The sequence below is a fragment of the Burkholderia sp. PAMC 26561 genome, from assembly GCF_001557535.2.
Taxonomy (GTDB): domain Bacteria; phylum Pseudomonadota; class Gammaproteobacteria; order Burkholderiales; family Burkholderiaceae; genus Caballeronia.
Map to the genome: position 1 here is coordinate 2,229,758 of NZ_CP014306.1, position 113,677 is coordinate 2,343,434.

Annotated in this window: 106 protein-coding genes, 2 tRNA genes and 1 pseudogene (1 of these 109 only partly in view); 55 read left to right on the forward strand and 54 right to left on the reverse strand. The window is 60.7% G+C overall.

Annotated features, from left to right (window positions below):
- Both AXG89_RS10325 and hemN read right to left on the reverse strand, forming a co-directional pair.
- Positions 1-104, reverse strand: the beginning of a protein-coding gene (locus AXG89_RS10325) for an efflux RND transporter periplasmic adaptor subunit (protein ID WP_061998875.1). It extends 1,078 nt beyond the left edge of the window; 104 of the gene's 1,182 nt are visible here — the first part of the coding sequence; it begins with the start codon at positions 102-104; the stop codon falls past the left edge of the window.
- 117 nt (positions 105-221) lie between these two features.
- Complete coding sequence (hemN, locus tag AXG89_RS10330) at positions 222-1,595, reverse strand: oxygen-independent coproporphyrinogen III oxidase (RefSeq protein ID WP_061998876.1); 1,374 nt, start codon at positions 1,593-1,595, stop codon at positions 222-224.
- A 124-nt stretch (positions 1,596-1,719) separates the two neighbouring features.
- Here hemN and AXG89_RS10335 point away from each other — a divergent pair, with 124 nt between their 5' ends.
- The 3 genes from AXG89_RS10335 to AXG89_RS10345 all read left to right on the forward strand — a co-directional run bounded on the left by AXG89_RS10335 (position 1,720) and on the right by AXG89_RS10345 (position 3,579).
- Positions 1,720-2,025 (forward strand): YkgJ family cysteine cluster protein, encoded by a 306-nt coding sequence (locus tag AXG89_RS10335; protein WP_061998877.1) that lies wholly within the window; start codon positions 1,720-1,722, stop codon positions 2,023-2,025.
- Between the two features lie 38 nt (positions 2,026-2,063).
- Entirely contained in the window at positions 2,064-2,663 is a 600-nt protein-coding gene (locus AXG89_RS10340; RefSeq protein ID WP_061998878.1) for a DUF1439 domain-containing protein, read from the forward strand.
- Between the two features lie 82 nt (positions 2,664-2,745).
- Positions 2,746-3,579 carry an undecaprenyl-diphosphate phosphatase gene (locus tag AXG89_RS10345; RefSeq protein WP_061998879.1) on the forward strand — a complete coding sequence of 278 codons (834 nt, stop codon included), beginning with the start codon at positions 2,746-2,748 and terminating at the stop codon, positions 3,577-3,579.
- An 87-nt stretch (positions 3,580-3,666) separates the two neighbouring features.
- On the opposite strand, the gene trmB is transcribed toward AXG89_RS10345, so the two are convergent.
- From trmB to AXG89_RS10365, 4 genes are all read right to left on the reverse strand, one after another.
- On the reverse strand, positions 3,667-4,422 hold the full coding sequence (gene trmB / locus AXG89_RS10350) for a tRNA (guanosine(46)-N7)-methyltransferase TrmB (RefSeq protein WP_062169595.1): 756 nt from the start codon (positions 4,420-4,422) through the stop codon (positions 3,667-3,669).
- Positions 4,423-4,540: 118 nt separating this feature from the next.
- Positions 4,541-4,615, reverse strand: a tRNA-Gly gene (locus tag AXG89_RS10355).
- Between the two features lie 62 nt (positions 4,616-4,677).
- On the reverse strand, positions 4,678-5,250 hold the full coding sequence (locus tag AXG89_RS10360) for a YggT family protein (protein WP_061998881.1): 573 nt from the start codon (positions 5,248-5,250) through the stop codon (positions 4,678-4,680).
- A gap of 102 nt (positions 5,251-5,352) precedes the next feature.
- Positions 5,353-5,673: an EthD family reductase gene (locus tag AXG89_RS10365; protein ID WP_062169597.1), complete on the reverse strand. Its 321-nt coding sequence runs from the start codon at positions 5,671-5,673 to the stop codon at positions 5,353-5,355.
- A gap of 1,145 nt (positions 5,674-6,818) precedes the next feature.
- Here AXG89_RS10365 and AXG89_RS10375 point away from each other — a divergent pair.
- On the forward strand, positions 6,819-7,142 hold the full coding sequence (locus AXG89_RS10375; protein ID WP_075359639.1) for a hypothetical protein: 324 nt from the start codon (positions 6,819-6,821) through the stop codon (positions 7,140-7,142).
- Between the two features lie 200 nt (positions 7,143-7,342).
- Entirely contained in the window at positions 7,343-8,308 is a 966-nt protein-coding gene (locus AXG89_RS10380; protein WP_062169599.1) for a threo-3-hydroxy-L-aspartate ammonia-lyase, read from the forward strand.
- A gap of 10 nt (positions 8,309-8,318) precedes the next feature.
- Here the strand turns inward: AXG89_RS10380 and AXG89_RS10385 are convergent, their stop codons facing one another.
- From AXG89_RS10385 to ubiD, 3 genes are read right to left on the reverse strand one after another with little or no spacing between them, the layout of a single operon-like run.
- The gene (locus tag AXG89_RS10385; protein WP_062169601.1) at positions 8,319-8,993 is read right to left on the reverse strand and encodes a LysE family transporter; all 675 of its coding nucleotides are present in this window, start codon (positions 8,991-8,993) and stop codon (positions 8,319-8,321) included.
- A 41-nt stretch (positions 8,994-9,034) separates the two neighbouring features.
- Positions 9,035-10,057, reverse strand: coding sequence for an asparaginase (locus tag AXG89_RS10390; RefSeq protein ID WP_119024631.1), 1,023 nt, complete (start codon positions 10,055-10,057; stop codon positions 9,035-9,037).
- Positions 10,054-11,661 carry a 4-hydroxy-3-polyprenylbenzoate decarboxylase gene (ubiD, locus tag AXG89_RS10395; RefSeq protein ID WP_062169603.1) on the reverse strand — a complete coding sequence of 536 codons (1,608 nt, stop codon included), beginning with the start codon at positions 11,659-11,661 and terminating at the stop codon, positions 10,054-10,056. The genes AXG89_RS10390 and ubiD overlap by 4 nt, the downstream gene beginning before the upstream one ends.
- 620 nt (positions 11,662-12,281) lie before the next feature.
- Between ubiD and AXG89_RS10400 the strand changes: the two genes are divergently transcribed.
- Positions 12,282-13,445, forward strand: coding sequence for a transglycosylase SLT domain-containing protein (locus tag AXG89_RS10400; RefSeq protein WP_061998888.1), 1,164 nt, complete (start codon positions 12,282-12,284; stop codon positions 13,443-13,445).
- 102 nt (positions 13,446-13,547) lie between these two features.
- On the opposite strand, the gene AXG89_RS10405 is transcribed toward AXG89_RS10400, so the two are convergent.
- The 7 genes from AXG89_RS10405 to hemL form a co-directional block, all read right to left on the reverse strand.
- Positions 13,548-14,762 carry a pyridoxal phosphate-dependent aminotransferase gene (locus tag AXG89_RS10405; RefSeq protein ID WP_061998889.1) on the reverse strand — a complete coding sequence of 405 codons (1,215 nt, stop codon included), beginning with the start codon at positions 14,760-14,762 and terminating at the stop codon, positions 13,548-13,550.
- Positions 14,762-15,199 (reverse strand): transcription antitermination factor NusB, encoded by a 438-nt coding sequence (gene nusB / locus AXG89_RS10410; protein ID WP_061998890.1) that lies wholly within the window; start codon positions 15,197-15,199, stop codon positions 14,762-14,764. Before nusB ends, AXG89_RS10405 begins: the two co-directional genes overlap by 1 nt.
- Positions 15,196-15,699 (reverse strand): 6,7-dimethyl-8-ribityllumazine synthase, encoded by a 504-nt coding sequence (ribH, locus tag AXG89_RS10415; protein ID WP_047896193.1) that lies wholly within the window; start codon positions 15,697-15,699, stop codon positions 15,196-15,198. The genes nusB and ribH overlap by 4 nt, the downstream gene beginning before the upstream one ends.
- A gap of 52 nt (positions 15,700-15,751) precedes the next feature.
- Positions 15,752-16,924: a bifunctional 3,4-dihydroxy-2-butanone-4-phosphate synthase/GTP cyclohydrolase II gene (ribBA, locus tag AXG89_RS10420; RefSeq protein WP_061998892.1), complete on the reverse strand. Its 1,173-nt coding sequence runs from the start codon at positions 16,922-16,924 to the stop codon at positions 15,752-15,754.
- A gap of 312 nt (positions 16,925-17,236) precedes the next feature.
- Positions 17,237-17,866 (reverse strand): riboflavin synthase, encoded by a 630-nt coding sequence (locus AXG89_RS10425; RefSeq protein ID WP_062169605.1) that lies wholly within the window; start codon positions 17,864-17,866, stop codon positions 17,237-17,239.
- Between the two features lie 25 nt (positions 17,867-17,891).
- Positions 17,892-19,016, reverse strand: a complete 1,125-nt coding sequence (gene ribD / locus AXG89_RS10430; RefSeq protein WP_061998894.1) for a bifunctional diaminohydroxyphosphoribosylaminopyrimidine deaminase/5-amino-6-(5-phosphoribosylamino)uracil reductase RibD — start codon at positions 19,014-19,016, stop codon at positions 17,892-17,894.
- A gap of 35 nt (positions 19,017-19,051) precedes the next feature.
- Positions 19,052-20,335, reverse strand: a complete 1,284-nt coding sequence (gene hemL / locus AXG89_RS10435) for a glutamate-1-semialdehyde 2,1-aminomutase (protein ID WP_061998895.1) — start codon at positions 20,333-20,335, stop codon at positions 19,052-19,054.
- Between the two features lie 289 nt (positions 20,336-20,624).
- Between hemL and AXG89_RS10440 the strand changes: the two genes are divergently transcribed.
- Entirely contained in the window at positions 20,625-21,848 is a 1,224-nt protein-coding gene (locus AXG89_RS10440; RefSeq protein ID WP_062169607.1) for a Bcr/CflA family multidrug efflux MFS transporter, read from the forward strand.
- Positions 21,849-22,199: 351 nt separating this feature from the next.
- Here the strand turns inward: AXG89_RS10440 and AXG89_RS10445 are convergent, their stop codons facing one another.
- From AXG89_RS10445 to AXG89_RS10465, 5 genes are all read right to left on the reverse strand, one after another.
- Entirely contained in the window at positions 22,200-24,320 is a 2,121-nt protein-coding gene (locus tag AXG89_RS10445) for a prolyl oligopeptidase family serine peptidase (RefSeq protein WP_062169610.1), read from the reverse strand.
- A 267-nt stretch (positions 24,321-24,587) separates the two neighbouring features.
- Positions 24,588-25,706, reverse strand: coding sequence for an ABC transporter ATP-binding protein (locus AXG89_RS10450; protein WP_061998899.1), 1,119 nt, complete (start codon positions 25,704-25,706; stop codon positions 24,588-24,590).
- A 110-nt stretch (positions 25,707-25,816) separates the two neighbouring features.
- Complete coding sequence (locus AXG89_RS10455) at positions 25,817-26,674, reverse strand: carbohydrate ABC transporter permease (RefSeq protein WP_075359593.1); 858 nt, start codon at positions 26,672-26,674, stop codon at positions 25,817-25,819.
- A complete protein-coding gene (locus AXG89_RS10460) occupies positions 26,664-27,587 on the reverse strand; it encodes a carbohydrate ABC transporter permease (RefSeq protein ID WP_305954644.1) in 924 nt (307 codons plus the stop codon). The genes AXG89_RS10455 and AXG89_RS10460 overlap by 11 nt, the downstream gene beginning before the upstream one ends.
- 151 nt (positions 27,588-27,738) lie before the next feature.
- A complete protein-coding gene (locus AXG89_RS10465; RefSeq protein WP_061998902.1) occupies positions 27,739-28,992 on the reverse strand; it encodes an ABC transporter substrate-binding protein in 1,254 nt (417 codons plus the stop codon).
- 533 nt (positions 28,993-29,525) lie between these two features.
- Here AXG89_RS10465 and zwf point away from each other — a divergent pair.
- The 6 genes from zwf (at position 29,526) to AXG89_RS10495 (ending at position 35,472) form a co-directional block, all read left to right on the forward strand.
- The gene (gene zwf, locus AXG89_RS10470; RefSeq protein ID WP_061998904.1) at positions 29,526-30,986 is read left to right on the forward strand and encodes a glucose-6-phosphate dehydrogenase; all 1,461 of its coding nucleotides are present in this window, start codon (positions 29,526-29,528) and stop codon (positions 30,984-30,986) included.
- Positions 30,987-31,128: 142 nt separating this feature from the next.
- Entirely contained in the window at positions 31,129-31,860 is a 732-nt protein-coding gene (gene pgl / locus AXG89_RS10475) for a 6-phosphogluconolactonase (RefSeq protein ID WP_062169611.1), read from the forward strand.
- Entirely contained in the window at positions 31,838-33,766 is a 1,929-nt protein-coding gene (locus tag AXG89_RS10480; protein WP_062169613.1) for a bifunctional transcriptional regulator/glucokinase, read from the forward strand. The genes pgl and AXG89_RS10480 overlap by 23 nt, the downstream gene beginning before the upstream one ends.
- Positions 33,767-34,000: 234 nt before the next feature.
- Positions 34,001-34,174, forward strand: coding sequence for a helix-turn-helix transcriptional regulator (locus AXG89_RS10485; protein ID WP_082771460.1), 174 nt, complete (start codon positions 34,001-34,003; stop codon positions 34,172-34,174).
- A gap of 105 nt (positions 34,175-34,279) precedes the next feature.
- Complete coding sequence (locus AXG89_RS10490) at positions 34,280-35,185, forward strand: hypothetical protein (protein ID WP_162916037.1); 906 nt, start codon at positions 34,280-34,282, stop codon at positions 35,183-35,185.
- Entirely contained in the window at positions 35,185-35,472 is a 288-nt protein-coding gene (locus tag AXG89_RS10495) for a hypothetical protein (protein WP_062169619.1), read from the forward strand. The genes AXG89_RS10490 and AXG89_RS10495 overlap by 1 nt, the downstream gene beginning before the upstream one ends.
- Positions 35,473-36,057: 585 nt before the next feature.
- Here the strand turns inward: AXG89_RS10495 and AXG89_RS10500 are convergent.
- The 4 genes from AXG89_RS10500 to AXG89_RS10515 all read right to left on the reverse strand — a co-directional run bounded on the left by AXG89_RS10500 (position 36,058) and on the right by AXG89_RS10515 (position 40,016).
- On the reverse strand, positions 36,058-37,209 hold the full coding sequence (locus AXG89_RS10500) for a porin (RefSeq protein WP_062000753.1): 1,152 nt from the start codon (positions 37,207-37,209) through the stop codon (positions 36,058-36,060).
- 544 nt (positions 37,210-37,753) lie between these two features.
- Positions 37,754-38,533 (reverse strand): ABC transporter ATP-binding protein, encoded by a 780-nt coding sequence (locus tag AXG89_RS10505; protein ID WP_061998911.1) that lies wholly within the window; start codon positions 38,531-38,533, stop codon positions 37,754-37,756.
- Between the two features lie 19 nt (positions 38,534-38,552).
- Positions 38,553-39,266: an ABC transporter permease gene (locus AXG89_RS10510; RefSeq protein ID WP_061998912.1), complete on the reverse strand. Its 714-nt coding sequence runs from the start codon at positions 39,264-39,266 to the stop codon at positions 38,553-38,555.
- Positions 39,267-39,326: 60 nt separating this feature from the next.
- Positions 39,327-40,016 (reverse strand): ABC transporter permease, encoded by a 690-nt coding sequence (locus AXG89_RS10515; RefSeq protein ID WP_062169621.1) that lies wholly within the window; start codon positions 40,014-40,016, stop codon positions 39,327-39,329.
- A 451-nt stretch (positions 40,017-40,467) separates the two neighbouring features.
- Between AXG89_RS10515 and AXG89_RS10520 the strand changes: the two genes are divergently transcribed.
- Positions 40,468-41,166: a pirin family protein gene (locus AXG89_RS10520; RefSeq protein WP_062169623.1), complete on the forward strand. Its 699-nt coding sequence runs from the start codon at positions 40,468-40,470 to the stop codon at positions 41,164-41,166.
- 111 nt (positions 41,167-41,277) lie between these two features.
- Here the strand turns inward: AXG89_RS10520 and AXG89_RS10525 are convergent, their stop codons facing one another.
- A complete protein-coding gene (locus tag AXG89_RS10525; RefSeq protein ID WP_062169625.1) occupies positions 41,278-41,871 on the reverse strand; it encodes a periplasmic heavy metal sensor in 594 nt (197 codons plus the stop codon).
- A 267-nt stretch (positions 41,872-42,138) separates the two neighbouring features.
- Between AXG89_RS10525 and AXG89_RS10530 the strand changes: the two genes are divergently transcribed.
- Both AXG89_RS10530 and AXG89_RS10535 read left to right on the forward strand, forming a co-directional pair.
- Positions 42,139-42,861, forward strand: coding sequence for a response regulator (locus AXG89_RS10530; RefSeq protein WP_031362548.1), 723 nt, complete (start codon positions 42,139-42,141; stop codon positions 42,859-42,861).
- Positions 42,845-44,191: an ATP-binding protein gene (locus AXG89_RS10535; RefSeq protein ID WP_062169627.1), complete on the forward strand. Its 1,347-nt coding sequence runs from the start codon at positions 42,845-42,847 to the stop codon at positions 44,189-44,191. Before AXG89_RS10530 ends, AXG89_RS10535 begins: the two co-directional genes overlap by 17 nt.
- Positions 44,192-44,248: 57 nt before the next feature.
- On the opposite strand, the gene AXG89_RS10540 is transcribed toward AXG89_RS10535, so the two are convergent.
- Positions 44,249-44,512: a double-stranded DNA-specific endonuclease gene (locus tag AXG89_RS10540; RefSeq protein ID WP_056352150.1), complete on the reverse strand. Its 264-nt coding sequence runs from the start codon at positions 44,510-44,512 to the stop codon at positions 44,249-44,251.
- A 98-nt stretch (positions 44,513-44,610) separates the two neighbouring features.
- Complete coding sequence (locus AXG89_RS10545; protein ID WP_062169629.1) at positions 44,611-46,287, reverse strand: sensor domain-containing diguanylate cyclase; 1,677 nt, start codon at positions 46,285-46,287, stop codon at positions 44,611-44,613.
- Positions 46,288-46,809: 522 nt separating this feature from the next.
- Here AXG89_RS10545 and AXG89_RS10550 point away from each other — a divergent pair.
- The 4 genes from AXG89_RS10550 to AXG89_RS10565 all read left to right on the forward strand — a co-directional run bounded on the left by AXG89_RS10550 (position 46,810) and on the right by AXG89_RS10565 (position 53,784).
- Entirely contained in the window at positions 46,810-48,597 is a 1,788-nt protein-coding gene (locus tag AXG89_RS10550) for an ABC transporter permease (RefSeq protein ID WP_062169631.1), read from the forward strand.
- A gap of 90 nt (positions 48,598-48,687) precedes the next feature.
- The gene (locus AXG89_RS10555; protein ID WP_061998919.1) at positions 48,688-50,025 is read left to right on the forward strand and encodes an ABC transporter ATP-binding protein; all 1,338 of its coding nucleotides are present in this window, start codon (positions 48,688-48,690) and stop codon (positions 50,023-50,025) included.
- A 343-nt stretch (positions 50,026-50,368) separates the two neighbouring features.
- Positions 50,369-51,352, forward strand: coding sequence for a hypothetical protein (locus AXG89_RS10560; RefSeq protein ID WP_162916039.1), 984 nt, complete (start codon positions 50,369-50,371; stop codon positions 51,350-51,352).
- Complete coding sequence (locus AXG89_RS10565) at positions 51,349-53,784, forward strand: autotransporter family protein (protein WP_062169635.1); 2,436 nt, start codon at positions 51,349-51,351, stop codon at positions 53,782-53,784. The genes AXG89_RS10560 and AXG89_RS10565 overlap by 4 nt, the downstream gene beginning before the upstream one ends.
- Before the next feature lie 33 nt (positions 53,785-53,817).
- On the opposite strand, the gene AXG89_RS10570 is transcribed toward AXG89_RS10565, so the two are convergent.
- From AXG89_RS10570 to AXG89_RS10580, 3 genes are all read right to left on the reverse strand, one after another.
- Entirely contained in the window at positions 53,818-54,333 is a 516-nt protein-coding gene (locus tag AXG89_RS10570) for a hypothetical protein (RefSeq protein WP_062000754.1), read from the reverse strand.
- Positions 54,330-54,884: a hypothetical protein gene (locus AXG89_RS10575; protein WP_061998921.1), complete on the reverse strand. Its 555-nt coding sequence runs from the start codon at positions 54,882-54,884 to the stop codon at positions 54,330-54,332. The genes AXG89_RS10570 and AXG89_RS10575 overlap by 4 nt, the downstream gene beginning before the upstream one ends.
- Positions 54,885-55,143: 259 nt before the next feature.
- A complete protein-coding gene (locus AXG89_RS10580) occupies positions 55,144-56,214 on the reverse strand; it encodes a sigma-54 interaction domain-containing protein (RefSeq protein ID WP_061998922.1) in 1,071 nt (356 codons plus the stop codon).
- A 418-nt stretch (positions 56,215-56,632) separates the two neighbouring features.
- Between AXG89_RS10580 and AXG89_RS10585 the strand changes: the two genes are divergently transcribed.
- The 9 genes from AXG89_RS10585 to AXG89_RS10625 all read left to right on the forward strand — a co-directional run bounded on the left by AXG89_RS10585 (position 56,633) and on the right by AXG89_RS10625 (position 63,533).
- A complete protein-coding gene (locus AXG89_RS10585) occupies positions 56,633-57,040 on the forward strand; it encodes a hypothetical protein (protein WP_236873326.1) in 408 nt (135 codons plus the stop codon).
- 53 nt (positions 57,041-57,093) lie between these two features.
- Positions 57,094-57,411, forward strand: coding sequence for a DUF883 family protein (locus tag AXG89_RS10590; protein WP_062000756.1), 318 nt, complete (start codon positions 57,094-57,096; stop codon positions 57,409-57,411).
- Positions 57,412-57,454: 43 nt separating this feature from the next.
- Entirely contained in the window at positions 57,455-57,712 is a 258-nt protein-coding gene (locus AXG89_RS10595; RefSeq protein ID WP_062169637.1) for a hypothetical protein, read from the forward strand.
- 338 nt (positions 57,713-58,050) lie between these two features.
- The gene (locus AXG89_RS10600) at positions 58,051-59,451 is read left to right on the forward strand and encodes a sigma-54-dependent transcriptional regulator (protein WP_061998924.1); all 1,401 of its coding nucleotides are present in this window, start codon (positions 58,051-58,053) and stop codon (positions 59,449-59,451) included.
- 278 nt (positions 59,452-59,729) lie between these two features.
- Entirely contained in the window at positions 59,730-59,948 is a 219-nt protein-coding gene (locus AXG89_RS10605; RefSeq protein WP_082771389.1) for a hypothetical protein, read from the forward strand.
- Positions 59,949-60,117: 169 nt separating this feature from the next.
- Positions 60,118-60,375 carry a hypothetical protein gene (locus AXG89_RS10610; protein ID WP_061998925.1) on the forward strand — a complete coding sequence of 86 codons (258 nt, stop codon included), beginning with the start codon at positions 60,118-60,120 and terminating at the stop codon, positions 60,373-60,375.
- 197 nt (positions 60,376-60,572) lie between these two features.
- Positions 60,573-62,015 (forward strand): alpha,alpha-trehalose-phosphate synthase (UDP-forming), encoded by a 1,443-nt coding sequence (gene otsA / locus AXG89_RS10615; protein WP_062169640.1) that lies wholly within the window; start codon positions 60,573-60,575, stop codon positions 62,013-62,015.
- A gap of 118 nt (positions 62,016-62,133) precedes the next feature.
- Positions 62,134-62,490, forward strand: coding sequence for a hypothetical protein (locus AXG89_RS10620; protein ID WP_062000757.1), 357 nt, complete (start codon positions 62,134-62,136; stop codon positions 62,488-62,490).
- 251 nt (positions 62,491-62,741) lie between these two features.
- On the forward strand, positions 62,742-63,533 hold the full coding sequence (locus AXG89_RS10625) for a YihY/virulence factor BrkB family protein (RefSeq protein WP_082771461.1): 792 nt from the start codon (positions 62,742-62,744) through the stop codon (positions 63,531-63,533).
- A gap of 53 nt (positions 63,534-63,586) precedes the next feature.
- On the opposite strand, the gene AXG89_RS10630 is transcribed toward AXG89_RS10625, so the two are convergent.
- Positions 63,587-65,071, reverse strand: a complete 1,485-nt coding sequence (locus AXG89_RS10630) for an RNA polymerase factor sigma-54 (protein ID WP_061998927.1) — start codon at positions 65,069-65,071, stop codon at positions 63,587-63,589.
- A gap of 492 nt (positions 65,072-65,563) precedes the next feature.
- On the opposite strand from AXG89_RS10630, the gene AXG89_RS10635 reads away from it, so the two are divergent.
- Positions 65,564-65,896: a BON domain-containing protein gene (locus AXG89_RS10635; RefSeq protein ID WP_061998928.1), complete on the forward strand. Its 333-nt coding sequence runs from the start codon at positions 65,564-65,566 to the stop codon at positions 65,894-65,896.
- Between the two features lie 170 nt (positions 65,897-66,066).
- Positions 66,067-66,372 carry a hypothetical protein gene (locus AXG89_RS10640; RefSeq protein WP_062170514.1) on the forward strand — a complete coding sequence of 102 codons (306 nt, stop codon included), beginning with the start codon at positions 66,067-66,069 and terminating at the stop codon, positions 66,370-66,372.
- Positions 66,373-66,514: 142 nt separating this feature from the next.
- Here AXG89_RS10640 and AXG89_RS10645 read toward each other — a convergent pair whose 3' ends face one another.
- The 7 genes from AXG89_RS10645 to AXG89_RS10675 all read right to left on the reverse strand — a co-directional run bounded on the left by AXG89_RS10645 (position 66,515) and on the right by AXG89_RS10675 (position 71,461).
- Positions 66,515-66,970: a PA2169 family four-helix-bundle protein gene (locus tag AXG89_RS10645; RefSeq protein WP_061998929.1), complete on the reverse strand. Its 456-nt coding sequence runs from the start codon at positions 66,968-66,970 to the stop codon at positions 66,515-66,517.
- Between the two features lie 189 nt (positions 66,971-67,159).
- Positions 67,160-67,765 carry a hypothetical protein gene (locus AXG89_RS10650; RefSeq protein ID WP_061998930.1) on the reverse strand — a complete coding sequence of 202 codons (606 nt, stop codon included), beginning with the start codon at positions 67,763-67,765 and terminating at the stop codon, positions 67,160-67,162.
- A 66-nt stretch (positions 67,766-67,831) separates the two neighbouring features.
- Positions 67,832-68,188 carry a DUF1488 domain-containing protein gene (locus AXG89_RS10655; protein WP_442861733.1) on the reverse strand — a complete coding sequence of 119 codons (357 nt, stop codon included), beginning with the start codon at positions 68,186-68,188 and terminating at the stop codon, positions 67,832-67,834.
- Positions 68,185-68,805, reverse strand: coding sequence for a DUF4142 domain-containing protein (locus AXG89_RS10660; protein WP_236873327.1), 621 nt, complete (start codon positions 68,803-68,805; stop codon positions 68,185-68,187). Before AXG89_RS10660 ends, AXG89_RS10655 begins: the two co-directional genes overlap by 4 nt.
- A gap of 24 nt (positions 68,806-68,829) precedes the next feature.
- Complete coding sequence (locus AXG89_RS10665) at positions 68,830-69,384, reverse strand: type 1 glutamine amidotransferase domain-containing protein (RefSeq protein WP_061998931.1); 555 nt, start codon at positions 69,382-69,384, stop codon at positions 68,830-68,832.
- Between the two features lie 103 nt (positions 69,385-69,487).
- Positions 69,488-70,855, reverse strand: a complete 1,368-nt coding sequence (locus AXG89_RS10670; RefSeq protein WP_061998932.1) for an MFS transporter — start codon at positions 70,853-70,855, stop codon at positions 69,488-69,490.
- Positions 70,856-70,957: 102 nt separating this feature from the next.
- On the reverse strand, positions 70,958-71,461 hold the full coding sequence (locus AXG89_RS10675; RefSeq protein ID WP_062169642.1) for a YbhB/YbcL family Raf kinase inhibitor-like protein: 504 nt from the start codon (positions 71,459-71,461) through the stop codon (positions 70,958-70,960).
- 185 nt (positions 71,462-71,646) lie between these two features.
- On the opposite strand from AXG89_RS10675, the gene AXG89_RS10680 reads away from it, so the two are divergent.
- Positions 71,647-73,119: a sensor domain-containing diguanylate cyclase gene (locus AXG89_RS10680; RefSeq protein WP_062170521.1), complete on the forward strand. Its 1,473-nt coding sequence runs from the start codon at positions 71,647-71,649 to the stop codon at positions 73,117-73,119.
- 12 nt (positions 73,120-73,131) lie between these two features.
- Here AXG89_RS10680 and AXG89_RS10685 read toward each other — a convergent pair whose 3' ends face one another.
- Positions 73,132-73,488 (reverse strand): hypothetical protein, encoded by a 357-nt coding sequence (locus tag AXG89_RS10685; protein ID WP_086380939.1) that lies wholly within the window; start codon positions 73,486-73,488, stop codon positions 73,132-73,134.
- Between the two features lie 284 nt (positions 73,489-73,772).
- On the opposite strand from AXG89_RS10685, the gene AXG89_RS10690 reads away from it, so the two are divergent.
- Both AXG89_RS10690 and AXG89_RS10695 read left to right on the forward strand, forming a co-directional pair.
- Positions 73,773-74,495, forward strand: coding sequence for a TetR/AcrR family transcriptional regulator (locus AXG89_RS10690; protein ID WP_062000764.1), 723 nt, complete (start codon positions 73,773-73,775; stop codon positions 74,493-74,495).
- Between the two features lie 95 nt (positions 74,496-74,590).
- Complete coding sequence (locus AXG89_RS10695) at positions 74,591-74,749, forward strand: hypothetical protein (RefSeq protein ID WP_162916040.1); 159 nt, start codon at positions 74,591-74,593, stop codon at positions 74,747-74,749.
- An 8-nt stretch (positions 74,750-74,757) separates the two neighbouring features.
- Here AXG89_RS10695 and AXG89_RS10700 read toward each other — a convergent pair whose 3' ends face one another.
- Positions 74,758-75,051, reverse strand: a complete 294-nt coding sequence (locus AXG89_RS10700) for a hypothetical protein (protein ID WP_061998934.1) — start codon at positions 75,049-75,051, stop codon at positions 74,758-74,760.
- A gap of 84 nt (positions 75,052-75,135) precedes the next feature.
- Positions 75,136-75,534, reverse strand: coding sequence for a DUF1090 family protein (locus AXG89_RS10705; RefSeq protein ID WP_062169646.1), 399 nt, complete (start codon positions 75,532-75,534; stop codon positions 75,136-75,138).
- A 164-nt stretch (positions 75,535-75,698) separates the two neighbouring features.
- Between AXG89_RS10705 and AXG89_RS10710 the strand changes: the two genes are divergently transcribed.
- The 4 genes from AXG89_RS10710 to AXG89_RS42100 all read left to right on the forward strand — a co-directional run bounded on the left by AXG89_RS10710 (position 75,699) and on the right by AXG89_RS42100 (position 76,638).
- Positions 75,699-75,920: a hypothetical protein gene (locus AXG89_RS10710; RefSeq protein ID WP_062000765.1), complete on the forward strand. Its 222-nt coding sequence runs from the start codon at positions 75,699-75,701 to the stop codon at positions 75,918-75,920.
- A 61-nt stretch (positions 75,921-75,981) separates the two neighbouring features.
- A complete protein-coding gene (locus tag AXG89_RS10715; RefSeq protein WP_061998936.1) occupies positions 75,982-76,185 on the forward strand; it encodes a hypothetical protein in 204 nt (67 codons plus the stop codon).
- Positions 76,186-76,224: 39 nt separating this feature from the next.
- On the forward strand, positions 76,225-76,386 hold the full coding sequence (locus tag AXG89_RS42095) for a hypothetical protein (RefSeq protein ID WP_162916042.1): 162 nt from the start codon (positions 76,225-76,227) through the stop codon (positions 76,384-76,386).
- A gap of 81 nt (positions 76,387-76,467) precedes the next feature.
- Complete coding sequence (locus AXG89_RS42100) at positions 76,468-76,638, forward strand: hypothetical protein (protein WP_155524181.1); 171 nt, start codon at positions 76,468-76,470, stop codon at positions 76,636-76,638.
- A 73-nt stretch (positions 76,639-76,711) separates the two neighbouring features.
- On the opposite strand, the gene AXG89_RS10720 is transcribed toward AXG89_RS42100, so the two are convergent.
- Positions 76,712-76,786, reverse strand: a tRNA-Arg gene (locus tag AXG89_RS10720).
- A gap of 240 nt (positions 76,787-77,026) precedes the next feature.
- A complete protein-coding gene (locus AXG89_RS10725) occupies positions 77,027-77,329 on the reverse strand; it encodes a hypothetical protein (protein ID WP_062169648.1) in 303 nt (100 codons plus the stop codon).
- A 135-nt stretch (positions 77,330-77,464) separates the two neighbouring features.
- Here AXG89_RS10725 and AXG89_RS10730 point away from each other — a divergent pair, with 135 nt between their 5' ends.
- Both AXG89_RS10730 and AXG89_RS10735 read left to right on the forward strand, forming a co-directional pair.
- On the forward strand, positions 77,465-78,268 hold the full coding sequence (locus AXG89_RS10730) for a bestrophin-like domain (protein WP_062169650.1): 804 nt from the start codon (positions 77,465-77,467) through the stop codon (positions 78,266-78,268).
- Positions 78,269-78,291: 23 nt separating this feature from the next.
- Positions 78,292-79,026 carry a class I SAM-dependent methyltransferase gene (locus AXG89_RS10735; RefSeq protein ID WP_061998939.1) on the forward strand — a complete coding sequence of 245 codons (735 nt, stop codon included), beginning with the start codon at positions 78,292-78,294 and terminating at the stop codon, positions 79,024-79,026.
- Between the two features lie 19 nt (positions 79,027-79,045).
- Here AXG89_RS10735 and AXG89_RS10740 read toward each other — a convergent pair whose 3' ends face one another.
- Positions 79,046-79,228, reverse strand: a complete 183-nt coding sequence (locus AXG89_RS10740) for a rubredoxin (protein WP_062000766.1) — start codon at positions 79,226-79,228, stop codon at positions 79,046-79,048.
- A 357-nt stretch (positions 79,229-79,585) separates the two neighbouring features.
- Here AXG89_RS10740 and AXG89_RS10745 point away from each other — a divergent pair, with 357 nt between their 5' ends.
- The 6 genes from AXG89_RS10745 to AXG89_RS10770 all read left to right on the forward strand — a co-directional run bounded on the left by AXG89_RS10745 (position 79,586) and on the right by AXG89_RS10770 (position 91,052).
- Positions 79,586-79,990: a DUF4399 domain-containing protein gene (locus tag AXG89_RS10745; protein WP_062000767.1), complete on the forward strand. Its 405-nt coding sequence runs from the start codon at positions 79,586-79,588 to the stop codon at positions 79,988-79,990.
- Between the two features lie 192 nt (positions 79,991-80,182).
- On the forward strand, positions 80,183-82,120 hold the full coding sequence (gene abc-f / locus AXG89_RS10750; RefSeq protein WP_062169652.1) for a ribosomal protection-like ABC-F family protein: 1,938 nt from the start codon (positions 80,183-80,185) through the stop codon (positions 82,118-82,120).
- Between the two features lie 265 nt (positions 82,121-82,385).
- The gene (locus AXG89_RS10755; RefSeq protein WP_062169654.1) at positions 82,386-84,401 is read left to right on the forward strand and encodes a DNA topoisomerase IV subunit B; all 2,016 of its coding nucleotides are present in this window, start codon (positions 82,386-82,388) and stop codon (positions 84,399-84,401) included.
- A gap of 57 nt (positions 84,402-84,458) precedes the next feature.
- Positions 84,459-86,771 (forward strand): DNA topoisomerase IV subunit A, encoded by a 2,313-nt coding sequence (gene parC / locus AXG89_RS10760; RefSeq protein WP_061998941.1) that lies wholly within the window; start codon positions 84,459-84,461, stop codon positions 86,769-86,771.
- Positions 86,772-86,917: 146 nt separating this feature from the next.
- Entirely contained in the window at positions 86,918-87,376 is a 459-nt protein-coding gene (locus AXG89_RS10765; RefSeq protein WP_061998942.1) for a CopD family protein, read from the forward strand.
- Positions 87,377-87,608: 232 nt separating this feature from the next.
- Positions 87,609-91,052, forward strand: a complete 3,444-nt coding sequence (locus AXG89_RS10770; protein ID WP_162916045.1) for an autotransporter outer membrane beta-barrel domain-containing protein — start codon at positions 87,609-87,611, stop codon at positions 91,050-91,052.
- 16 nt (positions 91,053-91,068) lie between these two features.
- Here AXG89_RS10770 and AXG89_RS10775 read toward each other — a convergent pair whose 3' ends face one another.
- From AXG89_RS10775 to AXG89_RS10790, 4 genes are all read right to left on the reverse strand, one after another.
- Positions 91,069-93,468 (reverse strand): bifunctional diguanylate cyclase/phosphodiesterase, encoded by a 2,400-nt coding sequence (locus AXG89_RS10775; protein WP_075359562.1) that lies wholly within the window; start codon positions 93,466-93,468, stop codon positions 91,069-91,071.
- 516 nt (positions 93,469-93,984) lie between these two features.
- A complete protein-coding gene (locus AXG89_RS10780) occupies positions 93,985-94,449 on the reverse strand; it encodes a RidA family protein (RefSeq protein ID WP_061998944.1) in 465 nt (154 codons plus the stop codon).
- Positions 94,450-94,479: 30 nt separating this feature from the next.
- Complete coding sequence (locus AXG89_RS10785) at positions 94,480-95,676, reverse strand: aminotransferase-like domain-containing protein (protein ID WP_061998945.1); 1,197 nt, start codon at positions 95,674-95,676, stop codon at positions 94,480-94,482.
- Between the two features lie 86 nt (positions 95,677-95,762).
- Positions 95,763-96,653 (reverse strand): VOC family protein, encoded by an 891-nt coding sequence (locus AXG89_RS10790; RefSeq protein WP_082771462.1) that lies wholly within the window; start codon positions 96,651-96,653, stop codon positions 95,763-95,765.
- 265 nt (positions 96,654-96,918) lie between these two features.
- Here AXG89_RS10790 and AXG89_RS10795 point away from each other — a divergent pair, with 265 nt between their 5' ends.
- Together AXG89_RS10795 and htpG are read left to right on the forward strand one after the other, a co-directional pair.
- On the forward strand, positions 96,919-98,361 hold the full coding sequence (locus tag AXG89_RS10795) for an aminotransferase-like domain-containing protein (protein WP_062000769.1): 1,443 nt from the start codon (positions 96,919-96,921) through the stop codon (positions 98,359-98,361).
- Positions 98,362-98,515: 154 nt separating this feature from the next.
- The gene (gene htpG / locus AXG89_RS10800) at positions 98,516-100,420 is read left to right on the forward strand and encodes a molecular chaperone HtpG (RefSeq protein ID WP_061998946.1); all 1,905 of its coding nucleotides are present in this window, start codon (positions 98,516-98,518) and stop codon (positions 100,418-100,420) included.
- A 90-nt stretch (positions 100,421-100,510) separates the two neighbouring features.
- Here htpG and AXG89_RS10805 read toward each other — a convergent pair whose 3' ends face one another.
- Together AXG89_RS10805 and AXG89_RS10810 are read right to left on the reverse strand one after the other, a co-directional pair.
- The gene (locus AXG89_RS10805) at positions 100,511-101,605 is read right to left on the reverse strand and encodes a porin (protein ID WP_062169658.1); all 1,095 of its coding nucleotides are present in this window, start codon (positions 101,603-101,605) and stop codon (positions 100,511-100,513) included.
- Between the two features lie 47 nt (positions 101,606-101,652).
- Positions 101,653-103,002, reverse strand: coding sequence for an MFS transporter (locus AXG89_RS10810; protein WP_082771391.1), 1,350 nt, complete (start codon positions 103,000-103,002; stop codon positions 101,653-101,655).
- 688 nt (positions 103,003-103,690) lie between these two features.
- Between AXG89_RS10810 and AXG89_RS10815 the strand changes: the two genes are divergently transcribed.
- Complete coding sequence (locus AXG89_RS10815) at positions 103,691-106,195, forward strand: Ig-like domain-containing protein (protein WP_162916046.1); 2,505 nt, start codon at positions 103,691-103,693, stop codon at positions 106,193-106,195.
- 90 nt (positions 106,196-106,285) lie between these two features.
- On the opposite strand, the gene AXG89_RS10820 is transcribed toward AXG89_RS10815, so the two are convergent.
- Entirely contained in the window at positions 106,286-106,543 is a 258-nt protein-coding gene (locus tag AXG89_RS10820; RefSeq protein ID WP_061998949.1) for a hypothetical protein, read from the reverse strand.
- A 123-nt stretch (positions 106,544-106,666) separates the two neighbouring features.
- Between AXG89_RS10820 and AXG89_RS10825 the strand changes: the two are divergent.
- The 6 genes and pseudogenes from AXG89_RS10825 to AXG89_RS10850 all read left to right on the forward strand — a co-directional run.
- Positions 106,667-107,215 (forward strand): annotated as a pseudogene (locus AXG89_RS10825) (chorismate--pyruvate lyase family protein); the annotation flags it as partial.
- 14 nt (positions 107,216-107,229) lie between these two features.
- Positions 107,230-107,703: a DNA-deoxyinosine glycosylase gene (locus AXG89_RS10830; protein WP_061998950.1), complete on the forward strand. Its 474-nt coding sequence runs from the start codon at positions 107,230-107,232 to the stop codon at positions 107,701-107,703.
- Positions 107,700-108,614: a hypothetical protein gene (locus tag AXG89_RS10835; protein WP_061998951.1), complete on the forward strand. Its 915-nt coding sequence runs from the start codon at positions 107,700-107,702 to the stop codon at positions 108,612-108,614. Before AXG89_RS10830 ends, AXG89_RS10835 begins: the two co-directional genes overlap by 4 nt.
- A gap of 219 nt (positions 108,615-108,833) precedes the next feature.
- Positions 108,834-109,088 carry a DUF3311 domain-containing protein gene (locus tag AXG89_RS10840; protein ID WP_061998952.1) on the forward strand — a complete coding sequence of 85 codons (255 nt, stop codon included), beginning with the start codon at positions 108,834-108,836 and terminating at the stop codon, positions 109,086-109,088.
- Positions 109,088-110,638: a monocarboxylate uptake permease MctP gene (mctP, locus tag AXG89_RS10845; RefSeq protein ID WP_062000771.1), complete on the forward strand. Its 1,551-nt coding sequence runs from the start codon at positions 109,088-109,090 to the stop codon at positions 110,636-110,638. Before AXG89_RS10840 ends, mctP begins: the two co-directional genes overlap by 1 nt.
- Before the next feature lie 136 nt (positions 110,639-110,774).
- The gene (locus AXG89_RS10850) at positions 110,775-111,884 is read left to right on the forward strand and encodes an FUSC family protein (protein WP_062169662.1); all 1,110 of its coding nucleotides are present in this window, start codon (positions 110,775-110,777) and stop codon (positions 111,882-111,884) included.
- Positions 111,885-111,900: 16 nt separating this feature from the next.
- Here the strand turns inward: AXG89_RS10850 and AXG89_RS10855 are convergent, their stop codons facing one another.
- Together AXG89_RS10855 and tal are read right to left on the reverse strand one after the other, a co-directional pair.
- A complete protein-coding gene (locus tag AXG89_RS10855; RefSeq protein WP_061998954.1) occupies positions 111,901-112,317 on the reverse strand; it encodes a VOC family protein in 417 nt (138 codons plus the stop codon).
- A 166-nt stretch (positions 112,318-112,483) separates the two neighbouring features.
- Positions 112,484-113,437, reverse strand: coding sequence for a transaldolase (gene tal, locus AXG89_RS10860; RefSeq protein ID WP_062169663.1), 954 nt, complete (start codon positions 113,435-113,437; stop codon positions 112,484-112,486).
- Positions 113,438-113,677 lie beyond the last annotated feature (240 nt).

Consider the following 113,677-nt stretch of genomic DNA (forward strand, 5'->3'; position numbering starts at 1 on the left):
TCGGCCGCAGCGCGCTTTTTGAGCGAATGAACGACGCCGATCGCCAGCAAGATAACGACGACGATAGCCGCAATGACGCCTGCCCGTTTTGTGGATAAATGCATTGCCTGCCTGTGGAACGTGGAGCACGCCGCACGATAGCGCGTTTCACGGCGACGGGCGGCAAAGTTGCCAAAGGTATCGCGAGGAGGCGGGCGCTGCAAGGGCCATGCGGCCGCGGATCAAATTGTTCTGGAGAAGCGCTGCACGGCATGACCGGCGAGATAGCGATCGAAGATCATTGCCACGTTGCGCACCAGCATGCGTCCGTCGGCGAGCACGTTGATGCCCCAGTTTGTGACTTCGACCAGCCCGTCCGCTTCGAGCGGTTTCAGCCGTTCGAGTTCGCTCGCGAACGCAATGGGAAACCGGATGCCATAAACCGCCTCGATGGCGTCGAAGCGCAGCGAGAACTGACACATCAACTGAGTGATGACGTCGCGCCGCATCCGGTCGTCGGCGGTAAGGCGCACACCGCGGGTGATCGCCAGCTCGCCGCGGTCGATGGCCTCGCCGTATCCCGCCATGTCCTTCGCGTTCTGCGCGTAGACGTCGCCGACTTTGCTGATCGATGAAACCCCGAGCCCGATCAGATCGCAATCCGCTTGCGTGCTGTAGCCCTGGAAATTGCGCTGCAGCGTCCCGGCGCGCTGGGCGATCGCGAGTTCATCGGTGGGCAGCGCGAAATGATCCATCCCGATATACACGTAACCCGCCCCGGTCAGCTTCTCGATGACCCGTTCCAGGATCGCGAGACGTATGGCGGGGGACGGCAGCGCGGTTGCATCGATGTGCCGCTGCATCTTGAAAAGGCGCGGCATATGCGCGTAGCCGAAGACGGACAGACGATCCGGCGCGAGGCCGATGATCGTATCGAGCGTACGGCTGAAGCTCTCGACGCTTTGATGCGGCAACCCGTAAATCAGGTCGACGCTGACCGACTTGTAGCCTTCCGCCCGCGCCGCCGACATCACCGCTTCGGTCATCTCGAAAGGCTGCACGCGATTGACCGCCTGCTGCACGCGCAGATCGAAGTCCTGCACGCCGAAGCTGAGGCGGTTGAAGCCCAGATCGCGCAACACGCCGATGGTCTCCGCCGACGCCTCGCGCGGATCGATCTCGATGGAGTATTCCGCTTGCGCGTCGGGAAGCAGATCGAACGCCTCGCCGGTCGCGACCATCAGCTCGGCCATTTCCTCGTGCGATAAAAACGTCGGCGTGCCGCCGCCCCAGTGCAATTGCGTGATGGGGCGGGTTGTATCGAAGCACGCGGCCTGCAAGGCAAGCTCACGTTTCATCCGATCGAGATACGGCCTCCCGTGCGCGCGATTCTTCGTCACGATCTTGTTGCAGCCGCAATAGAAACAGACGGTGTCGCAGAAGGGAATATGGAAGTACAGCGAGAGATCCGCCGATGCCGCGTCCGGGTCCGCCGCCGCCCGCCTGTAATGGTCGCGATCGAAGGAGTCGGTGAACTGGACGGCGGTCGGATACGACGTGTAGCGCGGCCCGGCCGCATCATATTTTGTGAGCAGATCGGGGCGGAAGAGGGACATTGCTGACACGCCGTGATGGGATCGTTCGAGTCTATCCGACACATTTCCACGATTCTTGCGTGATATCGCCGCAGTCACCCAGTGGCACAATGCCGGGTTGCCGCTTTTTAAAAACGCCCGATCCATGGCCGCCGTTCCCGACCCGAAGATGTCCGCCCACGCGTGCCGCGAAGCGTGCGGCGCGTGCTGCATCGCGCCGTCAATTTCGAGCGCAATCCCCGGCATGCCTCACGGCAAGCCGGCGGGAGTACGCTGCGTGCAGCTCGGAGAGGATCTGCGCTGCGCGATATTCGGCGATCCGCGCCGACCCGCTTGCTGCTCAGGCCTTCAGCCATCGGAACCGATGTGTGGAGACAGCCGCGGCTACGCGCTCGCCTGGCTGACGCAACTCGAAATCGATACACAACCTGAGCAACCCGAGCGCGTCTGAACGGTCGAACGCTCATTCAAGTCACTGGAGAATTTCGCATGACTCAAGCCGTTGCGCCGAAGCGGCGCCGGTTCCTGCTCGCGGCCCTGGGCGGCGCGGGCGCGGTGGCGCTGGGAACTCAGCCGGGCAAACCGGCGCGCGCTGCATCCATTTTCCCGTTCATCCCCGATCACTACACGTTTAGCCGCGCCGAAGTACAGGACGCCGTGCAGCGCAAGTTTCCGTTCCAGCGCACGGCATCGCAGATATTCGATGTCACGCTCGCCAATCCGCTGGTCGGCCTTGCACCGGATCGCAACCGCATCACCGTGCGGGTGGACGCCCGCCTGGCAACGCCATTCATGCCGAACCCCGTGACGGGCGTCTTCACGTTGTCCAGCCAACTGGCCTACGACGCAGCCAGCCATTCGGTCATCCTGATGTCGCCGACTGTCGACGATACCCAGGTCACCGGCGACGCCGCGCAATACACCCAGCAGATCAACGCGGCCGGCGCGGTCATGGCGACACAGTTTCTCGACCGCTACCCCATCTACACGTTCAAGCCCGAACAATTACAGTTTGCCGGAGTTAATTACGAACCCGGTACAATCACTGTCCTTACAAACGGCATACGCGTGCAGATCGTCGAGAAATAGTTTTTTTCGATGACATTTCCGCTCGCGGCATGCCCTGAACGACCGGCCGGCAACGGCCGACCAATGGCGAAAGGGCGGAGCGATGGACGGGATTCTGTTTTGCAAGGCGCTGATTCTGGGCGTGGTGGAGGGGTTGACCGAGTTTTTGCCGGTCTCGAGCACGGGACATCTGATCGTGGCCGGCAGTTTGCTGAACTTTACGAACGCCCAGGCGAAGACGTTCGACGTGGTGATCCAGTTCGGCGCGATCCTTGCCATCGTCTGGGAGTACCGGCGCAAGATCGGATCAATCGTGGCCGGTCTTCCAACGCAGCCCAAGGCACGCCGGTTCACGTTGAACGTGATCATTGCGACCATTCCGGCCATCGTGCTGGGGCTGCTGCTCGAAAAGCACATCAAGGCTGTCTTGTTCGCGCCGGTGCCGGTTTCGGTGGCGCTGATCGTGGGCGGCCTCGTGATCCTGTGGGCGGAGGCACGCAACCGCGACAAGAATGTCGCGCCGCGCGTGACTTCCGTCGACGACCTCAGTTATTCCGATGCGCTCAAGGTCGGCCTCGCGCAGTGTTTTGCGCTGATTCCGGGTACATCGCGTTCGGGATCGACGATCATCGGCGGGATGTTGTTCGGGCTGGAACGCAAGGTTGCGACCGAGTTTTCGTTCTTCCTCGCGATCCCGATCATTTTCGGCGCCACCTTGTATGAGCTCGCGAGGGACTGGAAGTCGCTGACGGTGGACTCGCTCGGGCTCTTCATGGTCGGGCTGGTGGCGGCGTTCATCAGCGCGTTCGTTTGTATCCGATGGCTGCTGCGCTACGTCGCCACGCACGATTTCACAGCGTTCGCGTGGTATCGGATCGGCTTTGGGTTGCTGATCTTGATCGTCGGATACAGCGGCGGATTGAGCTGGGCTGAATAAGCGGTTGCCCATGCATATGGAAACAGGCCGGTTCAACTTCGGTTGAATCGGCCTGTTTTGTTTCAGCGATGCGGGGTATGTGCTACGTCAGCGGCGTTTGAACACCAGGTCCCAGACGCCGTGGCCGAGTTTCAGCCCGCGGCGTTCGAATTTCGTCACCGGCCGATAATCCGGACGCGGGGCATAACCGGCATCGGACGTATTGTCGAGCGCCGGTTCCGCCGATAACACCTCGAGCATCTGCTCGGCATAGTTCTGCCAGTCTGTCGCGAGATGCAGATAACCGCCGGGCTTGAGCCGCGAAACGAGCAGCGAGACGAACCCCGGCTGTATCAACCGGCGCTTATGGTGCCGCGCCTTGTGCCACGGATCGGGGAAATAAATGTGAACGCCGTCGAGGCTTTCCGCCGCGATCATGTGTTCGAGCACTTCCACGGCGTCGTGCTGGACGATCCGGATGTTTTCAAGGCCCTGCTCACCGATCAGTTTCAACAGCGCGCCCACGCCCGGCTCGTGCACTTCGACGCCGAGAAAATCATCGCCGGGACGTGCCGTGGCGATTTCCGCCGTCGTCGCGCCCATGCCGAAGCCGATTTCGAGCACGCGCGGCGCGCTGCGGCCGAAGGTGGCGTCCCAATCGAGCGGTTGCGGCGTGTACGGCACGACAAAACGCGGGCCGAAGTCATCGAGCGCACGACGTTGTCCCGTCGATACCCGGCCCGCCCGCGTCACGAAACTCCGGATACGGCGGTGCGGCCGGCCGTCAGCCGTATTCTCGCCTTCGGTTGAATCGTTATCGGCCGCTTCGGCGTCGTCGTGGTCTGAAGTGGGGTCGTGGATCATCGGCAAGGACGGATTCAGTGGTTGAGCAAAGGCGCGGCGGCGGAAAATACGAGAACGCCGCCTTAAATCAAAAAGCCGCCTAGGAGGGCGGCTTTTTGAAGTCAAAACAACTCGAAACTGGAGCGGGCGATGGGAATCGAACCCACGTCTGTAGCTTGGGAAGCTACGGTAATGGCCATTATACGACGCCCGCAGAGACCGCGATTTTACGCGGAACGGCCGCGTTCCCGCAACCTCGGCCGTTTGGACAACGCTTCAGACGCCGAACATGGTCATTGTCACGGCCAGGCGCGTCACGATCATCAACAGCACCTGCACGATCACGAACAGCAGGATGGGCGACAAATCGATACCACCCATGCGCGGCAGAATGCGCCGCAGCGGTTCGAGAAACGGCGCCGTCAGTTGATACAGCAGCGGCATGGCCGGCGATTGCGGATTGAGCCACGACAGCAACGCCATCAGGATCGTCATCCAGATGATCAGGTTCAGCGCCCATTTGACGACCGTGATCACCGCGACCAGGAGCAGGGTAGGCAGCAGGACCGGGATGCCTGCCGGATCAATGCCGGCAAGCAGCACCATCAGGATCAGGAAGACAAACGCCGCGATGAACGCGGCAATGATGCTCGCCAGATCGACCGACTTGGTGGCCGGCAAGATCTTGCGCAGCGGCAGGACGAGCCAGTTGGTCGCCTGCATCACGGCGTTGGAAACCGGGTTGTACGGCGGCATGCGGACAAATTGCATCCAGGCGCGCAGCAACAGCGCCGCGCCGAACAGCGTAAATACGGTGTTGAGTACAAAACGGGCGATCTCGCCAAACATCTCAGATCCTTTTCAAGGCAAAAGCGCGGCGCTCGCGGCCGCGCAGGGTTGTCACGAGGGCAGTAAAGGGCGGCGTGGCACGCCGCATAGCCGGTTGTTTACCTAGCTGCTGGCTCGGACTTCGCTGATCTGCACGACGGCCGGATCGCCGTCGGTGTAATTCGTCAAATCGTCCGCAAAAGCTTTTGCGTGCGGCGCTACTGCGGCCTTGAACGCATCGACGGAGTCGAACAGCAGGTGGCCGGCGGCCACGTATAGGGGCTTTGAACCCGGTGCGCCGCCGCCAAGGCCGACGTCGGCCGACCAGCCTTTCAATGTAGTGCCCAACAGGCCGGCGACCCACGGTATATGGTGCGAGCAGTAGTAATCGATGTCGAAGCGCGCATTCTCGCTATACGGATACATAAAGCTGACTTTGATCATTTTGTTCTTTCTGGTAGCTGAATGGATTGGCGTCGAGGGCAGCCGGGTAACTGGTGTATCGGGTGTTTCCGGCCAGCGTTCAACCAGGGCATTCGAACGGGTGGTTTGCAGCATTGGTTCAGCGCGCCCGCCAGATCCCCCGGCGGCTTCCCCACACTGGCGCGCCGGGCATCACCATAGCATGGCTTGAGTGCGCCTTGGGACGGTTGCCGCACGCTGCGGTTGGGCATGCGCTCGCCTTCAGCCCGGGCGATTCGATGGTCATGCGTTCGGCGTCGCACCGATGACGTCAATGGGGAGGGTTAAAACTACAACATAGGTGGGACGAGGGCGATCGTCTGTATGCCAGAGCGTTCGCCCGCAAAGCCAGGAAGCGATATGGAAGGAAGGGCATAGTCTTTGCTCCGATGAAAAAGTAAGCACCTTTTTGATCGCGGCGTGGTCGGTTTGCGCGACGCGACGGTAGGAATAGGCGGAATCGGCGCGGCGGCCCATTCCTCATGGGTTTCGACAGAGTGCCGCTTCAGCGCCAGGTTCAAGTGTCAGATTGCTTGCCAATGCCGGTTTCGCAACCTTCAGGGGTCACCATGAGTATCTTTGCTTATCGGAAACATCTTCGTTTTCTCAGTGAGACGCATCGGCGTCAGTGGTGGGATCAACGAAAAAGACTTACGCCGCGGGTGCGCATCAGCGGGGCGTACGTGCCACCCAATGTCACACGCGAATTCGCGTACGTGAAAGTAGGCTGAGCGAAAAAACTTGCAGCACCTTGCCTGACTTAGAACGCTTAGAAATCGCAGCCCTGTTCGATGGTTCTCCATCGGCGGGGCTGTTTTAGTTTTCGCGTCGTTCAGTCAATTGTAATGAATCATTTCATTGGTGACATTTGGAATAAACGGTCACCTCGGGCTGTGACTGGCGGCTAACTCTGCAAACCCTTAACATCGCCCGCTGAGCGGTTACAGCTATGAAGCGAAAGGCGCCGCTCGACTTGAAAACCGCCGGAGAACGCCCAGTTTCAAGACAGTTCCAATTGCATTTGGCTACAAATGCTTAAGGTGGGTTTCAGGGTTTTTAGCTACATTCAATGCATGTCGTTGCGTTATCCCGTCGTGTGCACGGGTACCGCAGCGGGGAGAAGAAAAGTGAAAAAGTTAGTCCCGTTTGTGGTCGCTGCAGCCATCGGTGCAGGCTTCGCAAGTGCAGCTCAGGCTCACGTTTCCGTAGGTATCGGCATTGGCGTGCCGGCGTATCCGGTCTACGCTGCGCCGCCTCCGCCCGTGTATTACGCTCCGCCCCCGGCTCCGGTCTATTACGCGCCGCCGCCGGTGGTCTATGCGCCGCCCGCTGTGGTCGTCGGTGGGGGTTATTATGGTCGGCCGTACTACGGCGGGTATCACGGTGGATACGGATATCACGGTGGCTATCGTGGTGGATATGGCGGCGGATACGGTGGATGGCGGCGTTGAGCCGCGGCTCGTTAGACTGATTCTTTCGCTTGATGACAAGCGCGGATGACAAGCGCGGCGCAATTCGGCTCGACCGGTTGCGCCGTTTTGCTTTTTCGAGGTTTATCCGCAGTTCTCGATCGTAGGCCGATTGGCCAGCTTTTCAGACGCAGCACTATGCTGGGACAATGGCGTTCCCTCCAACCGCCGCCTGATGCTAGATGCCCATTCTCCCCGCACCCACATATGCCGACGTCGCCGATGCCGCCAAACGCATTGCCGGCGCCGCGCATCGCACGCCTGTCCTGACCTCGAACACCGCTGACGCCCTCGCCGGCGCCAGCCTCTTCTTCAAGTGCGAGAATTTCCAGCGCATGGGGGCCTTCAAGTTTCGCGGCGCATTCAACGCGATCTCACATTTCTCCGATACCCAGCGCAAGGCCGGCGTCCTGACCTATTCGTCGGGCAACCACGCGCAGGCAATCGCGCTATCCGCCCGGATCGCGGGCATCAAGGCGACGATCATCATGCCGGAGGACGCGCCCGCCGCGAAAATGGAAGCCACGCGTGGATATGGTGGCGAGGTGATCACATATGACCGGTACACGGAAGATCGTGAGGCTATTGGCGCGAAGATCGCGCAAGAGCGCGGCATGACGCTGATTCCGCCGTACGATCATCCGCACGTGATCGCCGGGCAGGGAACCGTCGTGAAGGAATTGATCGAGGAGACGGGGCCGCTGGACTACTTGTTCGTGTGCCTTGGCGGCGGTGGGCTGCTCGCCGGATGCGCGCTGGCAGCGGCCGAGCTGAGTCCGTCGTGCACGGTGATCGGCGTGGAACCGGAAGCGGGCAACGACGCCCAGCAATCGCTGGCGCGCGGTGAGATCGTGCATATCGATGTGCCGCGCACTATTGCCGATGGCGCCGCGTCCACGCATGTCGGCGAATACAACTTCCCAATCCTGCAGCGGCTCGTGGATCGCGTCGTGACCGTCAGCGACGACCAGCTTGTCTCGACCATGAGGTTCTTTGCCGAGCGCATGAAGATGGTTGTCGAGCCGACCGGCTGTCTCGCGGCCGCAGCGGTGCTTCAGAACGTCGTGCCGGTAGCGGGCAAGCGCGTGGGCGTGGTGATCAGCGGCGGCAACGTGGACATGGCGCGGTTTGCGGGTTTTATCGCGTGATGCGATCGCGTTAAATTGCCGTTGCGCTGTTCACGATCAGGTCGTGGTATCCGTGCACGATCACGCTGTACGAGAAGTACGCGAAAAGCACCGCCGATAAAACATGGCAAGCGCGCAGCAACGCAGTCCCTGCGCGCTTGCGGCCATGGCTTGCGAGCGTGCAGATGAACACCGTCCATGCGAGGCCGCCTGCAAGAAAACCTGCGAGAAATACCGACGCGCTCATCTTGCCGGTCGCGCCGGCTTTCGCGATGAGCGCGCCACCCACGGCGGCGAACCAGAGGATTGCGCTCGGCGATGAAACCGCCAGCAACACCCCGCGCAGGAAACTGCGCAGATGCGAGGGCCGGGGCGTGGCGACATCGGCCTCGCCTTCCACCGGAGGCGCGGATGCCGGATAAAGCGCCTCACGCGCCATCCTGAAGGTGAGGAACAGCAGCACGATCGAGCCGCCGATCCATACGACCCAGCGCACGGCATCGAACTGGAGCAACGCGGCCATGCCCGCCAGCGCCAGCGCCGCATACAGCAGGTCGCCGACGCAGGTGCCGAGGCCCAGCATCATGCCGGGCTTGAAACCGTGGGAAAGCGTCAGCGAGATGATCGCGACGTTTGCAATACCAATATCCAGACACAGCGACAACGACAGAAAGAATCCATCCGACAACAACGGCAACGCGTGCATCCAGGCTTTCCCTTTTTGATTGCTATTGAGTGGGGCAGTGGTTACGCGCGTTCGAGCGGCACTGAGGCCACAAGCCGTCCCGTTTCAATACCCATCGTGTTGCGCATGGTCGGATTCCGGTAGGCGCTTAGCTTTTCGCGTTGTGCCGCGTTGCCAATGCCGAGTTGATCGAGCACGTCGGTGACGATGGCGTAGAGCACGGCCGTGTTGCCGTCCTCGACTTTCACGGCGATACCCAGTGCCGGGCGCGAGCCCGATTCGCGCACGCCGATCGCATAGCTCGCATCGGCGCCCACCTTGCCGACCAGTTCACCTTCGAAGGCGCGCATCAGCGCAGTACAGAAGCGGTGTTCGCCGGCGACGAGTTCGGGGTAGGTTGTCATCGCGCGGTAGATCCGGGCGAGGGCGGCCGAGCGCGGCGTGTTATCGGGAGGTGTACCGGCGGCGGCGATCTTCACGAAAAGCCGTGCGAGCCGATCAAGCGGAAACGCCGGCGTAGGCAGGTTGCATCCGTCCGTGGCCCATTGCACACCGTCGCCCGGAAGATCGCAAACTTCGGCCATGGTCTGCTTGACCCGGACCTGAAGCGGATGATCGGGCAAGTGATAATCCGCGATCGCCGCACCCAGTGCCTGCGCACCGGCGAGCATCCCCGCGTGTTTTCCCGAGCAATTGCTGCACACGCCTGTTGGCGTGAAGTCGCGCCTGATCCAGTCCTTCCAGACCGCGTCCGATAACGGCGGATGACCGCCGCATCGAAGATCGGTTTCTGTTGCGTGCGCCTTGGCGAGCATCGCCTTCACGCGTTCGATATGGCGCGGCTCGCTGTTGTGCGACGCGCACATCAGGGCGAGATCGGCGTCATCGAAGCCGAAACGTTCGAGCGCGCCCGTTTCCAGCACGGCCAGCGCTTGCGCCGGTTTTGCGGCGGAGCGCGCGAGCGTCATGCGCGACGGATCGCCGAATGCATGCAGGAGGCGGCCTTCGGTGTCGACCACGGCGACATGCGCGGTGTGCGTGTTCTCCACCGACTCCCCACGATAAACCGTCGCCGCAGCGCTCATGACCGTGCTCCTCCCGAAAAGCCGATTTCGTCCCACAGCGCATCGACGCGCCGTTTGACCGCGTCGTCCATCACGATCGGGCGGCCCCATTCGCGGTCCGTCTCGCCGGGCCATTTGTTCGTGGCGTCGAGACCCATCTTCGATCCTAGCCCGGCCTTCGGCGAAGCAAAATCGAGGTAATCGATCGGGGTGTTATCGACGAGCACCGTATCTCTCGATGGATCGATACGCGTTGTAATTGCCCAGATCACTTCCTTCCAGTCGCGGATGTTGACGTCGTCGTCCACCACCACGATGAACTTCGTGTACATGAATTGCCGCAAGAAGCTCCAGACGCCGAACATCACGCGCTTGGCATGTCCCGGGTAGCTCTTCTTGATCTGCACGATTGCCATGCGGTAGCTGCAGCCTTCGGGTGGCAGATAGAAGTCGGTGATCTCGGTGAACTGCTTCTGCAAGAGCGGCACGAATACTTCATTGAGCGCGACGCCAAGGACGGCGGGTTCGTCGGGCGGCTTGCCTGTATACGTGGAGTGATAGAGCGCATCGCGGCGCATGGTGATCTTTTCGACCGTGAAGACCGGGAACCACTCTTGTTCGTTGTAGTAGCCCGTATGGTCGCCGTACGGACCTTCGAGCGCGTGCTCGTATTTGCCGGACGCATTGTTCGATGGCCTCGGCGGCGCGCCCTCGGGCGCCTGCGGCAGGGGACCGTCTTGCGGGTAGATAAACCCTTCGAGCACGATCTCGGCGCGCGCCGGTACTTGCAGCGTGTCGACGCCCGGCGTCAGGCATTTTGCCAGCTCGGTCTTCGCGCCGCGCAGCAGACCGGCAAACTGATATTCGGAAAGCGAGTCGGGCACCGGCGTCACGGCGCCGAGAATCGTTGCGGGATCGGCGCCGAGCACCACGGCAACCGGATACGGCTTGCCCGGATTGGCAAGCGCGAACTCCCTGAAGTCGAGCGCGCCGCCGCGATGTGCGAGCCATCGCATGATGAGCTTGTTGCGCCCGATCAGTTGCTGTCTATATATGCCGAGGTTTTGCCGCGTCTTGTTCGGCCCGCGCGTGACGGTCAGGCCCCACGTGATCAGCGGACCGGCGTCGCCCGGCCAGCATGTCTGAATAGGAAGGCGTGCAAGATCGACGTCCTGTCCTTCCCACACGATCTCCTGGCACGGCGGGGCGTTCACCGTCTTCGGCGCCATGTCCCATACGGCCTTGGCGAGCGTGAACAGCTTGCCTGCGTCCTTCAATCCCTTGGGCGGCTCGGGTTCCTTGAGGGCGGAGAGCAGGCGCCCGACATCGCGAAGTGACTCGAGTGCAGCTTTGTCACTGAGAAGACTCGGGTCCGAAGCGACTTGCGCCTCCGTTTCGATACCCATGCCCAGGGCCACGCGCCTCGGCGTACCGAACAGGTTGGCCAGCACCGGCATGGTGTGTCCGGTTGGCGTCTGGAAAAGCAGCGCGGGGCCGCCCGATCGCAGCACGCGATCGGACAACTCGGTCATTTCAAGAACTGGAGAAACGGGCTGCTTGATGCGGCGCAACTCGCCAAGCGTTTCGAGGCGAGCAGTGAAGTCGCGCAGGTCTTTGTATTTCATCGGCTGAGGGGTAGGGCCTGCGAGGAAAATTATCTGCAGCCCGGCGCATAACAAAGTTCGTGGAGAGGCTCCGGAGCGCGCGCGGGCGATTGTCGATTTTACCTGTGTTGATGTCGGTACGTCAGGTCACACAACGGCACAACTCGGGCTTGACCGCTGGAAAACCGCTTGGGAAGGCGCTTTGAGGGCTCTGAACACTGTTTATAATAACCAAAAGTAATGGGTTTTACATTTCTCAGCATTGACGGATCATTTGAGGCTGCTAGAATCCATCGACATTGACAACACCGATTGCAACTATTTACCAGTGCCACGGGTCTTTTGAAACGACGCGCTGCGTCACCCGGCCGGATTGTTCCGGTAAGTAATGGCAGTGGTGTTCATGCCGGCGCTCTTCTTCGCCGGTTTTTCGCGTGGTGGCCTGTGTGCGCGCCCCGGCATGTTCTTCGTGCCGCGCGCACCCGGATTCGAAGTATTCCGGTTAGGGCTGTCCCAACGGTTTGTGCCGTTTTTCCCGATACCGCTCGTGGGCTGTCCCAGAGCTGGCGGTGTCGATTTCTCCGTGGTGTGGCGGTTTTCAACGTTTACATCTGTAGAAATCAATGCATTTGGGAGCTCCAATGAATGCTTGGTTGTCATGGCGTCCTGACGCTCGCATCGCGCTGTATCTGCGCGCCGTGCTGCGTCGCGCCAAACATATGAGTCTTACCGTCTTCAGCCTGGTCGGTTGTGCGGCCGTCGTAACAGCGCTCGCGCTGTGGCTGCTTCCCGCCTGGCGCGGCTCCTTCGCCGCAAAATTGATGCCGCTGGTCTCGGCGGCCGTCCAGGCCGGCCCGGCGCGTCTGCTTGCTGGCCAACCCCTACCGCCATTTGCAATTGGTCATCAGCGTGAAGAAGCATTGCGCAACGGCGAGACGGCGTCGCTCGGCTCAGCCGCCAGCGACGACGACAGCGCCCGCAAGCTGACTGGCGGCCTGAGCCTGGCGGTTTCGCCGAACGGGCTCGATCCCCGCACCTTGCCCACAGTTTCCACGCTCGCCAGCGCAATTTCATCGCAGCGGGTAGTGGCCGATGCCCGCGACGATCGCGTTCTGGTTTCCACGCGTGAGCAGAACCTCGTGGCGAACTTCATTGCGCGGCGTTATCACGTGGCGCAGGACCCGGTGAGCGAGCTGGTCCGTGCCGCCTTCGATACCGGCCGTGAAGTCGGTCTCGACCCGTTGCTGCTCCTCTCGGTCATGGCGATCGAATCCGGCTTCAATCCTTACGCTGAAAGCGGCGTGGGCGCGCAGGGCCTGATGCAGGTCATGTCGAAGGTCCACTCCGACAAATTCCAGTACTTCGGCGGATCGCACGCCGCGCTCGAGCCGCTTGCAAACATCAAGGTCGGCGCGCTGGTCCTGAAGGATTGCATCGCGCGCGGCGGTTCCGTTGCGGGTGGCCTGCGGTTCTACGTAGGTTCGACCTCGCAGGACGACGGCGGTTACGGCGCCAAGGTGCTGGCCGAGCGCGCACGTCTTCGCGATGTCGCCCACGGCCGCAATGTGCCGATCAACGCGCCGCAAGCGCCGGCACAGCCGGTTGCGCCGAAGACGGTGGTGGCGTCGGCTAACGCGCCGGCGAATGGTTCTACCGACAAACGTGTGCACTTCACGCTCGACGGTGTTCCGCCGATCACGGCGCCGGCCAAGGCTACGTCGCCGCAAGCGAGCGAGCGTAACGAAACCGACGACGCTGATACGCAAGCCAAGCATGAACATGGCGCCTGGGAAGTCGGCGCTTGAGACGGCATCCCCAGCCTTAAACCGGTAGCAGATGCAAAAAAGCCGTTCCAGCTTGATGCCGGAACGGCTTTTTCAATGGCGAAGGCTTTCCAAGCGGAGGCGCTAGACCCTGAACAACGTCCCAAGCCGCTGCACGGCTTCTTCGAGCTTCGAATACGCCGTGGCATAAGAGAGCCGGATATAGTCCCGCGGCGCATGAACGCCGAAATCATTGCCGGGAACCAGCACGACGCCGGCATCGTGAAGCATGGAGCGGGTCAGCGCCGTGCTGTCGCCGGCGGCCGGGTGCGCGACACGGCGGGTATCAGCGTAGACGTAGAACGCACCGTCCGGCACTACCGGCACTTCGAACCCGAGCGTGCGCAACGCCGGCACGATGAAATCGCGTCGGCGCCCAAATTCCAGCCGGCGTGACTCGTAGACTGCAAGCGTGGCAGGTTCAAAGCACGCGAGCGCCGCGTGTTGCGCGAGCGCGGACGCGCAAATGAACAGGTTCTGCGAGAGCTTTTCGACCGTCGAGACCATTGCGGGCGGCACGACCAGCCAGCCGAGCCGCCATCCAGTCATGTTGAAGTACTTCGAAAAGCTGTTGACGGTGACTACGTCGTCACCAAGCGAAAGCGCTGAAACGGGTTTCGCGTCGTAGCTCAAGCCCTGATAAATCTCGTCGACGATGGTAAAACCGCCGTGCGAACGCACGACATCGACGATCTTCGCCAGTTCCGCCGGTTCGATGGACGTCCCGGTAGGATTCGACGGCGACGCCAGCAGGACGCCGCGTGTAGCGGGCGTCCAGTGCGCTTCGACCTGGGCTGCGGTCAACTGGAAGCGCTCGGCCGGACCGCTCGGAATCAGGACCGGACGGCCTTCGGTTGCCGCCACGAAATGGCGATTACACGGGTAGCACGGGTCGGGCATGAGGACTTCGTCGTCGCGATCGACCAGTGCCGTGCATGCCAGAAGCAACGCCGCCGATGCACCCGCCGTCACCACGATGCGCGCCGGATCGATATCGAGCCCGAACACATCGCGATAATGACCGGAAATCGCCTCGCGCAACGACGCCAGCCCGAGCGCGTTCGTGTACTGCGTGACGCCGCGCCGCAAGGCGTCGGTCGCTGCGGCAATTACCGGTTCGGGCGCAGTGAAATCCGGCTCCCCGATACCCATGTGGATGATGTCGCGCCCCGCGCGTTCGAGCGCCTGCGCTTGCTTCGCCAGTTCCATGACATAGAACGGCTCGATCGCATCGACGCGCGCGGCGTAGCGAATTGCGCTTTGGGAGACGGCGCCGAGCGGGTCTTTGGCGAAATTCATCAGCTTCGCTGGCCGCGGCCTTGTGCTTCTGTCGGGCGCAGTTGAGCCGCAAGCTTGTCCAGCACGCCGTTCACGTACTTGTGGCCATCGGAACCGCCAAACGTCTTGGTCAACTCGATCGCTTCGTTGATCACCACGCGATACGGAATGTCCAGGTGATGCTTGAACTCGAACGCGGCGACCATCAGCACCGCGCGTTCAACCGGCGAGAGCTGGTCGAGCGGGCGGTCGAGGCAGGGCTGCAATTCGGCGGAAATGATGTCCGCTTCCTTGATCACGCCGTGCAGCAGGGCGTCCAGATGCTCCTGGTCGGCTTTATCGTAGCCTTGCGCGCCGCGCAACTGCGCGTCGATCTCGCCACCGGGCGAGCCCGACAGCAACCACTGATAAAGCCCTTGTGTCGCGAGTTCGCGCGAGCGGCGTCGAGCGCTTTTCATGCACGGTCCTCGTCATCTTCGTCTTCATCGTCCCCGCCCAACTGTTCCAGCGCGACCGACAGGTTGGCCATCTCGACCGCCACGCGTGCAGCGTCGCGGCCTTTTTCCGTCATGCGGGCAACGGCTTGTTCGTCGTTTTCCGTTGTCAGGACGGCGTTTGCGACCGGCGTGCCGAAGTCGAGCGCGATGCGCGAAATACCTGCACCACTTTCATTTGATACCAGTTCGAAGTGATACGTCTCGCCGCGAATGACGGCGCCGAGCGCGATGAGTGCATCGAACTGACCCGATTCAGCGAGCTTTTGCAGCGCCAGCGGGATTTCGAGCGCGCCCGGCACGGTGACGAGCAGCACGTCTTCACCGATCACGCCAAGCCGTTCGAGTTCTTCCGTGCAGGCGTCCACGAGGCCGTTGCACACCGGTTCGTTAAAGCGCGATTGCACGATGCCGATGCGCAGTCCGTCGCCGTCGAGGTTCGGTTGGTATTGTCCGATTTCCATTATTTATCCGTTTTCAGTGTTGTACGTGTGGTGTTGAGCCGGCCGGTCGTGGTCAGACCGAACGCAGATGAGCGATCGAAGCAGCGTCCGCGGCATCCGTGGATGGCGTGGCAGGGCAGCCGGGCATGGGAATGAAGCCTGTCACTTCGAGCCCGTAACCGGACATGCTGCCGAGCTTGCGCGGATTCGACAGGACCTGCATCTTGCCCACGCCCAGTTCACGCAGGATCTGCGCGCCGATGCCATAGGTCTTGAAGTCGATCGGCCTGCGCTTCAGTTCAGCCGCCTTGTCTTCCTGCTCGAACGCCTCGAAGACCTCGACCAGATGCTCTTTCGTGTCACCGCAATTGAGCAGCACGATCGCGCCCAGATCGCGCGCGGCGATCTCCTTCATGGCGGCATCGAGCGTCCAGGAATGCGTGGACGAATCCACTTCCAGCAGATCCAGCACCGAAAGCGGCTCATGCACGCGCACCGGCGTTTCTATATCCGGCGTCGGCCGGCCGCGTACCAGCGCGATATGCGGCGATCCGCTCGGCTGATCGCGATACAGCACTGCGCGAAACGCGCCGTGCGCCGTTTGCATCGTGCGTTCGGCGACGCGCTCGACGATCGATTCGGTCCGCGAGCGGTAGTGAATCAGGTCGGCGATCGTGCCGATCTTGATGTCGTGCAACTCGGCGAATTCGATCAGATCAGGCAGGCGCGCCATTTCGCCGTCGTCGCGGATCACTTCGCAAATCACCGATGCTGGCGTCAAACCCGCCAGCGCCGTCAGGTCACAGCCCGCTTCGGTGTGTCCGGCGCGAACCAGCACGCCGCCCGGTTGCGCCATGATCGGGAAAACGTGGCCCGGTTGGACGATATGTTCGGCTTTCGCGTCGTGCGCGACGGCTGCCTTGATCGTGCGGGCGCGGTCGGAAGCCGAAATGCCGGTTGTCACGCCTTCGGCGGCTTCAATGCTTACCGTGAACGCCGTACCGTATTGCGTGCCGTTTTTCTGCGTCATCAGCGGCAGGTTCAACAAGCGGGCGCGTTCCGGCGTAATGGTCAGGCAGATCAGCCCACGGCCGTGCCGCGCCATGAAGTTGATCGCTTCCGGCGTCACGAAGTCGGCTGCGATGATGAGATCACCCTCGTTTTCGCGGTCTTCTTCGTCGACGAGAATCACCATCCGGCCTGCTTTCAGCTCAGCGATGATCTCTGGAGTGGAGGCGAGCGTCATTGCGATGGTCGTCCGTTCGGGAAAGGGCGTATTTTACGCCACCGGGGAGGGCAACGCGGGGGTTTTGCCGGTTTTGAGGCGTGCCGGGCGCCGGGGTCAACGTCGAGTCATTGCCAGGCATGTCAGTCAGGTGGGAAGCGAATCTGCGAAAAGTGCCTTCCCGCAAAGGTCGCCTTGCGCTCAATTTGTGCCGCCGAGCTAATCAGACCTTGTTGTTCCAGAAACAGGAGATAGGCGCGAGTGGGAACTTTTCTGCAGTTGTCCGGAATCAGAAAGCTCGCGCGCTATCTTGTGTTCTTATGATTGTGTGTCCTAATTCGCCGATCCGGATGACGAAAGAATCCGCTCCACATACCGCGCGATCAAATCGATCTCCAGATTCACCTTCGAACCTGCCTTGAGATGCCGCAGCGTCGTCACTTCCACCGTGTGCGGAATGAGGTTGATCGAAAACTCGCATCCGTCCGGCCGGTCGGTCACGCTGTTCACCGTCAGGCTCACGCCGTTGACCGTCACCGATCCCTTGTACGCCAGGTACTTGCCGATATCCTTCGCCGCCAGAACCCGCAACTCGTGCGATTCGCCAACCGGCTCGAAGCGCGTCACTTCGCCGAGACCGTCCACATGTCCGGATACCAGATGTCCGCCCAGCCGGTCATGCGCGCGCAATGCCTTTTCCAGGTTGACATCGCCGGGGTCGGACAGGCCCGCCGTCCGGTTCAGGCTTTCCCGCGATACATCCACGGCAAACGACTCCGCCGATTTCTCGATCACGGTCATGCACGCACCCTGAATCGAAATGCTGTCGCCGAGTTCGACGTCCGCGAGATCCAGTCCGCCCGATGCAACCGTGAGGCGCACGCCGGTATCGTCATCTGCGGGCGAGCCCAGCGGGGTGACAGCTTCAATGCGGCCGACCGCCGCGACAATTCCTGTGAACATCGTCGAAATTCCTTGGAGTTATGCGTCAGGTAAGAGGCTGCACGTCGGCCTTCACATCGGCAAAGCGCGCGAGCATCCGCACATCGTCGCCCATCCGGTCGATGCGATGAAACCGCAAATGCGGCCGCGCCTCGAGCGTCCCGGGCGGCGTGAAGTCGAACATGCCTGGCGCGTTGCCAAGCAGGCTCGGCGCGAGATAGATCAGCAATTCGTCGATGCAGCCCTCGCGCAACAATGAGCCATTGAGCTTATGGCCGGCTTCCACATGCAGCTCGTTGATACCGCGATCGGCGAGAATGCCGAGCATTGCCGGAAGATCGACCTTGCCTTGTTCGTTTGTCAGCGACGTGAATTCGATACCCCGTTCACGCAGCGCTTCGGCTTTAGCCATATCAGGCTCGGCGCCGCAAAAAATCCACGGCGGCGCACCTTCCAGAATCCGGGCATCGAGCGACACGTCAAGCCGGCTGTCGATCAACACGCGTTGCGGCTGGCGCGGCGTTTCCACTGCGCGCACGGTCAGTTGCGGATCGTCCTCACGCACCGTGCCGATTCCCGTCAGGATCGCGCAGGCACGGGCGCGCCATGCGTGGCCGTCGGCGCGAGCGGCTTCGCCTGTGATCCACTGGCTGTCACCGTTCGGCAGGCCCGTACGGCCATCGAGCGTGGCCGCAATTTTCATGCGGACCCACGGACGGCGTCGCGTCATTCTCGACACGAAACCGATGTTCAGTTCATATGCCTCGTTCGCAAGGAGGCCGCAACGCACATCGATACCCGCGTCGCGAAGAATCGCCAGCCCACGCCCGGAGACGGCCGGATTCGGATCTTCCATTGCCGCAATGACCTTCGTGACCCGCGCCTCGATCAGCGCGTTCACGCACGGCGGCGTGCGGCCGAAATGGCTGCATGGCTCGAGCGTCACATAAGCGGTTGCGCCGCGCGGATCGTGGCCGCGCGCGCGTGCGTCCTTGAGCGCGCGGATCTCGGCGTGGTCCTGCCCGGCAGGCTGCGTGAAACCTTCGCCGATGACATCGCCGTCCTTGACCAGCACGCAGCCGACGCGCGGGTTGGGCGTCGTGATGTACATCCCGCGCGCGGCGAGCGCCAGCGCGCGCTCCATGTGCGAGAAATCGGTCTGCGAGAACATTGCGGCGGCCTCTTTTTTTCTGACGTAAGCGTTGATCAGGCAGCGAGACGGCTGAAAGCGCCCCGGGCGGCATCGAGCGTGGCGTTGATCACGGCGTCATCGTGGACGATCGAAACGAAGCCCGCTTCATACGCCGACGGCGCGAAGTACACGCCTGCATCGAGCATTTCGTGGAAGAAAGCGTTGAAGCGCTTCGTGTCGCCTTTCGTGACTTCGGCGAAGCTCGCCGGGATGCTGTCGGCGAAATAAAGACCAAACATGCCGCCGATGGCATCGGCCGAGAACGCTACGCCGGTTTCCCTGGCGATCGCGGCGAGGCCATCCGTGAGATGACGCGTTTGCCTGGTCAGCGTCTCGTAGAAACCCGGCGCCTGGATCAGTTGCAGCGTTTTCAAACCGGCCGCGACCGCGATCGGGTTCCCCGACAAGGTGCCCGCCTGGTACACGCCGCCAAGCGGCGCGAGATGCGCCATGATGTCCCGACGGCCGCCGAAAGCAGCCGCGGGCATGCCGCCGCCGATCACCTTGCCGAGGCACGTCAGGTCCGGCTTGATGCCATAGACCTCTTGCGCGCCGCCGAGCGCGACGCGAAAGCCGCACATGACTTCATCGAAGATCAGCACCGCGCCGTGTTCGTCGCAACGCGCGCGCAACGCCTGGAGAAACGCCGGCGAGCCCTTCACGAGGTTCATGTTGCCGGCCACGGGCTCCACGATCACCGATGCAATCTCCCCGCCGAACGCGGCAAATGCCTCGTTGAGCTGCTCGACGTTGTTGTACTCGAGCACGGTGGTGTGCTTGGCGATATCCGCCGGAACGCCCGCCGATGTGGGGTTGCCGAACGTCAGCAGCCCTGACCCCGCCTTCACCAGCAGGCTGTCCGCGTGGCCGTGATAACACCCTTCGAACTTGATGATCCGGTCACGTTTGGTGAAACCGCGCGCGAGACGCAGCGCGCTCATGGTCGCCTCGGTGCCGCTCGAGACCATGCGAACCTGTTCTATCGATGGAACCAGCTTGCAGATCTCTTCCGCGATTTCGATCTCGGATTCAGTCGGTGCGCCGAACGAGAAGCCGTTCGCCAGCACGCGCTGGACGGCCTCGAGCACTTCAGGGTGGACGTGGCCGAGGATCATCGGCCCCCATGAACCGATGTAATCGATGTACTGCTTGCCATCGGCGTCCCAGAAATGCGGACCCGACGCGCGTTCGATGAATCTCGGCGTGCCGCCGACCGAGCGAAACGCGCGTACCGGCGAGTTCACGCCGCCGGGAATGGTTTTCTGGGCGCGTTCGAAGAGAGCTTCATTTCTGGACATGACTGGACCTGCGCTGGATGACGGGTTCTGCTTGAGAGGGCTGCGGCCGCGGGGATTGCGAAGCTTCGATCCGGCGCCGGACGATGGTCGGGCGCGCTGGCGCGGCTGCACGAAATCAAGGTGAAATTGTACCGGAGTCGCCTGGATCGGGCCGCAAGGGGCGGGCGCGTTGCGCTCGTGGCGAGGGAGGGCCAAACCGGGCGCGTACAATGCTCCCACTGTTAAGGCTTCGTTTAAGTCGTTTCGACGTCCGCCGAAGACCTTGTCCCTACGTTCCTTTTTGTCTCTCATGCCCGAAATCATCAAGCGCCGTTCCGATCGCCGGCTGATTCTTCTGCTCGGCGCGCTGGCGGCATGCGGTCCGCTGTCCATCGATATGTATCTGCCAAGCCTGCCGTCTCTTGCCGATGCGTTCGGCACGACAGCCGCCGCCGCGCAGATCACGTTGACCAGTTTCATGCTCGGATTCTCGCTCGGCATGCTCGTGTACGGACCGCTGTCGGACGCTTATGGGCGCCGGCCCGTGCTGCTCGGCGGCATCATCTTGTATGCGATCGCGAGCGTGGGATGCGCGCTGTCGTTTTCCATCGATTCGCTGGTTCTGATGCGCTTTTTGCAGGCGCTCGGCGCGGGGTCCGCTTCGGTGCTGGCGCGGGCGATTGCACGCGATGCCCACGCGCCATCGGACGCGGCGCGCGTGTTGTCCATGCTGGCGATCGTGACGTCCATCGGGCCGTTGCTTGCGCCGTTGATCGGCGGGCAGTTGCTGCTGCTCGGCGGGTGGCGCGCGGTGTTCGTCACGTTGTCGTTGTTTGGACTGGTGTGTGCGGTGACCACCTACCTGCGTGTGCCGGAGACATGGCCGCAGGAGAAACGGGCTTCTTCGGCGGTTGGGCGCTCGTTTGCCGCTTATGGGCATTTGCTCAGCGATCCCGTCACGTGGGGCCACATGTTATGCGGCGGGATGGCGTTCGCGTCGATGTTCGCCTATATCACCGCAACGCCGTTTGTTTATATCGACTACTTTCATGTGAAGCCGCAGCATTATGGGTTCTTCTTCGGCATGAATATCATCGGGATCATCGGATGGAATGTGGTGAATACGCGGCTTGTCGGCGTGCTCGGGTCTTTGAAGCTGATTTCAATCGCTTCGTTTGTTAGTGTCGTTGCCGCGCTTGCTACCGCGTTTGTTTGTATCACCGGGATCGGTGGGTTGTGGTCGATTGTCGGGTGCCTGTTTTTTGTTGTGGGCGTCGTGGGGCTGCTTTCGGCGAATTGCACGACCGATCTCATGCATCGGTATCCGCATAATGCCGGCGCAGCGGCAGCTGTTTTTGGCGCCGTGCAGTTGGCGTTGGGGGCGCTCGCAAGTCTCGCTATCGGGATGCTGCACGATGGCACGCCAAAAGGCATGGGGATCGTTATCGCCGTGACCGGAGTGCTGACTTTTGCCGGGCGGACGCTGGTCTTACGGTGGCATGGGACGCCGGTTAAGGCTCGGACCGTTGGGTGAATCCGGGCTTTGGTCGTAGTGGTTGGGGCTGGCGCCGGGTTGCTGCTTTTTAAGCTACCGCGCGTTCTGTTCTAGCCGTTCTTTTTCGCACTATTAGCCACTGTCCGTGGCGGGACTTCATTTCTTTTTCCAAACGGCGAAAAAGAAACGAAGCAAAGAAAACGCCTCTCAACCGCTAATTCTTAAGTGTCCCGAGCGTGCAGTTTTGAACTGTTTGGTTCTTCAGAAGAACGCTCGGCGCCGCAATCAAGAACACTTGAAACCCTCCCCCTCCGTCAACAGATACCCACACGCTTCGCCACCAGTGTGGGAATCCATTAACCAGGACACCCACACTGCGCCTTTGTCTTTTTAACGTTGGGCCGTCATCGTTTTCAGGAACGTGAACGCCGTTGCCTCCACCCTCGCAATGCTTTCCGCTTCCACGCCCGCGCCGTGGCCTCCATCGCGGTTCTCCAGGTACCACACGCGGTCGTTGCCCTGTGCCTGCATCCTTGCCGCCATCTTGCGCGCGTGGCCCGGATGCACACGGTCATCCGTCGCCGATGACGTGAACATTACCGGTGGATACTTTACGTCGGCCTTCACGTTCTGGTACGGCGAGTAGGTCATCAGGAAGCGCAAGTCGGCAGCGTCGTCGGGGTCGCCGTATTCGTCCATCCACGATGCCCCCTGCAACAACACATGGAACCTCGCCATGTCGAGCAGCGGCACCTCCGATACCACTGCGCCAAACAACTCGGGCCGCTGCACGAGCATCACACCCGTCAGCAAGCCGCCATTGCTGCCGCCACGCACCGCAAGTTGTTTCGATGTCGTCACGCCCGATGCCACCAGCGCTTCTGCAACAGCAATGAAGTCATCGAAGGCGACTTGGCGCTTTTCGCGCTGCGCCGCCTGGTGCCAGCCCGGGCCGAACTCGCCGCCACCACGAATGTTCGCAATGGCATACAAGCCGCCACTTTCAAGCCATGCCATGCCGGTGGTCGCGTCGTAATGCGGGTCGAGCGCGACTTCGAAACCGCCATAGCCATACAGCAGACACGGCGCCGATTGTTCGCCCTTGACGTTTGCTTCGCGGCCGACGAGCCAGTAGGGGATCTTGACGCCGTCGGGCGCCGTGGCGTGGCGGCGTTCGGCGATCAGACCCGTGGCATCGAATTGGGACGGAAGGCGCGCGAGCAATTGCCACTCGCTTCCAGGCGCGGCGAGATCCGCGAAATACATCGACGGCGGGCTCAGGAAATGTTCGATGTACACCAGCACGGTGTCGTCGCGCTCGCTGTCGATGGAATTCACATACGACTGGCTCGCGGCCGGCACCGCGAAGTCACGGCAGGTCCAGGCGCCTTCGAGATCCGCGGGCGGCGCGTACAACTGGACTTGCGGCGAACCGTCGTTCATCAGCGATACAAGCAGCCAGTGCTTCGTGAAGTCGATATTCGCAAGCACGTTGCGGCCGGATGGCGCGAACAACACGGTGAAATCCCGCGCGCCGGCGAGAAACGCGTCGCGCCGGATCACGAGCAGGGAACCGCCGGCATGGACCGTCGGGCCTGCATCGTATGCTTCACGCGGTGTCGCGAACAGCCAGCCATTCCAGTGCTCGAGCTCGACGTGCAGCGGGACATCGTATTGTTGCCACTCGCCGGTGGTTTCATCGAGCCAGTATTGCAGCGTCTCGAAGAACGAGGTCGCACGCGACGCGAGGTGCAGGTTTTCGAGCGGGTCGTAATCCACGCCCGCCGATACATCACGCCGCTTGCCTTCGAAGACAATGGGCGCATCGGCGAGCTTCGTGCCGCGCTTCCATTTGCGCGCCTGGCGCGGGAAGCCCGACGTGGTGAGCGCCGGTTTCTTGCTATGCGCGCTGTCGTCCCAGCCGACATACACGGCGTCGCGATTGATCCACGATATGTCGTGCTTGCCGACATCGGGAAGCTCGAAGCCGTCTTTCACGAAAGTGCGCGATTCGATATCGAACTCGCGCACGAGACATGCGTCCGAACCACCCGGCGACAGGCTCACCAGCGCGCGGTCCCAGGTGGGGTAGAGCATGTCGAAATCATGCAGCGCCCAGCGGGTGGCATCGTCGGGATTGTTGTTGAGGTCGAGCTTGTCGACATCGAGGACGATCTGCCACTTCGCCTTGCCCGCGAGCCATGCAGCCCACGGTGTGCGCCGCACGATGCCCAGCGGATTCTCCTCGTCCTGCCACGTGTTGTAGCCCCAGTCGCCATATCGCGAGCAGGACACGATGCGCTCCTGCGACGTGTATGCCTTCTTGAGGCGCGCGGTGAGCGCATCCGTTTCCGGCGTCTTGCCGGATGCGGCCGTCGTACGCGCGTTCTGCGAATCAACCCATTGCTCGACGCGGGCGTTATCGAGCGACTCCAGTTCTATGAACGGATCGGCGCCGGCAGCAGCGGGCCATTCGAGTTCGGGGTGTTGGCTGAGGAAGGAGTTTGTCATATGGGAAAGCGCGCCCGCGTTGGAATGCCGGCGAGAGCGCCGACGTGATCAGGAATCAGAAGGCTGATTGTGCCTGATGGCGTGTCGCGAAGAAGTTTCGGCGCGCGGTTGCGTCGGCTCAATGCGTCAGACCGGCGAGGTCCATGTGGATTCGGACTATTCCCATTTCAGTTTTGTAACAATCATTTGGGTTGTTGCAACCCGGCAATCGAAAAAAAACCGCGCAGACTGTGTGGTCTGCGCGGCTTCATTGAATGCGAAGAAAGCTCAAGCCAACCGTTCTTCCGTCTTCGCGTCAAACAACACCGCTTTCGATACATCGAACAGCAGCGTCATGTTCGTCAGCGGCTGCGGATTTGCTGCCGGGTGCACGCGGCTCACCACGCGCTTGCCGTTCACCTGGGTGAACACGAGCGTATCCGGGCCGGTCGGCTCGATCACATCGATCTTCACCTCAACCGGTTGCAGACGTGCGTCTTCCACATTGTGCGCGCTGCGGGCATCCGTAATGCGCTCCGGACGCAAGCCAAGAATCACGTTCTGCCCGATCTTGCCACGCACGGCGGCGGCATCGAAGGGCAGGTTCAACACGGTACGCGACACGCCCGTATCCAGCTCGATACCCACGCCCGATCCGGCCTCGACCAGCTTGCCGTCGATAAAATTCATCGGCGGCGCGCCAATGAATCCCGCCACGAACAAATTCGATGGCGAATCGTAGATGTCCTGCGGCGCGCCGAATTGCTGCACGACGCCATCCTTCATCACCGCAATCCGGTCGCCGAGCGTCATGGCTTCGATCTGATCGTGCGTCACGTACACGATTGTCGTGCCGAGGCGCTGATGCAGCAGCTTGATTTCCGAACGCATTTCGATACGCAGTTTCGCGTCGAGATTCGACAACGGTTCATCGAACAGGAACATCACCGGATCGCGCGCCAAAGCGCGGCCCATTGCCACGCGCTGGCGTTGGCCGCCCGACAACTGGCCGGGCTTCCGGTCGAGCAGATGCTGGATCTGCAGCGTATCCGACACGCGCTTCACAATGGCGGCCTGCTCGTCCTTCGGCACCTTGCGAATGTTCAGCCCGAACGAGATGTTCTCGCGGACCGTCATGGACGGGTACAGCGCGTACGACTGGAACACCATCGCGATGTCGCGATCTTTCGGCGAGAGGTTGTTCACCGTCTTGCCGTCGATCATGATGTTGCCCTTGGTGACCGTTTCCAGGCCGGCGATCATGTTGAGCAACGTGGACTTGCCGCAGCCCGAACCGCCAACGAGGATCAGGAACTGACCGTCCTCGATGTCGATGTTCACGCCCTTCAGAACGGGTACGCCGTTCGCATAAGTCTTGTATACGTCGCGGATTGAAAGGCTTGCCATGCTATGAATCCTTTAGTTTCTCTGCGCTGAGCGTGGTCGTCCGCGCATCTGTTGATCTTTTATCGCGGGCGCTTCGTTCGGTTCGAACCTGTGGAAGCGCCCCGCGGAAATCAGCCCTTCACCGCGCCCGCTGTCAGGCCGCGCACGAAGAACCGGCCGGCGACCATGTAGACGAGGAGGGTGGGGAGAGCAGCGATGATCGCAGCAGCCATGTCGACGTTGTATTCCTTCACGCCCGTCGATGTATTCACGAGGTTGTTCAGCGCCACGGTAATCGGCATTGAATCCACGCCCGAAAACACGATGCCGAACAGGAAGTCATTCCAGATCTGCGTGAATTGCCAGATCAGGCAAACCATGAAGATCGGCAACGATACCGGCAGCAGGATCTTCGTGAAAATCGTGAAGAAACCCGCACCGTCGATACGCGCCGCCTTCACCAGTTCGGCTGGAATGCTCACGTAGAAATTGCGGAAGAACATGGTCGTGAACGCGATACCGTAGACCACGTGAACGAGTACGAGACCCGTCGTGGTATTGGCGAGTCCCAGCATGCCTTGCAGACGCGCCATCGGCAGAAGAATGGCCTGGAAGGGGATGAAGCAGCCCACCAGCAGCAGCGTGAACACGAGGTCCGCGCCGCGGAAACGCCAGTGCGTGAGCACGTAACCGTTGAAGGCGCCGATGATCGATGAAAGCAGCACAGCCGGAATCACCATGCGAACGGAGTTCATGAAAAACGGTTCCATGCCGTCGCAGCGCACGCCGGTACACGATTGCGACCACGCCTTGACCCACGGCGCGAACGTGAACGATGTCGGCGGCGTGAGCAGGTTGCCCGTGCGCAACTGGTCGAGGTCCTTGAAGGACGTCGAGAGCATCACGTAGATCGGAAACAGGAAATACAGGGCAAACAGGACCAGCGCCGCATAGATGACGGCGCGGCTGATCGTCATCTTAGATTCCATTGCGGGTGCTCCTCGATTCCAGATACATGAGCGGCACGAGCACGGCGACGACGGTGGCGAGCATCATCATCGATGAAGCTGCGCCCAGGCCGAGCTGTCCGCGGTTGAACGAAAACGTGTACATGAACATGGCCGGCAGCGACGACGACGTGCCCGGACCACCCGCGGTCAATGCGACCACGAGGTCGAACGTCTTGATGGTGATGTGGCAGAGAATCAGCAGCACGGAAAAGAACACGGGACGCATGCTCGGGATCACGATCTTGCGATAGATGCGCGGCAAGGACGCGCCATCCATTTGAGCCGCCTTGAAGATTTCCGCGTCCACGCCACGCAAACCGGCGAGGAACAGCGCCATCACGAAACCAGTCGATTGCCACACGGCCGCGATCACGACGCAGAAAATCGCCTTGTCGGGGTTGCCGAGCCAGTCGAACGAAAAGCTCGTCCAGCCCCAGTCGTGGAACACTTTCTCGAGTCCGAGGCTCGGGTTCAAAATCCATTGCCACGCCGTACCCGTCACGATGAACGACAGCGCCATCGGGTAGAGGAAGATCGCGCGCAACGCGCCTTCATTGCGGATCTTCTGGTCGAGCAGGATGGCGAGGAACAGCCCGAGCCCGACGCAAATGGCGATGAACGGAATGCCGAACCAGCCGAGGTTTGCAGCGGAGGTCCACCAGACGTCGTTGGAGAACAGCTCGGTGTAGCGCTGGAAGCCTACGAAATCGTAGCGCGGCATCAATCGCGAGTTCGTCAGCGACAGATACCCGGTGATCAGAATGAAGCCGTACACAAACACGAGCGCGATCAGCACGCTGGGTGCGAGTACGAGCTTGGGAATGTAAGTATCGGCAAGCGCCGCCAGGGGCGACGTACGGCGGGGCGGGGTGCGCGATGTCTTGCTCGCGATACCGCTAGGGGAGGCAGCCACTTCTCGACTCCTGAAAATTTGCCGGCAAGAGTCTCAGGCCGGAACAGGGATACAGCGGTTTTTACGGTAATCGACTTGTGCTTTCGGGCGCGCTCCCGAGAGAGCGCGCCCGTGCGTCACACTAAAACGCTTACTTCGTCTTCGCTGCGTTCGCGAGAGCGGCAACTGCGCTCTTCGAATCTTGCGTCGAGTTCATGAACTTCGTGACGACGTCGGTGATGGCGCCGGCAGTTGCATCGCCTTGTGCCATTCCGTGCGCCAGCGACGGAACATAGCCGCCCGACTTCAGGGCCGTTTGTTCATCGGCGTAGGACTTCTTCGCGCAGTCGTCGAACTTGGTCATCGGCACGCCCAGGCGAACCGGGATGGAACCCTTGTTCAGGCTGAACTGCTCCTGGAACTCAGGCGTCATGATGGTCTTCGCCAATGCCAGTTGACCCGGCGTTGCATCCTTCGCGCCCTTCTGCTGGAAGAACACGAACGAATCGACGTTGAACGTGTAAGCCTTCTCCGTACCCGGAACGGCTACGCAGACATAGTCCGTGCCCGACTTCTTGTTCGCGCCGGCGAACTCGCCCTTGGCCCAGTCGCCCATGAACTGCATGCCGGCCTTGCCGTTGATGACCATGGCAGTTGCAAGGTTCCAGTCACGGCCGGTGCGGCCGTTATCGAAGTACGATTGCACGTGACGAACCGTATCGAACACCTTGACCATCTGGTCGGACGTCAGCGTCTTCTGGTCCAGATCGACGATCGCCTTCTTGTAGAAGTCCGCGCCTTGCGACAACACGACGTCTTCCCACAACGTCAGGTCTTGCCACGGCTGGCCGCCTGCTGCCACCGGAACAATACCGTTCGCCTTCATCTTGTCGGCGAGGGCGAAGAATTCCGGCCACGTGGTCGGGGCCTTGCCACCGGCCTTGTCCAGTGCGTCCTTGTTGATATACAGCCAGTTCACGCGGTGCACCGAGAACGGCGCGCCTACATAATGACCGCCTGCATGCATGACCTTGTCGATTTCCGGCGGCAGGTTCTTCTTCCAGTCGCCCGTCACCGAATCGATGTTCACCAGCACGCCCTGGTCAGCCCATTCCTGGATCAGCGGACCCTTGATCTGAGCCGCCGACGGCGCGTTGCCCGAGATCACCTGCGTCTTGAGTGCGGTCATGGCTGCGGCGCCCGCGCCACCGGCAACCGCGAAGTCCTTCCAGGTGTAGCCTTGCTTGGTCATGTCGTCCTTCAACACGCCAATAGCCTTCGACTCACCGCCGGACGTCCACCAGTGCAGTACGGAAAGGGCTTCTGCAGCCTGAACCGCCTGTGCCGTCACGCCGCACAACAGACCTGCAGCGCCGAGCGCGCCCATGAGCTTGCGAAATTTCATTGTTTATCTCCTCCGAACACCTGAACAAAAAACGATTGGCCCCTGATGCCGCCAGGAAGCGATGGCTGGAACTGAACAGACTTGAAGTGGCCGGAGTCGGCGGTGTCAGCGGGATAAGACCGGTATGCCTCGTCGATGAACGGCGGGCGCGCCAGTCTGGCCGGCAGACCGAACCTCGGCCGCACGGCTCTCAAGAGATGAGTGTGTCGAATCGCAACTGTGTCTCCTCTTTTGATTTTTGCCCGTTCACACTGGCTGACCACTGTGACGTGCGACCGGGGTCCTGCATCCTGCGGTTTTAGCCTGTTCCATGACATTCCCTGACGGCGAACCGTTCGGCGAGAGCGTCCTTGGCTCAGGTCCATTACCATGCAACTAGACATGAGTCTCCGGGAAAACACGCATGTTCTGATTGACTAAGTGTTTTTTTCCGAGATCACGTTACCCCTTGATTTGAATTGTAGTTAAACTACAATTCAGTGTCAAAAAAAATTTTATCGGACTACGGTCCTTCAGAACCCCTGCGGAGACACATGCAAAACGACTCGAATTTCACCTTCGTTCTTTTCGGCGGAACGGGCGATCTTTCGATGCGCAAGATCCTGCCGGCGCTTTTCGAAGCGCATCGTGGCGGAATGCTTGCATCGGGCGGAAAGATCGTCGCGGTGGCGCGCGCCTCCGAAGATCGCGATGCGTATCTCAACTGGGTCGACGAACACGTCAAGCCGCACGTCTCGAAGAACGGTGTGGACGACGCAGTGTGGAAGGGTTTTCTCGAGCGCATCGATTATGTGCGGCTCGACCTCGGCAAGCCGGAAGACTTCAAGCTGCTGCGCGACGCCGTGAACAAGCATGGCGGCACGCGCGTGTTCTACCTCGCGACCGGTCCGTCGCTGTTCGTGCCGATCTGCCGCGCGCTCGCCGACGTGGGCCTGAGCGAAAACGCGCGCATCGTGCTGGAAAAGCCGCTTGGCTATGACCTGAAGTCGTCGCAGGCTATCAACGACGCCGTTGGCGAAATCTTCGCGGAAGAACAGATCTACCGGATCGACCATTACCTCGGCAAAGAGCCGGTGCAGAACCTGCTTGCGCTGCGCTTCGGCAATGCGCTTTTCGAACCGTTGTGGCGGCGCGAATGGGTGGAAAGCATCCAGATCACGATTGCCGAAGAACTCGGCGTGGAAGCGCGCGGCGACTTCTACGACAACACCGGCGCCTTGCGCGACATGGTTCAGAACCACTTGCTGCAGTTGCTTTCCATCGTGACGATGGAGCCGCCGCATTCCATGGATTCCGACTCGGTCCGCGACGAAAAGCTGCGCGTGCTGCGCGCGCTCAAGCCTGTCGATCCGCGCGATATCAGCAAGGTCGCCGTGCGCGGCCAATATCATGCGGGCGTGATCAAGGGCACGTCGGTGCCGGCATACGCGACCGAGCACGGCGTGCGTCCTGACAGTCACACGGAAACGTTTGTCGCGTTGAAGGTGGAGATCGAGAACTGGCGTTGGGCCGGCGTGCCGTTCTTCCTGCGCACCGGGAAGCGGCTTGCCGACCGCACGGCTGAGATCGTCGTGAATTTCCGTCCCGTGCCGCACTCGGCGCTTGGCGCCAATGCATTGCGCGCAGGTACGAACCGCCTCGTGATTCGCCTTCAGCCGAACGAGACGATCCGCCTTTATTGCCTGGCCAAGCAGCCGGGCGAAGGCATGAATCTCGCGAGTGTCCATCTGGATCTCGCGTTCGACAAATTCTTCAAGGAAGGGCAGATGGAGGCCTACCAGCGCCTTCTGCTCGATGTCATCAACGGCCGTCTCGCGCTCTTCGTGCGGCGCGACGAACAGGAAGCGGCGTGGCGTTATGTCGAGCCGATCCTCGATGAATGGGCTGCATCGTCGAAACCGCCAAAGCCTTATGCGTCAGGCACGTGGGGACCGGCGGCCGCGAGCGCCATGCTGGCGCAACACGGCACATGCTGGCTCGAAGAAGAGAATTAAGCCCGCTTGTTCCAGCGGGTCGGTGGGAACGTGTTCCAGGACGTTTGTGCTGTAGACATGTTGCAATTAAAGCCGAGACAAATCCCGCCGTGCGACTCTCGGCGGGCGAAATGAAACCAAAACAAGGCAGCATGGAGGAGCAGTGATCCAGCTTCATACTTTCGATGAACCAGGCGCCCAATCCGACGCCCTGGCAGAAGCGGTAGGCGACGCGCTTGCTGCAACGCTCGCGGCTCGCGGCGCAGCTTCGGCCGATGCCGCTGTATCGGGTGCATCGGGTAACCAGGCCCAGCATGCAACACTCGCCGTCTCGGGCGGCACGAGCCCGAAGCCGTTTCTGAAAACGCTGTCGACGCACGCGCTCGACTGGGCGCATATCAATGTCACGCTCGTCGATGACCGCTGGGTGCCCGAAACGGACAGCGCCAGCAACGCGCGACTCGTGCGCGAGACGCTGCTGCAGAACGCGGCCAGCGGTGCTTATTTCCTGCCGCTCGTGGACACCAACCGGCCGCTGGACGCGCATATCGCCGACCTGAACGCTGATCCGCAGCGCCGCGTGCCCGATGTCGCCGTGCTCGGCATGGGTGAGGACGGTCACACCGCGTCGATTTTTGCCGATGCCCCCGAGTGGGATTTCGCGATCACCACGCCCGACCGGTTCATCTCCGTTCATCCGGGCAGCGCGCCGCATGCGCGGGTGTCGCTTTCCATGTCCGCGCTCAAGGGCGTACAGCAGCTATTCCTCTTCATCAGTGGACAGAAAAAACTTGATGTACTGAACGCCGCGCTCGCCGCACCGCAAAAAAACGCCATCTCCACGTTGGCAAACGCTCAAGGAGTCAGGCTCGATGTCTACTGGTGTGCAAAGTAAGGCCGTAACGGTAGCGGCCCAAAGCCAGCACGCTGATGGACCCCGGCTTCTGGCTGACATCGGCGGCACCAACGCGCGCTTCGCGCTCGAAACGGCGCCGGGTGTCATCGGCGAGATCCGCGTGTATCCGGGCAACGATTACCCGGGCATTGCCGAAGCAATGCAGCAGTACCTGAAGGACACGAACGTCAGCCGCGTGAACCATGCAGCCGTGGCGATCGCCAATCCGGTCGACGGCGATCATGTTTCGATGACCAACCACGACTGGAGCTTTTCTATTGAAGCCACGCGCCGCGCGCTGGGTTTCGATACCTTGCTCGTAGTCAACGATTTCACCGCCCTGGCCATGGCGCTTCCGGGTCTCACCGATGCCCAGCGCGTGCAAGTTGGTGGCGGGTCACGGCGCCAGAACAGCGTGATCGGGTTGCTTGGGCCCGGCACGGGCCTGGGCGTGTCCGGCCTGATTCCCGCCGATGACCGCTGGATCGCGCTTGGCAGCGAAGGCGGCCACGCGAGCTTTGCGCCATCGAACGAAACCGAGGATATCGTCCTGCGTTTTGCGCGCAGGAAATTCCCGCATGTCTCGTTCGAGCGCGTGTCGGCCGGTCCTGGCTTGTTGCTGATTTATCAGGCGCTGGCCGAGCGCGATGGCGTTTTCGTGGCGGACGATCTGGAATCGGCCAGCATCACGCAGCGCGCGCACGATGGCGAGCCGCTCGCGCTCGAAGCTGTCAATTGTTTCTGTGGGATCCTCGGCACGTTCGCCGGGAACATTGCGGTGACGCTGGGCGCGCTGGGAGGGATTTTTATCGGCGGCGGCGTGGTGCTGAAGCTGGGCGAACTCTTCACGAAGTCGCAGTTCCGCGAGCGCTTCGAGGCGAAAGGGCGTTTCCAGCAGTATTTGTCGAGCGTGCCGACGTTCATCATCACCGCGGAATATCCGGCGTTTCTGGGGGTATCGGCGATTCTCTCGGAGCAGTTGTCGAATCGTGCGAACGGGGGATCTTCGGCCGTGTTCGAACGCATTCGCCAGATGCGCGATGCGCTGACGCCCGCCGAGCGCCGCGTGGCTGATCTGGCGCTGAACCATCCTCGCTCGATCATCAACGACCCAATCATCGATATTGCGCGTAAAGCCGACGTCAGCCAGCCGACGGTGATCCGTTTTTGCAGGTCGCTTGGGTGCCAGGGTTTATCGGATTTCAAGCTGAAGCTCGCGACCGGTCTGACGGGCACGATTCCGGTAAGTCACAGCCAGGTGCATCTTGGCGACACTGCCACGGATTTTGGCGCGAAGGTGCTCGACAACACCGTCTCGGCGATCCTGCAATTGCGCGAGCATTTGAACTTCGATCATGTGGAACGCGCCATCGACATTTTGAACGGTGCGCGCCGGATCGAGTTCTACGGGCTGGGCAATTCGAACATCGTGGCGCAGGATGCGCACTACAAGTTCTTCCGTTTCGGCATCCCGACGATTGCCTATGGCGACCTGTACATGCAGGCGGCGTCGGCGGCGTTGCTGGGCAAGGGCGATGTGATCGTGGCAGTATCCAAGTCGGGCCGCGCGCCGGAGTTGCTGCGTGTGCTTGAAATCGCGATGCAGCAGGGTGCGACCGTAATTGCGATCACGTCGAGCAATACGCCCTTGGCGAAGCGCGCGACGGTCGCATTGGAGACGGATCACATCGAGATACGCGAGTCGCAGATGTCGATGATCTCGCGCATCTTGCATCTCGTGATGATCGACATCCTGGCGGTGGGCGTAGCGATCCGCCGGGCGGTTCCAAACGCGAGTGCGGACGTCAGTGAAGCGATGACGAAGGTCCGTGAAGCTGGCGATGACGACACAGGCGCGGTGCTGGACTGGCTGAGCCATGGCGCGGCAGGAATAGCCCGCGATTAGAGCGCCGAAGTAAAAGCAAAATGCCGCCGATGCGAATTCGCATCGGCGGCATTTTGCGTTTTGGGCAAGAGGATATAAGCGCGATTTGAACAATCCGGCGCGGTTTCGTAATCGATCGCTACCCACACTGGTGGCGAAGCATGCGGGTTGCTGTTCTTCTGAAGTACCTAAGTTGTCAGTTGCACGCCTGCACCCTTTGCCGGGCCTGTGGCGGCGCTTGTATCGCTTGACGGCATGCCGCCGGATAAATTGCTGACCGTTGAGCAAGTCCTATCGTTCATCCCGGTTTCCGCTTCCACATGGAGACGCGGGGTTAAGAGCGGACGTTTCCCGGCTGGCGTGCATTTGTCGCCGAAGTCGGTCTTCTGGCGCGTCGATTCGATCCGCGCGTTGCTGCAAAGCCCTTGACGCAAACACCCGTTTAACGCACCGCCCGCGCGCCCGTCTCTTATTGAGATGCACGCGCGGAAAAGTGCGTTAGCGTAGGGGCGTTGCCACGACAAAATAATCAGGATGACAACCGAATTAATGCGGTATGAAGGCCATCGGTTCATGCTCTATAAGCGATGGGATTACGCGCCGCACGGCAGAACCAAAGAGCAGCAGGAAGCGCTCGACGCGGGACAAGCCTTATTCAAGGCCGCGAATTTCGAACATTGGGCGAGCCAGCCGGCGCTAGTCGAGCGTATCCAAACTTTCCTTGTGCGTGCGGTACCGTCATATCGTCCGAGTCCCTACGGCGATAGGCCGCGCGACGTGATTAACGCGCTGTGCTGGGAAGTGCGAAACGGGGCGGCGTTGATCGTGCGCGCGAAACCTGCCTATATCGCGCATAGCGGTTTCGCCCCGGCGCTTACCGAGGATGAACGGTATCGGCGCGAAATGGCGGATATGGCCGAGCGCGGCGCGATCTTCGAGGCTCGAACGAAATGGTATCAGCAGGAATTAGCGGAATATCACCAACTAGTCGAGGACGCCGAACGCGCAGCGCGCCCGCCGAAAGTCTTCCGGCACATCGAGACCATCGCAGAGGCGGCGGTGCGCAATCGGGCGGCGTGGGCGGCGCGTGATGCACTTGCCGCGCTTGCATCGACGGCGGCGTCTGCCGTCGCGTCTGCGTTGCCGTCGATGGGTGATGATGATGTCTTCGACCTGGGCAATGTGTCGGAGGTTGGCACGGGCAGCACGCCGCTAGGCGACGCTGCACCGTTCGAGTACGCGCCGAGCGCGACCGGCGATGATGTATTGTCGGTAGCAGCGCGAGGCGTGAGCGAAGCAATCGAGACTCAATGTATGGACGAATACGAGCGAGCGCTAGATATGTGCGGCGCCGTGGCATATCCGATGGGCTTGAGTCGGGGCATGGCGCTGTGTCGTGAAAACGCGTTCGATAGATACCAACAATGTAGGGGTTACTAATGGCTTTGAATCATCCAAAGCGGTCCATCGTCATAGATTTTTCGGCCGAAGATGCGCGGCTTTTGGTCTATCCCGTAGAGCGTGAAAAAACGCAATCCATCATCGCTAACGCGCTCGAAATTCCGATCCTTTTTGATGAGGCAGCGTCACGGGTAGGCGACAGATACCAGCTTGACGATGAGTTCGCACGCAGGTTCGGTGTTGCAATGTTGAATCTTTTGGCGTTGTCATATCCCGATTTGAAGCAGGACATAACAGCGTCGCAAGCACCGATAGCCCGCGAGTGAATTGGTTTTGTCGTGCAGAGGACCGCCAAGCGATTGAACCATCGGCCCGCACCTTGCGGGCCTTTCTTCGCTGGCGGCGGCGTGGCGAGGCTATGCGGCGGTTACAGTAGCATCGGCATCATCGTTCGCGGCGCGCTTCTCGTACGGCCGTTCCACTTCTCAGCACTGCGCCGGGTTATCACGACTTTGCGCGCGCTCGCCCGTAGTTCGACCGGCCCGTCGCCGGTCTTCTGCAGCGCGTAATAATGCGTGCGGACCATGTGATACCCAAGCGCCAACACGCTCCGCAGTACAGCATTTTTGTACACGGACAGTGACTATAGTGCTGAAAAAATCAGCTAGAACGAAACGCGCGAAAGCCTGAGAAGCAGCAACCCGGCATTGCCATTGACCGCTGCAAACAGCTCCCAACCGGCAGCGACTTTTAACCAAGTGCGAACAAATAAAAAACGGTGCGATGCCCTTTCGGACACCGCACCGATACGCGCCTCTCGCAGCAGCGTGAAAACCAATTAAAGCTATGAAAAACTGGCTTTAAACAAACTCTCTCTGTCGTTATGCTCCGGCCAACCGCTCCAAGTCAGATTAGAACGTGTGCTGGATACCGGCATAAACACCGGTTTGGCTATGACCCGGCAGCGGGTTGTCAGTACTGACCGCCGTACCTGAGTTGTTCGCATTCAGGCCGTAGTTAGCACCCTTGCTGTTTTGAGCCGTTGCCACCTGGAGGTCCAGCAGCGTGCGCTTCGACAGGTTGTACGAGCCGCCGACCGTGTAGATCGTCGCGTTGCCTGCGCCATTGTTGCCGTTCACGTGATACGCCGCTGCGATGATTGCTGCTGCCGGCGTTGCTTGCCACGTAATACCGCCCCATTCGTGATCAAGCGACGTCGGCTGGCCCGGCAGAACGTTCGTTGCGCCCGACGTGCGGATAGCCTGGTAAGCGCCCTGGATCTTGAACTGACCCAGGAACACGTTCACAGCAGCCGTGTATTCGCGCGATGCCGCAAACACGCCGCTCGATACGTTGCCCGCATTGATGTCGCCCGGATTCGCACCGTACAAGCTACCGTTGGCTGCGTTGCGGATTTCATCGTACATACCGCGGACCTGGAACAGCGAGGTCGTGTAGGTGACCTGTGCACCCGCTTCACGGCCTTGCGGCGTCGTGCCGTTACCGTTCCAGTTCGTCGCGTTCGACAGCGCGTATTGACCGTAGAAGTCAAAACCCGCGACCTTCGGCGACTGGTACGAAATGTTGTTGCTCGATTGCGGCCAGTTGCGGCCACGCACCAGCGAAGCCGACGACCAGTTCGACTGACCGAACGGGTCAAAGTCCCACACGCCGTTGGAGATGAACAGTTCGCGACCCAGCAAGAAGGTACCGAACTGGTCGTTGGCGATACCTACCGTCGCCCAACGATTGAAGATGCCATTGTTGCCCGGGCCTTGACCGGTCATGGTGTTGAAGCTGCCTTCCAACTGGAACACGGCCTTGTTGCCGCCACCCAGGTCTTCGACGCCCTTCATGCCCCAGAGGCTGGTACCCCAGTCGCCGCTTTCTGCGCGGAAACGGTGACCGGTGCTGGTTGCAGCGCCGGCAGCATTCGAGCCAGTCGGCACGCCCGTCATGTATTCCAGACCGGCGTCGAGCCGGCCATAGAGCGTCACGCTACTTTGAGCGTGTGCTGCAACGCCGACCGTCAGCAGCGAAGCCGCGAGCAAAGCTTTCTTCATCATCTCCTCCAACCCTGTCAAAAAATAGAAGCCCAAGTGCGGCGGTAGTGGTCCGGTGCCAGCGCACCGAACCGGAAACTATTGAGAGGGATGACACGCAATGGGCAGGTGTGTCCGTGATCCGGGCAAAGAGACCGCCCACGTCACAACCGACCCAGTGGATCGGTGTCTCCTCAGTTCTTTTTGAAGTAAAACTACTTTTAATGAACTTCGTTTCCGTACTTTGATTACTAATTTAGCAAATTACCTTTGTGTCGCCAAAAAAATTTGCTGTCTCCCAATCTTCTGTCTCAAAAACGCAATGGTTGGTGTGTTCAGCAAATGAAAAAAATGATCCATATCGGGGGCGGTTCCTTATGGGGTAAGGCTTAGGCTCATTTCCGGACTTGACGCTATGGATTGCATCTATTGACGTGCGTTACGTCTGCCGCTAATGCAAAAAGCGGAATGCGGGCCGAACCTGTTTAGAGATACCAACTAAAAAAAGCGCCCCGTAGGGCGCTTCTGTTTTTGGTTCGTAAGAGAACGTCGACGCTCTGTAGTTTTACTTCAGACTTCCTGAGAGGAACTGCTTCAGCCTTTCGCTGCGCGTGTTGCCGAAAACCTCATCGGGATGACCTTCCTCTTCGATCAGCCCCTGATGCAGGAACACCACGTGGTTCGATACATTGCGCGCGAACGCCATTTCGTGAGTTACCACGATCATCGTGCGGCCTTCCTCAGCGAGCGTCTGCATGACCTTCAGCACCTCGCCAACGAGTTCGGGATCGAGCGCGGAGGTGGGTTCATCGAACAGCATGACGTCGGGGTGCATCGCGAGCGCGCGTGCAATCGCCACGCGCTGCTGCTGGCCGCCCGACAAATGCGACGGATATTGTTTTTCCAGCCGCGGCGCGAGCCCGACTTTCTCCAGATAGGTGCGCGCCCGGTCCTCGGCCTCCTTCTTCGATAACCCGAGCACCTTCACCGGCGCTTCCATGACGTTTTCGAGCACGCTCAGGTGCGACCACAAGTTGAAGTGCTGGAACACCATGGAAAGGCGCGTGCGCATGCGCTGCAACTGCTTCGGCTCGGCCACTTTCAGCGCGCCGTATTTGTCCTTGAGCGTGCGGATTTCCTCGCCATCGACAAAAATCCGGCCCTGGTTCGGCTGCTCGAGAAAGTTGATGCAGCGAAGCATCGTGCTTTTTCCCGACCCCGACGAGCCGATGACGCTGATCACATCGCCGGCTTTCGCCCGCAGCGAGACGCCCTTGATGACTTCGTGGTCGCCGTACTGCTTGTATAGGCCATCGACGAAAAGCTTGGTTGCCGGAGAATTCATGTGTGCCTGATCCTTGGGCTTATTTACCTTGCGGCCGCAAGTAGGCGAGCCAGCGATGTTCCGCGCGGCGGAACATCCACACGAGCGCAAACGAAATACACAAATAGAGCAATCCGGCGATGCCGAACGCCTGGAACGATTGATAGGTGGCCGAATTCACGTCCCGGGCGATCTTGAGGATGTCCGGCACGGTTGCCGTGAACGCAACGGTGGTTGCGTGCAGCATCAGGATCACTTCATTGCTGTAATAGGGAAGCGCGCGGCGCAGCGCCGACGGCAGGATCACCCGCCGATACAGCGTGAACGACGACATCCCGTACGCCCGCGCCGCCTCGATCTCACCATAGGGCGTGGCGCGGATGGCGCCGGCGAAGATTTCCGTGGTGTACGCGCACGTGTTCAGCGTGAACGCGAGCAGCGTGCAATTCATGCCGTTACGGAAAAACTCGTTGAGCAGGACGTGATCGCGAACCACTTGCAGGCTGTATAGGCCCGTGTAGCAGAGCAAAAGCTGAACGTAGAGCGGCGTGCCGCGGAAAACGTAGGTGTAGACCCAGACGCTGCGTGAGAGCAGCTTGTTCTTCGAAACCCGCGCGACCGCCAGCGGAATGGAAAGACAAAAGCCGAGCACGATCGATACAACCAGCAGCCACATCGTGATGGCAAGGCCGGTGATCCGATAACCGTCGGTGAAAAGATAATTGCGCCAGTATTCCTGGATGATTTCGAGCATGGATTCCGCCGCGTGGATGTGCCTGGTTTCTTTTTAGGGAGCTGGACCGGTGTCGAAGGCCTATAAATCCGCCTTGCGCACGCCCGACGAATAGCGCTTTTCCAGCCATATCAGCACGAGATTGGACAGCGTCGTGATCACGAGATACACGGCGCCCGCCAGCAGCGTGAAAAAGAAGAACCGCAACGTGCCCTTGCCGGCGTCCTGCGCGGCCTTGACGACATCGGCGAGACCGATGATCGATACCAGCGCCGTCGCCTTCACCATCACCTGCCAGTTATTGCCGATGCCGGGGAGGGCGAAACGCATCATCTGCGGGAACATGATTCGCGAGAAGGTTTGCCACGGCGTCATGCCGTAGGCGGCGCCCGCTTCGAGCTGGCCGCGCGGCACGGAAAGAAAGGCGCCGCGGAAGGTCTCGGTGAAATACGCGCCGTAGATGAACCCGAGCACGATCACGCCGGCCACGAACGGATCGATATCGATCTGATCCCAGCCGAGCGCGTCGGTCAGGTGGTTCAGCCAGATCTGGATGCTGTAGAAGAGCAGCAGCATCAGCACGAGGTCGGGAACGCCGCGCACGAGCGTGGTGTAGACAGTGCCGACACCCGACGAGATGCGATTTCTCGACAATTTCGCCGCCGCCCCGATCAGTCCGATCACAAATGCGAACACCAGCGACAAGACCGCCAGCTTGACGGTTTGCCATGTGCCCGAGAGGATGAGCGGCCCGTAGCCTTGCAGAAACATGGAGATTCCTTGGTGACGTGCGCGTGGGCTTGCGCCTTTTGCCTGCGCTTTTTGCTGTTCAACTGCGTCTCTTGCCTGCCCCGCCGCTTGAGCGCTTACCGGCTACAGCCCCAGGCGGTGCCTATTCTAGATGTCCAAAATTGGTGCGCAGCGTTCGAAAGGGCGTTGAAAAGACAAAATCGCCATCGACCGGACCGGCGCGGCAGTGTGTCCGGAGCAACTTCCGGGCGCCTCCAGCCATCCGCCCGGCTTCGGCCGGTCCCGAAAAGGCCGGTATTCTACCCGAAGCCTTTGTGTCCGCGAGGACCGGCGCGGCTCAAGTGGGCTCGAGGCGGCTCGGGCCAGATCGATTACATGCATTTTCAGGACGGTGTGGTGCCTGCGCAGACAGTTGTTGCGGAGCGTGTGCGCCCTTACATTCTCTCCATCGCAACATCACAGGGAGTTCGAAATGTTTGAAATCCGACGCGCCAATGAACGCGGCCACGCCAACCACGGGTGGCTCGACTCGTATCACAGCTTTTCTTTTGCAGGCTACGACGATCCGGAGCACGTGCATTTCGGAGCGCTGCGGGTAATCAACGAAGACCGCGTCGCGGCGGGGCAGGGGTTCGGCACGCATGGGCACCGGGATATGGAGATCATCAGCTATGTTCTCGAAGGCGGTCTTGCGCACAAGGACAGCATGGGCAACGGTTCGACCATCCGTCCCGGCGATGTCCAGCGCATGAGCGCCGGCACGGGCGTACGGCATAGCGAATTCAACGGCTCGGCGACCGAGCCTGCGCATTTCCTGCAGATCTGGATCATTCCGGACGCAGCGGGCGATGCGCCGGGCTACGAAGAAAAGCATTTCGACGATGCCGAAAAACGCGGCCGCCTGCGGGTGATTGCATCGCCGCAAGGACGGGACGGCGCGGTGAAACTGGGCGCAGACGCCGAGCTTTACGCCGGTCTCTTCGATGGCGACGAGCGCGCCGAATTCGATGTGCCCGCCGGCCGTCGTGTGTATGTGCACTTGGCGAGGGGAGCGATAGCGGTGAATGGCGAAGCGCTTTCAGCCGGCGACGCCGCCAAGATCGAGGACGTATCGAAGGTGACGCTCGACCGGGGAACCGGCGCTGAAGTCATCTTGTTCGATCTCGCCTGAGCCGGATCAACGCCCTGGCTTGTAAATGAAGAAAGGCCGTGGACCCAAAAGTCCACGGCCTTTTTACTCCGCGGCGATCTTGAAAGACGAATGCATCAAGGCATCAACGCATCAAGGCTGTACCGCCGATGCCCCGGCGCCCGGCGCGCCACGGCGCTGCTCCCAGCGCTGATGCATCTTTTCCTGACGCTCATGCATCTTGGCGAAACGCGCTTTCAGTGCCGAGCTGACCGTGGTCTTTTGCTGGTCATTCAGCGCGTTGTAGAAGTTCAGCCATGCGGCGCTGGTCTGGTCGCGCAACTGGGCGTTCTGCGCTTCGATCTTCTGATGCGCCGCGTACATGGCGTTCAGATCCAGGATGGGCTGGTTCTTCATGGATTCCATTTGCGAGCGCATTTGCTGATGGCTTGCGCGCATCGCTTCATGGTTTTGTTTCATGGTTTGCAACGCGGATTGCCACAGTTTTTCCTGGTCCGCGTTGAGATTCAACTGGCCGTGCAGCTTGTCGAGTTCCTTCTTCATGCGCATTTCCATTCCGTGCCCGCGATGACCGCCGGGGCCACCGGGACCGCCTTCGGTCATCATCATGCCCAGGCCGCCCGGGGGCGGCGCATCCGGCGTGGCCGCGCTGGCGACGTTGGCTGTACCTATGGACAGCGCGAGCGCCGCAGCGGTGATGGCGAGGAATCGGGACTGCTTCAACATGGCGTACTCCTTTTTGATTTGCGGAGCCCCATGGATTGATCCGGGCAGATGCCGGGATCAACCGGGGCTGATCCGAGTCTGGCAGCGTCGTCTCAGTCGTCGCGCCTTCGGTAAGACACAGCGTAGAGACTCGGCGCGATGCGCGTGTTACGAGCCGCCGCTGCGTTATTACGCCGGTTTACGCGTCGCTTTCGCGGTAACACCCGGTAACTGTTTACGGAGGGTTTGCGGCATCGGCTGGCCCGGACTGGCGTTAAACTGCGTCGCATGGCTACTCAAATACTTGTCGTCGACGACGACTCCGAACTGCGCGATCTCTTGCGCGACTATCTGGTCCGGCAGGGCATCGAGGTATCGGTGCTGCATGACGCAGGCACGCTCGAACGGCGACTCGAACGCGAGCGCCCCGATCTGATCGTGCTCGACCTCATGATGCCGGGTGTGGATGGACTGACCGCGTTGCGCAAGCTCCGCGCGTCGGGCGACGACATCCCCGTGATCATGCTGACCGCACGTGCTGACGACGTGGACCGCATTGTCGGACTCGAGCTCGGTGCGGACGATTATCTCGGCAAGCCGTTCAATCCGCGGGAATTGCTCGCGCGCGTGCAGGCTGTCCTGCGTCGCCGCCGAACCATTCCTTCAGCGGCGCCCGAGCAGCGGGAACCGTTTTCGTTCGGGCGTTTCCGGCTCGACTTCCAGTCGCGCACGCTGCATCAGGACGAGACGCCGCTCACATTGTCGGGCAGCGAATTCGCTCTGCTGAAGATTTTCGTCAATCACCCCATGCGCACGCTGACGCGTGAGCGCCTGCTCGAACTGCTGCACGGTCCGGAGTACGACGGCACCGACCGGGGTATCGACGTCCAGGTGTGGCGTCTGCGCCGGATTCTCGAAACCGATCCGTCCACGCCGCGCTTCATCCAGACGGTGCGCGGGCGCGGTTATGTGTTCGTGCCCGACGGCGAGCAAAATGCGTCGGCCCATTGATTCACTTTTTGGCCGGCTGGTGGTGCTGGTCATCGGCGTGCTGGTGTTGTCGCACGTCGCCTGGTTCGCCGTCATCCGGGTCGAGCGCGACCAGACCCAAACCCGCTACGCAGTAGAAGAGGCCACGTTCCTGGTCGACGCCGTGCGCCAGCACATCGCGAATTCGCCGGATCAGCCGTTGCCCTCCAGCGTGCACGTGGTCGCCCCGACCAGTCCCGAAGTACCGCGTCCCATTGCCGACGCCGATACCGATCGCGTACCGCCGCCGTTTGCGCGTTTCATTGAAGACTTGCGGGACCGCCTGCCCGATGGCACCGACGTCCGCGTCGGCGAGCCCGGTGGTCCCCCGAGCCTGTGGGTGCGCGGTGCACGCGACGCGAACTGGATCGTCGTGCCGGTCCAGCCGCTGCGTCCGCCGCGTTCGCGCGACCGCATGCTGCTGTGGCTTGCCATCATCTTTTCGACCGCCGTCATGGCGGCGCTCCTTGCCGCGTGGCAGCTCCAGACGCCGTTGCGTTCGCTGGCGCAAGCCGTCGGCCGGTTCGGCCGCGGCGAGCCCACGCCGCCCGTCCCGGAGCGCGGCCCGCGGGAATTGCGGCAACTGACGCACGGTTTCAACCAGATGGTGCGCGAAGTCGCGCAGGCGGAAAGCGATCGCGCGGTCATGCTCGCGGGCGTGGCGCACGATCTCAAGACGCCGCTTGCGCGGTTACGGCTGCGTGCCGAAATGATGGAAGAGGCGAAGCTGCGTGATGGCGTAGTGCGAGACGTGGACTCCATGGCGCATATCGTCGATCAATTCCTGGTGTTTGCGCACGATGGTACGGATCGCAGCGAACCGGTTGAAGTCGATCAGCAATGCGAGCGGATCGCGCGCAGCTACAGGGCGGTCGCGCCGGGCGCGCAGTCAATCCAGACGCGGCTCACGGCCGGACGCGGCTTTGCCTTGCCGGCGGCGACGCTTGACCGCCTGCTGTCGAATCTTCTCGATAACGCTCACGCCTATGGCGCACCGCCTATCGTGATCGAAACCCTGCGTGGGTCGAACGGCTGGGTTTTGCGTGTCAGCGACAGTGGTGGCGGTATCGCCGCGCAGGATCTCGTGAAGGCCAGCCGGCCGTTTGTGCGGCTTGATCCGGCGCGCGGCGGCAGCGGCCATAGCGGGTTGGGGCTCGCCATTGTGGATCGGCTGGTGCGGCGGGCAGGCGGAGAGTGCGACATCCGCAACCGGGAAGAAGGCGGACTGGAGATCGCAATGACTTTCCCGTTCGATATCGTCGCAAAAGCGGCGGATCAACTGCATATCGACGGCGTGCTGAAACACGCCTGATGCGCGCCTGATTCGCCCGCGAGGCAGGGCGCGCCAAGGCGCCCTCGCCGGAAGCGCTCAGTCGAACAGCGTATTGAGGGCGGAAGCCGCTTCGCTGTCGACGGTGTTGTAGGTCACCGTGGCGGCCTCGAAAATATAATGCGTGGTGTATTTCCCCAGCCGTCCGAGGATCTCCTCCTGGATGACTTCAGGCGCGACATCGAGCCTCAAGTACCAGGTGGTGGACGAGAGCCGCGTCTGGAACGCGCCATACTCGGCCAGCAAGTGATCGAATGCTTCAGCGTCCTGATCGCGGCAGACAATGACCAGATTTCCCTTCATTCACCCCTCCTGAAAACGGCAGATATTCGACTTCGAATGTCGATAATACCTGCTGTCACGCCGCTTGCCACACTAGACCTTTTGGCCGGTCCGTGCGTTCAGGCTGTCTCGGGATGACGCGGCATGGGCGGGATGGTGTCGGCGGGATGCACTTCGCTGCGGTCGCGGCCGCCCGATTTGGCCGCGTAGAGCGCAAGGTCGGCGCGCTTGAGCAGATTTTCGGCGGTGTCGCCGTCGCACAGGGCGGTGATGCCGATGCTTACGCTCAACGCGGTGTCATCGGGCAGATGGGCGCAATGCTCCTGGTTGAAGCGCTTGCGCAGGCGTTCGAGCACCGCGTGGGCATCGGCGAGAGACGTTTGCGGCAGCAGCAGGCCGAACTCCTCGCCACCAAGCCGGCCAACGCCATCGCTCGCGCGCAACTGTTCCTCGCACATCCGCACGAAATGCTCGAGCGCGCGGTCCCCGGTCGCGTGGCCGAAGCGGTCGTTGACCTGCTTGAAGTAGTCCAGGTCGGCAATGGCGACGGACAGCGGCGTGCCCGAGGAAGACGCGAGCTCCACTTCGCGGCGCAGGGTATCGAGGAAATATCGCCGCGACAAAGCGCCGGTCAGCGCATCATGCCGCGCTTCGGCCGAAAGCAGCGTATTGGCCGACTGCAACTGGTTCGCGAGATGCCGCGTCGCCCGATGCAGCCGGCGCTCGCGTAGATACGACACCGTAATCACCACGGCCAGGCCGACCACCCCGAGCGCCGTCAGGAACACGAGCAACTGGTCGCGCCGCTGGTTGCGCAAGATCTCGGACCAGTTCGGCAGCGGATGCACGATATGCGCCGCGAGCCCGGAATTGAGGCCGGTGCGTTCGTCATAAATCGCGGGCGCCGTGCCGTTGCTGGTGCTGAACAAGCCGCTCGAAAGCGTCGGCGACAGCCAGGGCGCGTCCGCCCGCACGCGCTCGCCTATATGGGTGATTCGCAAGGTCTGGAAATCTACGCGCCGGTAGGCATCGAGCCGCTCCGTGCGCGACATCTTCAGCACGGGTGAATCCGGCAGCACGCGGTTTTCGAGCTGGCTTTCATTGGCCATCACGACTACGCCGTTGCTGTCGGTCACGAACGTCCCGGCGCGCGCCACCCAATGCCGCAAGCGGTCGATGCTCACTTTCGCGATCACCGCGCCCACCAGAAAGCCGTCCCGGTAGATCGGCGTGGCGATGAAAATCCCCGGATCGCCGTTCGTCCGGCCGACGCCATAGGTCTCGTTGAACGCGCCGAGCAGCGCCTTCTGGATATACCCGCGCGCCCGCATGTCGACGCCGACAAAGCTGTTCGAATCGATGGCGTTGCTCGATGCCACGCAAAAGCCCTCGGTATCGACGACCCAGATGTAGTCGAGGCCCGTGAAGCCCCGCGCGTTGCGCAGGAAGTTATCGACTTTTTCCAGCGCGGGCGCGGCGAGCCACTTGGCTCGCCGGTCGGCCGCCGTCGGCGCGGCGCTGGCGGAAAGACCGTGCTGCTGGACCAGCGCGAGCTGGATCATGTCCATCTCGGCGATCGTGGCGGGAATGGCGCGGGACATGGCGAGGTCGCTCGCGATGATCTGCGCGGTGTTATCGACGATGGACGCCGCCATTTGACGTTCCACCCGCACCGATGTGGCCAGTTCTTGCTGTACCATTCGGTCCGACACCAGTCCGGCTGCAACCCAGCACACGCATGCAAGCAACGCGCAGCAAAGCGTCGCTATCGCAAGGTGGAAGGTTGTCTTGTTCATCTGATCTGGCCTGTCTGACTGTCCCGCGGCCCCGCGCGACGAGCAATGTTATGAGTTTTGTGCCGGCACATGAGCATCTTACCGGGCGCGGCCGCGCGCGCCGATGGTACTTGCCCCAAGTGCTGTTGCTGAGCGCCGACAGTGGCGCCTGTTGCAAGAACATGTTTTGTCTGCGCAGGAACCGCGACCTCGTCCGGAGTCCCCTCAAGCCGGCTTTGGTTTGCCCCGGATGTTCCGATTGGACGACGTTTTCTTTCGTCCATCAAGTTTCTTATCGGCGGGAACGGGCTTTTCTTGAGCGATGCAGCGCGGTTTGACGATGCACCGGAACGCCCGCCAGATAACGAAACGTAAACCAGCAGGCTGCGGTTGTGCCTGAAACAAAGTTTGGTGTAGTGTCGTGCCGTCCTGAAAACAGGCATGGCGCTGACCGGCAAGATACAGACTTGGAAATACAGACGCCGGACGATGCCCTGAATCGGGCGCACCGGCCGCAACAAGCCTCAACGGAGAGGGCGTGTAATGGATTTTGGCTTCAATCTGACTCGCACGGCGAATGCTTCGGCGTGGCGTCTATTACCGAATCGCTGGGACTTCGTCGCGTTCCCGCTGATCATCTGCATCCTCGCGCTGACCGCGGTGGGCTTTCACGAGACGCTCGCACCCATCTCGACGCTGCAGACGCAGGCTATTTCGCTGGATCCGTCGAATCTGCCCGAGTACGCGTTACGCACCACGCTGCGCATGCTTGCCGCAATGGTCGCATCGCTCATCTTCACGCTCGTTTATGGGACGCTCGCGGCCAAGAGCCGGCGCGCGTCCATCGTGCTCGTGCCGATTCTCGACATCCTGCAGTCGGTGCCGGTGCTCGGCTATATCTCGTTTACGGTCACGTTTTTCCTCGCGTTGTTTCCCGGACGGGTGTTCGGCGCCGAACTCGCCGCGATCTTCGCCATCTTCACGAGCCAGGCCTGGAACATGACCTTCAGCTTCTACCAGTCGCTGCGCACGGTGCCGCGTGACCTGGACGAAGTCTCGCGCGGGTTTCACCTGACCAACTGGCAGCGCTTCTGGAAGCTCGAAGTGCCGTTCTCCATGCCGGGCCTCATCTGGAACATGATGATGTCGATGTCCGGCGGCTGGTTCTTCGTGGTCGCCTCCGAAGCGATCGTGGTGGGTAACCGGACCATCGTGCTGCCGGGTATCGGCGCGTATCTGGCGACGGCGATCGGCGAGCGCAATCTCGGCGCGATCGGCTGGGTGATCCTCGCCATGACCGTCGTGATCCTTGCCTACGATCAGCTCATGTTCCGTCCGCTGGTCGCATGGGCCGACAAGTTCCGCATGGAAAACACGAGCTCGGGCAATGTGCCTGAATCGTGGCTGCTCGACCTGATCCGGCGCACGCGGCTGATTCACCAGTTGCTGGTGCCGGCCGGCTGGCTCATCGGCAAGCTTGCGCGCGTGCCGCTGAAGCTGCCTTCGCTGCAGGGCGTGAAGCTGCCGCTGCTGGCGAGCGCCGCGTCCGTGTTTACAGCGACGCCCGGGAGAGCGCGCAATACTTCCCGCATTGGCGATATTGTCTGGGCGACGATTGTCGTGGCGCTGACCGCGTTCGTGGTCTGGAAAGTAAGCGTCTTCGTTTCGTCCGGCGTGTCGTGGCATGAAGTCGGACATGTCTTCTGGCTCGGGCTGATCACGCTTTTCCGCGTCATGGTGCTGATCGCGATTGCGTCGGTGATCTGGGTGCCTGTCGGCGTGCTGATCGGGTTGCGGCCTGCGCTTGCGAGCAAGATCCAGCCGATTGCGCAATTCCTTGCGGCGTTTCCGGCGAACCTGCTGTTCCCGGTGTTTGTCGTGGTGATCGTGAAGTTCAACCTGAATCCGGATATCTGGCTTTCGCCGCTGATCGTGCTCGGCACGCAGTGGTATATCCTTTTCAACGTGATCGCTGGCGCTACGTCGTATCCAAACGATTATCGCGAGGCCGCCGCCAACTTCCAGATCAAAGGCTGGCAATGGTGGCGCCAGGCCATCTTGCCGGGCATCTTCCCGTATTACGTGACCGGCGCGATTACGGCGTCAGGCGGGGCGTGGAATGCGAGCATCGTGGCCGAAGCGGTATCGTGGGGCAATACGAAGATCGTGGCGCACGGACTGGGCGCGTACATCGCGGAAAGCACGGTCAACGGCGATTATCCGAAGATCATTCTCGGGATCGCGGTGATGTCGCTGTTCGTCACGCTCTTCAACCGGTTGTTGTGGCGCCCGTTGTTCGCGTTCGCCGAAGCGCGCTTGCGGCTCGACTGAACGCCGCCGCCGGAACAAAGCCCTTCGAAATCTATAATGTCAGGTCGCCAGCGGCCACACCATTTTGTAATCAGCAACACGCGAGCGCCCATGCCAACGCAGACGAATCCTTCCAGCCAAACGCCGCCATCCGCACCCCCGCGCCTCGGCCGGGAAATCCTGCACGTCGATCAGGTCAGTCGCGGTTTCAACAAGACGCAGGGCGAGTTGCTCGTGCTCGAAGACGTCAACCTGAAGCTGCACGAAGGCGAGATCGTGGGTCTTCTCGGCCGATCGGGGTCGGGAAAATCGACGCTCCTGCGGATCATCGCGGGTTTGATCGAACCGACGGGCGGCCAGGTCACGTACCTGAACGAGCCGCTCAACGGCCCGGCGAAAGGCGTGGCGATGGTGTTTCAGACCTTCGCATTGTTTCCGTGGCTCACCGTGCTGCAGAACGTCGAGGCGGGGCTGGAAGCGCAGGGCGTTCCATCCAAAGAACGGCGCGAGCGCGCGCTGGCGGCAATCGACCTGATCGGTCTCGACGGCTTTGAAAACGCGTATCCGCGTGAGCTGTCAGGCGGGATGCGACAGCGGGTGGGTTTTGCGCGTGCGCTGGTCGTCGACCCTACGCTGCTCCTCATGGACGAACCGTTTTCCGCGCTCGACGTGCTGACCGCCGAGAACTTGCGTACCGACCTGCTCGATCTGTGGACGCAAGGCAAGATGCCGATCAAGTCGGTGCTGATCGTCACGCACAACATCGAGGAAGCGGTGTTCATGTGCGACCGGATTCTGGTGCTGGCATCGAATCCGGGTCGTGTCATGGCCGAGATTCGCGTGCCGTTCAAGCATCCGCGCAACCGTCTCGATCCCGCGTTCCGGCGCCTGGTCGACGATATCTACGCCAAGATGACCGCGCGTCAACTCGGCGAGGAAAAGAAGAAGGGGCTCGAGCTCAGTAGCTGGTTGCCGCAGGTGTCGACCAACCTGATGGCGGGTTTGATCGAGACACTGGCCGCCGACCCGTACCACGGCCGCGCCGACATGCCGGAGATCGCGCGGACGCTGCATCTGGAAGTGGACGATCTGTTCCCGGTCGCGGAAGTGTTGCAGCATCTCGGTTTCGCCGATGTCCGCGAAGGCGATATTTTCCTGACGCCGCCGGCGCGTGTGTTTGCCGAATTCGGTACGCAGGAACGCAAGATGATGTTCGCGGAGCATCTGCTGCGTCACGTGCCGCTCGCCGCCCGGATCAAGAAAGTGCTGAACGAGCGGCCGGGACATCGTGCGCCGCGTGTGCGCTTCGAGCAGGAACTGGAAGATTTTCTCTCCGATAAAGCCGCCGAGGAAACACTCGACGCCGTCATCAACTGGGGCCGTTATGGCGAGATCTTTTCGTATAACGACCAGACGGAGATCTTCAGCCTGGAAGACGTGGAGTCTTGATGCTGCGCGTAGTGCTTCAGTGAGATACGTGCCATCTGGCGCGGGATAAAAAAACGCGGTGCTTCTGGAAACAGATGCCGCGTTTTTTGCATGTGGACGTACCTGAAAAGGTAGCCGATAACGCGGTTCGCTTCGATCTCATGCACGGAATCCGCCGATTGCCCGTTCTGATGAAAACGTCCGCAACGATCGTTTCGCGCCGGGCGCAAACCCTTGTCCATTGTGGCTTCCAGCGTTTTCGGAAGACCGCTTCGAATCGCTTTTCACAAGATTGCCGAAGCGCAAAACGTACTCTACGCTGGGGAATCCGCCAACGCTGACGGTAAACAAGGAGCCTCCGAAGATGCGTCGACTGCGCTTGCCGTTATCACGCACGAGGCGTTTGTCGGAATTGACGATCGGCGTGACATGTCTGTTGCGCGTGCCGTCGGCGCTCGGCAGTTGCGATAACCTCGCGCCCGTCAGCGGTGAATCTGCTACGTGCGATTCGAGTCTGCCGAATCCATCCCTCACGGGTATCGCGGCGGCTGCCGGAAGCACGGGCGTCACCGTTCGCATCCAGCCGGGCGCGGGCATCAGCGTGAGCAACAGCAACGCGGTCTTCGTGCGGGATTCGAGCACTGTCACGAACCTAGGCACGCTGCAGGTCAGCGGCGATACCTTCGACGGCATCACCGCGGAAGGTAGCCCGAACGGCTTCGGGCACAACACACTGACCAACGCAGGCGCGATTCATACGACCGGCGTCGGGTCGGAGGGCACGTACAACGGCTCTGCATCAGTCACTATGGTCAACGCCGTGGGCGGCGCGATCACCACGAGCGGAGCGAACTCGGCGGCAATGCTCGATGTATCGGCGGCGGGAGGCGGGAAGCTGACCAACAACGGCACGCTTGCCACATCGGGCGACGACTCCTACGGCATGCTCGCCCAGACCTCCGGCGACGCGCTCGCGAACACCGGCTCGATCACGACGACCGGTTCACGCGCGTACGGCCTGTATGCCAATGGCGGCGCGCCGGGAAACAATACGCTGACAAACCACGGGTCCATCGATACATACGGGGTGAACGCGCACGGCATTGTCTCCGTGGATGCATCGCCCGGTCTTGTCACCAACACCGGGTCGATCGCCGCGCACGGCGCCGACGCGTTGGGCGCTTTTTTCGGGCAGAAGGTCACGCTCGTGAACGCAGCGGGGGCGCGGAAACGAGCGACCAGAGCAACGCCATCGATGCCAACAGTGGCGGCAGCTTTACGAATGCCGGAACGATTTCGGGCGGCAACGAGGGGATATCGATTGTCGGCGGTAATGCGGACATCGTGAACAGCGGCGTGATTTCGGGCGGCGGCAATCTGGCGGTTTCATCGACGGGGCCGTATGCGATCACAATCACGAACACCGGGACTATATCGGGCGGCGGTGGTGTCGCGGTCTGGACCGATACCGGCACGAACACCTTCAAGATGAACGGCGGCACGGTGACCGGTCTGATCCGGCAAGGCGCCGGCGTCAACACGTTCGTGATGCAGGCGGGACAGGTCGATGACATCGATCAGGGCGGCCCGCAACCGCGTTTCACGCTGAGTGGCGGGCGCGTGACGGGCGGCCTGACGAACGGCGGCGTGGCGACGATTACTGGCGGGCGTATCGGCAGCGTCGGGTTGACGGCGGTGCAGAACACCTTCGCAATGTCGGGCGGTTCGATCGATGCAAACCTCACCGCGGGTTCCGGGGATACGTCCATGACGCTGTCCGGCGGGGTGATCGGCGGCGCGGTGACGCTTGGCAATGGCACGAACGCCATGACGGTATCGGGCGGTTCGATTGCCCAGGGTCTCGCCGTTGGGGACGGGCAGAATACGTTCAAATGGCTCGACGGCGGGGTGATCGGCGGTGCGGTCACGTTCGGCGCGGGACAGGCGGCGGCCACCTTGTCGAACCTGAGCGACGCGCAACTTGCGTCCACATCGATCTTCGATGCCGGCGCCGGTCGCGACACGCTCACGTTCGACCACGTCGACGCCACCGGGCTGAGCCGCTTCGTGAACTGGGAGAGCGTGGCGGTGACGAACGCGAGCCGCCTGACGCTCGATGCCCACGGCCTCACACTCGGCGATTCCGGAACGCGAACCGGCACGATCGATATCGACTCGACGAGTTCGCTTGCCTGGAACGGCGCAGGAACGTCGGCGATCATGGCTGCCGTGGCAGGGGCACGCGTGACGATGAACAACGCTGGGATCATCGATCTGACGGGGAGCACGCGCAATACGCTCGTGGTGAGCGGCGACTACACGGGGCGAGCAGGCCAGTTGCTCGTGGACACGGTCCTTGGCGCGGATGCTTCGCCGAGCGGAAAGCTGGTCATAGCGCAAGGCACCGCTACGGGCGATACATCGATTGGCGTGAGAAACGCGGGCGGCGCCGGCGCCCAGACGATCGCCGATGGAATCATGGTCGTGCAAACGCTTCAGGGCGCCACGACGGCGGCGACGGCATTCTCTCTGGCGAGTCCCGTCAAGGCGGGCGCCTATACGTACTATCTGTTTCGGGGCGGTGTTACGACAGGCACCGGGGATAACTGGTATTTGCGTTCGAGCATTCCGGCGGTGCCGCCGGTGCCGCCTGTCACGCCAGTGCCGCCCGTTACACCGGTCACGCCAGTACCACCGGTTGCACCTTCTGAGCCAACAACGCCTGTCGAGCCCGCTGCGCCAACCGAACCTACGCCGCCACCTTCGATCGTGCCATCCGTGCCAACCGCGCCGGCGGAGCCGCAACCGCCTACCACAGCAAATCCCCTTTACCGCATCGAAGTCCCTCTCTACGAAGCAGTGCCAACGCTTACGCGCGAGCTTGTCATCGATCAGATCGGCACCTTCCACGACCGGCACGGCGACCAGTCGCAACTCGATGAAACCGGCACGCTGCCCGCGACCTGGGCCCGTGTCTGGGGAAACCACGCGCGCGTTGGCAGCGACACAGGCGTCGATGCGCATTTCAGCGGATTCACGGGCGGCACGCAGATCGGTCAGGACGTCTACGCAGATGCCACTGCGTCAGGAAATAGGAATCACTATGGCTTGCTGCTGGGCGCGGCGCGCGCTTCGGGCGATGTCACCGGCTTCGCGCTTGGCATGCCGTCGGTTCAGGCGGGCAGCGTCGCCGTGGATTCGGCGAGCGCGGGCGCGTACTGGACGCACATCGGCCCCGGTGGCTGGTATGCGGACACCATCATGACTGGAAGCGCGCTGACGATCAAACCGTCGTCGAACGACGGCCTTGCCGTGACCACGCATGGCCGGTCGATCGCGGGATCAGTGGAAGCAGGATTGCCGCTGGCTTTGCTGGCCGGACTGAGCATCGAGCCGCAGGCGCAGGTCATCTGGCAGCATGTGTCCATCAACGATATAAATGACGGCATCTCGACCGTCAGCTTCAGCAACCCGAGTTCGTTCGCCGCCCGTCTGGGACTGCGCGTATCGGGGCGCTGGCAAGCGGGCAGGGTGGCGTTGCAGCCTTATGCGCGCGTCAATCTATGGCGTTATTTCGATGCATCGAGCAACGTGGTCTTCGGAGAAACCACAACGGTCCCGGCGCAGTCATCGGCGACGCTGGCCGATTTTCAAACCGGCGTCGCGATCGACGTCAGCGCGCGGGGCAGCCTGTTTGCGAACGTCCATTACGCAATGAACGTGGGCGGCGCCACGCGCGCCACAATAGGCGGCGATGCTGGCGTACGCTGGCGTTGGTGAACGGCTGGGCGCACGGCCAATCTCGCAGACAAGTTACTGCAGATTGCCCCAGCGTGCGACGGCCGGTTCCGCCGATGCCCACTTCCACGCGCCGCCATTGTCATTGCCCTTGCAAGCCTGGGCGACGAACCAGTCCTGATGTGCGTCGGCCTTGTTGCCATCGGCCACCGAGAACGCGAACTCGCGGCATGTCGCAAGCGCGCTGGTGAACTCCCGCAGTACTCGGACATTGCCGTGGCCATTTTCCACCGGCAGCGTGTGCTTGACGCTCCAGGTTTTTTCATCGCCTATGGGAAGGTCGCCCGCCGTCGTCGCAATGGCGATCTGCTGGTCGCTGTGCAGGCGCTTCATGAGGCGCGCGATGGCTTCGTCGGTCGCGGCCTGCACTACGATGCCCACGCCGAAACCGATTGCCGGGTTGCTCGTGACCACGCCCGTCGATACGCCCGCGGCCGCGCCGGCTGCCGCGCCAATCGATCCACAGCCGCTCATGAATACGCAGCTCGCAGCAGCGCCGGCCGCGAGCATCAGGCTCAGACCGGGCCTCATTGCAGCGCGCCCCAACGCGGCGTGGCAGGTTCCGCCGACGCCCACTTCCACGTCTGTCCGTCGCGGCAGATGGAGGCTACGTAGAAGCCGCTGTCGGCGGGCTTGTCCTTCACGGCGTCGGTGTCCACCGAGAACACGATTTCCTTGCAATCGAGCGTGCCGGTACTGATGGTACGGCTGACCGTCACGCGGCCTTTTTCATCCGGCTCGATGGGCACGGTATGCACCGCAGCCCATTGCGCTATGGCCCCGACTGCGAGCGGTCCGGCCGCGCCTGCGATACGGTCCTGCGTATAGGTGTGCATTACCCGCTGGCTGTATTGCACACCAGCTCTGGCGGCAGCAACGGCGCCCAGTCCGATGCCCGTCGCGACGGCAGCATTGCTGGTCACGGCGCCGGCGATCGCCGCACCACCGATACCCGCGCCTGCCACAGCGCCTTCGCTATACAGCGAGTTGCAACCCGAAAGGGTGAAACACGCGATGGCTCCCATCAGGAGCGTTGCCATTGCCGCGGCGTGAGTCGGACGCCGGTAAATCGTTTTCTGCATGATGCTGTTCCTTCCTCGCCTTTCTCTATTCTTTCGATGACGGCAACCGGCTTCTTCGCGCAGACCTTGAGCGCAAAAGACCTAGCAAACGGAGCGCCCGGGCATTTTGAATGACGTAACAAGGAGGTGGGCAAAGAAATTTGCAAGAAATTGCAAATAAGGGGAACGTGCCGCTTCGAATGAAAAACTGGCGTGACAGTTGGGGCGAAGTCGATGGATCGCGGGAGGATCCATCGACGTAGCGAGCATTGGCTTGCAGTCAGCCTTCATTCCCGGCGGGCGCCGACGGCTCCGCTTCGCCGCCTTCGTCATCGTAAGCACCAAGGCGGTTATAGAGGGTCTTCAGACTGACGCCCAGGGCTTTGGCGGCCCGGCGTTTGTCGCCGCCGCAATGCTTGAGCGTGCCGAGGATGATCTGCTTTTGCGCATCGGCGAGCGGTGTGCCTACCCAGACGTTCATGGCATCGCCCTGCGTTATAGGTTTCTTCACCCGCGAGGCCAGATGCGGATGCGCAATCTCCACCGTTTTCTCGGCAAGAATGAACGCGCGATACACCGTGTTCTTCAACTCGCGCACGTTGCCCGGCCACGAGTATGTGCGCAGCATGTCGATCGCACGTTTGCTGAACGACTTGTTGGTGCCTTCCTGCGCGTTCATCTCGGCGAGAAAATGCTGCGCAAGAAATTCGCGGTCGCTGTCGCGTTCACGCAGCGGCGGCGCGCGCAATGGAAACACGGCCAGCCGATACATCAAGTCTTCACGCAGGCCATTCTCCTTGACCGCCACGATCGGGTCGCGATTGGTCGCGGCGATCACACGGACATCGGAGTGGATCAGCTCATTACCGCCGACTCGAAAGAACGTTCCGGTTTCAAGTGCGCGTAACAGCTTCACTTGCCGCACCGGCGACATCTCGGTCACTTCATCCAGGAACAGCGTTCCGCCATTCGCATGTTCGAAATAACCAAGGCGTCCTTGGACCGCGCCGGTAAAACTCCCTTTCTCGTGCCCGAAGAGTTCCGGCTCGATAAGATTATCGGGAATAGCGCCGCAATTGACCGCAACGAACGGGGCATCGCGCCGGGCGCTTTGATCGTGAATGGTACGAGCAATGAGTTCCTTGCCGGTTCCCGATTCACCGATGATCAGCGCCGTGGCATCAGTTGCGGCCACACGTTCTATCTGCGAGTAAAGCTCCATCATCACGGGCGATGAACCGTACAGAAGTCCAAACGACTTCAACCCGGCAATCTCTCCCGCGTTACGTTTCTTCTGCGATGGCGTATCGCCGGAGGCGACGGCCGGCGAGTCCAGATCGGTTGACGCCATGAGTCTTTAAGTCCTGCAAATGTTGTTCGGGCGACAGGGTTTGGCCGGGCGCCAGGACAAGGCGGCAGCACAGTGTTGCGCTGATTCCCGCCCTGTTGGTGGCAGGGAGGCAGCTTCGGCCCCACTATCGCTCAGGGTGACGAAGCATCGTTTAATGGCAGCAGGCCTGGACATTTCAATGAAAGCCGCAAGCGTGCAACTCATCTCGTAATCCGTATTTAACCATCCGCAACGACTTAGCGGCAACGTGCTTTGTTCTGCTTGAGTAATCGCAACACGATTAGCCGCGCGGTACGCCATATTGCGCGCAAACTCCGGAAACCTTCACCGATACCTTGCCTCATTTACACGCGCTGTACGTAATTGTTACGTGCGTCCGGGTATTCACACGCGCGCAATCGATGCAACCCGGCCCGCAATGACTCATCACAAACCGGCTTCGGTCGATATGGCACGGTTTCTGCGTAGCACGTGGCATCTGCAAACGAACGGCCGTGACCCGGCACAGACAGCCATGGAAGATTCCTTGCATTTCGACATCCACGTGCCACAGCGCGCCCGTCCAGTACGCCGTGCACGTGCGCCGCAGCGCGCCGATGAGCGTCCGGAACTCCTGGCGGCCGAGCCGATCAACGTATATCACTGGGCCGCCGTGGCGCTCGTGACCGCTCTCATGTGCGTGGTGATGGCATGGGCTGCGGGCACACCGGCACTTTCCCGCGCAGCGGGCGTGACGAGTTTCGTGTTCGCCGCGCTCGGCAGCGCGCTCGTCCTGGGTGGCATGCTGCGAACGTTGCATACGCGCCGGGACGCGTCCACATCATGATCGGCGCATTGGCGGCTGATCGACCACAAGTCAATGGCAAGGGGTTTCAAAACATGAGTCAAACGACAGTCCAGATCTCTTTGGGCAAGCAGAAGATCATCGAGGACATCAAGGTCTTGTTGAACGATTCCGAGGAACTGGTGCGCCTGAGCGCATCGTTGCCGGCTGAAGGCGTGGACGCCCTGCGCACCCGTCTGCGCGACCACGTCGATACCGCCCGCCACGCGCTGGAAGCTGCGCAAGCGGGCGCGCAGGACAAGTACCGCGCGAGCCTCGATGGCACCGTCCGCTACACGCGTGACAACCCTTGGCAGGCGCTCGGCATTGCGGCGGGCATCGGCTTTCTGGTGGGCGTCATCGTTTCGCGGTAGAACGTATGCAGTCCCCGATCATCTGAATACAAGGAGAGAAACAATGGCACGACCGAAGATCGGCTTGTTTGGCGCGTTGATCGCAGTGGGCAGCGTGCTCGCATGGAAATGGGCGCAAACGAAACGCGATACCGTAAAACGCACCCCGCGCGACCTGACGCGCTGGGAAGACGAGGGCGGCAAGGTGGTCACGCCTTCAACTGCAACGGCTTCAGGGCAGCCCGTTGCGGCACGGCCAGCCAACGGCAGCAACGGAGCCTTGGGTGGAACGCCGGACGCGTGGCACTTTCCGCATAGTTAAGTGAATGTGCGCGGGTCTCGAAACAGGCTCGAAGCATGACCGAAACGCACGCCCTGGCGTGCGTTTTATCTTGATAAAGCCTTATAATCGATGTACTCACTGCAATAACCGCGCTGTATGGCAATTATTGCGGGTGCAGTGACATGCCAGTTAATCAATCGGAAAGATTTTCATCTTTCGGCGTGCTTGAGTTCAATCGGTGCGCATTCGGCCTGGCGGGCGGAGCCTTCATCGTTCTACGTGTTCAAGTATGACGATGTGTGGCCGGCGCCCCCGGAGACCTCCACGATGCGTTCAGCAACGTGTGACCCTCAACGCTTTGGATAAATTCGAGACGCATGCCACACGTATTGATTGTCGATGACGATCCCAGTACCCGCGAGGCACTAGCCGCGATCATCGGCGAAGACGGACTGACGACAGCAACTGCCGGCGACCTGCGCGAAGCGCGGATTCAACTCGTGCGCCAGACGCCGGACGTCGTGTTCACCGACCTCAAGCTGCCCGATGGCTCGGGCGTCGACCTGTTCGAGGACCTCGATCCGCGCTCGGGCGTGGAGATCATCGTCATCACGGGACACGCGACCGTCGAGTCCGCGGTGAACGCGTTGAAGATGGGTGCGACGGATTACCTCGTCAAACCTATCAACATGCAGCGCGTGAAGGCCATCTTGAGCCGTCTGCCGCGTCCAGGTGACCTGAAGGCCGAGATCGGCACCTTGCGCGGCGAACTGCGCCGCATGGGCCGTTTCGGCCTGATGCTCGGCAATTCGCCGGCCATGCAAACCGTCTACGACCAGGTTGGCCGCGTGGCGCCCACAGCCGCTTCCGTGCTGCTGATCGGCGAGTCGGGAACCGGCAAGGAAGTCGCGGCGCAGACACTGCACGAGCTGAGCCTGCGCCGCAAGCACTCGTTCATTGCGGTGAATTGCGGGGCGATATCGCCGAACCTGATCGAATCGGAGATGTTCGGGCACGAGCGCGGGTCGTTCACCGGCGCCGATCGCCAGCACAAGGGTTATTTTGAACGGGCGAACGGCGGCACGCTGTTCCTCGACGAAATTACCGAGATGCCTATCGAACTGCAGGTGAAGCTCTTGCGCGTGCTCGAAACGGGCATGTTCATGCGCGTCGGGACGACCAAGGAACTGGAAACCGATGTTCGCCTGATCGCCGCGACCAACCGCGATCCGGAGCAGGCCGTGCTCGAAGGGAAGATGCGCCTCGACTTGTATCACCGGCTCAACGTGTTCCCGATCAACCTGCCGCCGTTGCGGGACCGCGGTACCGACGTCGAATTGCTGGGTCAGGCGTTCCTCGACGAGCTCAATTCGCGCTACAACACGAAGAAGACGTTCCCGGCAGCCGTGCGCGACATGCTGGCGTCGTATCCGTGGCCGGGGAACGTGCGCGAGCTGAAGAACTACGTTCAGCGTGCGTACATCATGTCGGGCGCGGAATCGGACAGCACGGCGACCGTGCCGCTGCAGATCTCGTTGTCGAAGCCATCGGCGGGAACGGCCGTGACGATTCCGTTCGGCACGTCGCTCGCCGAAGCGGATCGTCAGTTGATCCTGGCGACCCTCGAACAATGCGGCGGTGTGAAAACGCGTGCGGCCGAGATCCTCGGCATCAGCCTGAAGACGCTTTATAACCGGCTGGTCGAATACGGCGATGACGCGGCTAACAAGGCTGCGGAAAGCGAAGCCAGTGAAGTAGGCGACGCAGGCAACCGCTGATCACGTTGTTGCATCGTTGACGCCCGTTCATGGGGACATTGAAAGATGTCTGCTTTGGACGGGCGTTTTTCGTTTGCACGCGCAATATGTACGCCGATAATGCCTGATGGGTCCTGTGAATCGCAGGGCATGGCCCTTGCTGCAACTGGATGGTGGGCTTAAGCGAGTTGCTTGATATTCGGGCGACTTGCGATGCGAACCAAATCGAGAGTCCTTGGCCGGATCCGTTACATCAGGACCGTACGAGTGTCACCATCATAAGATCCAGGGAGCGCGCCATGACCGATCTCACCTCGTCTCGAAACCCATTGCGCGCACAGACGCCGCAACCGCCTGATCCGCCGTTCACACCGGAACCGCCTTCGCCGTCCCCACAGGAACCGCCGGACACCGTTCCCGATCCGACCCGCGAGCCGCCGTCACCGCCTAGCCAGCCGATAGGCGATCCACCGCCGGGACCGAACGAAACACCGCACATGTCCAGCACGTTTCATTGATACGACGAGGCGCCGAATTGCTTGAAGGATTTTCCAACACGCTGTAGGCATTACAACGCACGAGGTAACAATGACCTCATCAGTATTTTATCTAAGGTCATTAATTCTGCTTTTTTTAGCGATTCGCCGCCGACTTAACGCTCCGACGGCCTTCTTCCTGGAGGCATCCATGAGACATCCCGCACTGCGCCGTTCCGCGCGTCATACGTCTCGCCGTGAGGCACGCGCCGACTCACTCAAATCAGCAATGCCGCCGGAGCCTGAGGTTCCGGCGCCGAATGCGACGACCGACCAGACACCACACGATCCCGCCGGACAGAACCGGCCAGCGCCGGGAACGCCGCCTGACGGCGATCACAATCAGGGCGGGGTACGCAAGGAAGGCATCGACTATCAGCGCGATCTGGGCTCGGAACAAGACGCCTGAGAGGGATAAGCAAAGCGTGTCGAGCGCTCTGGCCTTGCACCAAAATCTTCTGCGCTACACGCCCTTGCCGCGTGCTTTCGTTCGTTTGTCACATTTATACACAATTTTTATTTTCCAGATTGTAAAAACGGCACGTGTCTTGCATTGCTATTCCGATCAATTCGAACGAGCAACGACAACTGAGAGGTAAAGCTGTAATGAGCAGATTGATCGTGGTATCGAATCGCGTCGCGCCGATCCAGGAAGGCAAGCCTGCTGCAGGCGGCCTGGCGATCGGCGTGCTGGACGCGCTGAAGGAGACAGGCGGTGTGTGGTTCGGCTGGAGCGGCGAGATTGTCGGGGAAGCATCGGCGCCAGTGGTGGAGAAGCGCGGCAACGTCACGTATGCGACCGTCGGACTGACGCGGCGCGATTATGACCAGTACTACCGCGGCTTCTCGAACGCGACCTTATGGCCAACTTTTCATTATCGGAATGACCTGTCGCGGTTCGATCGCGAGGAATACGCCGGTTACGCCCGGGTCAATGCAAACCTTGCACTGCAATTGAAACCGCTGCTCGAACCTGATGACATCATCTGGGTCCACGACTATCACCTCCTGCCGTTCGCGCAGGAATGCCGCGCAGCCGGCATCAAGAATCCAATCGGTTTTTTCCTCCACATCCCGTTTCCAGTCCCTGAAGTCCTCCGCACCGTGCCGCCGCACGAAGAGCTGATCAAGGCGATGTGCAGCTATGACATCGTCGGATTCCAGACCGAGGCGGACAAGCAGTCGTTTGTGGATTACGTCGAACGCGGCCACCTCGGGCATCTCAGCGAAGACGGCATGTTGCAGGCGCATGGGCACATGTTGAAGGTCGGCGCGTATCCGATCGGCATTTATCCGGATGCGATTGCTAAGATCGCCGAGCAATTTTCCAATCGCAAGCCGGTCAAGAGCCTGCGCGACAGCCTGCGCGGCCGCAAGCTGATCATGAGCGTGGATCGTCTCGACTATTCGAAGGGGCTGGCGGAGCGCTTCCAGGCCTTCGAGCGCCTGCTGCTTCATGCGCCGGGGTGGCATGGACGGGTGTCGATGGTGCAGATCGCGCCGCCTACGCGCTCCGATGTGCAGACCTATCAGCGCATCCGGCAGAATCTCGAAGGCGAAGCGGGGCGGATCAACGGCCGGTTTGCACAACTCGACTGGACGCCGATTCAGTACCTGAACCGCAAGTACGACCGGAACTTGCTGATGGCGCTGTTCCGGCTGTCGCAAGTGGGATATGTGACGCCATTGCGCGACGGCATGAATCTCGTTGCAAAGGAATACGTGGCATCGCAAGACCCCGCCGACCCGGGCGCACTCGTGTTGTCGCAGTTTGCCGGCGCGGCCGACCAGCTGCCGGGCGCGCTCGTGGTCAACCCGTTCGACCTGTCGCAGATGTCGGAAGCGCTGGAACGGGCGTTATCGATGCCGCTCGCCGAGCGTCAATCCCGTCACACCGACATGATGGCGCCGCTACGCGAGAACAATCTTTCCGTCTGGCGCGATTCCTTCTTGCAGGATTTGCGCAGTGTGGCGACGGCTGCATCGGTGACGAAGAAAACGGTGCGCCAGGTTTCCGAAGCGAAGCGACCGGCGCGCGTATCGAGTTGAAGCGCTTGCTCCTTCGGTGAAGCCCCGCGCCTGTTCATCCGGCGCGGGGTTTTTTATTTGCGGTCGGCGTGCACGCGGAACGGCTTTTGCGTCGATGCCTACACGCAATCAGGAGGTCATCATGAGTGGAAGCACTTTGGATCCGGACGAAGAAGGTGGTGTGGAAGTTGGGAAGGGCCATGGAACCGGCGCATTGGGGCCGAGCGATTCCTCGGATAGCGGATCGGACGTGCAAGGCGAAAAGCGGTATCCAGGTGATATCGAAGACGAACTCGATCAGCATGCGATCGGCCAGTCCGCAGCGGAGCTGAACAGCGACACGGATCGAAACGGAACGGGCGAGATGGCATCGGCGGACGGGGACAACAACCTCGAACTCGATTCGGACATCCTGCCCGACGAGGTCGAAGACGAAACCCGTGCAATCGACGATGAAACCGCCGACCCGGCCAACGACGAGGAAGAAGAGCCGTAATTTCCGCGGTTCCATGCAAAACGGCGCGCCTCGAGGGTGCGCCGTTTTTCTTTGTGCCTGTCAAGCAGCGTTGTCAGGCAAAGCCCGAACGACCGCCCAGCGACGATTACGCGCTACCATCGCAGAAAAAGAACATCTGCGGGAGCGCGCGTTTGACCACGGCAACCACCAAACCGAAAGAACGAAGGCTGAAATTCTTCTGGTCCTGGATCCAGGAGCCGATCGTCCAATGGTCGCAGGATCATTGCGTCATGTTTTCTGCGGCCGTCGCATTCTTCGCGGCGTTTTCGCTTGCGCCAACGCTTGTCATCATCATCGCGGTCGCGAGTATTTTCTTCGGCGCGGACGCGGTGCAAGGGCGCCTGTTTGGCGAGATCGCGGGTGTCGTGGGCGCGGACGCGGCGCATGGCCTGGAAGCGATCGTCGCAAACGCATGGCACGCCGATATCGCCACGCGTACAGCGATTCTTTCCGGCGTGGGCGTGCTGGTCGGGGCATCGGCGACGTTTTCATCGCTGCATACGGCGCTCAACGTGATCTGGCCGGCACCCGTGTCAAGCACACGCGACAGCATTCTCGCCATCTTGCGCGTGCGGGCGATCTCGTTCGCGTTCGTGGTCGGCGCGGGTTTGCTGATCGTGGCGCTCCTCATACTCGATGCCGCCGTGGTCCTCGTCGGACAGTGGGTGCTCGGTACGAGCGGTCCAGCGTTCCTGATTGCGGCGGTTGCTCAACGCGCAATTTCGCTTTTCATGATGATGCTGGCGTTTGCGGTGCTGCTGAAATTCCTGCCGAGCTCGCGCATGCAGTGGCGTGACGCGGCGCTGGGCGCCTCGGCGGCGGCGTTGCTTTTTGAGTGCGGCAAACGCCTCTTTGCGTTCTACCTGCAACACGCGGGCATGACCAACACGTTCGGCGCTGCGGGGTCGCTCGCGATCATCCTGATGTGGCTGTACTACTCGGCGGCGGTGTTCCTGCTCGGCGCGGAAGTATCGGCAACGGCAGGACGCAGGCGCAGGCAACACGTTTCCGGCTGGCGATAAAAAACGCCCTTGAATTGCTTCAAAGGCGTTGGGTTCAGGCCGGGAAAACCAGATTATGCGCGACGCAACTCGGCCGGCGGCACCTTCATCAGGTGGCGATACTTCGCCACTGTCCGGCGCGCAACGATCACACCCTGATCCGCGAGCATCTTCGCGAGGCTGACATCGGAAAGGGGTTCGCTACTGCTCTCCTTTGCGATCATCTCTTTCAGCAACGCGCGCACTGCAGCGGCCGAACACGTACCGCCGCTTTCCGTGCTCAACTCGCGCGGGAAGAAATGCTTGAACTCGAAAATGCCGCGCGGCGTCGACATATATTTGTTACCCGTCGCGCGTGAAATGGTCGATTCGTGGAGTTCGAGCTCATCGGCGACATCGCGCAGGACGAGCGGCTTGAGTGCGATTTCGCCGTAGTCGAAGAACGCCTTCTGATGTGAAACGATGCACTCTGCCACGCGCTGAATGGTCGTGAAACGCTGCTGTGCGTTGCGGATCAGCCAGCGTGCTTCCTGCAGTTGCTGGGCGAGCGGTGAACGGCTTGCACCAGCCGATTGCGCGAACAGCTCAGCATACATACGGTGGATACGGGCGCGCGGAAGAACCGCCGGGTTGATCGTCACGACCCAGTTCTTCTTGACCTGGCGCACGATCACATCGGGAACGACGTAGTTGTCTTCTGCTGCGCCATAGTTCGAACCTGGCTTCGGATCGAGCTTGCGCACGAGCGCACAAGCCACGCGCAGTTCGTCCGCGCTGCAGCCGATCTTCTTTTGCAACTCGGCTTGCTCACGGCGTGCGAGCCGTTCCAGATGATGCATCACGATCTCGATCGCAACAGCGCGTCCCGGCGTATCCGCGTCGAGTGCATCGAGTTGCAGACGCAGGCATTCGGACAACGTGCGTGCGCCGACGCCGGGTTTATCGAGCGATTGCACGAGCTTCAGCGCGATGTTCAATTCGGCTTCTGACAATGCCGGTTCGATATCGACGAGCTCGGACAACTCCTGCAAATCCTGACGCAAGTAACCGTCGTCATCGAGTGCTTCGATGATCAGTTGCGCCACCGCGCGGTCGCGATCGTTGATTGGATAAAGCCGCAGGGTGTCGTGAAGCGTTTCATGCAGAGACGGTTCGATGCGAACCCAATCCGCGGGATCGGACCCGTCTCCATCGCCGTTGTTGCGTGTCGATGTACGGCCAAACGGATCGGAGGAGAACTCGCTCATGGAGTCCTCGTGCGACTGCGAGTCGCTGCTGTCCGAACCATCGTTGCTGCTCTCGGCGGCCATGGGTGCGTCGACCGGTGCGGTGGCTTCGCCGAGCGAGGGCGTCTCGCTCAGGGAGCTGCCGTTGTCGGTAGAAAGCGCGTTGTCTTCCGCTTGCGTCTCGTCGTACTCGAGGAAGGGATTGGTATCGAGCGCGTTACGCAATTCCTGCTGAAACTCGAGCGACGAAAGCTGCAGCAGACGAACCGATTGCTGGAGGCGCGGCGTGAGCGCAAGACTTTGCTTGGTACGTAGTTCGAGGGAAGGCGGCATTGCGTGTTGTTCCTCAATGTTGGATCTTTCGTGCGTCCTCTAAAAGCAACACTCGTGCCATGCGAGTGATCGCCATCATGCAACGTGCGTGAGTGCACGATCCGATAGAGATTTTTCGCATGGATGTTGCCCGTCGTATTCTTGTTCAGGGACTAATTCGCGCACTTTTTACACGCCCATCGGCAAAGCGCGGTGGTCTTGAAGACTGATAGGGGGTGGCTGTCGAGACGCAAACATCACACGTATGAATCGTGCGGTGCGCATTGATGCATGGGGTTTTCAGGGTTTAGTCCGGGTCACATTTGCCGATCGCCGCATGCGTCCCGGCACGCTACTTGCGTTGCTTACCATGCTACCGGTAGCGCTTTGGCATAGCCGGTATGAACCGAGCAGGTTAGTGCAGCAAGAAGCTGCGGCCGTACGAGGCGGCCTGCGATCAATCGGGACAGCGGACTCCGCCGTCCTCTTAATTCGATAAGAAGGAGAATCTCTATGAAGTCGACCCAATTCCTGAAAGCAGCCGGTGGTATCGCTTGCGTCGTGTTTGCGCTGAATGTCAACGCACAGACCGCTACGCATGCAACAGGTGCTTCCACGTCGATCGGCACGAAGGTCGATGACTCTGCAATCACGACGAAGGTCAAGGCCGAGTTGCTGGGCGCGAAGAACGTCAAGTCCACGCATATCCACGTGAAGACGCGTGCGGGCGTTGTCTCGCTGACGGGCACGGTGCCGACGGCCGATGACAAGAGCGGTGCTGAAGAAGTCGTGGCAAAGGTCGACGGTGTCGACTCGGTCAAGAACCATTTGAAGGTCGTTCAATAAGACTCACTGAGAGATGCGGGCGGGCTGAGAGCCGTCCGCCTCTTTTCTGGTTTTATCGAAAAAATTTTTCACGCTGGACACAATTGATCAGAAGTACGAATAAGTAACTCAACGTCCGGGCGCACAGGGATTACTGTAGACGTCCGGCTTACAAGGAATTGGAGATGACCATGAAGACCACTAAAAAGTTTGCTTTGCTCGGCGCACTCGCTTTTGCATTGGCCGGCCCCGCGATGGCTCAATCGGGCGGCGGTGCGGCCGGCGCGGGTGGAGCAGGTGGCGGTAATTCGGGCGGTCCGAATGCCGGGCCGGGAGATCCGACAACGGCCGCTCCGGACGGAACGATGAAGATGCACAAGAAGGGCATGGGCGGAACGACGCTGCACCAGCAGGACAAGAAGTCGCGTCTGCACGGCGCGTCGGCGGCTGCCGCGGCGTCCGCCATGGGCACGAACGACAAGGGCGCGCCGCACTGATTGATCGCTTTGAGTTTGCAGCACCAAACCCGCCCTTGCCGGCGGGTTTTTTGTTGGCTGATTCGTTTCACCGAACGCCAATAAAAAAACCGCTGCGCTTTCAAGCGCAGCGGCTTTCGCCGTACATCACAACAAGCTTGAATTACGACTTCGCAGCCGCTGCGTACTGGTTGCGGAGATCGCGTATGCGATCGTGGTTCTGGATCACACCCTGGTACTGGCGTTCGACGACCGCGCGAACATCGGCGGGTAGTTCCTTGTCCAGCGCCTCGCGATAATTCTTCTTCGCGACGTCTTCACCGCGCTCGCATTCGTCAAGGATCGCGTGGTCCGTGCGGTGGCTCATAGCCGCCTTCACGTCCACCCATCCGCGATGCAGGGCGCCACCCACGGTACCGCCCGTTTCCGGCTTGCCGCCAAGTCCTTGAACCACACCTTGAAGCTCCGTCGCGCCGCGTGCGCAGTCGTCTGCGCGGCCGGCGAACAGTTGCTTGAGCGATACGTCCTTCGTGTCTTCTGCTGCCTTCCTGAAGCCCTTTTCGCCGTCTTTCGACGTTTCGATCAGATCGTTGAGTACCGAGACGATGTTCGTGCTCATATGAACCTCCTGTGAGTTATCGAAGATGGCCCGCGGCCGGGTTTGCAAGGATGGTTCTGCAATTTCCCATCGGACCGTGGTCTTTGTACAGTCGCAACGGGCGTGCCTGAACAAAGTGCCGAGGTAGAAAAAGAAAGGCCGCCAGCGGTGCATACACTCGCGGCGGCCCGTGAAACCAAACGCACGTTTCTATGCGCGCCGTTCAGCGAATTCCTGCACCGGTTCGGGCGGCTTGACCGGGTCGAAGTCCGCCCAGCGTCCGTTCCTCCATTGCCCCGAAGCGCGTTCGACTTCCATGCCGCCGGCATCGCGAAGGATCGATGCGGCTTCACTCTGCTGCTCAGGCGAGCAGTGCACCGCTACCAGTACGCCGGACTGGCGTGCGTCGATTGCATTGGCCGAGCCGTGGTTATCGGAACTTGTTTCATCTTGCGGCGCGCGTTTGCCTGATTTGGCGTGAGACATGGCGCCGGCCAGCGAACCCACATAAGCGCCCACGCCTGCTGCGACGACCGCAGCGAGCCACGGGGCCTTGAACACGAGGAAGATGGCCGCGCCGATGATCGCGCCGATCACGGCGCCGATCGTGACACCTTTACCCGCACCCTTCGATGAATCCTTGGCGCCGGCATTTGCGTTGTGGTCTCCTCCGGTATTCAGCCGCGAGTGTTGTCCGCTCGGGGACACGTAGAAAAGCGTGACGTCTTCCTCAACAAAACCGCGCGTGAACAAGCGCTGGGCCGCGGCCTCGGCTTTTGGAAACGTCTGAAATCGTCCAGCGATGATCAGCGACATAAGGACCTCCAGAAAACGTTGAATCGGATCAAATCGAACATGCGCAACTACATGCGATGCAAACCGTCACTCAGGCTCCATGCCCGCGACGCGAAACAAGCCGCTACGCAGCACGACACTGTCACCGCCGTTGCGATCGAGCGCTTCCGCACACACCGAACGAATCCGGGCGCGGCCTTGTTCGTACGCATTCATGAGGTCTTCCTCTCTCGCGGAAGCGGCGCCGAAGTGATCTTCGAGCGCCTCTGCAGAAATGGAACACACCACGGGGTCGGAGTCGACCAACGCCGTGAAGTGCAGCGCAAAGTCATCACCGTCGTAGACGGGGGAGTCGTCGGCAAACTGGATGTGCATGGTCGAACCCTCATAGGCCGGCCGGGGATGCTGATCGTGCAGAACAAACCTTCCCGGAACGGCGGTCATGATGCGATGCCCTTCAATTTGGCGAGTTGCTGCGCCATGGCGTAGTGGTGCTTGATGATCGGCAGTGCCTTGGCCGCCGTGTTCTTGAGCAGCGCGTCGTTGCCCTTCATGCTTTCCGTGCTGAATACCGTGATCGCCTTCTGATGCCCGTTCAACGCGACTTGCTGGATATAAACTTTATCGAACGCAGCGCCGTGCAGCGTTTCCAGACTTCCCGTCACCGCTGCATCGGCGCTCGGCGCCTCCGTGATGCCGTGATGCATGGCTGCGGCATCGAGGTAACGCGCGAGACGTGTGTGATCCGCGACCATCCGCTGAGCGAAGGCTTTTACTTGTGTATCGGACGAATTCGACAGCGCCAGTTTGCTGGCCGCGATTTCGGTGGCACCCGCGGTGCCGGCTTCCAGGACGAATTGTTGGTCGATGGTCGACAGTTTGCCTTTCGCTGAGCTTGACGAAGCCGCCGACACCGGCGATGCGCCACTCGCTGCGGGCGCTGCCTGGCTGTCCGAACCCGGACGGGCCGGCGCAACGGAGTTCCCGTTTTGTGCATAAGCCGCCAAGGGAACGCTCAGCGCCATTCCTATGAGCAGTACGTGCCGCGCCAGTCGTGTCATTCGCATCTCCATGACGGGACGAACTCAAGCCACTCTTTCGCGTTCGCCGAGCGCTTCGATGATGACCTTGTTGAACGCGGGAATGTCGTCCGGCTTGCGGCTCGTGATCAGGTTGCCATCGCGATGAACCTCTTCGTCAACCCACGTGCCACCGGCATTGCGAATGTCATCCTGCAACGTCGGCCAGCTTGTCAACGTGCGTCCCGCAACGATGCCCGACGAGATCGGCAACCATCCGCCATGACAGATCACGGCAATGGGTTTTCCGGCCTTGTCGAATTGCTTGACGATACTCTGGGCTTTGGCATCAACGCGGATTGCGTCGCCGTTCACCACGCCGCCCGGCAGAACGAGCGCGTCATACTCGGCGGGTTGGGCCTGATCGAACGTAACGTCCACGTCCACCTTGTCGCCCATGTCAGTGTGGACGAAACCCTGGATTTGCCCCGGCTTTTGTGAGATCACATCGACGCGCGCGCCGGCAGCTTTCAACGCCTTTTGCGGCTCCACGAGTTCGGCTTGCTCGAATCCGTCGACCGCGAGGATCGCGACCTTGTAGCCGTTCAGGGAATCAGCCATGCGTAAGCTCCTTTAGTGCATTGATGAACCGGTCCCGATAAGGGAACCACGTTCATCGAAGCAGCAAAGGGTGTGCCCAGGGACTGAAAGCGAAAGGCGGCCCTCAGGCCGTTGCCGGCGTCTTGCTGCGTGAAATCCGCAACAGGCTGACGAGTGCCGCGGCGGCTGCAAAACAGGCGGCAACAATCAGCGTAATCGTTGCGCCGTGTTGCGGCGCGATACCGAAAATGAGCGCGACCAGCGCCGCGCCCAGTGTCTGGCCGGAGAGCCGCGCGGTGCCGAGCATGCCGCTTGCGCCGCCGCTGCGGTTGCGCGGCGCGGATGACAACATCTGCCGGTTGTTGGGCGACTGGAACAGACCGAAGCCGAGGCCGCAAAGTGCCATGCGCCATGCGATATCGAACGGGGCGGGATGCGCACCCGTGCTTGCAAGCAGCAGCAATCCGGCGCTCAAAAGCGCAAGCCCGATGCCGCCGAGTACGCCGGCCGAATACCGGTCGGAAAGCATCCCCGCAAGCGGCGCGATGAACACGATCACCATGGGCCAAGGCGTCATGAGAAAGCCGGTCTCGACCTGCGTCATGCCGAGCGTATTTTGCAGCAAAAACGGCAGCGAGACGAACGTCAGCATTTGTGCGGTGAACGAACAGAACGATGTCGCGATCGATAGCGCAAAAACAGGAATCCGCAGCAGATCGACGGGTAGCAGCGGCGCCGTCTGCGTCAATTGCCGGCGCACGAAGAAGTATCCAATCACGCCCGCCACGACAAACTCCGCAATTACGTATGGGCGATGTTCGCCGTGGCCCAGGCCATCGACAGCGGTAATCGCGAGGCCGAACACCGCGGCGTTCATCAACGCGCTGAGATAGTCGTATGGCCGGCGATGCCCCGGCGTGCGTGGCAACGCTTTCCAGCCCACGAACAGCGCCGCGACACCGATTGGCACGTTGATCGCAAACAGCCACGGCCATGGGGCAATGGCGAGCACGCCGGATGCGACCGTCGGCCCGATTACCGCCGATACAGCCACCACCGACGCGTTGATGCTGACACCGCGACCCAGATGCTCCGGCGGGTAGATCATGCGCACGAGCGCGGTGTTGACACTCATGATGCCTGCAGCGCCGAAGCCCTGGATCACGCGGGCGACCGCCAGCGAGGTCAGCGACCCGGACAGCGCGCAGCCAAACGATGCCAGCGTGAACAGCGCCAGTCCGGCCATATAAACGCGCCGATAACCGATCCGGTCGCCTAAAGACGCCAGCGGCAACAATGAAACGGTGATTGCGAGCTGATAGGCGTTGACGACCCAAATGGAGTCGGCGGGACTCGAATTCAGGTTGCGTGCAATGGTGGGAAGCGCGACGTTCGCTATGGCGCCGTCGAGCACTGCGAGCGTGATGCCGAGCGCAACGACCAGGATGGCCCAATAGCGCTGGGGGTACGGAAGGCCTTGTTCTGCGTCCATCAATGGGGAAGAGGGGAGGAGCCGCGCAGTTTAAGGCGTGCGCCTTTCAAGTGGTTTACTTCCACTGCGGCGGCAGGTACAGCCGCCGCAGCGAGCGGAATCCTACTTCAGCTCATAAAGCCCGGTGTATGTCGCAGAATCGATCTCGTTCAGATGCGTCATGAAACGCGCAACGGCATTTGTCGTCGAGGCATCGACGGGAAGGTGAGCGGCCTTCAGCGCGTGAATCCGGAAGATGTATCGATGCGCCTTGTCCCCACGCGGCGGCGCCGTGCCACCGAATCCGACCGTGCCGTAGTCGTTGCGCAGTTGCAGCGCGCCGGCCGGCAACAGGCTGCCGTCGGCCTTGCCTGCGTTTTGCGGCAGCGAGTGCGTGTCTGCCGGAATGTTCACCACGACCCAATGCCAGAAGCCGCTGCCGGTAGGCGCATCGGGGTCGTAGACGGTAAGCGCAAGGCTTTCGGCTTCAGGCGGCACGCCTTCCCATTGCAGCGCGGGGGACAGGTTTTCACCGTCGACGCCAAATGACTGCTGGTCGAATTCATGCGTCTTCGAAAGATAACCGTTGGCCGCGAACTCATCGGACCAGATACGAAAATCAGCCATGGGACATTGCCTCCTTGACGGTTGGATGACATGCCTGCGCGCAGCAAACATGCCTGAGGCGCGTGGAATCGCGCAAAAGTGTTGCAGCCACGCCCGGACTTTTGGCATTCAGCTTATTTTTGAGATGTCTGCGCATAAAATGGCGCAAACCGGATCATTTCAAGCACGAATCTGAAAGGATGGACATGCCGAACACCTTGGGACGCGCATTGCACAGCGTGACTGCATCGCCGAGCCAGCCCGCGGACGACGCCGATATGTTCGAACTCGCGCCGGTCTCGCTGTGGCTCGAGGATTTCAGCGCGGTGCGCGAGGTGTTCGAGGGCTGGCGCGCGGACGGTATTGTCGACCTGCGTTCTTTCCTGCGCGCCGATACCGCCCGGATTGCCGAATGCTCGTCGCGCATCCGCGTGATCAAGGTCAACCGGCGCACGCTGGCGCTCTTCGGCGCGAGAGATCTGAGCCACCTCGTGGACAATCTCGGCGCGGTGTTTCGCGATGACATGCTGCTCACCCACGCTGACGAACTGGAGCAACTCTGGTCGGGCAAGGCGCAGTTCGTGAGCAAGACCGTGAACTACGCGCTCGATGGAAAACGCCTGGACGTGTTGCTCAAGGCGGTCATCCTGCCGGGTCACGAAGCAACGTGGGACCGTGTGCTCGTGACGGTGGAGGACATCACCGAGCTGGAAAACGTGCGCCGCAAGGCGGCTCTCAGCGAGCTGTACGCACGCGGGCTGTTCGAGCACTCGCCGGTGTCGCTGTGGGTGGAAAACTTCAGCACGGTAAAGTCGTTGCTCGACGATATCCGCGAAAGGGGCATCGTCGACTTCCGTACTTTTACGAACGTGCATCCGGAGTTCATCGAGCGATGCATGCAGGAAATCCACGTGCTCGACGTGAACCAGCACACCCTCACCATGTTCGGCGCACCTGTGCTGAGCCGTCTAGGCGATGTTTTCCGCGACGAAATGGTCGGCCATTTCCAGGAACAACTCGTCGATCTTTGGGAAAACCGGCTGTTTCACCAGCGCGAAGTCGTCAACTATTCGCTCGAAGGCCATCAGCTCAACGTGCATCTGCAGTTTTCGGTGTTTCCAGGCCATGAAGCCAATTGGGACCTCGTGCTGGTCGCACTCACCGACATCACCGCGCGCAAGAAAGCCGAGGCATACCTCGAATTCCTCGGCAAGCACGACGCGCTGACGAAGCTGAAAAACCGCTCGTTTTATATCGATGAAATGAACCGGCTGGAACGCAAGGGCCCGTTCCCGGTGACGGCCGTAGCGGTCGATGTCAACGGGCTGAAGGCCGTCAACGATCAACTCGGGCACGCTGCCGGCGACGCATTGCTGCGGCGCGCGGGCGAGGTGCTGGGCAAGGCGGTTGAAAAGCCGAGCCACGCCGCACGCATTGGCGGCGACGAGTTCGTGCTGCTTTTACCGGGTGTCGATGAACGCGGCGGCGCGGCCGTGATCGAGAGCATCCGGCAACTGGTCGAGGTCAACAACCAGTTCTACTCAGGGCTGCCACTGAGTTTCGCGTTGGGCGCCGCCACCGCGCAGGACGGCGAGCGGCTCGAAGCCATGATGCAACGCGCCGATGCCGCCATGTACCTCGAAAAGCGCGCGCACTACGGCGCATCCGATCAGGCGTAGTACGCGTATTGCCTACTGACCGGCCGTCGATTCGTCGATACCGCGCGTGAGCGCCGGGCACGCCTCGCCGATCTTCTGCGCGTACTCTTGCGGGTTGCTTGTCTTGAGCGCCGCGAAACGATCCACGGTTGATTGCGCCTCCTTGTAACCGAGGTTCCACTCGCCGTCGAAATCGGGCGCATCGGTGAAACTTTTGCGTGCAACCGCTTTAAAGCGCGCGATTTTTACCGCATCGATATGGCAGATATCTGCCGCACCGCGCGCGATATTCGCGCTCGTGCGCACGCCTTCGGCCGCGACGCTTTGCGGTGACGGCTGCTGCACGGCCGGGTGGCCTGGGGGCAACGCCTGCGCAGTCGAAGGCTGCACCGTTTGCTTCTGCGCGTGCGCGGTGAGCGGGAGACCGCAAGCAACGACGCATGCGATCAGGACAAAATTTACGCGTATAACGGCGTGTCGAAGAGTCATGCAAATCCTTGTATTGGGGGCCACGTCGAGGCCTGCGAGCGGGTGGGGAAGTATAGCCAAAGAGCACCCGGCAAGCTTTGCCGATGGACCCGGGAGACGCAGCGCAAGATTGGATTTTGCGCGAAAGGCCCTTGAAAACCCATGCTAAACTCGTTTCACCTAGAGGCGCTCTGCACAAGTAGATGATGAAAAAAGCAAGTAAAGTAACAGCGCCGGTTCGTTCGAAGTTCCGCTCGGAGCCTCGCAAAAATCGTTCGGTGTCCGTACCGGTACTTGACCGGCACGAAGTGAAACGGAAATACGATCCGGAACTAACCAAACGCAACATCATTGAAATCGCGACCGCCGAATTCGCCGCAATGGGCTTGAGCGGAGCACGCGTCGACGCCATTGCCGAGCGCACGAGCACCACGAAGCGCATGCTGTACTACTACTTTGGCAGCAAGGAAGGGCTGTACGAAGCGGTGATCGACGAAGCGTACGGGAAGATCCGGGCGCTCGAACAAGCGTTGCGCCTTGAAGCCATGGAGCCTCGCGAAGGCCTGTGCCGGCTCGTCGAATTCACATTCGATTTCCACGATACACAACGTGACTTCGTCCAGCTCATCGCCGGTGAAAACATCAGCGGCGGCACGCATGCCGAGCATCTGAAAGCCTTCAAGGCACGCAATTCGAGTGTGGTGAAGACCATCAGCAATCTCATTGGCCGGGGTATCGCGGCAAAGGTGTTTCGCGACGATGTCGAACCCGTCGATCTGCATCTGATGATCAGCTCGCTGTGTTTTTATCGCGTCTCGAACCGGCATACGTTCGCCATGGCGTTCGGACGCGATCCCGCCGGTCCGCGATTGCGCGTGCGCCATCGGGCGATGATCGTCGATACGATCTTGCGGTTCATGGCGCGCTGAAAAGCAGCAGGTCCTAAGCGGGCATCTCCGGTTACCCGTTTTTGATCGCGTGACCTATGCTTGATGCATGGCTGTCGACTACGACGGAGGGCGCCATGGACGGCTTCGAACATATTCTCGTCGGCCTTGCACTGCTGGCCGCATTGGCAATTGGCATGCTCGCGCACGACTGGCGCGACGACTTTCGCGAACGCATGATGGGCCGTTCGGTCCACGATTCGCTGCACGACTGGTGGATGCGGCATCGGCATTGAATGCCGGTTTATTCGACGGAATCAGGCGTCACATCGGACGCATCGAGCATTGTCCGGTGAGTCGCCTCGTACGCATCAATCTGCAGATACAGCCGGTGAACCGTCTGGATCTGCGTATGCGACAAGTGCGATGCCCGTGCCACCAATGCCAGCCGTTCCCGCCAGTAGGCTGGCGGGAGAATCGGACTCAGCGCGTCGTCGATGAGTGAACGCCGCAGCACCAGCTCGAGGTGCGACAACTCCTGATCCGCCAGCATTGCGGAAAATGCGCCCTGAGGCTTGGTGTCGGACATAAGGTTCATCAGTGCTCAACGGCTGCATTCATTGAAACTTTAGGTGTCCGCCGGTCGGTACAAACCCTTGGGGTCTTCGCCTGCCTCGGTTTCTTACTGGATGGGTCTCGCGATCGCGCGGTCCAGATCGGCGCGCGCGCGGTTCACCTTGCGTTGCCACGCGGCAATGTTGAGCTGGTCCGTGCCCTTCTTTTGCGCCCGCGCCAATTCGCCCTCCCACGCGCGCAGCGTGTTCCTGGCCTGCGCGATGGCGTCATTGTGGCGCTTGAGCGCGCCGGACCTGCGTTGCTCGATGGCCTCCGGCGTGCATTCGGCGTTGGTTTTATCGAGCGCCGCTTGCAGCGAATCGAGTTGCGCCGTGTCGTCCCGATTGAGCGCAATGGCCATCTGTCGTTCCAGGCTCTGGCGATGGGCGTCGCATGCATCGGTTTCCGGCGAGGCGTGAGCAACCGACAAACACATGCTGAGCGCGACGGCGACGAACAATTTCATGGCGGAATCCGTAACTGACTAGATTGGGCTTTGGGTCGAAAAGCGTGTCCCGCCGTTATCCTGAGCAGGCGAGGTCGGCGTATTTTAGCGAGTTGTGGATTGCGCGCGGAATGAGTTTTGCGCGGTTTGCACTGACTGACTACTTTTTCACGAGGAATACGCTCATGCGTTTCGATTACGAGGGCTTTCATATCGATTGCCGGTCGCGGCACGATCAGGACGGCCTTTACTACGCCCAGGCGCACATCACGAAGGCTCCGGCCAAGGGCAACGGGCATCCGGAACGGCACGAGTCAGGCGACATAGACGCATTCGATAACGACAGCGACGCCATTGCTTGCGCGCGGGCCTGGGCCATTGACTGGTGCAGTGAGCATGCGGCCTAGCGCGGCACGGGTGGATGCGCCCGTCGCATGCTAGGATCGCGGCCTGCCAACGGGAGAAGCCATGCAATATTTGCACAATGAACATGTCATCGACGTGTTCGTCGAAAAGCGTGGGGACCGTTGGGACTGGTCCGTGCAGGCGGGCGCGCTGCCGCTCAAGAAGAATACGGGCGAGATGGCGCCGACCAGCAATGTTGCGGAAAATGAAGCGCTGATGTGGGCGAAGCGTGAGCTCGACCGAAGGTTTCCGGTCGAGCGCGAGTAGACGGCTTAAGTTCGCGTCAGGCGCGCCGTTAGTATTGGCATGGAACCTTTAAACTTCACCTCCGATGCCTCCCGTGACCTCATCCGGGCAGCCGGCGAGACGCTCGAACTGATTTGCCGCCTGCGCGGCATTGCGCTCGAAGCACTCACCGACGACGAACTCGGCGAGTTCTTTCTCAATGCGCTGGTGGTCGATGCCTGAAGGCATGATGCAGTCGGCCGGTTGAATGCCCGCGTTTTTTCTCAAGTTATGTGCTGCGCGGCCGTTATCCGGGTCATGGACATGACCAATCCCACCGCGACCGCGTTTCGCAACCTCGTGCTTGCCGCCGACGAGACCCTCCATCTGCTGTGCCGCCTGCGCGGCATCACCATCGATGATTTGTCGGAAGACGCGCTCGAAGCGTTTTTCTTCGAAGCGCTCGATGACGAGTTCTGGGTGAATTCGCGGTAGGGGTTTTTTCTCAAGGCCGGCTTGGCGTTTTGCCGGACCCGAGATAGCTCTGATGGACAGAGCTGGAGCTTCTTGGTCCCCCTGGCAGGAATCGAACCTGCATCTAGCGCTTAGGAGGCACTTGTTCTATCCATTGAACTACAGGGAGATGGATATGAGCGGTGAGCGTACGTTCGGCCAAGCCGCTTCTTCCTAAATGAAGCGCCGACGCAGCGGGCAGAGTATAGCAAAGAGCGCCACGGTGAAGGGCAGCGGCGGCATTGCTGTAACTGGAAAACCGCAGCCTTTCCTAAGTCCTCGGGAGCGCTCAACAATCAATTTTCCAGCTACTCGATCGGGCGTCGCGCGAAATCTCTCCGGTCAAACGTCGTCGAACGAATAACCGTGCTTACAAAGCCGAGTTCTTGCCGCAAACATTTGATGGCCCGGAATGATAGCCGCCGCTAGCAACGCCCGTAAGCAGCTCCAAACCAGCGCGCAAGGCGTCGTCGGAGAACGTGCTGTCTTTTGAGCGGGCGAACGGCTGGATCGACCGGTTCGTGCATTCGTTGCCGTATGCGCTGTTTGCGAGCGGGGTGGCGCTCAGCCGGACGTTATCGGCGGCCGTATTGGCATTCGCATTTGAAACCATCGACGCAATACCTCCGGCGCACAGGATAAATACGGCTGTCAGACGCGTTATGTTTTCCATGGATTGCTCTCGATAATGTGTTGCAAAAACACGGACCGATTATCGGGCGAATTGGTATTAGCGTCAATTTCCGGCATTAGCTCAATAGGATAGCTTTTGGACGAATATGATCGCCGTTCACTCCAGGCATAAGCCATGACTGAATTGGAAACTGCTTCGGTCGTTTTTTTCCTTCTGCTGGCGTCGGCCGGCGTCGGCGTATTCATCCGTCCGCTGTTGCCGGAAGAGCACAAGGCGTTCGAGACCGTGCAATTGCTGAAGCTGGTGATCGGCATGCTCGTCACGTTCGCGGCGCTCGTGCTGGGGTTGCTGACGGCGTCGGCGAAAACCCTGTTCGATACCACCAACAACGACATCCGCAGCTACGCCACCGCGCTGATCCAGCTCGACAACAGCCTGCGCCAGTATGGACCCGACGCCGATACCCCCCGCCAGCTCCTGCGCACCTATACGGCGGCTGCGATTGCATCGACGTGGGCGCAGGAATCACCGCCGCCGGGAGATTATTATCCGAAAGTCCTGGCACCTGATCCGAATGCTGATCACCTTGACAGCCGCCAGTTGGGAGCGCTGCTTGAGCGTGCGCAACACGAAGTGCGCGAACTGCAACCGCGTGACCCGTACCATCAAAAGATGGATAGCGAGGCGCTGCTCCGGTTCGACAACCTCGTCCAGCAACGATGGAAGATCGTCGAGGAGGCGCGCGGGTCGATATCGACACCGTTCGACCGCATCCTGGTCTTCTGGCTGCTCGTCATCTTCCTGTGCTTCGGGTTGATCGCACCGCGCAACGCGCTGGCGTTCGTGATCATCACACTCGGCGCGCTTTCCATAGCATCGGCGGTGCTTGTTATCCTCGACCTCGGCACGCCGTTCACAGGACCGATCATCGTGCCAAGCCAACCCATGCGCGACGCGCTTTCGTATCTGAGCCGCTGAAGCCCGCCAACTATCCGTTCCACATGCCATCGACGCTCTACACCGATCCACGCCTGGTCGCGCTTTACGACACGCTGAACCCCGCTGCGGCGGATACCGCCTTCTACCTTGCGCTTGCCGCAGGCAAGGACCGTGTCATCGATATCGGTTGCGGTACTGGTTTGCTCACATGCGAGCTGGCGGCGCAGGGCGCTCATGTGATCGGCATCGATCCGGCGCCTGCCATGCTGAAGGTCGCGCGCAAGCGGCCGCACGCCGACCGCGTCGACTGGATCGAAGGCGATGCCCGTGCTCTCACCGTGTTATCCCCGGCCGATCTCGTTTTGATGACGGGCCATGTGGCGCAGGTTTTTATCGATGACAGCGTTTTTCTGGAAACGCTCAGAGCCGCCCGGCACGCGTTGCGTACAGGTGGCAGACTGGCCTTCGAAAGCCGCAATCCGGCTGTGCGTGCCTGGGAGGCATGGACGCCCTCGAGTTCACGCAGAAAGATCACGGTGGACGGGATTGGCGAGGTAGAAGTGTGGCTTGCTGATGCCGCCGAAAGCCCGCAATCAGTCGTGCGCTTCACGACGCACTACAAGTTTCGCGCATCGGGAAACGAACTGATATCGCAAAGCGCGCTACGGTTTCGCAGCCAGGACGAGCTCGCCACGCTGCTCGATCAGGCGGGTTTCGGCAAGCTTGAGTGGTTTGGCGACTGGGACAAAACAGCGGTAAGGGCGGACAGCCGCGAACTGATAGTCATCGCGCGATAAAAAGCCCCGAGCGGTCAGCTCAAAACTCGACCGCCACGAAATCTTCCTTGCCCACGTCGCACAGCGGGCAGCGCCAGCTATCGGGGATATCGGCGAAGCGGGTTCCGGCTGCAATGCCGTCTTCCGGCAAGCCGTCTTCCTCGTTGTAAATCCAGCCACAAATCAGGCAAACCCAGCTTTTATATTCTAAAACTTCACTCACGACAGACTCTTTCTTCTCGTTCAGCGAAAAACAGCGAATTATGTACGGATCAACAGTGACGGATCGAATTGTCACAGTTGTTGCCGGCGAACCGCATGTTACCGGAATGTCCGAATCCGCTCCCGGAGAAGGGCGTTTTGACGTGCGATAAAACCTGTTTCGCCGCCACCACTCTGGACCTCAAGTGACCTGCGTCTCTTTCACACGGTCGGTGTATCCTCTGCCGGGCGGATTTTGTGCACTTCCGCGAAGGCTTGTTGCCAACTGGTTTGAGCGATGCCATCGCGTGCTGCACAAGGCCTGTTTTGGCGGCCGGGATTGTTCATCGGCAGCCGCACTCTTCTTGGGAGCAAAAAAATGACGTTCAAGAAACTGTTGTCGGGATTGGTGTTGTCGAGCATGTTCCTCGTGAGCGCCGCGGCGCATGCCGAAGCGCGTGTCTTTTTCGTGGAGCCGAAAGACGGTGCGACCGTCACAAGCCCGGTGCACGTGGTATTCGGGCTGGAAGGCATGGGACTCGCGCCGGCCGGCGATCTCGATCCGAACAAGGGCCACCATCACCTGTTGATCGATGCCGGACCGATGCAGAAGGGCCTTGTCATTCCGGCGAACGACAAGTCGCTGCATTTCGGCAAGGCGCAGACGGAAGCCGACGTAAAGCTGACCCCCGGCGACCACACGCTGACGCTGCAATTCGGCGACGGCGCTCACCAGTCGTTCGGCCCGGAAATGAGCCAGACGATCAAGATCCACGTGAAGTAATCGTGTTGAAAGCGCAGCAAGGCGGACGTCGCGACGATGTCCGTCCGAATCTCAAAAATCACGGCAATCAAATCGTTTATTTGTAACCAGGCAGGTCTCTTTATTAGGCCTGATGGCATAGGGGTCCGGGCGTACCGGTCAAGACCGGTACAATGGCCCCTTCCAGTATTTGCACTTTTCCGGCTGCCTCCCATGTCGCTTTATTCCATTTCCGACGCGCAACTCGCGTTCGGCCACGTCGCGTTGCTCGATCACGCTGACTTTTCACTCGAAGCGGGCGAACGCGTCGGGCTTATCGGGCGTAACGGCGCGGGCAAGTCGTCGCTGCTGAAGATCATCGCCGGATTGGCGAAGCCGGACGACGGCCTGGTCACGCGCCAGAACGAGCTTACGACCGTCTATGTGCCGCAGGAGCCGGAGTTCGACCTCGATGCGTCGGTGTTCGACGTCGTCGCGTCGGGCCTGTCGCACGCGCGCCAGTTGCTCGATGACTACGACGCTGTCGCGCACCAGCTCGCCGACGCGCCGCATGAAGGTCCCGAGCACGACGCGCTGATGTCGCGCATGAACGCGCTTCAATCGTCGCTCGATACAACCGATGCCTGGAACTGGCAAACCCGCGTCGCGACCACGCTGCAGCAGATCGGCCTGGATGGCGACGTCCGCTCGGGCGCATTGTCGGGCGGCATGAAAAAGCGCGTTGCGCTTGCGCGTGCTCTGGTGGTTCAGCCGGACGTCCTGCTGCTGGACGAGCCGACCAACCACCTCGACTTCGAAGGGATTCGCTGGCTCGAAGAGTTGCTGGTCACGCTGCGTACCGGCTTGCTGTTCATCACCCACGACCGGGCGTTCCTGGACAAGGTTGCAACGCGTATTGTCGATCTGGATCGCGGGCGCCTGCTTTCGTATCCGGGTAACTACACCGCGTACCAGACGCGCAAGGCGCAGCAGCTTGAAATCGAACAGGTCGAAGCGGCCAAGTTCGACAAGCTGCTTGCACAGGAAGAAGTGTGGATTCGCAAGGGCGTGGAGGCGCGGCGTACGCGCAGCGTCGGCCGAATCGCGCGGCTGGTCGAGATGCGCAATGAGCGCGCCGAACGCCGCAACGTGCAGGGCAACGTCAAGCTCGACGTAGGACAAGGCGAACGCTCGGGCAAGATCGTTTCGGAACTGACGGATGTCACGAAGAAATACGGTGAGCGCACTATCGTCGACAACTTCACGGCCACCGTCATGCGCGGCGACAAGTTCGGTTTTATCGGGCCGAACGGCGCAGGGAAGACTACGCTCCTCAAGATGATCCTGGGCGAACTCGCGCCGGACAGCGGCACGGTCCGCACCGGCACGAACACGCAGGTCGCGTATTTCGACCAGATGCGCGCTCAGCTCGACCTCGACAAAACCCTCGCCGACACCATCAGCCCGGGCAGCGAATGGGTCGAAGTGAATGGCGTGAAGAAGCACGTGATGAGCTATCTCGGCGACTTCCTGTTTGCGCCCGAACGCGCGCGTTCGCCTGTTCGGTCGCTCTCCGGCGGCGAGCGTAACCGGCTGTTGCTGGCGCGCCTGTTTGCACGGCCGGCGAACGTGCTGGTACTGGACGAACCGACCAACGACCTGGATATCCAGACGCTCGAACTGCTGGAAGAACTGCTCACCGACTACGACGGCACGGTTCTCCTCGTGAGTCACGATCGCCAGTTCCTGGATAACGTGGTGACGTCGGTGTTTGCATCGGAAGGTGGCGGGAAGTGGCGCGAGTATGTCGGCGGCTTTACCGACTGGCAGATCCAGAGCGACCGCTCGGAGAAGATGGCGGCAGACGCCGCACGCGACACCGCCAAGCAAGGGAAGAAGGACGACGGCCCGAAGGACAGCGGCGCAGGACGCAACTCGCAACGCTCCAACAAGCTGCCGTACAAGGAAGTCCGTGAACTCGAAGCGTTGCCCGCGCAGATCGCGGCGCTCGAAACGGAGCAAAAGTCCATCGCGGCGAAGCTCGCAGACGGTTCGGTTTTTGCCAAGGATCCGAAAGAAGGAGCGCGGTTGAGCGAGCGGCACGCGGCTATCGATGAAGCATTGCTTGTCGCGCTCGAACGCTGGGAAGAACTGGAAGCAAAGCGGAAGTAGGCCGGTCTGCGGACCTGCGTGTTTCGCGACATTGTTCGCCATATCGAAATATTTGTCGAAATCAGTAAAATACGTCGCGCTTTCGGGTGCGCTGGCTCTGGGGCCACAGGTTGGCTGCCAGTCGGCGTTCGCCGTCGCGGTTTCAAGTTATTGACGCTCAAATCGGCGCGGGCCGGACACGTGCGGCAAGCCCGCACCGGATCGGCCCGTACTGTTCACGCATTCGCCGGTAGTCCTGCACGGACCGCCGGACCACCGTCCAGACATGTCCACGAAAAAACCCAGCGCCGCCGACGGCGGCAAGAACAGCGGATACAGCGAAGCATCCATCAAGGTGCTGAAGGGGCTCGAGCCGGTCAAGCAACGGCCCGGCATGTACACCCGCACGGAAAATCCGCTGCACATCATCCAGGAAGTCATCGATAACGCTTCGGACGAGGCGCTCGGCGGCTACGGCAAGCAGATCACGGTGACGCTGCATGCCGACCATTCGGTGTCCGTCGAAGACGATGGGCGCGGGATTCCCTACGGCCTGCATCCCGAGGAAGGCGTGCCGGTTGTCGAGATCGTGTTCACGCGCCTGCATGCGGGCGGCAAGTTCGATAAAGCCGCCGGTGGCGCCTACACGTTCTCGGGCGGCCTGCATGGCGTGGGTGTATCGGTAACGAACGCGCTTTCCACGCGGCTGGACGTGACCGTCTGGCGCGATGGCAAGGTGGCGGATCTCGGTTTCGCGAATGGCGATGTGGTCAAGCCGCTCGAAACACGCACGATGAATCGCGGCGAGAAAAAATCTGGCACGCGCGTCACCGCCTGGGCCAACCCCAAGTATTTCGATTCGCCGAATTTGCCCGTGGGCGAGTTGCAACGCCTGCTACGCTCGAAGGCCGTGTTGTTGCCGGGCGTGGAAGTCACGCTCATCAACGAGAAGACCGGCGAGCGCCAGACCTGGAAATATGAGGATGGACTGCGCGGTTACCTGCTCGAAGGCATGGGCGGCAGCGACCTGCTGATTCCGTTGTTCGAAGGCGAACGCTTCGCGGGGAATGCCAAGTCGAGCGAAGAAACCTTCGCCGAAGGTGAGGGCGCGAGTTGGGTCGTCGCGTGGAGCGAAGAAGGTCCGTTGCTGCGCGAGTCGTACGTCAACCTGATCCCGACGCCCGCAGGCGGCACGCACGAATCCGGCTTGCGCGACGGCTTGTTCCAGGCGGTTAAAAGTTTTGTCGAGTTGCACAACCTGCAGCCAAAGGGCGTCAAGCTGCTCGCGGAAGATGTGTTCGCGCGGGTGTCGTTCGTGTTGTCGGCGAAGGTGCTCGACCCGCAGTTCCAAGGCCAGATCAAGGAACGCCTCAATAGCCGCGACGCGGTGAAACTCGTGTCGTCGTTCACGCGGCCCGCGCTCGAACTGTGGTTGAACCAGCATGTGGAGTACGGCAAGAAACTCGCGGAACTGGTGATCCGGCAGGCACAGGCGCGCACGCGCGCCGGGCAGAAGATCGAAAAGCGCAAGAGCTCGGGCGTGGCGGTGCTGCCCGGCAAGCTGACCGATTGTGAATCGACGGATGTATCGCGCAACGAATTGTTCCTCGTCGAGGGCGATTCGGCGGGCGGTTCCGCGAAGATGGGCCGTGACAAAGAATTCCAGGCCATCCTGCCGCTGCGCGGCAAGGTGCTGAACACGTGGGAAACCGAGCGCGACAGGCTCTTTGCGAACAACGAAGTGCATGACATCGCGGTGGCGATCGGCGTGGACCCGCATGGTCCGGACAGCCTCGACAACAAGGCCGATCTCTCGAACCTGCGTTACGGCAAGATCTGCATCCTGTCGGATGCGGACGTGGATGGCGCGCACATCCAGGTCCTGCTGCTCACGCTGTTCTTCAAGCACTTCCCGCAACTGATCGAGCAGGGCAATGTGTGTATCGCGCGGCCGCCGCTGTTTCGGGTCGATGCACCCGCTCGCGGCAAGAAGCCGGCGCAAAAGCTTTACGCCCTGGATGAAGGCGAGCTCGAAGCCATCCTCGACAAACTGAGAAAGGACGGCGTGCGCGAGACGCAATGGTCGATCAGCCGTTTCAAAGGCCTGGGCGAAATGAGCGCGGAGCAACTCTGGGACACGACCATGAATCCCGACACGCGCCGCTTGCTGCCGGTTCAGCTCGGCGAACTCGGTTTTGACAACACGGTCACGCGCATGACCATGCTGATGGGCAAGGGCGAAGCGGCGTCGCGGCGTAGCTGGCTGGAAGAGAAGGGCAACGAAGTCGAAGCGGATATCTGACCTGAGCGCTGCCAAGCCTGACCTTGAACCTCGTCAACGCATAACACTGGAATTTCGATGGACGATCTCTTCGCGGAACAAGAAGCCGCGCCCGATGGCGAAAAACTGACGCTTGGCGACTACGCCGAGCGCGCGTATCTCGACTACGCGGTGAGCGTGGTCAAAGGCCGTGCGTTGCCCGATGTCAGCGACGGCCAGAAGCCCGTGCAACGCCGCATCCTGTTCGCCATGAACGAGATGGGCCTGGCGAATACGGCCAAGCCGGTGAAATCGGCGCGTGTGGTGGGCGACGTGCTGGGTAAATATCATCCGCACGGCGACCAGTCGGCGTACGACGCGCTGGTGCGCCTCGCGCAGGCTTTTTCGATGCGGTACCCGCTGATCGATGGCCAGGGCAACTTCGGTTCACGCGACGGAGACGGCGCGGCGGCCATGCGCTACACGGAAGCGCGCCTCACGCCCATCGCCAAGTTGCTGCTCGATGAAATCGACATGGGCACCGTCGATTTCATGCCGAACTACGATGGTTCGTTCCAGGAGCCGAAGCTCCTGCCCGCGCGTCTGCCGTTCGCGCTGTTGAATGGCGCATCGGGGATCGCGGTGGGTCTTGCCACTGAAATCCCGTCGCACAACTTGCGTGAAGTCGCCGCCGCCGCGGTCGCGATGATCCGCAATCCGAAGATCGAACACGCCGAGTTGATGGAGATGATTCCCGGACCGGACTTTCCGGGCGGCGGGCAGATCATTTCCAGCCCGGCGGAGATTGCAGCGGCTTATGAAAACGGCCGCGGCAGCCTGAAAGTGCGGGCGCGCTGGAAGATCGAGGACATGGCGCGTGGTCAGTGGCAACTCGTGATTACCGAGTTGCCGCCGAGCACGTCGGGCCAGAAGGTGCTCGAGGAAATCGAGGAACTGACGAACCCGAAAATCAAGCTCGGCAAGAAGGCGCTCAGCCCCGATCAGTTGCAGACGAAACAGACCATGCTTGCGCTGCTCGATACGGTGCGCGACGAATCCGGCCGCGACGCGCCCGTGAGGCTTGTGTTCGAGCCGAAGTCGAGCCGTATCGACCAGACGGAGTTCGTGCATTCGCTGCTCGCGCATACGAGCCTGGAATCGAACTCGTCCATCAATCTGGTCATGATCAGCGCCGACGGCCGGCCGCGTCAGAAAGGTCTGCGCGAGATCCTGCACGAGTGGGTCGGGTTCCGCTTCACGACGGTCACGCGGCGCACGCAGCATCGGCTGGGCAAGGTGAACGACCGCATTCATATTCTCGAAGGACGGATGATCGTCTTCCTGAATATCGACGAAGTGATCCGCGTCATTCGTGAAGCCGACGATCCCAAGGAAGCGCTCATGGAGCGTTTCAAGCTGAGCGAGCGCCAGGCCGACGACATTCTCGAAATTCGTTTGCGTCAGCTTGCACGCCTCGAGGCGATCAAGATCGAGCAGGAATTGAAGGATCTGCGCAGCGAAAAGGAAAAGCTCGAAGAACTGCTGAATAGCGACGCTGCCATGAAGCGCCTGCTGATCAAGGAAATCGAAGGCGATGCCAAGACGTATGGCGACGAACGCCGCACGCTGATCCAGGCCGAAAAGCGCGCCACATTCGAAGCACGGGTGGTCGACGATCCGGTGACGGTGGTTGTGTCGCAGAAGGGCTGGGTGCGTGCCTTGAAGGGGCATGGACTCGATCCCGCGACCTTCCAGTTCAAGGCGGGCGATGGCATCTACGGCACGTTCCTCGCGCGCACGCCGGATATCCTGATCGCATGGGGCAGCAACGGGCGCGTGTATTCCGTGCCGGTCGCCATGTTGCCGGGTGGGCGTGGTGATGGTGTGCCGGTGACGTCGTTGATCGAACTGGAATCGGGAACCCATCTGCTGCATTACTTCGCCGCGCCGGTAGAGCAACCGTTGTTGCTGGCATCGAGTAACGGCTTTGGCTTCATGGCCAAGCTCGGCGATATGGTCAGCCGCGTGAAGGCGGGCAAGTCGTTCATGACGATTGACGAAGGCGCGCTTCCGTTGACGCCCATGCCGGTGCTGGCCGGCGCCACGCATGTCGCGTGCTTGACGAGCAACGGGCGCCTGCTGGTGTTCGGTATGGATGAAATGAAGACGCTCTCGGGCGGCGGGCGCGGCGTGATCCTCGTCGCGCTTGAACCGAAGGAGACGTTGCGGCAGGCGTTGACCATCGACAAACGTGGTCTCGTGCTCACCGGCGCGGGACGCGGCGGCAAGGTGCGCGACGAAAAGCTCACGTGGGCGGCGCTTGAGGCTTATGTCGGCAAGCGTGCGCGCAAGGGCCGTGCGCCGGATGTGACCATCAAGGTGACTGATTTGCGTCCGGTCCTCGAAGGCTGAGAGCCGGCGTGATTCTCAGATGCCTCGGGCTCGTCCGCCCGAGGCATTTCTTTATCTTGAAAAATACTTGAACTGGTTTCATTCAGGCGAGTCGAATGCCCGAATGTCGCATTCAGCGACGGCTTCACCTGCAATTGGGAACAGAGATGAACAAGGCGATTGAAGTGGCGCTGTTCCTGCATCTATTGGGAATCGCGGTCTGGATTGGCGGAATGATTTTCGCGCATTTTTGCCTGCGGCCGGCCATCGCGGATTTATCGCCGCAATTGCGTCTGCCTTTATGGGAATCCGTGTTTGCCCGGTTTTTTAATTGGGTCGCGGCGTCGGTGCTCGTGATCTTGCTGACAGGCGGTTTCCTGTTGACCCAGTTTGGCGGTGGCCATGCGCCCTGGCCGCTGCATGCAATGGCCGGCATCGGCATTGTGATGATGCTGATTTTCGGGCATATCCGTTTCAGCGTGTTCCCGAGGATTCGGCGCGCGGTCCAATCGCAGAACTGGCCCGACGGCGCGCGTTCTGTCGGCACCATTCGCCGTCTCGTGCTGATCAATATTGTGCTGGGCGTCGTGACTGTCGGTACGGCGGTTTTATCGCGTGGAATGTAGTTCACCGACAAATCCAAAATAAAAGATCGCAGCATTTCGCTCCTTGTTTGAAGGCCCCATTGCTCATCGCCAACGCGTTCTCGACAGTCTAAAGTGCTGAGTCGATTCGATTTGGAAATGGGTGATGAGCGCTTCGAAAAGGTCAAAGAGACCGCGCGGTGATTCGGTATCCTGGGTAAAAAAAGAGCATCGCTGGATCGGTCTGCCAATAACAATACTGGCATTCGCCAATTTGACAGTCGACACCGCGAATGCCACTGATCTGGCCGGTTCAAACACCGGCTACGCGCTCAATCCCGCTGACAATCCGTTCACCGTTGTTTCGAATGCCATTATCGATACAACCGTACAAGGCGGCGTCGCCATATACGGAAAGTCGGACAGCACGATAACGTGGACACTGGCGAATAACGGGGTCGTCATTGGCAGCTATTTTGCCCTTGAATTCGACAGCTCCGCATCGATCCTGAATAACGGCTCGACGCGCAGCAACACCACCACCGCAATGGCGTTGTACAGCGGCGGTAACGTGGTCAATGCAGCCGGCGCGTCGATCATCGGTCAGTTCGATGCAGTCTTCGCAAACCGATCGACCAGCACCGTCACCAATGCCGGCACGATCAGCGGCTCGGAGGACCTGTCGGCCACGCACGCGGGCGTTCACTTGCCAAGCGGCGGCACCGTGACAAACTCCGCTACGGGAAGCATCGTTGGGCAAGATCCCGCCATTCTCGCCAATTCCGCCACGACGGTTCTCAACGACGGCTCGATCGTTTCGCTAAACGGCACGGCCATCGATCTGAGCGCCGGCGCAACCGGCACCGGGAGCTTCGTTTCGAACAGCGGCAGCATCAACGGCAAAGGCGGGACGGCGATTCTCTTCGGGCCGGACGACGATACGCTGCGCTTGACGGGTACGGCGATATTGGTCGGTGTAGCCGATGGCGGCGCGGGAACGAATACGCTGATTCTCGGCGGCACGAGCGATGGCAGGTTCGATATTTCCGGCCTGGGTGCATCGGCGCAGTATCGCGGCTTTGAAGTCTTGCGCAAGGATGATTCAGGTACGTGGACCTTGACCGGCGCGAATGGCGTTACGCAGATGTGGCTCATTGGCGGTGGGACCGTTTCCGTGGCAGGGCAGTTGAACGGAAGTCTCATTGCGCAGCCCGGCGTGACCGGCGTCGCCATCGATGTGTTGCCTGGCGGATCGGTTCAGGCAAGCTCGGGGAACGCGGTATCGGTGAATGACAACAGCCGGGTGGACAATCGCGGTTCGATTTCGAGCAGCGCCGACGGAGAAGCCGCCGTGCTCGCGACAGGCGACGCCACGAGCGTGCAGAACTCGGGTTTCATTGCGTCGCATGGGGCGCAGGGGATTGGGGTTTCGATCGTCCTACCCACGGGCGCTGCAAGCCTGACGAATGAACAGCGTGGATCGATCACGAGCACAGCTGGTGACGCGGTCAAGGCGTCGGTTCAGGCGGGCGCGAGCGTTTCGATCATCAACGCGGGATGGATTGCGGGCAGTGAGGTCGGTGGAACTGGCGTCGTGATTGACGCATCGACGGGTTCCGCGAGCCTTGCGAACTACCGAGGCGCCTCGATCAAAGGCGCCAACGGTGTTTCGGCGTCGACCGGGACTCACGTTTTCATCGAGAACGCCGGGTCCGTCGCGGCGCAGGGTGTGAACGGAACGGGCGTTTCCGTCGATGCCCCCGGCGGCGTTGCAAGCCTGACGAACGAGCAGGGCGCATCGATCAGCAGCGCGACGGGCGTCGCCGTTCTCGCCGGCTCGAACGTGTCGATCGTCAACGTGGGAGCGATCAGCGGGCCGGCCGCGGCGGTGCGTTTTACGGGATCGAACAACCGCTTGCTGTTAAGCAGCGGCAGTGACATAAACGGCGATCTCGATGGCGGCCCTGGTTCATCGAATGCGTTGACGTTGAATGGCGCGGGAACCTTGTCCAGCCGGACGTCGGGCTTCTCGACACTGACGATCCAGGACGCGGGCTGGACCGTGTCAGGTCCGGTGTCGATAACATCGGTCAGCACGATCCGCAACGGCGAGCTGACATTGACCGGCATTTTGGCGAGTCCTGCAATCACCGTCGCGCCCGATGCGACGCTCAACGGCACGGGCACGCTAAAAGGCGCGCTTTCGATGCAAGGCGTCATCGCACCGGGCATGCCGGCCACCGCCGCAATTCCGGGACTTCAGCCCCTGTCGACAGGCACGCTTTCGGTCACTGGCTCATACACGCAGACGCCCGGAAGCGGGTACGAAGCCGATATCACGCCGCAAGGAAACGACCTGATCGCCGTCGATGGAACGGCAGAGTTGCAAGGCGGTATCGTACGCGTTCGTCTGCGCTCAGCGTCCTTCGCGCCGACCGACACCTACACGATCCTGAGCACGACAGCCGGTCTGACGGGCGTGTTCAGCGGCATGGAGGCGCTCAATCCGTTCGTCTCGGCATCTCTTTCCTACGATTCCCACAACGCATACATCCACGTGCAGCGCGGCTTCCAGTTTGCGGGCGGAACGCCGAACCAGATCGCCGTCGAAGCGGCGCTCGATCATGGCGTTGCGGGCATTGCGGCGGGCGGGTCTCCAACGCGCGATTTCCTGTCGATTGCGGGCGATCTGCTGAGCCTTGAAGGTTCATCGGCGTATGCGGCGCTTGACCAGTTGAGCGCGGAAGCGTACGCCGCGTTTTCGAATGCGCACTTCGAAGCAGCGCGGCTCGGCATGGACGCTATCGGTAACAGGCTGAACGCCGCACGTTTCTCCGGCGAATGCGCTGCGGACGAAGCCTTGCCGTCGTTGGTCAACAACGGGCGAGCGTGTTCATGGATCAGCGTTCTCGGCAGCACCGGCAAGCTCGGTGGCTACGATACCTGGCTCGGCCAGCAAACGAGTGCTGGCGGCGTGATATCGGGCATCGATTACCGGATCATGCCGAAGGTCACCCTTGGCGCAGCGCTCGCCGCCATGCACGGCAATACATCGACCAGCACGTTGCCCGTTCACGGCCAGTTCGATACGTATCAAGCCGCGCTCTACGGCACTTACATGCCGGGCGCGTACTGGCTGCAGGCATCGTTGGGTTATGCGCGCAACAGCGACGACATGAAGCGTTCGATCTTTTTCACCGATACCCCGCGCACCGCGCTCGGCAGCGTCGATGGCAACCAGTACTTCGCCACGCTCAGCAATGGCGTGGATGTATCGATGGGAAAAATCGGTGTGCTGTCGCCGTTCGTATCGCTTGAAATGCAGCACGAGGAGACGCCGGCCTTCAGCGAAAGCGGCGCCGATTCGGTGAACCTCGGTGTATCGGCGAACGCTGCAGATTCGATACGAACTTCATTGGGCGCGCGCTGGCGCAATCAGTTCGAGTTCTTCGGCCGTGCATGGAGTTTGAACGGCGACCTAGCGTGGGTTCATCAATACGGCGCCCTGACTCAAGCGGTGAGCGCGAGTTTCGAAGGCGCGGAGAACAGCGCTTTCACTGTGCACGGCAGCGGCCCGGCACGAGACGCGATGCAAGCCGGAGCCGGCGTGCGCATTGCTTTAGGCCGGCAAGTGCATGCCGGTTTGCGCTACAACGGTGAGTTCGGCGGCGGTGGACATGCGCATGCAGGAAGCGCGGAATTCGACTACCGGTGGTAAAGCACCAGAACCCGGCTCATTCCACCGCATTCGATGGCGCTTCGCCAAACGGAAGCGCGACGACATCGGATACGAGGCCTAAACCGCACACTCCGAACCGGTCGAGCAAGGCCTGTACGCCTTCAGCGGGCACCGCCCGAGAGAAGAGAAAACCCTGCGCTTCAATCGGCCCGAGTCGCGACAGCCAGGTGATCTGCTCTTCGGTCTCGGTGCCTTCTACAACCACGGTCAGTCCGAGCGAGCGCGCCAGATTCACGATTGCTGAAACCATCACGCAGACGCTGCGGTCATGCGGAATGGCCTGGATAAACGACCGGTCGACCTTGAGGGTATCGACAGCAAAACGGTTGAGGTACGACAGCGACGAATATCCCGTGCCGAAATCATCCAGCGCGATCCGCACGCCGAGCCGCTTCAACGCCGCGATCTTTTCCGCGACGATATCCGGAAACTCCATCATCACGGTTTCGGTGATCTCGAGTTCGAGTTTGCCCGGCGCAATACCGCTGTCCCGTATGGCCGCCGCGACCGTTTCGAGCAGATCGCCGCGCCAGAATTGCACCGCCGAGATATTCACCGCGAGCGACAGGCCGTCATACCCTTGTGTCTGCCAGATGGCCAGTTGCCGGCACGCGGTATGAATCACGAAGTCCCCGATAGGCACGATCAAGCCCGTGCTTTCCGCGACCGGGATGAATTCGTTTGCGGGAATCAGGCCGTGCTGCGGATGGTTCCATCGGGCGAGCGCTTCGAAACCGGTGATGCATCGGCGAGTGAGGTCGATCTTCGGCTGGTACGCGAGGAACAACTGGTTCTGCGCGAGCGCGACGCGCAGTTGCTGTTCCCACTTCATCAAATGGTCGGCGCGATGCGACAACTGCGGCGAGTAAAACTGATAGCAGTTCTTGCCCGCGTCCTTCGCGCTGTACATGGCGAGATCGGCCTTCTTCAGCAAGTCGATTTCGCTTTCGCTCGCTACCGAATACAACGCAATGCCGACGCTCGCATGCAGCACGAAGGCGCTGCCGCGGACGTCGAAGGGCGTGGCGAACATATGCGAGACCGCTTCGGCCATCTCGACCGCCTGCCGCTCGACATCGGCGCCCTTGACGACGACCACGAATTCATCGCCGCCAATGCGCGACAGCGTGCCATGGTCGCCGACGGTTTCCGCGAGCCGCGATGCGGTCATCTGCAGGACGATGTCGCCGGCGTTGTGACCGAGCGTATCGTTCACGGTCTTGAAGTTGTCGAGGTCGATAAACAGCAGCGCCAGACGACCCACGTTCTCGGGTTTGACCACGTCGTGCCTGAGCGTCTGCAGCGTGGAATAGCGGTTACGCAATCCGGTCAGCAAATCGTATTCGACCAGATGCGTCATCTCGCGCTCGCGTCCGAGCAACTTGCCGATTAGACCTGTCGCCACTGCGAAAAAACCGAGCATGGCGAGCGAGATGAACGTCGCCATCAGCAGATAGACGCGGCGCGTGTGATTGAAATCGACGAACTCCTCAGCCTGCGACAGCCCGACCAGCACGCCGAGCGGATAGCCATCGATATGCCGGTACGAAACAATGCGCGTGACGTTATCAATGGGATCGACGTAGATGCCCGACGCGTGCTCGGACGTCGGATACACGCCGCTTGCCGTGAAGACGCTCGCCGTGTCGCTGCCCGGCTCGCCCATCTGCATCATGCGGCCGTTGGCCTTCGATGTGACCGAACCCGCGCCGGTACTGCGTGCCAGCACGGAGCCGTTATCCGAGATCACGGCAACGACGCCTTCGCGGCCGATGGACGCAACGTTGTAGAAATCGCTCGTGAAGTAGCTGGGGTTCTCTGAAACGACCACCACGCCCGCGAACGACCCATCTGGATGATTCAGGCGCCGTGTGATCTGCAGCGTCCATTGTCGCGAGACCCGGCCAAGCACCGGCTTGCTGATAAACAGCAAGTCATCGTTCGATAACGCGTGAACCCGGAAATGCTCGCGGTCCGAGAGATCGAGAGGCTTGGGATTCGATTCAGCGGTGGTAGCGGTGAGGATGCCGTGTTCGTTGATCAGAGACACTTGCACCAGCGTGTCGCTTTGCACCACGCCTTTTTCCACCGTGCTCGCCAGGTTGAACTGGCCGGGTGTTTTCTCGAACTCGTATTTGACGAAACGCGTAATCTGGTCGACCTGGTGGATCGCCTTGATTGTGTGCTGTTCGAGCGCGGAAGAAAGAATGGCAGCCGATGCCATGGACGCGTGCGTCGCCGCCTCGCGCTCCACCGAAAGACGCGCGAAGATGACCGTCCAGAGCAGCACGAGCACGAGCGCCCCCAGCGCGGGAATGGCGAACAATGCGCGACTCCTGCGCGGAAAGTCCGCGTGTTTCATATCCCGTGGCGCTTTGGGCCGTGATCGATTCATGGGTTCGGTCAGTTCAAGGACCCGGTGACGTGGTAGCGGGCGGGTGGTCCGGATCACAGGTCCGGCGGTGCGATGCTGACTCGATCCGGTTCGTAAGTCATTCAAACTGGATGCGTTTTTCGGAATCGTTCGCGAGTTTGCGCAAAATTGCCTTTAGCACGTCTTGCATTTCTTACAGTTGATTTATTGGACACGAATACTTAAATCTTGCGACCCATCAACGACAAGCCCCGACGCCGACAGGTCAGATATTACCAATGACGACCGGTTTAGATATTACTGAAGGCGACCCGTTTAAGGAAGCTCATGGGCGCAATGAGGCATCGAGGTATACGCGGAGGGCCTGAAACGCATGGCTGGCGCGGCTCCGCGGTCTGAAACGCTGTTTCGCAGATGCAGTTTATCGATATAAAGAACATCTGGATTTAAGATCCCGATGCCGGGCGGCACCGGGGAAACAATCAAGTGCAATAAACCGGCGTTCGAAAACGCCTTTAAGGTTTAATTCTCGACAGTTCAGGCGACTTCGGCGATCAATTCAATCTCGACACACGCGCCGAGCGGAATTTGCGCCACGCCGAAAGCGGAGCGGGCGTGCTTGCCGCGCTCGCCGAAGACATCGGCGATCAATTCGGATGCGCCATTCGTCACCAGGTGCTGTTCGGTGAATTCGAAAGTGGAATTCACGAGGCTCATCACCTTCACGATTCGCGTGACCTTGTTCAGGTCGCCCACATGTGCGTGCAGCGTGGCAATCAGATCAATGGCAATTGAACGCGCCGCGGTCTGGCCTTCGGCGGTCGTGAGCGTGGCGCCCAGCTTGCCCGCCCACACCTTGCCGTCTTTCTTCGCGATATGGCCGGAGAGGTACACCGTGTTGCCACTTTGCGCGCTCATCACGTAGGCCGCGGCGGGGGCGCCGGCGGTCGGCAATTCAATACCGAGTTCTTTCAGCTTGTCATACACGTTGAGTTGGGCCATGCGAAATCCCTTTGAAATGAATGATGAAATTCAGACCTGCGCGCGGATCAGCGCGCCGAGCTTTGCAATGCCTTCGTCGATCACGGCCGGGGGCACCGTCACGAACGACAGGCGCAGCGTGTTGTGCTCGGCTTCGTTCGCGAAGAATGGTCCGCCTGGAACGAACGCCACGTGCCGTGCAATGGACTGCTCGAGCAGTTTCATTGTATCGATGTGCTGGGGCAGCTTCACCCACACGAACATCCCGCCTTCCGGCCGGTTCCATTCCACGCCCGCCGGCATGTGTTTTTCAAGCGATGCCAGCATGGCCGCGCATTGATCGCGATACAGCGCGCGGATCTTCGGGATATGCGTTTCGAGAAACCCGTCCTTCACGACCTCATGCACGATGCGCTGCGTGAGGCTCGGCGTATGCAGGTCAGTCGCCTGCTTGGCCTGCACGAGTTTGAAGTGCAGTTCCTCGGGCGCGATGATGTAACCCACGCGCATGCCCGGCGACAACACCTTCGAAAACGACCCCAGATGCACGATGTGATCCGGCGCCATGGAGAGCATGGTCGGCAGCGGCGCGCCGGCATAGTCGAGCGCGCCATACGGATCGTCCTCGATCACAGGGAACCCGGCACGTTGCGCGAACGCGGCGAGCGCCGTGCGGCGTTCGAGCGAAAGACGACGGCCTGTCGGGTTCTGGAAATTGGGCTGCGCATACAAGAGACGCGCGCCTGCTGTCAGCGTGCTAGTCAGCGCTTCGGGGATCAGTCCGTGTTCATCGGTTGGGACCTGAACGTAATTTGGTTCGTACATTGAAAACGATTGCAGCGCGCCGAGATAAGTCGGTGTTTCGACCAGCACGCGGCTCGCCGGATCGATCAGCACCTTGCCGAGCAGATCGAGCGCCTGCTGCGAGCCGGTGGTGATCAGCACTTGCGACGCACGCACCGACGCGCCGTTCACCGAATACCGTTGCGCAACCCATTCGCGCAACGGCAGGTAGCCCTCGGTCGCGCTGTATTGCAGCGCGGCGGCGGGGCTGTCGCGCAGGATGCGATCGCACGCCACGCGCATTTCCTCGACCGGAAAAGTCGCCGGCGACGGCAGTCCGCCCGCGAACGAAATGACCTCGGGCCGCTCGGTGACCTTCAGGATTTCACGAATCGCCGAACTGGTGAGCTTTCTCGCGCGTTCGGAAAGTTGCCACGGCTGGGCTTGAAGGTCGGCTTGATTCATGGGGTCCTCGGTCGGTCTTGGTGGGCGGTACGGGTGTGGGTGCAATGGGTGCGGCGCACGCTTATTATCGCGCCGCTTACAAGTATTTAGCGCTCGTCCTGCTGTCCGTCGTCTTGTTGCACGGCTTCGTCGGGCGACGAATCGGCGGCAGTTTCGGCAAGATCGGCTGTTTCGGTTACGTCTTCTGGCTTCCTGCTTTTCGCGCGCTTGCGGGCGGGTTTTGCCGCGGCAAGTTCGGCTTGCCGCGCTGCCTGCGCTGCGGCTTCGATTGTTTCGGACGTTTCCCCCATCGTGACGATGGACCCGTCCGGCAACTCGAATTGCGCGACCAGGACCGGCGCGCCTTCGGTCACTTCGACGTTCATCAGGTGCGATGCGCCGAGCCACGCCATCTGCTCCAGGAGCACATGCGCGCGCGGATGAAACCCTGTAAGCGATTTAAGCGCAATGCCCGTTTCCGGCAACGACGCACCCGGATGCCGCGTGGTGTCCCACTGAATCAGCGAGGGCAGGACTCCATCGCCGGAACCTTGCCAGGCCGGGAACGAGCCGTCGTCGGGAACGGTCAGGTTCCAGCTATTCGCGCCGCGCGACATGGCGACGACCGACGCAATGCGCTCCGGGTATTGCGCCTGCCAGCGCGTCAGCACCTTCGGACGCTCGACGCGTGCAACCCAGTGCACGAGTTGCGGCCCTGTTTCGAGCCGCTTGAGAAACGCGGGGTCGTCGAGTGCGAAGAGACGCGGACGCAGAAGCGAACGCGAGGAATCCGTCACGGCCGCAGCCGGATCGATAGCGATGACTTCCAGATAAGCGCCGCCCCAGAGATTCAACAGGCGGTTGTGCGTGCGCATCAGCGGATGGGCGCCACCCTCGCTCGTCTGCACGCCCAGCTTCGCGGCGACAAAACTTGCGCCTTCTTCAAGCGTTCGGGCGGCGATGACAAGATGATCGAGTTGCAGCGGCGGAGCGGTCATGGAGCACGGACTACGTAAATACGACGTGAATGAGTTGCATGGAAAAACCATGGCCAAGCTCGCCAGCATACCTGTTTCGCCTCGTTGCGCAGTCGCATCGGCCATTCGGCCGAGCACTCGACACTCGCTGCACGGCTGCAAAAGTGGCCAGATTAGCATCGGCGCGATCTCAAAATGTAGCGGGTGGGACCGTAACAGTAACGGTACAATCAAGCCGATACCTCTCAGTACAGTCACCGCACGCAATCACTCGATGGAGCCCGGCATGTCCGTCCCGCTCGACCAGATTCCGGCGCCGCACGGCGCGCCACAGCTCACGCTCGTCGACCAGCTGGTCCAGTGGGGGCGGCGTCGTATCGATGAAAGAGTGTTTCGCCCGGGCATGCGCATGCCGTCGATCCGCAAACTCGCCGTCGACAAGGGCGTGTCGCGCTTTACCGTGGTCGAGGCGTACGAGCGGCTGGTCGCGCACGGTTATCTCGATTCACGGCGCGGCTCCGGTTTTTTCGTGCGCGACCGCAGCGGATCGAACGATGCCCACGTCCATCCCCAATCGGCCAGTGAGCCGCAGCCGGTCCCGAGCACCATCGACGTGGTCTGGCTGCTGCGCAACATGCTGCATACGTCGAGTCCGGCGAAGGGGCCGGGCATCGGCTATTTGCCGTCGAGCTGGCTGAATGGCGAATTGCTGACCGGCGCGCTGCGTTCGATAAGCCGGCAAAGCGGCGGCCAGATGCTCGGTTTCGGCACGCCGCAAGGGTTTTTGCCGCTGCGCCAGCAATTGCAGACGCGGCTTGAAGAACTGGAAATCGGGGCATCGACGCAGCAAATCGTGATGGTGTCGGGCGTGACGCAAGCCATCGACCTGATTGCGCGCGTGTTCGTCAAACCGGGCGACACGGTGATCGTGGGCGACCCCGCGTGGTTCCAGATGTTCGGCCGCTTCGTGGCGCAGGGCGCGCGGCTCGTCGGCATGCCGTACACGCCCGACGGCCCAGATCTCGACGCCCTCGAAAACCTCGTGCAGACGTGGCGCCCGAAGATGCTCGTGATCAATTCGGTTCTGCAGAATCCCACGGGAACATCGCTTACGGCCGCGCAGGCTTTCCGGATTCTCCAGCTCGCGCAGACCTATGATTTCATTGTCGTGGAAGACGATATTTACGGCGACCTCTGCCCGACCAACTTCGCGGCCACGCGCCTCGCAAGCCTCGATCAGCTCAAGCGCGTGATCTTCCTCAACAGCTTTTCGAAGACGCTCGCGCCGAACTTGCGGGTGGGGTACATCGCGTGCGCGCCGGAGGTGGCGAATGCGATTGCCGACCAGAAGATGCTCGTTGGCATGACCAGTCCCGAACTCAATGAGCGCGTGCTGTACAAGGTGCTCACCGATGGCCACTACCGCCGCCACGTCGAACGCCTGCGCGTGAAACTCGACGGCGTGCGCGAGAAGACCGTACGCATGTTCGAAAAAGTGGGCTACAAGCCGTATCTCGTCCCGGCGGCGGGCATGTTTTTATGGGCCGATACCGGCGTGGATTCGGAAGCGCTTGCGGCCTTCGGGCACGAGGCCGGTTTCCTGCTGACGCCGGGCAGCCTCTTTTCGCCGCATCAACTGCCGAGCACCTGGATGCGCTTTAACATTGCAAATTGCGGCGATCCGGGATTGCCCGCAGTGCTCACCGAGTATGCGGACCGCATGGGTTAGGGCGGCGCGCTCCTTCGCGCGCTTTCGAAAAAACCCCTTGAAATTCTCACAGCCGACCTCATGTGTCGCAGGATTCGCGCGATGCTTTTGCTCGGTTTTGCTGCATCGCGCTGCCGCTAAAACCCGTCAACACTAGACAAACGAGGAACCGACCATGGCACAAGAAACCATGAGCTTTCAGGCAGAAGTGAAGCAGCTTCTGCATCTGATGATCCATTCGCTTTACAGCAACAAGGAGATTTTCCTGCGCGAGCTGATTTCGAACGCATCGGACGCGGCGGACAAGCTGCGTTTCGAGGGCATCGAAAACGGCGCCTTGTATGAGAACGATCCGGATCTGCGCATCCGCATCTCGTACGACAAGGCGGCGCGGACCATCACCATCGACGATAACGGCATCGGCATGAGCCGCGACGAAGCGATCGCGAACCTCGGCACGATCGCGCGTTCGGGCACGAAGGAGTTTTTCTCGAAGCTCTCCGGCGATCAGCAGAAGGACGCCGCGCTTATCGGCCAGTTTGGTGTCGGCTTTTATTCGGGTTTCATTGTCGCGGACAAGATCACGGTCGAAACGCGTCGCGCCGGGTTGCCGGCCAGCGAAGGCGTGCGTTGGGAAAGCGCGGGCGAGGGCGATTTCGTGGTTGAACAGATCGAGCGTGCGCAACGCGGCTCGAGCATCACGCTGCATTTGCGTCCGGAAGAGGACGAATTCCTCTCCACGCACAAGCTGAAGTCGGTCATCCAGAAATATTCGGATCACGTCGCGCTGCCCATCCTGATGAAGAAGGAAGAATGGGATGCCGAGAAGTCCGAAATGGTTACGCAGGACGAAGACGAGACGGTGAACCAGGCGAGCGCGCTGTGGACCCGCGCGAAGAGCGACGTCACCGACGAGCAATACAAGCTGTTCTATCAGCACATCTCGCACGATCATGACGAGCCGCTCGCGTGGACCCACAACCGCGTGGAAGGCCGCAGCGAATACACGCAGTTGCTGTACGTGCCGAAGCACGCGCCGTTCGATATGTGGAATCGCGATCATAAAGGCGGCCTGAAGCTGTATGTGAAGCGCGTGTTCATCATGGACGACGCGGAACAGCTCGTGCCGGCGTACTTGCGATTCGTGAAGGGCGTAGTCGATTCGGCGGATCTGCCACTGAACGTATCGCGTGAAATCCTGCAGGAAAGCCGCGACGTAAAAGCCATTCGCGAAGGCGTGACGAAGCGCGTTTTATCGATGCTGGAAGAAGTGGCATCGTCGTCCGCTGACGCCACCGATGACGCCGGGAAAGCCAGGTACGCCACGTTCTGGAAAGAGTTCGGACAGGTGTTCAAGGAAGGTATCGGCGAGGATTACGGCAATCGCGAACGCATTGCCAAGCTGGTGCGCTTTGCATCGACGCATACGGATTCGTCGGAGCAGACAGTGGCGCTGGCCGACTATGTGTCGCGCATGAAGCCCGAGCAGACGAAGATTTATTACGTCACCGCCGACACGTGGCAGGCCGCGAAGAACAGCCCGCACCTGGAAGTGTTCCGCAAGAAGGGCGTGGAAGTGTTGCTGCTGACGGACCGTGTCGATGAATGGATGCTGTCGTTCCTCAATGAATTCGACGGCAAGCCGCTGCAGAGCGTGGCGCGCGGCGACCTGGATCTCGGCGCGCTGAACGATGAAGAAAAGCAGGCGCAGGAGAAGGTCGGCGAAGAAATGAAGCCGCTGGTGGAGAGCATGAAGGCTGCGCTGGAAGGCAAGGCGAAGGACGTGCGCCTGACGTTCCGCCTGACCGATTCGCCGACGTGCCTGGTTGCCGATGACGGCGATATGAGCGGCTACTTGCAACGTATGTTGAAGCAGGCCGGTCAGGCCGCGCCGCAGATGCAGCCGATCCTGGAAGTGAACCCGGAGCATCCGCTGGTGAAGAAGCTTCACGCCGATGACGCGAATTTCGGCGACTGGTGCCATCTGTTATTCGATCAGGCGATGCTGGCCGAAGGTGGCACGCTGGAAGATCCGGCGAGTTTTGTGAAGCGGACTAACGCGTTGTTGCTGGCGCGATAAGTCAGCGAATATCTACCTGTGCATGCGCCCCCCCGGGGCGCATTTTTTTGCGTGTCCCACCAATCACGGGGATGGGGCAGGGCAGACGCACTAGAACTTGTGAATCATGCCGATCCGCAAACCCAGTTGGCTGCCGTTATCGGGCGTGCCTTGTGCATTGGAAGCAAAAGCGGTTGCCCCCAAGTCGGGCGCGCCCACCATGACGCGCGAAAAGCCGCCAAGACCGGTGGTCCTGGTGTATCCCGCCAGCGCGTACATTTCGGTACGCTTCGAAAGCGCATAGAACCCGGACAGGTTGAACTGGAAAGCGTTTCCGGTCAGGTCTTGGTTCAATCGCGTGTACGCGCCGCCCGTGTAGAACTTGGCCGCTGGCGTTGCCTGATAGTCGAGCCCGACCTCGAAGGTGCGCACGACCTGGTTCGGTCTGGCTGCGCAGGTGGAAAAACACAGCGTGTTGGCTGCCGTGCCTCGCGTGTCTGTATAGGCCAGATGCACCGTTGCAGGACCGAGAACATATTGCCCGTCCACTACGGCGACTCCGGTCAGTCGGTTGCCGTTGGCATCGTTGATACGTAGATAAGTCGCCCCCAAACCGACCGGTCCGTTGCTGTAATTGCCCCCGGCGTTGAAGACGCGAAAGGCCGCGTCATTGCCGGCGATTCCACCGAAACCATATTGACCGGCGAAGGTAAATCCGTTCAGGTTCGGAGTCTGGTATTTGACGGCATTATTGACGCGATCGGCCAGGCGATCCACCCAATGGGAGAGACCTGTATAGTTGTTGGCTCGGGAGGCGACATTGGCATGGTACGGTGCGAGATCTACATCGAGCGTATATTGACGTCCTATCGTCAGTTTTCCTAACCGGTTCTGCAAGCCGAAAAACACCTGTCGGCCGAACAACAGGCCGCCCTGCGTGCTCGCTCCATTGTTAAGGGCGAAGCCGCTCTCGGCTGTGAATATAGCCTTGATCCCGTCGCCCAGATCCTCGCTTCCTCGTATGCCCCATCGGTTGCCGTAGAGCGTGCCCGAATCAACACGGACCACGCTGCTATTCTGGATACCGGAATGATTCGCGTAGTCAACGCCTATATCCACAGCGCCATAAAGCTGGACGCTCGATTGCGCTTGCGCCGCTCCGGCTATCACTGCAAATGCAGCGCTTGTTATCGAGAATATCTTCATTTTCCCTACCCTGCGTGCAACATCTTGCCTCGGTGAATGAGGTCCCGTTACGCTTTGATCCGTTCCACTTTGCCGACCAGAAAGACGTACGACAGCGCGCCCAGCAACGCCACGCATGCCACGTACGTGATGGCCGGCGCGAAGTTGCTGCCGTTGGCCAGATAGCCGATGGCAAGAGGCGTTGAGATAGCGGCGAGATTGCCGATGAAATTGAAGACCCCGCCAGTGAGGCCCAGCATTTTTTCAGGGGCCAGCGACGTAACCAGTGACCATGTGATGGATGCAAAGCCGTTTCCGAAAAACGCGACGGCCATGAAGAAAATCACCCATTCGGTGGAGTCGGTGAAGTTGGCGCCAATGATGCTGGTCGATATCAGCAGCCCGGAGATGATTGGGAATTTGCGGGCAAAGCCGACGCTGGCGCCTTTGCGGATCAGCCAGTCGGAGAACAGACCTGCACTGATGACGCCACAAAAAGCGGCAAGAAATGGCAGGGAGGTCAGGAAACCGGACTTGATGAAGTCCATGCCGCGATACTTCACCAGATATGTCGGAAACCAGGTGAGGAAGAACCATAACGTGGAACTGACGGCGTACTGGCCGAGGTAAATGCCCCACAGCTTGCGCTTGCTCAATACGACTCGAAGCGCAGCCCGGCTGAATCCAGGCGCTTGCGTTGAATTCTTTTGTCCAAGGTCGACCAGACCGCCGCCTTCGCTGATCAGTTCGATCTCAGCCGGATTCACGCCTTTGAACTGCCTTGGTTCCCGATACACCGCATACCAGACTACGGCCCATACGATGCCGGCCAGACCGGTTCCGATGAAGACCGCGTGCCAGCCGTATTGATGTTGTAGCCAGGCCAGCACGGGCGTGAGGAAGGCCAGGCCGACAAACTGGCCCGACGTGTAAATTCCGATTGCCGAGGCGCGTTCGTTTTCGGGGAACCAAGTTGTGACGACGCGGCTGTTGATGGGATAGGCCGGGGCTTCCAATGCACCCACCATGAGTCGCAATCCGAACATTGCGGCAAAACTGCCGACAAACCCCATGCTCACCGTTGCCAGCGACCACGAGGCGAGCGCGAGTGCATACAGATAGCGCGGGCGTACACGGTCGACCAGCCAGCCACCGGGTATCTGCATGGCGGCATAGGTCCAGCCAAACGCGGAGAAGATCCAGCCTGCCTGAACGGGACTGATGGAAAGCTCGCGCATCAGTTCGGGCGCCACGATCGACAGATTGCTGCGATCCAGATAGTTGATTACTACGGTGACAAATAATAACAATGCGATCAGCCAGCGTCTCCGGCTTGGTGCCTGTTGGGGTATTTGTGCTGTCTTCTTAAGATCTGGAACAAAAGAATTTTGCTTGATACCCCGAATTTCATGGCTCATTTTACCGCTCCTCTCATCTTGCTTGATTTATGTAAATTAGCAGTGGTTTATATTGAGATATTGCTGCGCCGGTGTTGAGGAAGTCACTTAATCGAGATAACGCCGCCATTCTCCTGAGCGGTGCTTGGCCCGGCAGCGACGACATAATGGCGACACAGTGTCGAATTCGTTGATATTTGTGTCGCCAGGACCATATGTGGTAACGATAATATCGAGATACGCCGTCATCTACGCCGGGTGGCTCGAACTCCATATAAAGTTTTTTACTTTTCACGCGATCTGGGGGCTTTGTTTAGGACAGCCAAATGCACTTTATTTCAGGTTATATCCTTTGTCGATTTAAACCAGTGTGTGCCGGAATATGGGAAATCGGGCTATCTCATTATTATCTTCACATACAAGAGCGAAGGCCGCAGTGCTGGTCAATCGATTTTGACGGTGCTATCAACCGATTGGATATTAGGATTGTTTGGTTTTTGAAATCCGATTTGCCCAAATGGCAGTATGGAAACAGACCGATTTCCAAAAATTCGGATTCTTCTTGTATTTAATTGAATCGCAAATCGACACAATCACTCTGTTTCGGAAACCGCCTATTGGATCGGCTTACGAAATCGTAGGAAAAATTTCACCGGATATTTGATTTGTATGTCCCGGTTTGTGATTTAACTTTAAGAGGTAAAAAAATATGTCTACAAATGATGTCACGCCTGCAACACCGTCCATCATGGGCCTGATCGATCACTCGGTGAGCAACTACGCTGATTTCAGTTACGGTTCGACCTTGCACGACGATGCACCCGGCATCGTCTTCACGACCATTCCTGGCGCCACCTACAGCATGTACGACAACGGTGCGCTGATCGGTACCATGGTTGCCACCAAGACGAACACGAACTGGACCGTTCCGTCAGTCCTGTTCAACGGCGCGCATGAGCTCACGCTGATGGCCACCGACGCAGCGGGCAACAACAGCGCACAGGCGAGCATCAACTTCACGGTAGCAGCAGGTCCGGCCGCACCGGCATACCTCGGCTTGATCGATCATTCGGTGAGCAATTATGCTGAAGCGGACATTGCACAGGTGACGCATGATGCTCATCCGTCGCTCGTGCTGAGCGCAACGGTTGGCGACACGCTGAACCTGTTCGACAACGGCCAGTTGGTCGGAACCATGGTGGTGACGCAAGCCAACACGAAGTGGGACCTGCCTACGTTGTCCAATGGCGTGCATAACCTGAGCATCACGGAGACGAACGCATCGGGCACGAGCGTTCCGCTGTTCCTGCAGATGACTGTGGATGCGCCGGCTGCAACGCCTTCCGTCATGAGTTTGATGGCGACGGCCGTTGACGCAACGCCTGCAACACCGTCCATCATGGGCCTGATCGATCACTCGGTGAGCAACTACGCTGATTTCAGTTACGGTTCGACCTTGCACGACGATGCACCCGGCATCGTCTTCGCGAGCATTCCCGGCGCCACCTACAGCATGTACGACAACGGCGCGCTGATCGGTACCATGGTTGCCACCAAGACGAACACGAACTGGACCGTTCCGTCAGTCCTGTTCAACGGCGCGCATGAGCTTACGCTGATGGCCACCGACGCAGCGGGCAACAACAGCGCACAGGCGAGCATCAACTTCACAGTAGCAGCAGGTCCGGCCGCACCGGCATACCTCGGCTTGATCGATCATTCGGTGAGCAATTATGCTGAAGCGGACATTGCACAGGTGACGCATGATGCTCATCCGTCGCTCGTGCTGAGCGCAACGGTTGGCGACACGCTGAACCTGTTCGACAACGGCCAGTTGGTCGGAACGATGGTGGTGACGCAAGCCAACACGAAGTGGGACCTGCCTACGTTGTCCAATGGCGTGCATAACCTGAGCATCACGGAGACGAGCGCATCGGGCACGAGCGTTCCGCTGTTCCTGCAGATGACTGTGGATGCGCCGGCTGCAACGCCTTCCGTCATGAGTTTGATGGCGACGGCCGTTGACGCAACGCCTGCAACACCGTCCATCATGGGCCTGATCGATCACTCGGTGAGCAACTACGCTGATTTCAGTTACGGTTCGACCTTGCACGACGATGCACCCGGCATCGTCTTCGCGAGCATTCCCGGCGCCACCTACAGCATGTACGACAACGGCGCGCTGATCGGTACCATGGTTGCCACCAAGACGAACACGAACTGGACCGTTCCGTCAGTCCTGTTCAACGGCGCGCATGAGCTTACGCTGATGGCCACCGACGCAGCGGGCAACAACAGCGCACAGGCGAGCATCAACTTCACGGTAGCAGCAGGTCCGGCCGCACCGGCATACCTCGGCTTGATCGATCATTCGGTGAGCAATTATGCTGAAGCGGACATTGCACAGGTGACGCATGATGCTCATCCGTCGCTCGTGCTGAGCGCAACGGTTGGCGACACGCTGAACCTGTTCGACAACGGCCAGTTGGTCGGAACCATGGTGGTGACGCAAGCCAACACGAAGTGGGACCTGCCTACGTTGTCCAATGGCGTGCATAACCTGAGCATCACGGAGACGAACGCATCGGGCACGAGCGTTCCACTGTTCCTGCAGATGACTGTGGATGCAACGCCTGCACCCGCGGTCCAGTCGCTGGTCAGCGCCGCTCACGCCGTGAGCCAGGACGTAACCGCTGTCTCGAATGACGCAAGCGTAGGCCTGCATGACAAGTTTGTCGCATCGGCTGGTCATCAGAACGTCGACCTGAACGTCGATCCGAACTCGTACTTCAAGCAGTCGTCAGCCCACATCGAAGGAGGCAGCAAGGGTCTCCACACAATGCACCTGGAAGGCAGTCACCAGGTACTGGACCTGACCTCGTTGACCGGCCAGACAGCAGCGGCCAAGATTTCGGGTGTCCAGGCCTTCGACTTGGGCGGACATGGAAACACGCTGCACTTGTCGCTCGTCGACGTGCTGAACCTTGGTCAAGCTGATTTGTTCCAGCACGACGGCAACAAGCAACTGATGGTGAATGGCTCGTCCGCTGACACGGTCGATGTGTCGCACGTAAAGCTGGCGGGCGTGGCAGATGCTCCGTGGGTAGAGCACGGCACGGCCTCGGTTGGCGGCGTGGCGTACAACGTGTATCAGAATTCAGCTGCTCACGCTGACCTGCTGATTCAGCAAGGCGTGCACGCTGTCGTACATTGATTTGATCGTTATCTCGCGTTTGCCTGAGGGCTGACGCGAGGTGTGTCGAGTTGAACGAAGCCGTTCCGGGTGCTCCCGGAACGGCTTCGCTTATTTGGCCTTACGCTCCTTGTTGGCCTGCGCTACGACAGACGCCGCCAGCGTCCTGGTGTCCTTCGAATATTTGTCGCTGTGGAGAACGAGCGAGGCCTTGTGCTCCATCTGAGCGCCGGTCTGGTTCTTCGTATGCGTTTGCGATAGCGCCGATGCAGCAAGACTCTTTGCAATGGCCGACGCTTTCGGATCATGCAACGTCTTCGATGCGAGCGTTGCGACGACCTTCGACGTTTGCTTTGTATTCACCGACATGTCTTTCCTCTCTGGTTGATTGAGCGCCGACCATTTCCCGGCCGGTTCCCCAGTCTTCCCGTCGCGGACATCGACATCTATACGATTCGTCCTATTTACACGCGTGGTTTTATAATCTCGCGCATGCTGAATACCCTTATTGTGGCGCCTGGCAACTGGCGCATCCGTCCGCTTCCCACGTTCACCGCCGACCAGAAAGACTGGCTCACGCGCGGCGGTTCGCTCACTGCACATCTGCGTGCACTCGGCACCGTCACCGTCGATGTCACCCGCGAAACCGTCAGCCAACCCTGGCGCGATGAATCCAGCGCGTTGAACATCACGCCGCGCACGCCGGTATGGACCCGCGAAGTCGTGCTTAACGTGGAAGGCGTGCCGTTCGTCGCGGCACACAGTATCGTGCCGCTTAATGTCAGTTCGGGCGTGTGGCAAGCGATCCGCCGTTTGAGGACGCGTCCGCTGGCCGAACTTCTATATAGCGACAGCAGCGTCTGGCGCTCGCCGCTGACGTCGCGCAAGGTGACGGCGCGTGATCCGCTCTACAGGCTCGCGGCCACACAAACGCATCATGAAGCCCCCCCTACCTTCGTCGCGCGCCGTTCCGTGTTCGTGAGAAAAAGTGCGCCGCTGATGGTCACCGAATGCTTCCTGCCCGCGCTCTGGGCTTTCCTCGAGCGTTGCGAAGAATGCTGAAAGGCTTTCCGCCCATCGCCGATGAAAACACGCACACGCTGATACTCGGCAGCTTCCCCGGCGTGGCGTCGCTCGATGCCGCGCAGTACTACGCCCATCCGCGCAACCAGTTCTGGCGGCTGGTCGGAACGGTGATCGGCGAGCCTTTGCACGAGCTTGCCTACGATCAGCGCGTTCTCAAGCTGCTTGAACATGGCATCGGCTTGTGGGATGTGCTTGCGGCGTGCGAGCGCGAAGGCAGTCTCGACACCGCGATCCGTCACGCGAATCCCAACGACTTTGCCTCGTTCCGCCTTCACGCGCCGGGCTTGAAAAAGCTCTGCTTCAACGGCAAGACATCCGGGCGTTTCGAACCGGTGATCCGCGAGGCAGGCTACGAAACCCTGGTCCTGCCGTCGTCGAGTCCGGCGAATGCTATCCTCTCGTTCGATCAAAAATTGCGCATCTGGCGCGACATCCTCAAATGACCCAATTAATCAAACGCGCGTCGGCTGAAGCGCGCGCGTTCGGCGGCAAGCGCCAAGAAAAAAAGCACGATAAAAAGCAGGCCAAGCGCGCAAAGCGCGATCGTGATGACGACCTTGAAAACGCGCCCCGTATCGATGCACCTCGCAAACCGCGCTTCGCGCCCGTGACGTTCTCGGAAGAGGGCGGCGTGCGATTCCTGCATTTCGGCACCGAATGGGTGCAGGGCGCGATGCGCCTGAAGAAGCCGAATCACATCGAACTTGAATACGCGCAGCAGATGATGGCGTGGCTGTTGTTCATCGAAACGCCCAAACGGGTGGTGCAGCTTGGTCTTGGCGCGGCTGCACTGACCAAGTTCGCGCACGCGTTCCTGAAGCGCGCTAAGGTCGAGGCGGTCGAGCTGAACCCGTCGGTTGTGATCGCCGCGCGCACGATGTTCGAGCTGCCCAACGACGACGCGCGCCTCACCATCCACGAGCAGGACGCCTACGACTTCGTCAACGACGCCGCGAACCACGGCAGCATCGGCGCATTGCAAATCGATGTCTACGATGCCACCGCGCGCGGCCCCGTGCTGGACAGCGTCGCGTTCTATCGTGCGTGCCGGGCTTGCCTGACGCCGGCGGCGGGCGTGGTGACGGTCAACCTGTTCGGCGATCATCCGAGCTTCGTGCGCAACATGAAGCGCCTGAACGAAGCCTTCGATGGCCGGGTGCTCGCGCTGCCCGAAGTCCACGACGGCAATCGCATTGCCGTCGCGTTTGCGGGACCCGCGCTCGATGTGCCGTACGCGCAACTCGAACAACGGGCAAAGCTCATCGAAAAGGAACTGAAGCTGCCCGCGCGTCAATGGGTCAAGGCCTTGTCGATCAGTACTGAAGCCGGCAATACACCCAACTTTTCCATCTAGATCCAGCAGCGAACCCGCCGCCCTGCCAGCGGTCGATAAAGCAAAAATTACATAATGCTTTCTCTACCCATTACGGTTCGGGTTCGCCCTGCTTGACCCACTTTTAGGCGTCCATATACTCCACGTGTTATTTCGGGGCGCTATTAGGCTGGCGCCTTGCCGCGAGATCCGCGCAGGTCCCAGTCCAGCAGCAATTTAAAGAGAAAAGAGGAGACCGTCATGGCTCAAGATGCGGTGACCGCCACTGGTCAGGTCCGCAACAAACAGTGGCTTTGGCTGCTGATACTTCCCTGGATCGGCGTTGTCTGGGTGCCGTTTTACAACAAGATCGAACCGGTGCTCTGGGGCTTTCCGTTTTTCTACTGGTATCAGTTGCTCTGGGTGCTCATCAGCGCGGTCATCACGGCCGTGGTCTATATGAAGACCAAGCCCATCCACGCTGCTCCCAAGCTCACGCCCGGGAGCCCGCGATGATGAATCCCACCGCAACCTTCGTCTTCGTCCTGTTCTTCATCGGCGTGACGATCCTGGGTTTTGTCGCCGCTCACTGGCGCAAGGCCGACCTCGGTCAGCTCGATGAATGGGGCCTCGGCGGCCGTCGCTTCGGCACGATCGTCACGTGGTTCCTGCTCGGCGGCGACCTGTACACCGCCTACACGTTCGTCGCGGTTCCGGCCCTCGTGTTCGGCGCGGGTGCGACCGGCTTCTTTGCGCTGCCGTACACCATCCTGATCTACCCGTTTGCTTTCGTCGTGTTCCCGAAGCTCTGGTCGATCTCGAAGAAATTCGGCTACGTCACCGCCGCCGACTTCGTGCACGCCCGTTACAACAGCCGCATGCTGGCGTTGGCGATTGCCGTGACGGGGATTGTCGCAACCATGCCGTATATCGCGTTGCAGCTCGTCGGCATTGAAGTGGTGATCGGCGCGCTTGGATTCGACACCAAGGGGTTTGTCGGCGATCTGCCGCTGATCATCGCGTTTGCGATTCTCGCCGCGTACACGTACACGTCGGGCCTGCGCGCGCCGGCCATGATCGCGGTCGTGAAGGACGTGCTGATCTACATCACGATCATCGCGGCGATGATCATCATCCCGGCGCAGCTTGGCGGTTTCGGCGCGATCTTCCATGCGGTCGATCCGGCGAAGATCCTGTTGAAAGCTCCGGATGCATCGAGCCTCAATGGGTATAGCGCGTATGCCACGCTCGCGGTCGGTTCGGCGCTCGCGCTGTTCCTGTATCCGCACTCGGTGACGGCGGTGTTGTCGTCGAAGTCGGGTAACACGATCCGCCGCAACATGGCGCTCCTGCCGGCCTATTCGCTGGTGCTCGGCTTGCTCGCGTTGCTGGGGTACATGGCGCTTGCATCGGGTGTGAAGGACATGCCGGAATTCGCCCCGTACTTCAAGGCCTACGGTTCGAACTTCGCGGTCCCGGCTCTGTTCCTGCACTTTTTCCCGTCGTGGTTCGTGGGCGTTGCGTTTGCGGCGATCGGTATCGGCGCGCTGGTTCCGGCCGCAATCATGTCGATCGCGGCCGCCAACTTGTACACGCGTAACGTGCATAAGGAGTTCGTGAACACGAACATGACGCCGGAGCAGGAAACCAACGTCGCGAAGCTGGTGTCGCTGCTGGTGAAGGTCGGTGCGGTCGTGTTCATCCTGGCGCTGCCGCTGACGTACGCTATCCAGTTGCAGTTGCTCGGCGGGATCTGGATCATCCAGACGCTGCCGGCGCTGGTGCTCGGCCTCTATACCCGTGTGCTCGATCACCGGGGTTTGCTGATCGGCTGGGCTGCGGGGATCGCCACCGGCACGTGGATGGCGGTATCGCTGAAACTGGCCGGGTCGATCTTCACGATCCACCTTTTCGGCTACGCTATTCCGGGGTACGCCGCGGTGTGGGCGCTGGTCGTGAACCTGGTGGTGTCGATCGTGGTCAGCATCCTGGTGCGCGTGATCGGGCTCAAGCGATCCGATGACCGGACGAGTCCCGAGGACTATCTGGATGTAGCTGAAACCTGATCGCGGGTTAGCGGTAAAGTTGGCGAAACGCCCGTAACGGATGTTGCGGGCGTTTTCTTTTTCCGGCTGCGGCCTTATTGCAGCGTTATTGTCAGCATTATCGTCAGCGCGTTGTTCATCTCTTCACCGGAACCGCATGTCCGCAACCGAACCGTCGAAGCCCCTCCGAAGCCACACGCGCCGCACGCTGCACGTGCTCGGCTCACCGTATTTTCGATACCGCCACGCCAAGTACCTCCACGCCGCGCGCGTGGCGCTGGCGCTGCTTGCGTCGATTGCGCTGACGTCGGGCATCGATATTCCCCACGGCGAATGGTCCACGGTGACTTTGCTCGTCGTGATCGGCGGCTTGCAGCATCACGGCAATATCCGCAAGAAGGCGGCGGAGCGCGCGGTGGGAACGCTGCTTGGCGCGTCGCTCGGGCTTGGGCTGATCCTGCTGCAATCGGTCACCCACTCGACCATGATCACCTTCGTGCTGCTGGCTGTAATTGCCGGCGTGTGCGCGTATCACGCCATCGGCAAGCCGGGGTATATCGCGTTGCTCACGGGCATCACCACGGTGATCGTGGCGGGGCACGGGAATCTGTCTATCGATGTCGGCTTGTGGCGCACCCTGACCGTGCTGATCGGCATAGTGATCGCGCTGGCGTTCTCGTTCGTGCTGCCGCAATACGCCACGTATTCATGGCGTTATCGGCTCGCCGACAACATGCGCGACAGCGCACGGATCTATAGCGCGATCGTGGAAGGCCGGCGCATCTCCGTTGAGGCCTTGACGAAGCAGTTCGCCACGATGAACTCGCGGCTGGTTTCATCGCGTTCGCTGCTGGCGTCGGTTGCAAAAGAGATCGACGCGCCGCTTGCTGTTCTGGAGGATATCCAGCGCCAGCATCGTTCGATCATCACCGCGCTGGAAATGATGGCGTCCGCTATGCCGGACAATGCCCCCGGACTTGCCGCCAGCGGTCACGCCGAAGAGCGCGCCGTGCGTCATACCTTGTTGCTGATGGCGCGTGCGTTGCGGTTCGGCCGTGTCGGTCTGCTGCATGCGGCGACCGGGTCACCCGCCGCCGCCGCGAGGCTGGAGCGGACCGCCGGCATTGCCGCCGACCTCGCACCGGAGTTGCAGGGCCCGTACTGGCTTGCGAAGCGGCTCGCGGAACAGGTGGACCGGCTGCGCTTGCGGCTGATTGAAATAGAGCGGCAGTGGAACCTCGAAGGTGCGCAACCGTTTCACCGGTAAGTGGTGTCTCGAGGAATCAACCGCCCAGATCGTCCATCACGCTCACGATCCACGGTATGCCGAACTTGTCGGAGATCATGCCGAAACCGCTGCTCCAGAAGGTCGGTTGCCAGGCCATCCGGACGTTCCCGCCGACGCTTAACGCGTCGAACATGCGCTGGCCCGATTCGTCGTCGTCAGCGACGATCGCGATGGCGAATCCCGAGAACACCTGCGGTGCTGCGTTCACGCCATCCGACGCCATGATGATGCTCGAGCCTATCCTGAACGTGGAGTGCATGATCTTGTGCTTCCATTCGGGCGTTGCGTTGACGCTCTCGGGAGAATCCTCGAAACGCAATACTGACAAGGTTTCCGCACCAATCGCGTGCTGATAGAACATGAGCGCTTCTTCCGTGCGGCCGTTGAAGTACAGGTAGGGTTCGAGACGCATTGGCACTCCTTCATTGATGGGCGGCCCTCCGCCCGCCTCAAAAGTCTAGCCCACGCTCATGGCCTAAAAACCCCCGTGCCGACTCGGTCTGCACAAAAAAAGGCGCCGGCGAAATAGCGCCGGCGCCCGTTTCTGGACACGTAGTCTCTGTATTGCAGCCGCCAAATTACTTCAGCGCTTCGATCAGTTTTTCGAGCTTGACCGCATCGGCAGCGAAACCGCGAATGCCTTCAGCGAGCTTTTCGGTCGCCATGGCGTCGTCGTTCAGGAGGAAGCGGAAGCTCGACTCATCGACGTTGATCTTGTCGACCTTGTCGTTTGCAACGGCTTCCGGCGACAGCTTGCGCTCAACCTTGTCATTGCTCTCGGCAAGCTTCTTGAGCAGATCCGGGCTGATGGTCAGCAGATCGCAGCCGGCCAGTTCCGTGATCTGATTGACCGTGCGAAAGCTCGCGCCCATCACTTCGGTCTTGTAGCCGAACTTCTTGTAGTACGCGTAGATCTTGCGCACCGACTGCACGCCCGGATCGTTCGCGCCGCCCATCTTCACTTCGTCCCAGTCCGCGCCCGCCGACTTCTTGTACCAGTCGTAAATACGGCCGACGAACGGCGAGATCAGTTGCGCGCCCGCGTCCGCTGCAGCCGCTGCTTGCACCGGTGCGAACAGGAGCGTCATGTTGCAGTGGATGCCGTCCTTCTGCAGCGTTTCCATGGCGCGGATGCCTTCCCACGTGGACGCGAGCTTGATCAAAATGCGCTTGCGGTCGATGCCCGCATCTTCGTACAGCTTGATGATCTCGCGGCCCTTGTCGACGGAAGCCTTCGTGTCGAACGAAAGACGTGCATCGACTTCAGTGGACACGCGGCCCGGGACGATCTTCAGGATTTCCTTGCCGAACGCCACCAGCAACTGGTCGATGATGTGACCCGTAGACTTGCTCGCGTGATCCTTGACGGTCTTTTCGAGCAGCGGCTTGTAGTCGTCGTTCTGGACGGCCTTCAAGATCAGCGACGGGTTCGTGGTCGCGTCCTGCGGCTTGAATTCGCCGAGTTGCTGGAAGTTGCCGGTATCGGCGACGACGGTGGTGTATTGCTTGAGCTGGTCGAGAGCGGATGTCATATCTGGTCCTCGGCGCGTTGTGCCGTTGTCAAAGATGCGGATTGCCCGCGTTGAAAGGAGGTTGCGAGACCGCGCGTGATGCCGCGGCGCCAAACCTTCTGGCAATTGTCTCGCACAAGAATGACATTCTAGTCCTGCTGCGCAATTTGGCGCAGGCGTCGGTGTTTCCCGCTGCAATTCGAGTGCCCGAGCTGGCAGAGGTTCCGGCGCGGCGCACACGGTCCACCAAGCCATTACACG

Bases quoted from the DNA above. Each gene is read 5' to 3' on its own strand.
- hemN (WP_061998876.1), bottom strand. From the start codon at position 1,595: ATGTCCCTCTTCCGCCCCGATCTGCTCACAAAATATGATGCGGCCGGG.
- AXG89_RS10335 (WP_061998877.1), top strand. From the start codon at position 1,720: ATGGCCGCCGTTCCCGACCCGAAGATGTCCGCCCACGCGTGCCGCGAA.
- AXG89_RS10340 (WP_061998878.1), top strand. From the start codon at position 2,064: ATGACTCAAGCCGTTGCGCCGAAGCGGCGCCGGTTCCTGCTCGCGGCC.
- AXG89_RS10345 (WP_061998879.1), top strand. From the start codon at position 2,746: ATGGACGGGATTCTGTTTTGCAAGGCGCTGATTCTGGGCGTGGTGGAG.
- trmB (WP_062169595.1), bottom strand. From the start codon at position 4,422: ATGATCCACGACCCCACTTCAGACCACGACGACGCCGAAGCGGCCGAT.
- AXG89_RS10360 (WP_061998881.1), bottom strand. From the start codon at position 5,250: ATGTTTGGCGAGATCGCCCGTTTTGTACTCAACACCGTATTTACGCTG.
- AXG89_RS10365 (WP_062169597.1), bottom strand. From the start codon at position 5,673: ATGATCAAAGTCAGCTTTATGTATCCGTATAGCGAGAATGCGCGCTTC.
- AXG89_RS10380 (WP_062169599.1), top strand. From the start codon at position 7,343: ATGCCCATTCTCCCCGCACCCACATATGCCGACGTCGCCGATGCCGCC.
- AXG89_RS10385 (WP_062169601.1), bottom strand. From the start codon at position 8,993: ATGCACGCGTTGCCGTTGTTGTCGGATGGATTCTTTCTGTCGTTGTCG.
- AXG89_RS10390 (WP_119024631.1), bottom strand. From the start codon at position 10,057: ATGAGCGCTGCGGCGACGGTTTATCGTGGGGAGTCGGTGGAGAACACG.
- ubiD (WP_062169603.1), bottom strand. From the start codon at position 11,661: ATGAAATACAAAGACCTGCGCGACTTCACTGCTCGCCTCGAAACGCTT.
- AXG89_RS10400 (WP_061998888.1), top strand. From the start codon at position 12,282: ATGAATGCTTGGTTGTCATGGCGTCCTGACGCTCGCATCGCGCTGTAT.
- AXG89_RS10405 (WP_061998889.1), bottom strand. From the start codon at position 14,762: ATGAATTTCGCCAAAGACCCGCTCGGCGCCGTCTCCCAAAGCGCAATT.
- nusB (WP_061998890.1), bottom strand. From the start codon at position 15,199: ATGAAAAGCGCTCGACGCCGCTCGCGCGAACTCGCGACACAAGGGCTT.
- ribH (WP_047896193.1), bottom strand. From the start codon at position 15,699: ATGGAAATCGGACAATACCAACCGAACCTCGACGGCGACGGACTGCGC.
- ribBA (WP_061998892.1), bottom strand. From the start codon at position 16,924: ATGACGCTCGCCTCCACTCCAGAGATCATCGCTGAGCTGAAAGCAGGC.
- AXG89_RS10425 (WP_062169605.1), bottom strand. From the start codon at position 17,866: ATGTTCACAGGAATTGTCGCGGCGGTCGGCCGCATTGAAGCTGTCACC.
- ribD (WP_061998894.1), bottom strand. From the start codon at position 19,016: ATGTTCTCGCAGACCGATTTCTCGCACATGGAGCGCGCGCTGGCGCTC.
- hemL (WP_061998895.1), bottom strand. From the start codon at position 20,335: ATGTCCAGAAATGAAGCTCTCTTCGAACGCGCCCAGAAAACCATTCCC.
- AXG89_RS10440 (WP_062169607.1), top strand. From the start codon at position 20,625: ATGCCCGAAATCATCAAGCGCCGTTCCGATCGCCGGCTGATTCTTCTG.
- AXG89_RS10445 (WP_062169610.1), bottom strand. From the start codon at position 24,320: ATGACAAACTCCTTCCTCAGCCAACACCCCGAACTCGAATGGCCCGCT.
- AXG89_RS10450 (WP_061998899.1), bottom strand. From the start codon at position 25,706: ATGGCAAGCCTTTCAATCCGCGACGTATACAAGACTTATGCGAACGGC.
- AXG89_RS10455 (WP_075359593.1), bottom strand. From the start codon at position 26,674: ATGGAATCTAAGATGACGATCAGCCGCGCCGTCATCTATGCGGCGCTG.
- AXG89_RS10465 (WP_061998902.1), bottom strand. From the start codon at position 28,992: ATGAAATTTCGCAAGCTCATGGGCGCGCTCGGCGCTGCAGGTCTGTTG.
- zwf (WP_061998904.1), top strand. From the start codon at position 29,526: ATGCAAAACGACTCGAATTTCACCTTCGTTCTTTTCGGCGGAACGGGC.
- AXG89_RS10480 (WP_062169613.1), top strand. From the start codon at position 31,838: ATGTCTACTGGTGTGCAAAGTAAGGCCGTAACGGTAGCGGCCCAAAGC.
- AXG89_RS10485 (WP_082771460.1), top strand. From the start codon at position 34,001: ATGCCGCCGGATAAATTGCTGACCGTTGAGCAAGTCCTATCGTTCATC.
- AXG89_RS10490 (WP_162916037.1), top strand. From the start codon at position 34,280: ATGACAACCGAATTAATGCGGTATGAAGGCCATCGGTTCATGCTCTAT.
- AXG89_RS10495 (WP_062169619.1), top strand. From the start codon at position 35,185: ATGGCTTTGAATCATCCAAAGCGGTCCATCGTCATAGATTTTTCGGCC.
- AXG89_RS10500 (WP_062000753.1), bottom strand. From the start codon at position 37,209: ATGAAGAAAGCTTTGCTCGCGGCTTCGCTGCTGACGGTCGGCGTTGCA.
- AXG89_RS10505 (WP_061998911.1), bottom strand. From the start codon at position 38,533: ATGAATTCTCCGGCAACCAAGCTTTTCGTCGATGGCCTATACAAGCAG.
- AXG89_RS10510 (WP_061998912.1), bottom strand. From the start codon at position 39,266: ATGCTCGAAATCATCCAGGAATACTGGCGCAATTATCTTTTCACCGAC.
- AXG89_RS10515 (WP_062169621.1), bottom strand. From the start codon at position 40,016: ATGTTTCTGCAAGGCTACGGGCCGCTCATCCTCTCGGGCACATGGCAA.
- AXG89_RS10520 (WP_062169623.1), top strand. From the start codon at position 40,468: ATGTTTGAAATCCGACGCGCCAATGAACGCGGCCACGCCAACCACGGG.
- AXG89_RS10525 (WP_062169625.1), bottom strand. From the start codon at position 41,871: ATGTTGAAGCAGTCCCGATTCCTCGCCATCACCGCTGCGGCGCTCGCG.
- AXG89_RS10530 (WP_031362548.1), top strand. From the start codon at position 42,139: ATGGCTACTCAAATACTTGTCGTCGACGACGACTCCGAACTGCGCGAT.
- AXG89_RS10535 (WP_062169627.1), top strand. From the start codon at position 42,845: ATGCGTCGGCCCATTGATTCACTTTTTGGCCGGCTGGTGGTGCTGGTC.
- AXG89_RS10540 (WP_056352150.1), bottom strand. From the start codon at position 44,512: ATGAAGGGAAATCTGGTCATTGTCTGCCGCGATCAGGACGCTGAAGCA.
- AXG89_RS10545 (WP_062169629.1), bottom strand. From the start codon at position 46,287: ATGAACAAGACAACCTTCCACCTTGCGATAGCGACGCTTTGCTGCGCG.
- AXG89_RS10550 (WP_062169631.1), top strand. From the start codon at position 46,810: ATGGATTTTGGCTTCAATCTGACTCGCACGGCGAATGCTTCGGCGTGG.
- AXG89_RS10555 (WP_061998919.1), top strand. From the start codon at position 48,688: ATGCCAACGCAGACGAATCCTTCCAGCCAAACGCCGCCATCCGCACCC.
- AXG89_RS10560 (WP_162916039.1), top strand. From the start codon at position 50,369: ATGCGTCGACTGCGCTTGCCGTTATCACGCACGAGGCGTTTGTCGGAA.
- AXG89_RS10570 (WP_062000754.1), bottom strand. From the start codon at position 54,333: ATGAGGCCCGGTCTGAGCCTGATGCTCGCGGCCGGCGCTGCTGCGAGC.
- AXG89_RS10575 (WP_061998921.1), bottom strand. From the start codon at position 54,884: ATGCAGAAAACGATTTACCGGCGTCCGACTCACGCCGCGGCAATGGCA.
- AXG89_RS10580 (WP_061998922.1), bottom strand. From the start codon at position 56,214: ATGGCGTCAACCGATCTGGACTCGCCGGCCGTCGCCTCCGGCGATACG.
- AXG89_RS10585 (WP_236873326.1), top strand. From the start codon at position 56,633: ATGACTCATCACAAACCGGCTTCGGTCGATATGGCACGGTTTCTGCGT.
- AXG89_RS10590 (WP_062000756.1), top strand. From the start codon at position 57,094: ATGAGTCAAACGACAGTCCAGATCTCTTTGGGCAAGCAGAAGATCATC.
- AXG89_RS10595 (WP_062169637.1), top strand. From the start codon at position 57,455: ATGGCACGACCGAAGATCGGCTTGTTTGGCGCGTTGATCGCAGTGGGC.
- AXG89_RS10600 (WP_061998924.1), top strand. From the start codon at position 58,051: ATGCCACACGTATTGATTGTCGATGACGATCCCAGTACCCGCGAGGCA.
- AXG89_RS10605 (WP_082771389.1), top strand. From the start codon at position 59,730: ATGACCGATCTCACCTCGTCTCGAAACCCATTGCGCGCACAGACGCCG.
- AXG89_RS10610 (WP_061998925.1), top strand. From the start codon at position 60,118: ATGAGACATCCCGCACTGCGCCGTTCCGCGCGTCATACGTCTCGCCGT.
- otsA (WP_062169640.1), top strand. From the start codon at position 60,573: ATGAGCAGATTGATCGTGGTATCGAATCGCGTCGCGCCGATCCAGGAA.
- AXG89_RS10625 (WP_082771461.1), top strand. From the start codon at position 62,742: ATGTTTTCTGCGGCCGTCGCATTCTTCGCGGCGTTTTCGCTTGCGCCA.
- AXG89_RS10630 (WP_061998927.1), bottom strand. From the start codon at position 65,071: ATGCCGCCTTCCCTCGAACTACGTACCAAGCAAAGTCTTGCGCTCACG.
- AXG89_RS10635 (WP_061998928.1), top strand. From the start codon at position 65,564: ATGAAGTCGACCCAATTCCTGAAAGCAGCCGGTGGTATCGCTTGCGTC.
- AXG89_RS10640 (WP_062170514.1), top strand. From the start codon at position 66,067: ATGAAGACCACTAAAAAGTTTGCTTTGCTCGGCGCACTCGCTTTTGCA.
- AXG89_RS10645 (WP_061998929.1), bottom strand. From the start codon at position 66,970: ATGAGCACGAACATCGTCTCGGTACTCAACGATCTGATCGAAACGTCG.
- AXG89_RS10650 (WP_061998930.1), bottom strand. From the start codon at position 67,765: ATGTCGCTGATCATCGCTGGACGATTTCAGACGTTTCCAAAAGCCGAG.
- AXG89_RS10655 (WP_442861733.1), bottom strand. From the start codon at position 68,188: ATGACCGCCGTTCCGGGAAGGTTTGTTCTGCACGATCAGCATCCCCGG.
- AXG89_RS10660 (WP_236873327.1), bottom strand. From the start codon at position 68,805: ATGACACGACTGGCGCGGCACGTACTGCTCATAGGAATGGCGCTGAGC.
- AXG89_RS10665 (WP_061998931.1), bottom strand. From the start codon at position 69,384: ATGGCTGATTCCCTGAACGGCTACAAGGTCGCGATCCTCGCGGTCGAC.
- AXG89_RS10670 (WP_061998932.1), bottom strand. From the start codon at position 70,855: ATGGACGCAGAACAAGGCCTTCCGTACCCCCAGCGCTATTGGGCCATC.
- AXG89_RS10675 (WP_062169642.1), bottom strand. From the start codon at position 71,461: ATGGCTGATTTTCGTATCTGGTCCGATGAGTTCGCGGCCAACGGTTAT.
- AXG89_RS10680 (WP_062170521.1), top strand. From the start codon at position 71,647: ATGCCGAACACCTTGGGACGCGCATTGCACAGCGTGACTGCATCGCCG.
- AXG89_RS10690 (WP_062000764.1), top strand. From the start codon at position 73,773: ATGAAAAAAGCAAGTAAAGTAACAGCGCCGGTTCGTTCGAAGTTCCGC.
- AXG89_RS10695 (WP_162916040.1), top strand. From the start codon at position 74,591: ATGGACGGCTTCGAACATATTCTCGTCGGCCTTGCACTGCTGGCCGCA.
- AXG89_RS10700 (WP_061998934.1), bottom strand. From the start codon at position 75,051: ATGAACCTTATGTCCGACACCAAGCCTCAGGGCGCATTTTCCGCAATG.
- AXG89_RS10705 (WP_062169646.1), bottom strand. From the start codon at position 75,534: ATGAAATTGTTCGTCGCCGTCGCGCTCAGCATGTGTTTGTCGGTTGCT.
- AXG89_RS10710 (WP_062000765.1), top strand. From the start codon at position 75,699: ATGCGTTTCGATTACGAGGGCTTTCATATCGATTGCCGGTCGCGGCAC.
- AXG89_RS10715 (WP_061998936.1), top strand. From the start codon at position 75,982: ATGCAATATTTGCACAATGAACATGTCATCGACGTGTTCGTCGAAAAG.
- AXG89_RS42095 (WP_162916042.1), top strand. From the start codon at position 76,225: ATGGAACCTTTAAACTTCACCTCCGATGCCTCCCGTGACCTCATCCGG.
- AXG89_RS42100 (WP_155524181.1), top strand. From the start codon at position 76,468: ATGACCAATCCCACCGCGACCGCGTTTCGCAACCTCGTGCTTGCCGCC.
- AXG89_RS10725 (WP_062169648.1), bottom strand. From the start codon at position 77,329: ATGGAAAACATAACGCGTCTGACAGCCGTATTTATCCTGTGCGCCGGA.
- AXG89_RS10730 (WP_062169650.1), top strand. From the start codon at position 77,465: ATGACTGAATTGGAAACTGCTTCGGTCGTTTTTTTCCTTCTGCTGGCG.
- AXG89_RS10735 (WP_061998939.1), top strand. From the start codon at position 78,292: ATGCCATCGACGCTCTACACCGATCCACGCCTGGTCGCGCTTTACGAC.
- AXG89_RS10745 (WP_062000767.1), top strand. From the start codon at position 79,586: ATGACGTTCAAGAAACTGTTGTCGGGATTGGTGTTGTCGAGCATGTTC.
- abc-f (WP_062169652.1), top strand. From the start codon at position 80,183: ATGTCGCTTTATTCCATTTCCGACGCGCAACTCGCGTTCGGCCACGTC.
- AXG89_RS10755 (WP_062169654.1), top strand. From the start codon at position 82,386: ATGTCCACGAAAAAACCCAGCGCCGCCGACGGCGGCAAGAACAGCGGA.
- parC (WP_061998941.1), top strand. From the start codon at position 84,459: ATGGACGATCTCTTCGCGGAACAAGAAGCCGCGCCCGATGGCGAAAAA.
- AXG89_RS10765 (WP_061998942.1), top strand. From the start codon at position 86,918: ATGAACAAGGCGATTGAAGTGGCGCTGTTCCTGCATCTATTGGGAATC.
- AXG89_RS10775 (WP_075359562.1), bottom strand. From the start codon at position 93,468: ATGAATCGATCACGGCCCAAAGCGCCACGGGATATGAAACACGCGGAC.
- AXG89_RS10780 (WP_061998944.1), bottom strand. From the start codon at position 94,449: ATGGCCCAACTCAACGTGTATGACAAGCTGAAAGAACTCGGTATTGAA.
- AXG89_RS10785 (WP_061998945.1), bottom strand. From the start codon at position 95,676: ATGAATCAAGCCGACCTTCAAGCCCAGCCGTGGCAACTTTCCGAACGC.
- AXG89_RS10790 (WP_082771462.1), bottom strand. From the start codon at position 96,653: ATGACCGCTCCGCCGCTGCAACTCGATCATCTTGTCATCGCCGCCCGA.
- AXG89_RS10795 (WP_062000769.1), top strand. From the start codon at position 96,919: ATGTCCGTCCCGCTCGACCAGATTCCGGCGCCGCACGGCGCGCCACAG.
- htpG (WP_061998946.1), top strand. From the start codon at position 98,516: ATGGCACAAGAAACCATGAGCTTTCAGGCAGAAGTGAAGCAGCTTCTG.
- AXG89_RS10805 (WP_062169658.1), bottom strand. From the start codon at position 101,605: ATGAAGATATTCTCGATAACAAGCGCTGCATTTGCAGTGATAGCCGGA.
- AXG89_RS10810 (WP_082771391.1), bottom strand. From the start codon at position 103,002: ATGAGCCATGAAATTCGGGGTATCAAGCAAAATTCTTTTGTTCCAGAT.
- AXG89_RS10815 (WP_162916046.1), top strand. From the start codon at position 103,691: ATGTCTACAAATGATGTCACGCCTGCAACACCGTCCATCATGGGCCTG.
- AXG89_RS10820 (WP_061998949.1), bottom strand. From the start codon at position 106,543: ATGTCGGTGAATACAAAGCAAACGTCGAAGGTCGTCGCAACGCTCGCA.
- AXG89_RS10830 (WP_061998950.1), top strand. From the start codon at position 107,230: ATGCTGAAAGGCTTTCCGCCCATCGCCGATGAAAACACGCACACGCTG.
- AXG89_RS10835 (WP_061998951.1), top strand. From the start codon at position 107,700: ATGACCCAATTAATCAAACGCGCGTCGGCTGAAGCGCGCGCGTTCGGC.
- AXG89_RS10840 (WP_061998952.1), top strand. From the start codon at position 108,834: ATGGCTCAAGATGCGGTGACCGCCACTGGTCAGGTCCGCAACAAACAG.
- mctP (WP_062000771.1), top strand. From the start codon at position 109,088: ATGAATCCCACCGCAACCTTCGTCTTCGTCCTGTTCTTCATCGGCGTG.
- AXG89_RS10850 (WP_062169662.1), top strand. From the start codon at position 110,775: ATGTCCGCAACCGAACCGTCGAAGCCCCTCCGAAGCCACACGCGCCGC.
- AXG89_RS10855 (WP_061998954.1), bottom strand. From the start codon at position 112,317: ATGCGTCTCGAACCCTACCTGTACTTCAACGGCCGCACGGAAGAAGCG.
- tal (WP_062169663.1), bottom strand. From the start codon at position 113,437: ATGACATCCGCTCTCGACCAGCTCAAGCAATACACCACCGTCGTCGCC.